Consider the following 111726-nt stretch of genomic DNA (forward strand, 5'->3'; position numbering starts at 1 on the left):
GGCCAGCGTCTCCTCGACCGGCGTGTTCGGGTCGTCCCGGTGCGCGTAGTAAAGGTCGATGTGGTCGACGCCCAGGCGTTCGAGAGACGCGTCGGCCGCGGAGCGGATCGTCTCGGCGGTGAGGTTCTTCAGGCCGGGGGCCATGCCGACCTTGGTGGCGATCACGATGTCGTCGCGGCGGCCACGGCGGGCGAGCCAGCGCCCGATGATGCGCTCGGACTCGGTGCCCGCATAGAGGTCGGCGGTGTCGATGAAGTCGCCGCCCGCCCGCGTGTAGGCGTCCAGGACCGCGAACGAGGCCTCCTCGTCGGCCGTCCAGCCGAAGACGTTGCCGCCGAGGCAGAGAGGGAAGACGTCCAGTTGCGTGTCAGCGATCCTCGTCATGGGACGACGATAGCCCTCACCAGGGTGTTCGCCCTCACCGCCTCCCCGGTGGCTCAGGTGTTGAAGTACTTCGCCTCCGGGTGGTGGATGACGATCGCGTCGGTGGACTGCTCGGGGACGAGCTGGAACTCCTCCGACAGGCTCACGCCGATCCGCCCCGGCCGCAGCAGCTCGACGATCTTGGCGCGGTCCTCCAGGTCGGGGCAGGCGCCGTAGCCCAGGGAGAACCGCGCGCCGCGGTAGCCGAGCTTGAAGAACTCCTCGACGTCGCCCGGGTCCTCGCCGCCGAAGCCCAGCTCGGCGCGCATGCGCGTGTGCCAGAACTCGGCCAGCGCCTCGGCGAGCTGCACCGACAGGCCGTGGAGTTCGAGGTAGTCGCGGTAGGCGTTCTTCTCGAACAGCTCCTGCGTGCGGTGGCCGACCCTGCCGCCGACCGTGACGAGCTGGAAGCCGACCACGTCGACGTCGCCGGACTCGCGGGAACGGAAGAAGTCGGACAGGCACAGGTGCCGGTCGCGCCGCTGGCGGGGAAAGGCGAAGCGGGTGCGCTCGGACCCGTCGTCGTGCAGGACGACCAGGTCGTCGCCCTCGCTGACGCACGGGAAGTAGCCGTAGACGACGCCGGCCTCGACCAGGCCCTCGGCCCGGATCCGGTCGAGCCACATCCGCAGCCGCGGGCGTCCCTCGCTCTCGACCAGCTCCTCGTACGTCGGGCCCTCGCCGCCGCGCGCGGCCCTGAGGCCCCACTGGCCCATGAAGGTCGCGCGTTCGTCCAGGTAGGCGGTGTAGTCGGCCATCGGGATGCCCTTGACCACGCGGTCGCCCCAGAACGGCGGGTTCGGCAGCTTGTTGTCGGCCGCCACGTCGGAGCGGGCCGGCATGGCGCCGGGCTCGGTGACCTCCAGCCGGGCGCCCGTCCGGACGCGGCGCTCGCGCAGCGGCGGGAGCGTGGCGCCGGACTCGCCGCGCTTGACGGCCATCAGGGCGTCCATGAGCCGCAGGCCCTCGAAGGCGTCCCGCGCGTAGCGGACCTCGCCGGGGAACAGTCCTGCGAGGTCCTGCTCGACGTAGGCCCGGGTGAGCGCCGCGCCGCCGAGGAGCACCGGCCAGCGCTCGGCCATTCCGCGGGAGCTGAGCTCCTCGAGGTTCTCCTTCATGATCACCGTGGACTTGACCAGCAGGCCGGACATGCCGATGACGTCGGCCCGGTGCTCCCTGGCGGCCTCGAGGATGGAGGACATCGGCTGCTTGATACCGAGGTTGAAGACCTCGTAGCCGTTGTTGGACAGGATGATGTCGACGAGGTTCTTGCCGATGTCGTGCACGTCGCCCTTGACCGTGGCGAGCACGATGCGGCCCTTGCCCTCCTCGTCGGCCTTGTCCATGTGCGGCTCGAGGTAGGCCACCGCGGTCTTCATCACCTCGGCGGACTGCAGGACGAACGGAAGCTGCATCTGGCCGGAGCCGAACAGCTCGCCGACGGTCTTCATGCCCTCCAGCAGCACCTCGTTGACGATCTCCAGGGCCGGCCGCTGCGCCAGCGCCTCGTCCAGGTCGGCGTGCAGGCCGTCGAGCTCGCCGTCGACGATGCGGCGCTTCAGCCGCTCCCACAGGGGCAGGCCGGCGAGCTCCTCGGCGCGCGCCGCGCGTACGGACGCCGCGTCCACGCCCTCGAACAGGTCCAGGAACCTCTGCAGCGGGTCATAGCCGTCGCGGCGCCGGTCGTACACGAGGTCGAGCGCGACCTGACGCTGCTCGTCCGGGATCCGCGCCATCGGCAGGATCTTGGAGGCGTGCACGATGGCGGAGTCGAGGCCCGCGTTGACGCACTCGTTGAGGAAGACCGAGTTGAGGACGATCCGCGCGGCCGGGTTGAGCCCGAAGGAGACGTTGGACAGGCCCAGCGTCGTCTGGACGTCCGGGTAGCGGCGCTTCAGCCCGCGGATCGCCTCGATCGTCTCGACGGCGTCGCGCCGTGACTCCTCCTGGCCGGTGCCGATCGTGAAGGTGAGACAGTCGACGATGATGTCCTCGACGCGCATGCCCCAGCCGCCGGTGAGGTCCTCGATGAGCCGGGTCGCGACGCGTATCTTCCAGTCCGCCGTACGGGCCTGGCCCTGCTCGTCGATGGTGAGGGCGATCACGGCGGCGCCGTGCTCCTTGACCACCGGCATGAGCCGGGCGGTACGCGACTCGGGGCCGTCGCCGTCCTCGTAGTTGACGGAGTTGATCACGGCTCGGCCGCCGAGCATCTCCAGGCCCGCCCGGATCACCGGCGGCTCGGTGGAGTCGAGCACGACCGGCAGCGTGGCGGCGGTGGCGAAGCGGAAGGCCAGCTCCTTCATGTCGGCGGCGCCGTCGCGGCCGACGTAGTCGACGCACAGGTCGAGCATGTGGGCGCCGTCGCGCGCCTGGTCGCGGGCGATCTTGACGCAGTCGTCCCAGCGCTCCTCGATCATCGCCTCGCGGAACGCCTTGGAGCCGTTGGCGTTGGTGCGCTCGCCGATCGCCAGGTAAGAGGTGTCCTGGCGGAACGGCACGTGCTGGTAGAGCGAGGCGGCGCCGGCCTCACGCCGTGCCCTGCGGCGGGCGACCGAACGGCCGGGGCGCGTGCCGAGCCGCTCGACCAGGGCGCGGATGTGCTCGGGCGTCGTGCCGCAGCAGCCGCCGACCAGCGACAGGCCGAACTCGGCGGTGAAGGTGTCGTGGGCGTCGGCGAGCTGCCCCGGGGTCAGCGGGTAGTACGCGCCGTCGGCGGTCAGCTCGGGCAGCCCGGCGTTGGGCATGCAGGACAGCATCATGGTCGCGTGCCGGGCGAGGTAGCGCAGGTGCTCGCTCATCTCGGCCGGGCCGGTGGCGCAGTTGAGCCCGATGACGTCGAGCCCGAGCGGCTCCAGCGCGGTCAGCGCGGCGCCGATCTCCGAGCCGAGCAGCATCGCGCCGTTCTGCTCGATGGTGACCTGGCCGATGAGGACGGTCTCGGTGCCCGCGGCGGCGATCGCGCGCTTGGCGCCGATGATGGCGGCCTTGGCCTGGAGCAGGTCCTGGCAGGTCTCGACGATCAGGCCGTTCGCGCCACCCGCGATCAGGCCGGCGGCGTTGCGCTCGTACGCGTCGCGCAGGTCGGCGAAGGGCACGTGGCCCAGGGTCGGCAGTTTGGTGCCCGGCCCCATCGACCCCAGGACCCAGCGCGGGCGCTCGGGGGTGGAGAGTCCGGCCGCGACTTCGGCGGCGATCCGCGCGCCGGCCTCGGAGAGTTCCGTAATGCGGTCGGTTATCCCATATTCGCCGAGATTGGCGAGGTTTGCCCCAAAAGTATTTGTTTCGACGCAATCCGCGCCGGCCGCGAAGTATTCCTCGTGCACACCCCGGACGATGTCGGGTCTGGTGGCGTTGAGGACCTCGTTGCAACCCTCGTGACCTTCGAAGTCGTCCAAGGTGGGAGCGGCCGCCTGGAGCATCGTCCCCATGCCCCCATCGGCCACGACGACGCGGTCACGGAGGGCCTGGCGCAGTGTCTGTGGAGTCGCGCTCATGTCAGGACAGTTTATCGGCGGGCCCTTCAGCGCCGGTTGTGCGTACGTGCGGTCAGGCCCGGTTCGGCGCGGTGACCGACATCACGGCCTGCGCGCGGCGCGTAACCATTAGCGTCCTATTGCGTTGTCGTCTAACAAGCACTCTGCGCCCCCAGGGAGACCCCGTGGCTTCGTACCGCAAGATTCTTGTCGGCACCGATGGTTCCGACTCCTCGTTCCGCGCCGTGGAGGCGGCCGGCCGGGTCGCGGCCGACTCCGGGGCCACCCTGCTCCTGGTCTGCGCGTACCAGCAGATGCCCGACCGCGAACGCGCCCGCGCGAGCGACCAGCTCGGCGACCTGGCCTACAAGGTCGAGGGCTCCACTCCCGCCGACGACGCCCTGCGCGCCGCGCGTGAGCGGGCCATCGCCTCCGGCGCCGGGGAGGTGGAGGAGATCGCGGTGGCCGGCGACGCGGTCGACACCCTGCTGCGGCTGGCCGGTGACCAGGAGGTCGACCTGGTCGTGGTCGGCAACCGGGGCCTCAACAGCCTCGCGGGGCGCCTTCTCGGCTCTGTTCCCGCCAACCTCTCCCATCGCGCGCATTGCGACGTCCTCATCGTCCACACGACGGACGGCAAGTAGTCTCCTCCATCGTCGGCTGATCGCGGGTGGGCACCGAGCGGCTTACAGGACATAGGCTTGAGATGTCGTGTAAAGGACGCACCGATGGGGAGGCAGCGCGTGGTCGAGCTCGACGATGTGCCCGAGCTCGTCGAGCCGGTGGTGATCGCCGCCTTCGAGGGGTGGAACGACGCCGGTGAAGCGGCGAGCGGCGTGATCCAGCATCTGGAGGAGAGCTGGGGTGCCACCCCGCTGGCCGCACTCGATCCCGACGACTACTACGACTTTCAGGTCACGCGTCCCACGGTCGAGATGGTCGACGGGGAGACCCGGCGCATCAGCTGGCCCACGACGCGGCTCTCGCTGGCCAAACTGCCCGACTCCGACCGCGACGTCGTCCTCGTCCACGGCATCGAGCCGAACATGCGCTGGCGCTCGTTCTGCCAGGACCTCGTGGGCATCATGCTGGAGCTGGGCGTCGAGACGGCCGTGCTGCTCGGCGCCCTGCTCGCGGACGCGCCGCACACCCGGCCGGTGCCGGTGACCGCGGCCTCCTCCGACACCGGGCTGACCACCCGGCTCCAGCTCGAGCCCGCGCGCTACGAGGGACCGACCGGCGTGCTCGGCGTGCTGCAGGACGCGTTCGGCACCGCCGGGCTGGAGACGGTGTCACTGTGGGCGGCGGTGCCGCACTACGTCGCCCAGCCGCCCTCCCCCAAGGCGACCCTGGCGCTGCTGCGCTGGGTGGAGGACCTGCTGGACGTCTCGGTGCCGATGGGCGACCTGCCCGAGCAGGCCCGCGCCTGGGAGCGCGGCGTCAACGAGCTCGCCGAGCAGGACACCGAGGTCGCCGAGTACGTACGGGCGCTGGAGGAGCAGAAGGACGCCACCGAGCTTCCCGAGGCGAGCGGCGACGCCATCGCGCGGGAGTTCGAGCGCTATCTGCGCCGCCGCGGCGGCGACCCCGACTGACGCACGGCCAGTTCCGGGGGCACGCCCTCGGCCGTGACGCCGCCGTCCCCGTCGAGCTCGAACGCCAGGGTCGCCGCGCCGATCCGGACGCCCTCGACCCTCGCGGCGACGCCACGGAGAGGCGCGAGCCCGAGACGCCCGGCGGGCACGTCCGGGTCCAGGCCCAGCAGGACCGTCACCAGCGCCGGTGAGACGGCGGCGCTCCACGCCTGCGGCCGGCACGCGGCCGGGTAAGGGCGGGGCGTGCCGGTGCGCTCGCCGGAGAACAGCTCGGGCAGCCGGTGGCCGAACGCCGGTGCCGCCCCGACCAGCCCACGCGCCAGACGCGCGGCGAGCCCGTGGTGGCCCGAACGGCTCAGGCCGAGCATCGCGATGGCCGTGTCGTGCGGCCAGACCGAGCCCAGGTGGTACGACACCGGGTCGTAGCCGGCCGCGCGGTCGGTCAGGGTGCGCAGGCCCCAGCCGGAGTGCAGCTCCATCAGCCGCTCCGCGACGCGCGTCTCCTCCTCCGGGGTGAGCAGGCCGGTGCCGGGCAGGTGGCCGATGTTGGAGGCCAGGCCGTCGACCGGCCGGCCCTCGCCGTCCAGGGCGATCGCCGGGTACCCCTCCTCCAGCCAGAACCGGTCGCGGAAGCGTACGGCCAGCGCCTCGGCCCAGCTCCGGTCGGCGGCGCCGCCGAACGCCTCCAGCAGGTCCGCGCCGAGCGTCGCCGCCTGGTAGGCGTACGCCTGCACCTCCGCGAGCGCGATCGGCGGCGCCGCCCGTGTACCGTCCTCGTGCTGCACGCCGTCGGAGGAGTCCTTCCAGCCCTGGTTGGGCAGCCGCTCGGCCGACCCGCGGTAGGACACGAACTCCTCGAACGAGCCGAGCCAGGCCAGCGCGGCCCGTACGGCGGGCAGGAGTTCCTCCACCTCGGCCGCGGGCATCCCCCACCGCCACGCCTCGGCCAGCGTGACCACGAACAGGGCCGTGGCGTCGACCGACCCGTAGTAGACCGGCGGCAGCCGCCCGGGGGCGTACGCGGGCCGCAGCTCGTGCGGGATCTTGCCGGGCTCCTCCTCGGTGACCGGGTCGTGGCCGGTGCCCTGGTGCCGGGCCAGCGCCCGCAGTGTGCCGGCGGCCAGTTCGTGGCCGAGTGGGAGGGCGAGCCGGGCGGACCACAGGGCGTCCCGGCCGAACAGCGTGAGGTACCACGGGCTGCCGGCCGCGCAGTAGAGGTCGCCCTCGTCGGCGAGCAGCAGGACGCCGAGGTCGGCGACGCCCTGGGCGACGAGCGCGCCGAACCGGCCGTCGGCCGCCTCCACCTTCAGCGGTCCCCACGGCGGCGGGCCGGCCGGCGGTGCGGGGTGGAAGCCCGGCGCCCTCGGCGGCGTCGCCCGTACGCCGAGCGTGGTGGTGTGGTGCTCGCCGGGGGCCAGGGTCAGGGTCGCGCGCGTGCTCCCGGTCAGGGCGATCCGGTAGCCGCCGATCTCCACGGTGCCCTCGTGCAGCGGGGTCTCCGGCGGGGGCGGGTCGCCGGCCTTCACGGCGCTGATCTCGGCGAGGTCGGCCGCGACCGTCACCGCGAACTCCGTGGTGACCGGCCGGTCGCCCGTGTTGCGCACGGTGATCCGCTCGGTGCCGCCGTCGCAGGCGACCTCGCGGACCCGTTCGACGGCGAGGGGTCCGGCGGCCGCGGTGAAACGGGCGCCGCCCGCGCCCGTCCGTGTCGCCGCGACCGGCCGGGGCTCGGCGCCGCCGACGGTCACGCGCAGACGGGAGAGCACCCGGCGGTCGGAGACGTACAGGCCGTCGACGCCGCCGGTGAGCTGCCCGCTCGGCGGGGACAGCCAGGTCGCGGGGGCGGCGAGGCAGGTGAGGTGCTCGTCGAGCGCCGGCCGGCGGAGTGCGTGCGGGGGCATCTCCCCATTGTGGTGCGGTCCCGGTTCGTGGTGCGGTCTCGGTTGACGTTCGGTCGCGGGCTGCGCTTAGCTGCGGGAGACGGGCGGGGGCGATTTTGCGCAGGGTGGTCATCACTGGGGGCGCCGGTTTCGTCGGTTCACATCTGTGCCGCCGTTTTCTGCGCGACGGCGACGAGGTCGTCTGCGTCGACAACCTCCTCACCGGCGATCTCTCCAACGTCGACGAACTGCTCGCGAACGAGCGTTTCCTGCTCATCCGCACGGACGTCGCCGAGCACCTGGACGTCCCCGGGATCGTCGACGCCGTCCTGCACTTCGCCTCCCCGGCCTCGCCCGCCGACTATCTCCGGCTGCCGCTGGAGACGCTCAGCGTGGGTTCGTCCGGCACACGGAACGCGCTCGAACTGGCCCTCCGGAAAGACGCCCGGTTCGTGCTCGCGTCGACGTCGGAGGCGTACGGCGATCCCGAGGAACATCCGCAGCCGGAGACCTATTGGGGCAATGTCAACCCGGTCGGCCCGCGCAGCGTGTACGACGAGGCGAAACGCTTCTCCGAAACGCTCACGACGGCGTACCGGCGCTACAAGAAGGTCGACACGGGGATCGCGCGGATCTTCAACACGTTCGGGGAGTACATGCGCCCCGACGACGGGCGCGCCATTCCGGCGTTCATCGGCCAGGCGCTGCGAGGCGAGCCCATGACCGTGTCCGGCGACGGCTCCCAAACCCGCTCGGTCTGTTACGTGGACGACCTGGTGGAGGGCGTCGTACGGCTGCTCGACTCCGGCGAGCCGGGCCCGATCAACCTGGGCAACACGGACGAGATGCCGATCCTGGCGCTGGCCGAGCTGATCCGCGAACTGGCCGGGTCGGACTCGGAGATCCTCTTCGTCGACCGGCCGGTCGACGACCCGGCGGTCCGCCGGCCGGACATCACACTGGCCCGCACCCTGCTGGACTGGGAGCCGCGAACACCGGTCCGCACGGGCCTGGAGCGCACGATCCGCTGGTTCGCCGGGCAGCTCGTCGAGACGTCCCCGGCGCGGCCGTGGGCCGGTCCCAGCCGGGTCGGAGGAACAGGCCCAGGCGGCCGCTGACGCCGCGGATCTCGGTGATCTCCCCGCCGAGGATCGTCAGGCCCGGTGATCGCTTTCCGTCACTGCGACCTCGACACAGTCGCCTTCCTGCGCGCCGCTGTAGGTGCTCTTACGAGATGCGCGAGTTGCTTTCGCATCACCGCCGCACCGCCCATCGGCCAGTCGAGGACACTCTCGGTCAGCAACACCCGCAGGATGGGCGACGGATCCCTGGTAAGGACCTCCTGGCGCGCCATACGCCGCTCCAACACGCCATCGGCGTCCGAAACCCCGCTCGCCTCTATCAGCGCGTGAGCGTATTCGGGCAACTGAAGCAGCCCCGGAACGACTATCGACTCAAAGAGCTCGATGACCGACGCCTGGGCCTCGATGTCCTCATGCTGCTTGATCCAGTTGGGGTCATGGCCGAGGCGGGCGTACCAGAGCATCGTCCCGAAATGGCCGCCGGTCTGCCAGCGCTCGTCAAGGACGGCGGCCTGGTGTTCGTCTAGTTTCGCCTCATTGTTCTCCAGGCGGGAGAGACTGGAGCGCGCGCAATTGATCAGCCTGGCGACCGCGTCGCCGGACAGACCACGCTGGGCGCGGAAGAAACGCAGGTCATGGGCGAGCCACGCCCACATCGAGGACCGTGGATCCGGTGATGGCTTGGGGAGCACGGCGACAGATTAGCGCGCGACATTTATTCCCGCTCCCCTTTTCCAGGCTCTTATAAATGCAGCAAACGAATTATCCCCAAATAACAGACAGAAAGCCGGACGCCCGCAGGGGCGCCCGGCTCTCCGTGCGACGAAATCAGCGCAGCGTCACGGCGAGTACCGACCGGCCGCCCCGTTTACCTGCCTCCGTCACGACCTCGCTCCCCCGCGCCGTCCGCCGTATCTGGTACGCGACGCTTCTCCCGTTCAGCGTCACCGACCTCACCGACGCGCCCGCCGGCAGCACCTGACCGATCAGCAGGGTCGCGCCCGGCACCCGGGCCGTCACCTCCGTGCGCAAGGACCGTGGCGACGCCCACGCCGCCACGTCCACCGAACCCCGGCCCAGCCGCACGTTGCGGCCCGCCACCCGAGGCTGGCCCGGCGGCACCTGCGGCACGACCTCCACGCGGCCCCGGCCCAGGTCCGGCGAGACCCCGAGCTGCTGGCTCACCACCGGCCACAGGTTCCCGTACGCTCCCCACGCCTGCAGGACCATCGAGCGTTCGGTCAGTTTGCGGTCGATGTTCGGCGGGTCGAAGTCCGGGCTCGGCGCGATCTCCGGCATCGCCCCCGGCATCTCGTAAACCGCCGGGTCGAGCTGCTGGCGCGCGTTGTCGTCGGTGTAGACGCGCTGCTGCGCCAGCCGCCCGTAGTTCCCCTCGGCGACCGCCATGATCCCGGTGTTGATCGTGAACGCCTCGCGGTCGCTCTGCACGCTCGACACCGCCGTGTCACACGCGGGCCCCTTGTCGCCGCCCTCCGCCGACGTCGGACCGGTTCCCGTGTGGAACAGACCGTTCGCTCCCGTGTAACAGGGCTTCTCCCGCTGGTCCAGGACCTCACGGGCGTGCTCGTCGGAAGCGAGCGGGTGCGGGACCCGCCCGGCCCGTACGAGTTCGGCGTCAAGCGGCGTCAAGCCGATCCAGTGCCGCTGGAAGATCTTCGTGTTGTCATTGGCGGGGTCATCGGGGTCATCCAGCGAGTCGGCGAACTGGTGCGTGTCCCCGCCGTTCCACCACGCCCGGTCGAAGCGCGCGGTCAGGCCGTCGGCGTGCGTCGTGGCCCACGAGACGGTGGCCGTGTCGCCCTCGGCCCGCGCCAGGTCCGCCAGGTCGTACAGGCCGCGCACCGTGTAGACCGTGTTGTCGAGCTTCTCCACGCCCATGCCGGCGCGCTCGACGTTGCCGAGCCCCTCCGGCCAGCCGTCGCCGTCGGCGTCCAGTCCCACCACGTAGTGCATGTTCCGCTTCGCGAAGCCGTACACCTCGTCGAGGAAGGACCGGTCGCCGGTCCAGCGCCAGACGAGCGCCGCCGCGCTGGGGTACTTGGCGGTCTCATCCGTGTTGCCCTTGTCGTCGTTGGCGCCGAAGTACACCGAGCCGTCCGAGACGACCTCGTGCACGACCTTCCCGCTGCGGTCGTTGACCACGTCGCTGACGTCCCGGAGCGTACGCAGATGGTCCTCGATCGCGTCGAACCGTCCCGCGGCGACGGTCGCGAACGCGGTGAACTCCCCGTCCGTGCCGAAGATCCACGGATAGTCCGGCCAGCCCGCGCCGATCCACCGGGCACGCTGCAGCGTGCCCGCGGCCGGCGGGTACCGCTTGCCCTCCGACGTCACCCGCAGGCGCAGGTCGTCGGCCTGCTGTACGGAGTCGGCGAGGTTCTGCTTGCTCCACTCGACGCTCCGCTGGAGCAGGCGGTCGCCGGGCAGGTCGACCACCGTGTTCGCGGCGGCGGACCGGCGGGCGGCGATCTTGCGGGCGAGCAGGCCGGCCGGGTCGCGCAGGGCGGCGCCGAGCGCGGCGCGGGCCTCGGCGGTGCCGTGGTCGGAGCCGGCGACGGCCAGCCAGACCGTGGTGCCGTGCCCGGCGGGCAGCCGCACGTCATAGGAGAGCCGCCCGCCCGTGCCCTTGCCGAACGACGAGTCGTCGCAGCGCTGGGGCGTGGTGCCGGTGGCGGGGCAGATCACCGGCGGGTCCTGCGGCCCCCGGTGACCCGCGCCCAGCTCGTGGGCGACCGGCGTACGGTCCGCGGCGACCATGGCCGCGAAGTCGTGCGCCGGGGCGTTCGGCACGTCCGGGGTGCCCCGCTCGCGGAAGACGAGTGATCCGCCGTCGTACGCGCCGGTGTCGGGCAGGTTGCCCGCCTGCTGGTCCGGCGTGGTCGACCCCCAGGGATAGGCGGTCATCAGCTCCGAGTGCGCGTCCACGTCCAGGCGTACGGTCCGCGCCCTGGGCGAGGTGAGCGTGAGGCCGATGAGCCCGGCGCGTACGCCGTCGGGGGCGACGTCCGTACGGTCCACGCGCACGCCGCCGGTGTCGTACCGGATCCGCGTGTAGCCCTGCCCGGCGGTGAAGCTCTCGGCCTTGACCTGCCCGCCGAGCCAGGCGCCGCCGAGGCCGAACCACACGCCGTCGAGCAGTTTCAGCGGGGGTGTCCAGAGGCCCCCCATCTCCCCCGCCGTGTGCCAGCCGGCCGCCGGATAGAGACCGTCCTCGGTGGAGACGGAGTAGAACCGGTCGCCGATGACGACCGACCGCCGGTCGGGCAGCCGGGTCTTCTCGGTCAGCTCACCCGGTCTCGGCGGGGCCGCCGCGCGGCCCGGCACGGCGTGCACCGTGCCGGAACCGGCGATGAGGACGAACGCGACCGCGAACGCCGTGAAACGTCTTCGCATGGGGTACCTCCTCGATGTCCCCCGAGTTCGGACGGATCAGACGGCCAGCCACACCGCCGTGTCGCCGGGGAGCGCGCCGCCCTCGACCGGGCCGCTGGCGAGGAGCACTCCGGTGTGGGCCGGCAACGTGTACGGGGCGCCGGAGAGGTTGACCGCGCAGACGAAACCGGGCGTACGGGAGAAGAGCAGCACGCCCTCCGGGGTCTCCTCCCAGTGAAGATCGCCCTCGCCGAGCGCCGGGTGCTCGCGGCGCAGGCGCAGCGCCGCGCGGTACAGCTCCAGCATCGAGGCGGGGTCGCCGGACTCGGCCTCGACGGTGAGGTCCTTCCAGATCTCCGGCTGCGGCAGCCAGGTCGCCGCGCCGTCCGGGCCGAAGCCGAACGGTGGCGCGTCGCCGGACCACGGGATCGGCACGCGGCAGCCGTCGCGGCCACGGGAGGTGTGCCCGGAGCGCTCCCAGACCGGGTCCTGGAGCTGGTCCTCGGGAATGTCCTCCACCTCGGCCAGCCCGAGCTCCTCGCCCTGGTAGACGTACGCGCCGCCGGGCAGCGCGAGCATGAGGAGCGCGGCCGCGCGGGCCCGCCGCCGGCCCATGTCGAGGTCGAGCGGCGCGGTCTCGTCGGCGCGGGGCCCGCGGCCCTCGGTGTGCGCGCGGCCGTACCTCGTGACGTGCCGTACGACGTCGTGGTTGGACAGCACCCAGGTCGCGGGCGCGCCCACCTCACCCAGCGCCTCCAGGCTCGAGTCGATGACCTCCCGCAGCTTCGCGGCCTCCCACGGGGCGCGCAGGTAGTCGAAGTTGAACGCGGTCTGCAGCTCGTCGGGGCGTACGTAGCGGGCGAGCCGCTTGGGGCCGCTCACCCACGCCTCGGCGGTGAAGATCCGCTCGCCGTCGTAGCGGTCGGCGACCTTGCGCCACTCGCGGAAGATCTCGTGGACGCCGTCGCGGTCCCAGTGCGGGTGGTCCTCGCGCTTGGTCGGCTCCAGCACGTCGCCGGACTCGCCCACGTCGGGCAGGCCCTCCTGCTTGATCAGCCCGTGCGCGACGTCGATGCGGAACCCGTCGACGCCCCGGTCGAACCAGAAGGCCAGGACCTTCTCGAAGTCGCGGCGGACCTCGGTGTTCTCCCAGTTGAGGTCCGGCTGGGCCTCGGCGAACAGGTGGAGGTACCACTCGCCGTCGGGCACCCGGGTCCAGGCGCTGCCGCCGAACATGCCCTGCCAGTCGTTCGGCGGCAGCTCGCCCGACGCGCCCTTGCCCGTACGGAAGACGTAACGTCCGCGCTCGGGACTGCCGGGCCCGCCCGCGAGCGCCGCCTCGAACCAGGCGTGCTTGTCCGAGGTGTGGTTGGGCACGATGTCCAGGATCACGCGCAGGCCGTGGTCGTGCGCCTCGCCGATGAACTCCTCGGCGCCGGCCACCGTGCCGAACACCGGGTCGATGCCGGTGTAGTCGGCGACGTCGTAGCCGGCGTCCACCATCGGCGAGGGGTACCACGGGGTGATCCACACGGCGTCGACGCCGAGGTCGCGCAGGTACGGCAGCCGGGACCGGATGCCCGCGATGTCGCCCACGCCGTCGCCGTCGCCGTCGGCGAAGCTCCGGATGTAGATCTGGTAGATGACCGCGCTGCGCCACCAGGGCGCGGAGTCCTTCGCGTGCACGTCGTCCTTTCGATGCCGGGGGGCCGGCGGTCGGGGCAGGGCTACTTCACGCCGCCGGCGGTCAGGCCCGCGATGATGCGGCGCTGGAAGATCAGTACGACGATGACGAGCGGGACCGTGACGATCACGCCGGCCGCCATCTGCGTACCGAAGGGCTGGTCGAAACCGTACGCGCCGGTGAACTTGGAAATCGATACCGTGGCGGTCTGCATCTCCTTCTTGTTCACCATGCTGAGCGCGATGATGAACTCATTCCACGCGGCGATGAACGTGATGATCGCCGTGGTGAAGACGCCCGGCGCCGACAGCGGGATGATGATCTTGCGGAACGCCTCGCCGCGCGTGCAGCCGTCGACCATCGCGGCCTGTTCCAGCTCGAACGGCATCTGGCGGAAGAACGCGGTGAGGTTCCAGACCGCCAGGGGCAGCGCGAACGACAGCGTCGGCAGGATCATCGCCTGGTAGGTGTTGATCCAGCCGATGTCGCTGAACAGCTTCAGCAGCGGGATGATCAGCGAGATGCCGGGGAACATCGAGGTGGCGATGACGACGCCCAGGACGGCGTTCTTGAACCGGAAGTGCAGGCGCGCCAGCGCGTACGCGGTGAGCGTGCCGACCACCAGCGTGATCACCGTGGTCAGCCCGGCGACGACGAGACTGTTCAGCAGGTTGCGCCCGAAGCCGACGCCCGGCTTGAAGACGGCCGAGAAGTTCTTCACCGACCAGGGCGCGGGCAGCGCGGTGTTCTCGAACTGGTCCTCCGGGCGCCGGAACGCCGAGACGACCATCCAGTAGAACGGCACCAGGCAGTAGATCACCACGACCGCCATGCCGGCGTACGGGAGGAACCTGCGCGGGGCGGACCCGCGGCGTGCCCGCGGGGCGGGAGCGACGGCGGTGGTCATGTCGTCACCTCCCGGGGGACGGTCAGCGGCTTGCGCTTCGGCTTCGCGGGCTTGGCCGGGCGCGCCTGCCGCATGTCGCCGATGATGTCGGCGCCGAGCAGCTTGACGAACGCGTAGGCGACGACCGCGACGTAGACGAACAGGATCGTGGCGTACGCGGCGGCGGGGCCGTACCTGAGGTTGGTCGCCTCGTCGTAGGCGATCATCGTCAGCGTCTCGACCGAGTCCTTGTGCAGGCCGATCAGCACCACGGGCAGGTCGAACATCCGCAGCACGTCGAGGAGACGGAACAGCACGGCGACGAGCAGCACGGGCTTGACCATCGGCAGGGTGATCCGCCAGAACGTCTGCCAGGCCCCCGCGCCGTCGACGCGGGCCGCCTCGTACACCTCGCGCGGGATCACCTGGAGCCCGGCGAGCACGAGCAGGCCGACGAACGGGGCGGTCTTCCACGTGTCGGCGATGAGGACGGCGAGCTTGGCGTGGAAGCCCTCGGTGGTCCACAGCACCTGCTTGCCGATGACGGCGTTGGCGACGCCGTCGGCCTGGAAGACCCAGCGCCAGAGCAGGCCGGAGACCACGGTCGGGATGGCCCACGGGACGAGGATGCTGGCCCGTACGAAGCCGCGGCCGCGGAAGGCCCGGTGCATGACGAGGGCCATCAGGACGCCGAGGACGGTCTCGACCAAGACGCCCACGACGGTGAAGAACGTGGTGTTGCCGAAGGCGTTCCAGAACGCGTGGGAGCTCGGGCCGGTGAAGATGTCGCGGTAGTTCTTCAGGCCGACGAACTTGTCGCCCTGCACGACGAAGCCGTTCGCGTCCAGCCCCTGGCCGCGCTGGAACAGCGACTGGTACAGCGCCGCGATGACGGGATAGCCGACGACCAGCGCTAGGACGATGAAGGTCGGCGACAGCAGCGTGGCGGCCAGGCGGCCCGAGCCCTGGACGTCGCGGCGCCGCCGCCTGCGGGCGGTGACCGGCCCGGCGGTGGTAATGGTCATGACTCCTCCTTGGAGCCCGTGGCGGGACGCCGGGGGCGTCCCGCCACGGTTCAGCCGCTACTGCTGGGTCAGCGGCCCGAGCTTGGTCTGCAGGTCGGCGAGCGCCTGGTCGGTGCTCGTCTTCCCGGTGAGCGCCCCGTAGACCGCCTCCTGGATGGCGGTGGTCACGTCGTTGTAGCGCACGGCCTGCGGCCGGGCCTTGGCGTTGAGGAGGGAGGCCTTGAGCGTCGGCAGGTACGGGAACTTCTGCTGCAGCGCGGGCTCGTCGTACAGCGAGGCGAGGGTCGGCGCCTCGGAGCTGGCGATCAGGTTGAGCCGCTCGGTGTTCTCGCTGGTGAGGTACTTGATGAAGTCCAGCGCGGTGGCCTTGTTCTTGGCGAAGGAGGAGATCGCCAGGTCGTGGCCGCCGAGGGTCGGGGCGCCGGGGCCGTTCAGGCCCGGCAGCGGCGCGACGTCGAACTTACCCTTGACCTTGGGCGCCTTGCTCGACAGCGCCCACTGGTACGGCCACTGGCGCAGGAAGACGAGGTCGCCCTTCTCGAAGGCACGCCGGGCGTCCTCCTCCTCGTACGTGATGGCCTCCTTGGGGATCATCCCGCTCTTGAAGCCCTGCACGAGGAAGTTCAGGCCCGCCTTGGCCTGCGGGGTGTTGACGTTCGGCTTGCCCTGGGCGTCCACGACCGTGCCGCCGGCACTGTCGACGGCCTCGGAGAAGTTACAGGTCAGCCCCTCGTACTTGTCGAACTGCCCGCCGTAGCAGCCGACGCCCTTGATCTTGGAGCAGTCGGTCTGCAGCTCGGCCCAGGTCTTGGGCGGCGTGGTGATCCCCGCCTTCTGCAGCAGGTCCTTGCGGTAGTAGAGCAGGCCGGCGTCGGTCTTCCACGGCGCGGCGTACATGTTGCCGCGGTACTCACCGGTCTGCACCGCCGAGGGGAGGAACTTCGAGAGCGTGAACTGGTCCTTCGGCAGCGCGGTGACCCACCGGTTGGCCGCGAACTCCGCCGTCCACACCACGTCGAGGTTGAGGACCGTGTACGCGTCGGACTTGGTCTGGGCGTTCTGCACCATCTGCTGGCGCTGCTGGTCGGCGCTCTCCGGCAGCTCGATGAGACGCACCGTCTCCTGCGGGTGCGCCTTGTTCCAGGTGTTGATCTGGTTCTGGACGTTGCCCGAGGTGTCCTTGCCCTGGGCCAGCGTGATCGGACCGCGTCCGGTCAGCTCGCCCGTCGCGGCGCCGGACTTCTTGTCATCCGACGAGCCGCCGCAGGCGGCCGCGAGGGTCACCGTCGCCACGACGGCCACCACCCCACGGGTGATTCGCGCTATCGATGCCACTTCCACTCCCCTTCCTAGGGTTCTTTCGCACTTCAGTTCACGGGCTCGGGCCCCCGCCACTCCCGTAGGACCAGTTCCGGTCTCAGCAGCACTCCTTCCGGAGGGCCGCCCGCGCCACGCAGTTCGCCGATGAGCAGCGCGACGACGCGCCGCGCCACCTCGGCGAGCGGCTGGCGCACGCTCGACATCGGCGGCGACATCAGGGTCGCCGCGAACGAGTCGTCGAAGCCGACGACCTCGACGTTCGGCCGCCCGCCGGGGCCGTTCCCGCCCGCGAGCCGCGCGCCGACCGCGAAGGTGTCACTGCCGCAGGCGAAGGCGGTCGGCGGGTCGGGGCGGCTCAGCAGCCAGGCGGCGGCCGAGGCCGCCGCGTCGACGGTCTCGGCGCTCGTTCCGTCGAGGTCACCGACCTCCAGCCCGTGACGCCGTGCCGCCGCGGCCCAGCCGGCGCGCCTCTCGTCTCCGAACCCGGTCCCCTCCGGCCAGCCCAGGTAGGCGACACGGCGGTGACCGCGCGCGGCCAGGTGGTCCACGACCCGCGCGACGCCGTACGCGCCGTCGACGTCCACCCAGCGGAACTCGTCCTGCCGGTGACCGCGCGGGCGGCCGAAGCACACGAAGGGGATGCCCCGCCCGGCGAACCAGGGCAGGCGCGGGTCCTCGACCTCGACGTCGAACAGGACGAAGCCGTCGACCGTGCCCGTACGGATCAGGTCCTCGTACGTGGCGAGCTCGTCGTCGACGGTGGCGAAGACCAGCACGTGGTAGCCGGCACGCCCGGCGGCCTCGGTGAGCGCGTGCAGGAACCGGTCGAGCAGGTTGCTGACCCCGGCGGGGGGCACCATCTTGAGCCCGATGCAGCGGCTCGCCCGCTCGCGGAGGTTCTGCGCCGCGCGGTTCGGGCGGTAGCCGAGCTCGTCGATCGCCCGCCGCACCCGCGCCGCCGTCTCGGCCGCGACCCGCTCGGGCGCCTTCAGGACGTTGGACACGGTCTGGCGCGAGACGCCGGCGGCAGCGGCGACCTGAGAGATCGTCACGCCCGTCGCGTCTCGGCCGCTCATGGGCACACTCCTCGGCGCAGGTGCCCGGAGATCACCGGTTTTGATCGTTCAAATTTTCATCGCCGCGCCGGGCGTGTCAAGAACGGATCACCATTTGTTTCACATATGTTGCGCAGGTCCGTGGCCTGGGGCGGGCCCGGCCTGCCGTTGTGACACTCCCCCAGGCGCTGCGCCTAGAGGGCGATGCCGAGCAGGGCGTCGACCGTGAGCCGGAACAGGTCCGGGGCGGCGCCCTCGTCCTCGCGGTCCTCGGCGGTGATGCTCAGGGCGTGATCCACCCAGCGGTCGGCCGCGGCCAGTGCCGACGGGGCGTCGAGGTCGTCGGCGAGGTGCCGGCGGACGTCGGCGACGAGGTCGCGCGCCGCCGGGCCACCGGCCAGCCGGGCCGCCTCGCGCCAGCGGGCCAGGCGGGCCTGGGCGCGGGTCAGGTCGTCGGCGGTCCACTCCCAGTCCGAGCGGTAGTGGTGGGCCAGCAGGGCCAGGCGGATCGCCATCGGGTCGGCGCCGTCGCCGCGCAGGCCCGACACGAACACGAGGTTGCCGCGCGACTTGGACATCTTCTCGCCGTCCAGGGCCACCATGCCCGCGTGGACGTACGTACGCGCGTGCGGGTGCTCGCCGGTCGCGACCTCGGCGTGGGAGGCGCCCATCTCGTGGTGCGGGAAGACCAGGTCCGAGCCGCCGCCCTCGACGTCGAAGGACATGCCCAGGTTGTGCACCGAGATCGCGGCGCACTCGACGTGCCAGCCCGGCCGGCCGCGGCCGAACGGGGAGTCCCAGGACGGCTCCCCCGGGCGTTCGGCCTGCCAGAGCAGCGCGTCCAGCGGGTCCTTCTTGCCCTTGCGGCCGGGGTCTCCCCCGCGCTCGGCGAACAGCGGCAGCATGCCCGCCGGGGTCAGGCCGCTGACCGAGCCGAACCTCTGGTCGGCCGAGATCGGGAAGTACAGGTCGCCGTCGAGGTCGTACACGGCGCCGCGCGAGCGCAGCAGCTCGATGAACTCGATGATGAGCGGGATCGACTCGACCGCGCCGGCGTACTCGCGCGGCGGCAGGACGCGCAGCGCGGTCATGTCCTCGCGGTACAGCTCGATCTCCCGCGCGGCCAGGGCCCGCCAGTCCTCGCCGATGTCCCTGGCACGCTCCAGGAGCGGGTCGTCGACGTCGGTGGTGTTCTGCACGTAATCCACCTCGTGCCCCGCGTCGCGCCACACCCGGTTGACCAGGTCGAAGGCGAGATAGGTCGCGGCGTGACCGAGATGGGTCGCGTCGTAGGGCGTGATGCCGCAGACGTACATCCTCGCGACCGGGCCCGGAGTGACCGGGCGCAGGGCTCCCGCGGACGAGTCGTGCAGTCTGAGCGGAGGTTCCGCGGGCGGCAGGCCGTGTTCGGCCAGGCCGGGGACCTTGGGGGCGGGCCACGATCGCATACCACGCAGCCTATCCACGCCGCAGGAGCGTTACGGACGCGGCTCCCGCGCCGGGTGCCGAGATCATCGTCACCTCTGTGAACGGTAAAGACTTGTCATTCCCGCGCGAGGCCGCGCGCCGGCCCCCGGCGGGTGTGCGAATGTGGTGCCGCTCGCCCCCCGTCCCCTTGATCGCCGGGATTCCGCCTGCATCGTGCCGAAACATCGCAAGGCCTGCCACCGAGGCCCGCGCTCCGCGGGTCTTCTTCTGTGGGCGGGATCACTGGCCTTCGCGCTCGGCACGGCGTACGTCTCGGTCAACCTCGGCGTGCACCACGGCTCCGCCGAGACCCGGGCGGACGGCGAGACGCCCGGCCCGGCGCGGCCCGGACTCGCCCGGATCCAGGTCACCGACCCGGCCGACCACAAGGCCCACGGCGTCTACGTCTGGCGGCCCGACGTCCCTGAGACGCGCGCGCTGCCGGTGCTCTACTTCCTGCACGGCGTGCCGAGCGACCCCGAGAGCGTCGTGAACTACGAGGGGCTCGCCAAGCGGGTCGCGGCCTACGTCGCCCACGGCGGCACCCCGTTCGTGCTCGCCGTGCCGGACGGGAACGGCAGCCACCACGACGACACCGAGTGGGCGAACGCCGCCGACGGCTCGGACCGGATCGAGGACCGGCTGCTCGATGAGGTCATCCCGGCGGTCGAGGGCACGCACCGGCGGGACGCGGCGCACCGGGCGATCGGCGGGTTCTCCATGGGCGGGTACGGCTCGATGAACCTCGCGCTGCGGCACCCGGCCGTCTTCGGCACGGTCGTGTCCATCTCCGGGTACTTCGACGTCGACGACCCGTCCCGCATGTTCGGCGGCGACGCGAGCGTGATCGCGGCGAACCGGCCGGACCGGAACCTCGCCGCCGCCCGTCACCTGAAGATCTTCCTGGCCGCCGCCGCGAGCGAGACCAACCCGGTGGTGCGGGGTGAGCCGCAGCGCTTCAAGGGGCTGCTGGACGCCGAGGGCGTGCCGGCGGTCCTCGACGTACGGCCGGGCGGCCACGACTGGGACTACGTGCGCAGCGTGCTGCCGGACGCCTTCGCCTTCCTCTCCCGCGCGTGGGCGGCCGGGACCTGACTCAGGTGAGGGGGACGGTGCGCCAGGACGCGGGGTCGCCGGGTGCGGCGGAGAAGTCGTAGCGGACTCCATCCGGGCCGAACGTCACCAGCGAGACCGAGGTGGTTCCCCAGATCCGGCCCTCGCCCAGGTCACGGCGGACGATCAGCGCCCGGTCGTCGGAGACGTCCAGGCCGTCGCCGTCCAGGAGGTGGAGCCACGCCGGCCGGTCGCGTGCGGCGGACTCGAACAGCGGGCGGAAGTGCGCGACGCGGGCGGACATGAAGTCGTCGCCGCCCTCCGTGCCCGCCTCGGCCAAGCCGCTGTTGACCACGAAGTGCAGGCCGGGCTCCAGCTTGTGCACGACGAGCCGCTCGCCGTCCCAGCTCCGTACGCTCACGCCCGACGGGTCCGCGCCGATGAGGTGGAACGGGTCGAAACCCTCCAGGTCGCCGTCGAGCGCGCCGGTCGCGGCGAGCGTGAGCGGCAGCGAGCCGCGGGACCGGCGGAGGGACGCGGGCGCCTCGCGGCCCCGGCCGTTGAGGACGCAGGCCACGCGCGGCGCGGCCGGGTCGAGCGCCAGCCAGGTGCCGCCGGCCAGCTCGTCGATGCCGCCGATCAGGCCGGGGTGGTCCGGCCAGTGACGGGCGGGAGGACGCCAGGCGCGCGCGGTCATCTCGTCACGTACGCCGGCCAGGACCAGCGGCACCCGCGCTCCCGGGTCGTACCCGACGATCGCCGTGCACACGGCTACACCGGCGGCCAGGGAATGGCGGGCCAGTCCTCTGGGGGGTAGGGGTGGATGCGGTGCTTGAGCATGAGCTCGACGCGGCCGAGGGTGGCCTCGACCTCCTCCTCGCTCAGCAGGCTCTTCAGCCGTGAGACCAGGCCGTCGCGGCCGAAGGCGCGCCGGAGCTTCTGCAGGGCCTCGACCGCCTCTCCGGTGAGGTCCTTGCCGCGCCACTGCCACAGGACGGTGCGCAGTTTGTACTCGTCGGAGAAGCAGACGCCGTGGTCGCATCCGTACACGTGTCCGCTTGTGGTCGGCAGCAGGTGCCCGATCTTGCGGTCGGCGTTGTTCACGACGGCGTCGAAGACGGCCATGCGGCGTACGGCGGGGTCCTCGCCGCGGGAGAGCGTCAGCAGGTCGACCTCGGCGTCGTGGTCGATCCACAGCTGCACCATGCCGGGCCCGAACGGGCCGTCGCGGTGGACGGTCGGCGGCACGACCTGCCAGCCCATGTGCTCGGAGATGACGTACGCGGCGACCTCACGGCCGGCGAGGGTGCCGTCGGGGAAGTCCCACAGCGGGCGCTCTCCGGAGATGGGCTTGTAGACGCAGTTGGCCCGCAGATCGTCGAACTCGATGGCGCAGTACAGCGTCGCGTTGGTCGCCGCGACCAGCCGTCCCTCGACGGTGATCTCGCCATGCTGGAGCAGGCGGATGGCGGCTTCGGTGTCGGCCGGGCCGACCGATCCGTCGCCGCCCACGCCGTACCGGGAGGGCTGACTCATGGCTCTAGTGTCCGTGCGATCGACATTTCAGCCAAGATGGCCATTCTGACGGGGGCAGACATGGCCCTGGGAGTCGAGGGGCAGCCCGCACAGCGGGCAGGGCGGCCGGCCCGCGGCGACGATCTTGAGGGCTCGCTGGGCGAAGGCGCGTGCCTGGCCCGCGGTGATGCGGACGCGCAGGACGACGACGGCGGGGTCCTCGCTGCCGATCTCGGCCTCGTCGTCCTCACCCTCCGTCACCTCCTGGGCCTCGATCACGACGCGCTCGTCGTCGGGGTCCCAGGCGAGCGCCATCGTGCCGACCCGGAACTCCTCCTCGATCGGCTGCTCGAGCGGCTCGTCGTCCTGGAGCTCGACCGGCGCGACCGCGGGTACGGCGGCGGCGCCGCCCTGGCGCAACACCTCATCGAGCAGCTCTTCGAGGCGCTCTGCCAGCAGCGTGACCTGGAACTTCTCCAGGCCCACGCTCGTGACGCGGCGGCCCGCCCGAGCCTGCAGGAAAAAGGTGCGGTCGCCAGGCTGGCCAACGGTGCCCGCCACAAACCTTTCGGGCATGTCGTATGCGATGACCGGCATGAGGACGACCCTACGCTCCGCCACCGACCGGCGCGTCACTGTCCTGGCCGGACTTCGCAAGAAGATCGTCGACTTTCCCGCCGTTGTCGTTCAGGCGGACGACGAAGGGCCGCGTCTCCGTGTAACGGATCACGGTCAGCGAGGCCGGATCGGCCTGGATGCGCTGGAACTGGTCCAGGTGGAGGCCGAGCGCGTCCGCGATGATCGCCTTGATGATGTCGCCGTGGCTGCACACGAGGAACGTCGCGTCCGGCTTGAGGCCGTCGTTCCACTCCCGTACGGCGGTCACGGCGCGGTGCTGGGCGTCGGCCATGGCCTCACCGCCCGGGAAGCGCACCGCGCTCGGGTGGGCCTGGACGACCTTCCAGAGCTCTTCTTTGGCCAGCTCCTCGAGGGGACGGCCGGTCCACTCGCCGTACCGGACCTCGCCGAACCGGTCGTCGGTGCGCAGCTGGAGACCGTCGCGGCCGGCCACGACCGCCTGGGCGGTCTCCTGGCAGCGGTCCAGCGGGCTCGCCACGATCAGGTCGAGGGGTATGGGCGCGAGTCGCGCCGCGAGCTCGGCGGCCTGCGCCCGGCCGCGCTCGTTGAGGTGCACGCCGGGCGTCCAGCCGGCGAGCACCGGTCCGGTCATCTCGGTCAGCCCGTGACGCACCAAGAGGAGAGTTGCCACGTCGTGAACTGTAGCCGCACAAGGGACGGCGATTGACCCCGAAGGTCACGGGTAGGTCATGGGTCGCCCTCATCAGCGCCTCACCCGGGATAATGCCGTCATGATCATGGATTGCGCCATCTATCGGAAGGGTGTTCGCGACGATGTCCAGGGCGACCTCAGCGACGCCCTCGACGCCGCCCGCGAAGTCGGCGACAGCTTCATGTGGATCGGCCTGCACGAGCCGACCACCGATGAGTTCGACCAGGTCGCCGGAGAGCTGAAGCTGCACCCCCTTGCGATCGAGGACGCCGTCCACGCGCACCAGCGCCCGAAGCTCGAACGCTACGGCGACATGCTGTTCGTGGTCATCAAGACGCTGCGCTACATCGACGCGACATCCGACATCGAGGTCGGCGAGATCATGCTGTTCCTCGGCAGGGACTTCGTCATCACCGTCCGGCACGGCGAGGGACTGCCGCTCAAGGCCGTACGCCAGCGGCTGGAGGCCGACGGCGAGCTGCTCCGCCACGGGCCGAGCGCGGTGCTCTACACGGTGCTGGACGAGATCGTGGACCGGTACGGCGCGATCGCGCACGAGGTCGAGACCGACATCATCGACCTGGAGCGCCGGGTGTTCGCCCCGCAGCGGACCACGGTCACCGAGGACATCTACGAGCTCAAGCGCGAGGTGCTGGAGTTCCGCGGCGCAGAGGACCCGCTCATCCCGGTGCTGCAGGACATCGTGAAGGGCCGCGTGACGGTCGCGCAGGGCACGCTGGAGTACTTCCGCGACGTCCTGGACCACCTCCTGCGCGTCGACGAGCAGGTCGACTCGCACAACGAGCTCCTGACGAACGTCCTGAACGCGCACCTCGCCCAGGTCGGCATGCAGCAGAACGAGGACATGCGCAAGATCTCGGCCTGGGCCGCGATCCTGGCGGTGCCGACCATGGTCACCGGCGTGTACGGCATGAACTTCGAGCACATGCCCGAGCTGCACCAGTGGTGGGGCTACCCGGCGGTGATGATGATCATCGTGGGCGGCTGCGTCGGGCTGTACCGCTGGTTCCGCAAGAGCGGCTGGCTGTAGCCGGCGGCGGGCGGCACGGAAGCCGGCTACGCCGCCCGGCCGTCGGCCGGGCGGCGCCCCTCAGTCATTCATCGCATGACGGCGATCACCGCTTGAGGTAGAGAGCGAGGTAGCCGTTGTAGTCGAGGCAGGCGATGTAATAGCCCAAGTACGCGTAGTCGGCCGACAGGGATTCGGCGGTGAGCTTGCAGGTCTCGAGGTAGAGGAAGTTGCCCACGGCCCAGGTGACGGTCCCCCACCGTATCCAGCCGGCCGGAGCGTTCGCGGCGGGAGAGGCCGCTCGATCGACGGCATGACCGCCGGCGTCCGACGCGGGGATGTACGGGGAGACGTTCCGGACAACAGCCGGACCGTGGGCGACCGGAGCGACGGCGGTATGCGACGCCGGATTCGCGGCGAAGGCCGCCTGCCCCCCTCCGACCAACAGGCCGACGGCCAGAACGAGAGGGGTGATGAAACGATTCAGTCTCACGATTTCTCCAAACTTCTCGACGATTTCCGGCCGTTCACGAGCCGGTCGGGCCGGGTCCGCGGAATTTGCGACCAGCGCCGAATTGGCAGGTGTCGATGACGGTAGTTCGGTGACCTGTGCGCCGGAAGATCTGGTTTCCTTTTCTGCGCTATTCGGATTCAAGGCGGCGGATATCGGCCACCGGCGTTGTCTCCGGCCGTGATGAGCGATGCTCCAACGGTTTGGGCGCCGGACCCTTTGACGGCGATGAGGTCGGGTGCGGCTTGTTCGGTGAGCCGCTGGAGATGCCCGTCCAGAGCCTTGATCTCGTGGTCGAGTTGCTGGTAGCGGTGGGCGATTGATTTCATCGCGAGCCTGGTGACCGCGGACGAGGTGTCCGGCTCGGCTCCTGGGCGCCATCGGGTGGCGGTGTGGATCAGCTCTGTCCGGTGCAGAACGCGGATTCGCTCGCGAAGTGTGTCCGGGGCGGTGACGATCAAGGGCGCACCCTCGCCGGCGGCTGGGCACTCGGGCGCTTCCACACCTCCGAACAAACCCGCCGCAAAGCCCTGGCTCCATCACTACGACCACCACCGGCCCCACCCCGCCACCGGCGGCAAACCACCCATCACCAGGTCGACCAGCGTCCCTGGGCAATACGGCTACTGCGAGCGGCGCAGAGTTTCAGACGGAAGTGTCCCGTACAGCGAGCGGTACTCCGCCGCGAGCCGTCCGAGGTGCGTGAAGCCCCATTTGTTCGCCAATGACGCGACGGTGACCGTGCTGGGGTCAGATGTTCGCAGGTCGGCGTGGACCTTGCCGAGTCGCACGCGGCGCGCGTACGCCATGGGTGACATCCCCATATGACGTTTGAAGGCATTGTGCAGGGTGCGCGCGCTGACCCGGCAATGCAGCGCGATCTGCGAAACGGTCACAGGCGTGTCGGCGTGTTCCTCGATGAAGTCGACGGCGGCCCGCACGGTGGCCGAGTTGGGTACGGAGACCGCCCGCTCGAGTTCCCGGGTGTACCGATGGCGGCTCGCCAGCAGGAGGCCACGTGCCAGGCTGTCGGCGAAGGGAGCCGCGACGAGCGGATTTTTGAGCAGCGCGGACGCTTGGCCGATGTTGGCGGCGAGACTCATCCAGCTGGCCGCGGGCTCGACGTCGATCGGCAGAGCCGGCGCGAACACGATCGGCCGGCCGGCGGGAGCGCCGGTCATCCCCCTGAGCGCGGCATCGACGACTTCGCTGTCGAGCCGCATCGTCAGAATTCGGGTGCCGCCGGGCCAGCGCCTGACGGCGCTGGGATCACCAGGTCCGAAGATCGCGGCGTTGGCCTTGTCCGCGGTGTTCTCGACGTCGCGGTGCTTGTAGGCGATCACCCCGTTCAGGGGGATACTGATCCGAAATTTCGGGACGACCTCCACGAAGTCGAGTTGGGCATCCTCCCCGTACAAGATCTCCCCGAGCTCGGCCGGGCCGCTGCTGTACAGGCGAAGGCGATATCGGAATGATCTCTCCCGATTTCCGAGCAGCGTGACACTCCTGAAGATCACTTTCCCCTTCCAGAACCGAAGATAATCCTCCACTGAATCGGTCCTGTACTCCGCGATCGTTCCAGGCGCCGCGATGCTCGCGATGCCGTCCATCGATTGCGCTTCGGCCGCGTCAGTGGTCATGTTCGCCCCCCGGGGGAGATGCCGTACGCGCCTCCGGGTCATGACCGAGCGGCGCGCGGGGAGCGTAGGCAGAATCGGCTTCCGGAAAGCTGACGATTCACTGACGCGCGGACGGATCGGGTACGGCAAGGCCTTTCAGCCGGTCGCGCACCTGCGCGGCCTCCGGGTGGTCGATCTCCTCGAAGATGCCGAGCGCGTCGCGCCACGCCCGCGCGGCCCGGCCGTCATGGCGGGCCGGACGGTGGGTGTCGCCGACGTGCACCAGAGTGTCGGCCTCCAGATAGCGGTCGCGGATCGCGCGGTACAGCCGCAACGCGTGCTCGTAGCACTCGAGCGCCCGGTCGTGTTCGTGCAGGTGGTGATGGGCGTAGCCGAGGCTGTCCCACGCGGCGGCCTCGCCGTTGCGATCGCCGATCTCCCGCTGGATCGAAAGTGCCCGGCCGCACTCCTCCAGGGCCTCTTCGTACCTGCCCATCAGGATGTACGTCCACCCCACCTCGTTGGCGACATTCGCCTCGCCGTTGCGCCGGCCGATCGTGCGGTAGAGGGCGTTCGCGTCGGCGTAGTGGGCGAGCGCCTCCTCGTACCGTCCACGCCGGTTGGCCAGGTAGGCGGAATGGCGATGGACTCTGCTCTGGCCGGTGCGGTCGCCGATCTCGGCGAACAGTTCGAGGGCGCGCGCGAGATGGGCGTCGGCCTCGTCCCACCGCTCGAAGCGACCGCTGACGAGGCCGAGTGCCTTGTGCCCATGGGCCTGACCCGGGATGTCGCCCAGGCGGTGGGCCGCCTCCAGCGCCGTCGTCTGCGCACCGAGCTGTTCCTGCCAGCGGCCGATGTGGTCCAGATACAGGTCCAGGGTCGCGGCCAGCCGCCAGCTGTGCTCACCGCTGCCGTGCCGCGCGTCCTCCTCGATCGCGGCGAGCAGGACCGAACGGTTGACCTCCAGCCAGTCGGCCGCGTCGGCCTGGTCCGCGAGACGCGGGACGGTCACACCGGGCAGGTGGGGCCGCAGCGAGATGCGTTCCCTACCGGGCGCGAGGGCGCTGTCGGCCGCGTGCGCGCTGTGCAGGTAATGGTCGAGCACGCGGCGCCGGGCCAGGTCCAGGTCCGGTGCGCTGTCCTGCGCACGGCCCAGTTCGGAGGCATAGGCGCGCAGCAGTTCATGGCAGCCGTAGCGGCCCGGCACGGGCTCGGTCAGCAGATGGGCGCGGACCAGCTCCGCGAGCAACGGACGGACCTGGCCGGCCCGCTGCCCGGTCAGGCTCGCCGCGGCGGCGAGCGAACAGTCGGGCCCCGGGTGCAGGGCGAGCAGGCGGAAGACCCGGGCGGCCGCGGGGGTGAGGAGTCGGTACGACCAGGAGAAGGCACTGCGCGCGTCCGCGGCGGGTACTTCGCCGGAGAACGCGTCGAGACCGTCCTCGCTCTCGCGTAATTCGGCGGCGACGGACGCGAGTGGGAAGCCCGGGTTCACGACCGCGCGGGCACAGACGATGGCGAGCGCCAGGGGAAGGCGTCCGCACAGGGTGATGATCTCCGCGACGGCGTCGGGTTCTCGTGCGACGCGTTCGGTTCCGAGCCGGCGGGACAGGAGCTCGCGGGCGTCCGCGTGGCTGAGCACGTCCAGCGTCAGGTAATGCGCGCCCTGGCCGGCCACCAGGCCGTAAAGCTGGTTGCGGCTGGTGACGACGACCAAGCAACCGGGCGTGCCGGGCAGCAGGGGGCGAATGTGCTCGGTGTCCCGCGCGTTGTCGAGAACGATGAGGACGCGCCGGTCGGCGAGGAGGCTGCGGTACAGCGCGGCCTGCGCGTCCAGGCCTGCGGGTATGCCCTGTGCGGGGACGCCGAGCGCTTCGAGGAACGATCGGAACACCTCGGCCGCGCTCATGATCGAACCGGTGGGATGGAAGCCGCGCAGGTCGGCGAAGAGCTGCCCGTCGGGGAAACGGCCGGCGACGCTGTGTGCCCAGTGCACCGCCAGGGTCGTCTTACCGACCCCGGCCATGCCGCCGATCGCGCTGATCACCACCGCCGACAAGGCTTCACTGGATACGGGTAACAGGTCCTGGACGCGGGCGAGTTCATCGCGACGGCCGCTGAAGGCGGCGATGTCCGCGGGGAGTTGCGCCGGACGCACCGTACGGACCGTGCCCGCCTGTACCTCCGCGGCATCCTCCCCCGCCCTTCCCGGGCTTTCGCCGGGTTCGGCCGGCTCGCCGCCCGCGGACGACGTCGGGGCACGGAAGCGGAGGACACGTCGCTGAGCGGCCTGTAGTTCGGGGCCCGGCCGTACGCCCAGTTCGTCGGCGAGGCGGGTGCGGACGATCCGATGGACGTCCAGGGCCTCGGCATGGTGCCCGGTGGCCGCGAGCACCAGGATCAGTTCGGCCTGCAGTCCTTCGTCCAACGGATGCTGTGCGGCGGCCTGCCGGAGCGTCACCAGCACCCGTGCGCCCAGCCCCCCTCCGGACTCCAGTGCCAGTTCGGCCGCCTCCTTGACGGCGGCCAGATGCTCGTTGTCGAGGGCGGTGAAGGCCTGGTGGGATCTCACCTCGGCCGCGATCCCGGAGGCCACGGGCCCCCGCCACAGCGCCAGCGCCTCGACCAGCGATTCGGTCGCGGCGGCCGGTCTCCCGTCCCGGACGGCCCGATCCGCCTGCCGCCGCAGGGCCCGGAAGCGGAGCAGGTCGAGGGAGTCAGGGTCCACGTCGAGGCGGTAGCCGCCCGAGTCACGTACCAGCCACCGTGACTCGCCCCCGGTCTGGAGTTCGGGTTCGAGCAGCCGGCGCAACGCTCCGATGTGGCGCTGGACGACGTTGACGGCGGTGTCCGGTGGGTCCTGCCCCCAAAGGACGTCCACGATCTCGTGGACGGCGACCGGATGCCCGGCTTCGGTCAGCAGCAACGCGAGCAGAGCGCGCTGCTTGGGCGGACCCAGCACCAGTTCCGTCTCGCCGCGCCAGGCTCTGACGGGTCCGAGTACGGCGAATCGTGTCCGTACCGAGTCCTCTGTGCCGGCGGTGAGGGAGCATTCGACCGCAGCCCCAGGCGTCCTGGTACGGGACGCGCCTGGTCGCTCGAGGATGGGGCCCGCTTCGTGGGCCGCGAGCGCGGCCGGAGATCCGGAGAGTCCTGTGTCGATGGCGCACCACCTCGCTCGGCCCAGAGGAGACGTTTCCCCTGACGTCCAGCATTATCCGGTCGCGAAGCCCGGCAACCCGACAGATTCTTCGACGAACTTCCGGCGCAGGACACTAGGCGGACAGACGCCTGCGAACGCGCTCCCTGATCTCCCTGTGCAGGTCGTCGGCGGCGGCCTCCAGGCGCGGGAGGAGCTCGGGTTCGCGGGTCAGGGCGCGGAAGGTGAGGGCGACGGTCACGTCGTGGGCCGGCCGGCGCACGATCTCCACCGTGTCGCCGGCGCGGACGTCGCCGGGTTCGATCACCCGGAGGTACGCGCCCGGCACGGCCGCCTCCGTGAAGCGGGTCATCCAGCCCTCGATGCCCAGCCGGCCCTCGAAGGTCACGCAGGGGATGCGCGGGGACGTCACCTCCAGGATGACGTCCGGGCCGATCCGCCAGCGCTCGCCGATCAGGGCGCCGTTGACGTCCAGGCCCTGGGTCGTGAGGTTCTCCCCGAAGTCGCCGTTCGACAGGGGCCGGTCCAGCTCGGCCGCCCACGCGTCGAGGTCCTCGCGTGCGTAGGCGTACACCGCCTGGTCCGTGCCGCCGTGGTTCTTGACGTCGTGCGCCCGGTCGCCGGCGAGCCCGACCTCACCCGTGCCCTTGGGGCCCGGGGCCGTGACGGCGACCGGGCCCTCCACCGGCCGCTTGTCGATGCCCGTCGACGGAAGGCGCTTCCACGGGTTGGGCCGGGGCCGGCCGACGTTGACCGAGAGCAGCCTCATACCTGTGACCGTACGTTCGGCCCGGCACGAAGGCCACCCGGTGAAGGACGCTACGTCGCGGCGACCGCGCCCGCCGCGAGGAGGCCGAACAGGATGCCGCCGAGCGCCACCCGGTAGTAGACGAACACCATGGTCGAGTGGCGGACGAGGAACTTCAGCAGCCATGCGATCGAGGCGTAGCCGACGACGAACGACACCAGGGTGGCCACCGCGGTGCCGGCCACCGGCAGCGAGCCGTCGCCGACCTTGCGCAGCTCGAACAGGCCCGACAGCACGACCGCCGGGATGGACAGCAGGAAGGAGTAGCGCGCGGCCGCCTCACGCGTGTAGCCGAGGAACAGGCCGCCGGTGATGGTCGAGCCGGACCGCGACGAGCCGGGGATCAGGGCCAGGCACTGGAACCCGCCGATGATCAGACCGTCGCGCAGGTTGAGGTCGCCGATCTCGCGCTTCTGCCGGGCCGCCCACTCGGCGATCAGCAGCACGAGTCCCATGACGATCAGCGTGCCCGCGTTGATCCACAGGTTGCGGGCCGGGCCCTCGATGGCGTGGCTGAACACCAGGCCGACCGCCGATACCGGGATCGTGCCCAGGCCGACGTACCAGCCCATCCGGGCGTCGAGGTGGTGCCGGAGCTCCTTGTCGAACAGGCTGCGGAACCACGTCGTGACGATGCGGATGATGTCTCGCCAGAAATAGATGAGCACCGCGAGCATCGTGCCCAGCTGGATGACCGCCGTGAAAGCCGCTCCCGGATCCTTCCAATCGAGCAACCGGGGCACGATAAGAAGGTGAGCGGAGCTGGAGATCGGCAGGAACTCGGTGAGCCCCTGGACGACTCCGAGCACGGTCGCTTGCACGAAATTCACGGGTGCGGGATCTCCTTCGACCGCCCGTGACCGGGCGATGTCTCACTCAGCGGGTAACGCGGAAAGCCTAGCGACCAGGACGGGTGCGTGCGGACGAACCCCGCCGCGCCCGATACGCTCCGCAGGCATGGAACAGCGTCACCTCGGCCGAAGCGGACTGGCCGTTTCCCGCCTCGGCCTGGGCACGATGACGTGGGGCGGCGATACCAATCCGGATGACGCCGCCGACCAGCTCACGACGTTCGTCTCGGCGGGCGGCAGCCTCATCGACACCGCCGACGTCTACTGCGGGGGCGACAGCGAGCGGGTGATCGGGGACCTGATCCGCGACCTCGTGGACCGCGACGACCTGGTCATCGCCACCAAGGCCGTGCTGACCGCCGAGGGCGCGCGCGACGCCTCCCGCCGCCACCTCCTCCGCGCGCTGGACGCCTCGCTGGACCGGCTCGGCGTCGACAACGTGGACCTGTGGCAGTTGCACGCCTACGACCCCCGCACGCCGCTGGAGGAGACGCTGTCCGCGCTGGACGAGGCCGTCTCCTCGGGCCGGGCGCGCTACGCCGGGGTGTCGAACTACGGCGCGTGGCAGCTCGCGACCGCCGCGACGTGGCAGCGCGCCTGGCCGGGCCGTACGCCGGTCATCTCCACGCAGGTGGAGTACTCCCTGCTGCGGCGCGACGTGGAGGACGACGTCGTGCCGGCGTCGCTCGAACTCGGGGTGGGCCTGCTCCCGTCCTCTCCCCTGGGCCGGGGCGTGCTGACCGGGAAGTACCGCACGGGCATCCCGGCCGACTCCCGCGCGGCGGCCCCGCACTACGCCGACTTCGTCCAGCCCTACCTCAACGAGCGGGCCGCCCGGATCGTGGAGTCGGTGTCGACGGCCGCGGAGGGCCTCGGCGTGTCGCCGCTGGCCGTGGCGCTGTGCTGGGTACGCGACCAGCCGGGCGTCGTGGCGCCGATCGTGGGGGCCCGTACGGCGGGCCAGCTCGCCGTCATCCTGGAGACCGAGCAGATCACGCTCCCGGGCGAGATCCGCGACGCCCTCGACGACATCTCCTCCGACGACGACTGAACGACCGACCGCCGGCCGCCGTGGATCGCGCGCGCCGGGTGCGCCCGGCGTCATAGGGTGACCGTCGATGACCGACACATTTTTCGGCCCGCCCGCCGCGCTGACCGAGCTGTTCGCCTCCGCGGAGGTTCCGTCCCGGCTCGCGTACGCCGCCTTCGTGCGCCTCGGGCCGGGCGCCGCCGACGCGCTGCGTGACAACCCCTGGCGGCTGCTCCGCGTCCCGGGCATACGGCCTGAGCAGGCCGACTTCTTCGCCAAACGGCTCCTCGGCGACGAGGCCGGCCCACGCGACCCGCGCCGCGTCGTCGAGCTCGCCGCGCACCTGCTGCTGCGCGCGGCCGGCGACGGGCACACCGTGACGCCCGTCACGACGCTGCTGTCCGCGCTGGAGGCCTACGACCCGGGCGACGCCGTGGAGGCGCTGCGCGCCGCGATCGGCGCGGGAGAGATCACGCTCGCGGGCGAGGGGACCGAGACCGAGCTGCTCGGCCTGGCCGAGTTCGCCACCGCCGAGGAGACGGTCGCCGAGGGGCTGGCCCGGCTCACCGCGATGGCCGACCCGCTGCCGCCCGTCGACGGCGCACCCGAGGCGATCTTCGAACACGGCGTCACCGTCCTCACCGGCACGCCGGCGGCGATCGAGCGGACCGTACGCGCGCTGGCGGACGCGCCGAACGTCATCGTCCTCGCCGCCACCGACCGTGCCGCCAAGGACGCCGGCGGCGAGCGGTCGGCCCACCTCACGCTGGGCCCCGGCCCGGACGGCTACTCCAGAGGCGTCGACAGCCCCCTCGAGGCCGACCTCGTCATCGTCACCGAGGCCAGCACCCTCGACGTCGTACACGCGGCGGCGCTGGTCGAGGCGTGCATGGACGGCACCCACCTCGTCCTCGCCGCCGACCCGGCTGCGCCGTCACCCCCGGCCGCCGGGCGGGTGCTCGGCGACGTCATCGCCTCCGGGGTGATCCCGGTCACCGCGCTGCCGGCCGAGGACGGCGATGCGATCGACCGCGTGGCCGCCGCGGCCCGCGAGGGCGGCCTGGTGCCGGTGGACCCCGCCGACCGTACGGTCGTCATCGTGCCGGCCGGCGAGGCGCGCGAGGCGGCTCACCGGGCGGTGCAGCTCGTCACCGACTCGATCCCCCGCGCCCTCGGCATCCCGGCCGGGGACGTCCTGGTCGTCACGCCCGCCCAGCGCGGTGAGGCCGGTGCGAACGCGCTCAACCAGGCGCTCAAGGAGCGGCTCAACCCCGGCCCCGGCCCGTACGACCCGGGCGACCGGGTGGTGGCGGCGACGGACCTGCCGACGGCCGCCGCCGGTGAATTCGGCGACGTGGTGGCCGCCAAGCCGGACGAGGACCGGGTCGACGTCGCGTTCGACGCCGGCACCGTCACGGTGCCCGGCGCCGCGCTGCGGCACGGCTGGGCGGTGACCGTGCAGCGCGCGCAGGGCACGCGCTGGCCGGCCGTCGTCGCCGTCATGAGCGGTGAGGCCGCGGGAGTGCTGACGCGCCCGCTGGTCGTCGGGGCCTTCACCCGGGCGCGGCGGCACCTGTCCGTGGTGCACGCCGCCGGGCCCGAGCTCGCCCTCGCCGTGCGCGAACGCCAGGAGCCGGCGCGCCGGACCCGCCTCGCCGAGCTGCTCCGTGAGAACCTCGCCGACCTGTGACCATGCGTGCACATCATGGTGACACTTTGTGATCATACGAGCGTGTTGACTCGTCCGTAAGTAAGTGGTCACTGGCATCCTCTTTGGACGTGATGTTCAATAGAACTCACCGAGGGGAGCGATATGGCGATGAGACGAGACCGGTGGCGCGTCGGCGCGACATCGGCGACGTTGTCGGCCGGCGCACTCGTGTTCTTCGTCGCGGCGGCGGGCCCGGCGTCGGCGGAGACGCGGTCGGCGGCGACCGGCCTGGACGAATGCAAGCTCGGCAAGCTGCTGTGCGGCCTGCTCGGCGCCGGCACGGGCACTCCGGCGGCGCCGCCCAGTGCCACCGCCAAGCCGAGCAGTGCTCCGAAACCCAAGCCCAAACCCGCCGCCAAGCCCGCGCCCGCGCACCACGGCTCGTCCGGCGGGGGTTCGGCCGGCGCGCCGCTTCCGGGGGGCGACGTCCCCGACATCGCGGTGCCGGACTCGACCGTGACGCCCGCGCTGCCCGGCGCCGCGGACCAGGACCCGCTCGTGCTGCCCGAGGCGGCGCCTCAGGGGCAGGCGCCCGCGGCGCGCCTGGTCGCGGAGACGGCCCCCGCCGGCGACACGGTGCCGCCGATGCTCGTGGCGACCGCGTCCGGACTCATCGGCGCGCTCGCGGCCCTCAACCTGAGCGTGCTGCGGCGCCGCCGGAACGACTGAGACCGTACGGCGGTCACCGCCGTACGGTCCTCACGTCGGTTGATCAGCCGACGGCGTGGACTCCGCCGTCGACGTGCACGATCTCGCCGGTCGTCGCCGGGAACCAGTCCGACAGCAGCGCCACGCAGGCCTTCGCGGTCGGCTCGGGGTCGCCGACGTCCCAGCCGAGCGGCGCCCGCTCCGGCCAGACGTCGGTGAACTGGTCGAAGCCCGGGATGCTCTTGGCCGCCATCGTCTTGAGCGGGCCGGCCGCCACGAGGTTGACGCGGACGTTCTCCGGGCCGAGGTACTTGGCGAGGTAGCGCGCGGTCGACTCCAGACCGGCCTTCGCGACGCCCATCCAGTCATAGACCGGCCAGGCCTGGCTGGCGTCGAAGTCGAGCCCGACGACCGAGCCGCCGGCCTTCATCAGCGGCAGGCAGGCGGCGGTGAGCGACTTCAGGGAGTAGGCCGAGATCTGCACGGCGGTCGCGACGTCACCCCACGGCGTGCTCATGAAGTTGCCGCCCATGGCGGTCTGCGGCGCGAACCCGATCGAGTGCACCACGCCGTCGAGGCCGTCGGTGTGCGCGCGCACCTGGTCGGCCAGGCCATCGAGCTGCTCCTCACTGGTGACGTCGAGCTCGATCACCGGCGCGGGCTCCGGGAGCCGCTTGGCGATGCGCTCCACCAGCGACATGCGCCCGAAGCCGGTGAGCACGACCGTCGCGCCCTCCTGCTGCGCGAGCCGCGCGATGTGAAAGCCGATCGAGGCGTCGGTGAGGACGCCCGTCACGAGGATGCGTTTGCCGTCGAGAATGCCCATTCAGTGCCCCATTCCAAGGCCGCCGTCGACCGGGATGACCGCGCCGGTGATGTAGGCGGCGTCGTCGCCGGCCAGGAACCGTACCGTCTTGGCGATCTCCGTGGGCTCGGCGATGCGGCCCAGCGGGATCTGCTTCCTGATCTCGGCCTGCCGGTCCTCGCCCAGTGCCGCCGTCATGTCCGTGTTGACGAAACCCGGAGCGACGACGTTGACGGTGATGCCGCGCGAGCCGAGCTCGCGGGCGAGGGACCTGGCGAAGCCGACCAACCCGGCCTTGGACGCGGCGTAGTTGGTCTGCCCGCCCGAACCGAGCAGCCCGACCACGGACGAGACCAGGATGATGCGGCCCCTGCGCTTGCGCATCATCTGCCGTACCGCGCGCTTGGAGACGCGGTAGGCGCCGGTCAGGTTGGTGTCGAGAACCGAGGAGAACTCCTCCTCGCTCATGAGCGCGAGCAGGTTGTCCTTGGTGATGCCGGCGTTGGCCACCAGCACCTCGACGGGACCCTGCTCCGCCTCGACCTTGCCGAAGGCGGCGTCGACGTCCTCGACGCTGGTGATGTCACAGCGGACGCCGAACAGGTCTTCGGGCGGCTCGCCGGAACGGTAGGTCACGGCGACGGCGTCTCCCGAGCTCTTGAGCTCGCGGGCGATGGCCAGCCCGATTCCCCGGTTGCCACCGGTGACGAGGACTGAGCGAGTCATTCGGAAACCTCTCCTTAGCGGTTCTGGCGAGCCTATTGGGCTACCTGTCGGTAGCACGAGCGCGGTAGCGCCAAGGGTGACCTGCCCGTCTTTGTAGGACGCGATAGGTTGCAGCAGTGCGAGAGATCGATCCCGAATTCACCGCCCTGCCGTTGCGCGCGCTCGCCGACGCCGCGCTGTCACGGGCCTGCGACCTCGGCGCCGAGCACGTCGACTTCCGTCTCGAACGGATCCGGCGGCAGACGCTGCGGCTGTCCGACGGCCAGCTCGAGACCGCGGCCGACACCGATGATCTGGGCTTCGCCGTACGCGTCGTCAAGGACGGCACGTGGGGCTTCGCCGCGGGCATCGACCTGACGCCGGACGCCGCGAAACGCGTCGCCGAGGAGGCGGTCGAGGTCTCGAAGGTGGCCGCCGCGATCAACCGCGAGCGCATCGAGCTGGCCCCCGAGCCGGCCTACGGCGAGCGCCTCTGGATCTCCTCCTACGAGGTCGACCCGTTCACCGTGCCGATCGGTGACAAGGTGGCGCTGCTGTCGGACTGGAGCCGGCGGCTGCTGGCCGACGACCGGGTCGCGCACTCCGACGCCTCGCTGCTGCAGGTCAAGGAGAACAAGTTCTACGCCGACGCGGCGGGCACCGTCACCACCCAGCAGCGCGTGCGCGTAGCGCCGGTCGTGACCGCGGTCGGCCTGCACGAGGGCGGCTTCGACACGATGCGCAGCCTCGCGCCGCCGGCCGGGCGCGGCTACGAATACCTCACCGGCCCGACCTGGGACTGGGACGCCGAGCTGGCCCGCATCCCCGACCATCTCGCCGAGAAGCTCGCCGCGCCGTCCGTCGACGCGGGCGTGTACGACCTGGTCGTCGACCCGTCCAACCTGTGGCTGACCATCCACGAGTCGATCGGGCACGCCACCGAGCTGGACCGGGCGCTGGGCTACGAGGCGGCCTACGCCGGCACCTCGTTCGCCACGCCCGACAAGCTGAACAACCTGCAGTACGGCTCCAAGGTGATGAACATCGTCGGCGACCGTACGGCCGAGCACGGCCTGTCGACGATCGGCTACGACGACGAGGGCGTCGAGACGCAGAGCTGGGACATCGTCCGCGACGGGCGGTTCGTCGGCTACCAGACCGACCGGCACATCGCGCACCTGACCGGGCGCGAGCGCTCGAACGGCTGCGCGTTCGCCGACTCGCCCTCCAGCATGCCGCTGCAGCGCATGGCCAACGTCTCGCTCCAGCCCGCGCCGGACGGCCCCTCGACCGAGGAGCTGATCTCCGGCGTCGACCGCGGCATCTACATCGTCGGCGACAAGAGCTGGTCGATCGACATGCAGCGCTACAACTTCCAGTTCACCGGGCAGCGCTTCTACAAGATCGAGAACGGCCGGCTTGCCGGGCAGCTCCGCGACGCCGCCTACCAGGCGGTGACCACCGACTTCTGGAACTCCATGGAGGCCGTGGGCGGCCCGGAGACCTACGTCCTCGGCGGCGCTTTCAACTGCGGAAAGGGCCAGCCCGGCCAGGTCGCGCCGGTGAGCCACGGCGCGCCGTCCGCCCTCTTCCGCGGCGTCAACATCCTCAACGCGGTCAAGGAGGCCGGTCAGTGACCACACCGCAGGAGACGGTCGAGCGGGCGCTGTCGCTGTCGCGCACCGACGGATGCGTCGTGATCGCGGACGAGTCCACCGGCGCGAACCTCCGCTGGGCGGGCAACACGCTGACCACCAACGGCGTCACCCGGTCGCGCCGCCTGACGGTCATCGCCGTCGCGGGTGAGTCGACCGGCATGGTGTCGCGCGCCGGCGTCACCCCGGACCAGATCGAGGATCTCGTACGCGCGGCCGAGCGCGCCGCGCAGGAGAGCGGCCCGGCCGACGACGCCGCGCCGCTCGTCGATGCCGCGCAGGCGGGCTCCGGCGGCGCGTGGGACGACCCGGCCGCCGAGACGTCGGTGGGGGTCTTCGAGGGCTTCGCGCCCGCGCTCGGTGAGGCGTTCGCCGCGGCCCAGGACGCGTCGCGCCGCCTCTACGGCTTCGCCGTGCACGAGATGAACTCCTCCTTCGTGGGCACGTCGGCGGGGCTGCGGCTACGCTTCGACGAGCCGACGGGCAAGTTCGAGCTGAACGCCAAGACCGAGGACATGTCGCGGTCCGCTTGGGCCGGCACGGGCACGCCGGACTTCCGCGACGTCGACGTGGCGGGCATGGCCGCGAGCCTGACCCGCCGCCTCGACTGGGGCGAGCGCCGGGTCGAGCTGCCCGCGGGCCGCTACGAGACCCTGCTGCCGCCCGGAGCGGTCTCGGACCTGATGACCTACATGTACTGGTCCTCGGGCGCACGCGACGCCCACGAGGGCCGTACGGTCTTCAGCAAGCCGGGCGGGGGCACGCGCGTCGGCGAGACGCTCTCCAACCTCCCGCTGCGGCTCTACAGTGACCCGGCCGCCGAGGGCCTGGAGTGCACGCCGTTCGTGGTCGCCCACGCGTCCAGCCGCGAGTCGTCGGTCTTCGAGAACGGCCTCGCGCTGAACAGCGTCGACTGGATCTCCGAGGGAAGGCTGTCCGCGCTGATCCAGACCCGCCAGTCCGCCGCGCTCACCGGCCTGCCCGTCACCCCGGGCGTGGACAACCTCCTCATGGAGGTCCCCGGCGCGACGGCGACGCTGGAGGAGATGGTCGCGAGCACGCGGCGCGGGCTGCTGCTGACCTGCCTGTGGTACATCCGCGAGGTCGACCCGCAGTCGCTGCTGCTCACCGGCCTGACCCGCGACGGCGTCTACCTGGTGGAGGACGGCGAGGTGGTCGGCGAGGTGAACAACTTCCGGTTCAACGAGAGCCCGGTGGGCCTGCTGTCGCGGCTGTCGGAGGCCGGCGCCACCCGGCGCGGGCTGAGCCGCGAGTGGTCGGACTACTTCACCCGCACCGCGATGCCGCCGCTGCGCGTGGCCGACTTCAACATGTCGACGGTGAGCAAGGCGAACTGACCCTTGCTCGGCATCGGCACGATCGTGATCGGCGCGGCGGACGTACGGCGCGCGGCGGGCTTCTGGACGCGCGCGCTCGGCTACGTCCCGCGCGACGGCGAGGTCGAAGGCGACTGGACCGTGCTGGTGCCGCCCGGCGGCACCGGCCCGGGTCTGGCGATCGGGCTGAGCACGACGCCCGTACAGCGGCACCCGCGGGTCCACCTCGACCTGTACGCGGGCGACGCGGCGGACCAGGCGGCCGAGGTCGAGCGTCTGGTCTCCCTCGGAGCGGAGCGGGTCGACTGGGACCTCTATCCGGACGACCCTGACTTCGTCGTGCTCGCCGACACCGAGGGCAACCGCTTCTGCGTGATCGACACCGGCCGCTGACCGTTCCTCAGTCCAGCTCCCTGACCAGCCCGGCCAGGTCGGGCACCACGAGGTCCGGGCGCGGGCCGACCGGGAGCGGGGCCGCGCCGCCGCGCCGGACCAGGGCCGCGCGGGCGCCGGCGGACCGGGCTCCTGCGCAGTCCCAGCCGTGCGCCGCCACCAGCATCAGCTCGCCGATCCCGACGCCCAGGCGCTCCGCCGCGTGCCGGTACGGCTCCGGCGCGGGCTTCAGCCGCCGTACCTCCTCGGCGGACAGGACCTCGTCCACCAGCGGCGTCAGCCCGGCATTGCGGAACTGGGCGCGTACGAGGTCCAGCGGGTTGTTGCTGAGAGCGGCGAGGCGGAGGCCCCGCTCGCGCAGCGCGGTGAGGGCCCCCGCCACGTCCGGGTGGGGCGGGAGCTCCGCCATGGCCCGTACGAGGCGCTCCCGCTCGGCCGGGGAGACCGGGCGGCCCGCGAGGGGTTCCAGGCAGGCGCCCGCGATGACGGCGAAGCTCTCGTAGCGGCGGGTGGCGGTGGTCACCAGCGCCGTGTGCACCGCGAGGGCGAACCACTCGCGCCGGGCCACGGCGGCGCCGAAGAGCTCCTCGAACAGCCCGTCCAGCGCGCCGAGGTCGAGCAGCGTCTCGTTGACGTCGAACACGAGCGCGCGGGGCGTCCGGCGCCCGCCGTGGCCGGCCTCGATCAGGAGTCCTCGAGCCGGAAGCCGACCTTCAGGCCCACCTGGTAGTGCGCGACCTCGCCGTCGACGATCTGGCCGCGTACCTCGGTGACCTCGAACCAGTCGAGATGGCGCAGCGTCTCGCTCGCCCGCCTGATGGCGTTGCGGATGGCCGCGTCGACGGTCTCGGGTGAGGTCCCGACGATCTCCGTCACCCGGTAGGTGCGCTCCGACATGGTGCCTCCTGTGCCGTGATAATGATCAGGTGATCATCGTCCTTCCCGCGGGCCCTCGTCGCCATGCGGCATCGTGCGCTCCTCCGGGCTGACGGCCGCTGTCCGCCTCTGACGACGAATACGGCACGCTCGAAGAGCGCGCGCGGCGCGTCCTGGGTACGGCGGCTTCCACGCCGGAGGTTCCGGGGACGAGACCACCCTCGTCGCCAACACCCGCGCGTGCTGCGCGACGTCGGCGAGGTGGTGGGGTCGGCACGCGCGTGAGGGTCGGCACGCGCGTGAGCGCGCTCGGCCGGGTGCCGCCGGCCCCGGCGGGCGTGGCGCCGGCCGGCTACCAGACCCTCGCCCACCCGGACGGCGAGGTCGCCACGGCCCGCGGCGGACCCGCGCGCCGCTGAGGGCCCGCGCGGCGCGCGGCGGATCATGGACGTGGCGGTGTCGGCGGGACCGTGGTGGTTCCAGGCGTACGTCCCGCGCGACCGCACCCGCACCCGCGAGCCCGTACGGCGCGCGGCCGGCGCCGGCGCGGCGGTGATCGTGCTCACCGGGGGCACTCCTCCCCCCGGGAGGCGGCCGCGCGGCCGCGACCCGGGACTGGCCCCGGACGAGAGTCTTCCGGGCGAACCTCGGCGACGGCGTCGAGCGGGCCGCCGACGTCACCTACGACGACATCGCGTGGCTGCGGGAGATCTCCGGGCCGCCCGGCGTCGTGAAGGGACCGTCCTGCGCGACGAGGACGCCCGCGCCTGCGCCGCCGCAAGGGCCTCCCGGCTGTGGGTGTCCGACCACGGGTGTGCGGCGGCTTGACGGCGCCGTGACGACCGCGCGAGCGCCGCCCGAGGCCTCGGGCGACGCGACGAGGCCGCCGAGGTCTACGCCGACGACGGCGTCCGTACGGGAGACGTGCTGGGCACGCCGGCCGCCGACGGCGGGCGATACCGCCGCAGGGGAAGCCCTCGGCGCGCAGGCCCGTGGGCGGCTGGCGGCTGGCGGCTGGCGGAGGCGTTTCCGGCGGAGGCGAGTTGCAGTGGCGTACGACGCCGGTCGACCTGCTCAGGCACGAGGGCGATCGCTACCTGGTGGCCCCGCGCGGCCACACGCGGTGGGTGCGGAACATGCGCGTTCGCCGCGTTGTCCTCAGCCGACGGCCGAACCAGGCCGCCTCCTCCTCCGCCTCGCTCGCTGCGTACGGAGGCCCCGAGACGGGCCCGGGGCCTGGCCGCGCTCGCCGGGATCGGCCGGGGGCTGTGTGCTCTTCCGGCCCCGGGACATAACGTGGAGGGGTGAACATCTTCCGGCGGCGCCGCCAAGAGGCCGTCTACACGGTCACAGACGCGCGGCGGCCGATGTCGGAGGACATCGGCTACCGCGAGCGCCGCTACCTCATCACGATGGGCGTCCGCGCCCTGTGCTTCCTGCTGAGCATCCTGTTCGCGGTCACGCTGCACGGCGCGGGGCGATGGCTCGCGCTGGCGGCGCTCGCCGGCGCGGTCGTGCTGCCGTACGTCGCGGTGGTCTTCGCCAACGGAGGCCGCGAGCCGGATAGCTCTGCCCGTTTTGCCCCGTATGAGGGCGAATCGCAGGCCCAAAAGCCGATTTCTGGACCTCGGGATCAAATCGGCTCGTGACAATGTCTTGACTAACTCAGGGGGGGTTCGGTGTACGATTTGTACCGGCGCTCTGGTCCCCCGTCGGGGCGCCCGTGCCGGTGTTCCGGGCCCCCGTCGGAACACCGATGAATGCGACGCCGGGAGGATTGCCCCCGTATCCTCCCGGCGTCGCCATTTCTGAAAACTTTCCCTCAACAGGGCTTTGACCTGCACGAACGCAAAGGGCCCGGTCAGTTGACCGGGCCCTTCACTCTTGCGTTCGCGGATCAGGCGCGCGGGTCAGGCGTCGCGGGTCCTGAGCTGTACGCCCGCTATGACCAGCAGGAGCACGGTCCAGATGGCGAAGACCCCGAAGCCCTGCCAGGGCGTCAGAAGGTCGTGCGGCGCCTGGTGCGCCTGGCCGATGAGATGGCCCGCCTCGGACGGGAGGTAGGCGTGGACGTGCTTACCGATGCTTCCGGGCAGCAGCGAGGCCAGCGGCGCGAGCACGAGGACGAACCCGATGACGCCGGTGATGCCGGCCGCGGTGTGCCGGATGATGGCGCCGATCGCGAGCGCGAACAGCCCGAGCATGGCCAGGTAGAGCCCGCCGCCGACGACGGCCCGCAGCACGCCCGGGTCGCCCAGCGCGACCGGGGCCTTGCTGTGCAGGATCGGCGCGCCGATGAAGAACGAGGCGAACGAGACCGCCGTGCCGATCACGAAGATGAGCAGCCCGAAGACCACGGACTTCGCCGCGAGCATCGGCAGCCGGCGCGGCACGGCCAGCAGGCTGGCCCGGATCATCCCGGTGGAGTACTCGGAGGCGACCACCATGACGCCGAGGACGCAGACGGTCAGCTGGCCGAGGAAGAAGCCGCCGCCGAGAATCGTGCTCGTCGGGTCGGCCGTGACGGTGGCGCGCCCCGCCGCGTCGGTGTTGTTCCACTGCCCGACCGTCAGGCCACAGAAGAGCGCGGTGAAGCCGAGATCGAGGATCACGAGCAGCAGCAGGGACCAGACGGTCGACCGCACCGAACGAATCTTCGTCCATTCGGCGAGCATCAGCCGACCGAAACCGGCCTTTCGGATCTCCGGGACGGTGCCCGTGGCTTCGGTCGTGGTCGTCATCGGGCTTCTCCCTGCGGCTCCGGTACGGCTGCCTGCGGCTGCGGGGCCGGCGCCGGCAGTTCGGGCGCGGGGGCGACTCCGCCACCGCCGTACTCCACGCTCTCGCGCGTCAGCTCCATGAACGCCTCTTCCAGCGAACCGCGCTTGGGCGTGAGCTCGTGCAGGACGAACCCTCCGGCCGCGGCCAGCTCTCCGACGCGCGGAGCCTCCATGTTCGTCACGGTCAGCACGCCGTCCTCGCCCACGGCGGCCTTGCCGCCCTCGGCGTCCACGGCCGCGGCGATCCCCGCGGCGTCCGGGCTGCGGACGACGACGACCTCCTCGGTGCTGCGCTCGATGAACTCCTCGGTGGAGCAGGCGGCGATGAGCTTGCCCCGGCCGACGACGATGAGGTGGTCGGCGGTCACGGCCATCTCGTTCATGAGGTGGCTGGACACGAAGATGGTCCGGCCCTCGGAGGCCAGGTGCTTCATCAGCGTGCGGATCCAGACGATGCCCTCGGGGTCGAGCCCGTTGACCGGCTCGTCCAGGATCAGCACGGACGGGTCGGCGAGGAGCGCCGCCGCGATGCCGAGCCGCTGGCCCATGCCGAGCGAGAACCCGCCCGCGCGCTTCTTGGCCACCTCGGTCAGCCCGACCAGCTCGATGACCTCGTCGATCCGCTTCTTGCCGACGCCCTGCGTCTGCGCGAGGCAGAGCAGGTGGTTGTACGCGCTGCGGCCCGTGTGGATGGCGCGGGCCTCCAGGAGCGCGCCGACCGTCTGCAGCGGACGGGGCAGGTCGCGGTAGTGCTTGCCGTCGATCGTCGCGTCGCCGCGCTGGGGGCGGTCGAGACCGAGGATCAGACGCATGGTGGTCGACTTCCCGGCGCCGTTCGGGCCCAGGAAGCCGGTGACCCGGCCGGGTTCGACCGTGAAGGACAGATCGTCGACGGCGATCTTGTCGCCGTAACGCTTGGTGAGGTTCTTTGCCTCGATCATTCCCTGATCCTGAGTCGGTTGATTGCGGTGAGTGAGGTGGATCACGGTAGTCGCCCCAGGTACGCCTGTGGATCCATCCTTAGGTTGATAAAGGCCGCCACCCGGCTATGTTTCGGACTCCACCCGTCGTCTTAGGTCGCGTCGGATGGTGGGCGGAGTGACCGGTTTTAGGGTTTTTTCGTGCTCGACGTCGGACCTGATGCCGGCTTGTCAAGGCTGTCAAGTCCGCCGGATCGTTTCGTGCGGGCCCCGTACGTCCGTTTTGGAGACGGCCACATCCGGACACGAGACGAACGCGCCGGCGCCGAATCCCGGGATCCGGTCCCGCTTCACCGGCCCGGTTCCCGTACGGCCCAATCGATCGGCCAGACTGGGGCCCGTGACCACCGACGAGCCGCGTCAGTGCTCGGCCAAGGGCTGCCGTGCCGAGGCCCGCTGGGCGCTGCGCTGGAACAACCCGAAGATCCACACGCCGGACCGGCGAAAGATCTGGCTGGCGTGCGACGAGCACCGCGACCACCTGACCGACTTCCTGTCCCGCCGCGGTTTCCTCCGCGACACGGTGCCGGTGGAGCAGGTCGAGTAGCCTTCCGCGCCGGCCGGCCCGGTGTCGTGCGCCGGTGGACCGGGGATAACGGGCGCGAGTAGTAGCCGGGGTGTCGGGGGGGCGCCGCCATGGCCGTGCGGCGCGTACCGGGAAGACTCATGCAGGCGGTGATCCTGCTGGCGGCCGGCTCGGGAGCGGTGGACGCGTTCAGCTTCGCGGGCCTGGGCGCGGTCTTCGCGAGCGTGATGACCGGGAATCTGGTGCTGCTCGGCGTCGCCGCCGTCCACGCCAGCCTCGACCCGGCCCTGTCGGCGACGGCCTCGATCGCGGCGTACGTCCTGGGCGTCTTCACCACCGCCGGCCGGCTCCGCCGGGAGACGCCGGGCGGATGGTCCTTCCCGGGCGACGCGGTCAGGCTCCGCCGCGCCCGGCCCGCGATCCTCGAACCGGACGACGGGAACCGGGCCGCGGAAGGCGAGCGAGCCCCGGACACGTCGGACGCCGCCTCCCGGCCTCGCCCCGCACGCCGGAGTCCGCGGCGAGTGGTCGCCCGGCTCCGCCGGGTGCGACGGGCGCCTCAGCTCCGGCTCGGCCGGCCCGCCGGCTCCGGACCGGACGACGGGAAGCGGCGACCCGCCGAACCCGCACGGGGCCCGGACACCTCCGGCGCCGCGTCCCCGGCCCGCAACACGCGACGAGGCCGCCCGCCTTCGCGGGCCGCCGGATGGCTCCGCCGCGCGTATCGGAGCGGCCGGCGTTCGCGAGTGGTCGGCCGGTTTCGCGGTGGCGTGCGGCCCCGGCATACGGACGCGGGACGGGCCTCCGGCGCGTTCGGTGCGGCTTCTCGTGCTCGCTCAGCGCGCGGGTTCCTCAAGAAGGCGGGCGGTGGGCGGCCGGTGCGGCATGAGCCGGGCGCCGGCGTACGAGGGCGTCCCCGGCGGTTCGCGGCCGGCGAGGCGTCTTCTCCGCACGCTCGCTCGCTGCCCGCGTACGCACGCCGGCCTCGGCGACTCGTCTGTGGGCGTGCCCGGGCGCCGGGTGGGGAGGCCGGGCGGCTGTGGCGGGCGCTCACGGTGGTGCCGGTCGCGCAGGTGGCGGTGCTCTCCGTCTGGCTCGCCACCGGCGGGCATCCCGCCGCGGCGGCGCGGATCGTCTTGCTGGCGCTGTCCGCGTTCGCGATGGGGGTGCAGAGTGCCGGGGTCAACACGCTCCCGCTGACCGGTGTCGCCACCGCCTACCTCACCGGCACGCTCACGACCCTCACCACCGAGCTCGCCACCACCGGCGTGCCGGCCGCCATGCGGCGGCGTTTCGCCGTCCTCGCCGCCGCTCTCGCCGGCGCCGGGCTGAACGCCGCCCTCTTCACCTGGCTCCGCCCCGCCGCCCCGGCGCTGCCGCTCGCCGCCACGCTCACGGTCCTCGTGCTGCTCGCCCGTGCCCGCTGACGAGAAACGGGCCGCCGCCCCCGTGAAAGGGGACGACGGCCCGCTCGTACCGTCCAGGGCAGGTCTCGAGGTCCCGCTGCCGGCGAACGGGGACCTCCTCGAGACAGACCCTAGGAGCCGGAACGCTGAAGGTCCTTCGGCAGACGCTCGAGCAGCGAGTGCAGGTCGTCCGCGTGGTCCTCCTCGTCCGCCAGGAGCTCTTCGAAGAGACGGCGCGTCGTGGGGTCGCCGTCGCCGATCCACTGGGCGATCTCCATGTACGAGGCGATCGCGATGCGCTCGGCGACCAGGTCCTCCTCGATCATGGAGACCAGGTCGCTGCTCGCGTCGTACTCGGTGTGCGACCGGGTCGACAGCCGGGCCGGGTCGAAGTCCGGCGCGCCGCCGAGCTGGACGATGCGGTTGGCCAGCTTGTCCGCGTGCTGCTGCTCGTCGGCGGCGTGCTCGAGGAACTCGGCCGCCACCGGCTCGGAGTAGATGCCGGTCGCCGTGTAGTAGTGCCGCTTGTACCGCAGCACGCACACGATCTCGGTGGCCAGGGCCTCGTTGCACACCTGGATCACCCGCTCCAGATCGGCCCCGTACGCCGACGTGACCGGACCCTTGTCCATCTCCGCCCGCGCACGCTCCCGCAGCGTATTGATATCGGTCAGAAAGTCGGCCATGCCCGCCTCCGCGATCTTTGATGTCGTGTCACGCCTAAGTACCACGCCGTCACAGGACTACACCTGTTCGACACTAGTCCGGCGTGGATTCGGACCCGGAACCGGGCACCCATCCCTCGGCCATCTCGGTGATCCGGGCCGCCGCGTCGCGTACGGGCGTGCCGCTGCCGACCGCGAGGCCCATGATGTAGGCCGTCAGCGGGGCCGCCGGCCGCGCCACCCCGTGCGCGACGTCGCGCGCCACGTCGAGGATCAGATCGCGGTGCACCTCGGCGGGGTCGATGCCGAGCTCCGCGCAGGTCGCCTGGACCCAGTCGTCAAGCACTGTTCTCCCTGATCATCCGGGACGCCGCCGCGACGTCCGACGGTGTGTCGCAGTCATACCAGGCGGGCCACTCCCCCGCCGCGCGTACGCGGGCCGGGTCGAGCGGGTCCATCAGGCCCCGGAGCGACGAGCCTCCGTACGAGGCGAGGGCCGCGCGCAGGTCCGCCGTACGCCAGACTCCGGCGAGCCACTGCGGCCGCCCGTCCGCGTCGACGAGGACCGCACCGGACCTCCCGTACGCGCTCCGCCGCAGCGCCTCCACGTGGGGCGGCCGCAGGAACGGCAGGTCGGCGGCGAGCACCGCGACCTGCGGAGCGCGTACGCCCGGGAGCCCGGCCCGCAGCGCGGGCACCGGGCCGCCGCCGGGCGGATCCTCGCGTACGACGGTCGCGTGCGGGAGTTCGGGGCGGGGCGGGCCGACGAGCGTCAGGCGTTCCGCGCCGGCCACCGCCGCGGCGACCCACTCCACGAGCGCCCGCCCGCCGACCAGGAGGCCCGGCTTGTCGGCGCCGTCCAGCCGCCGCGCTCCCCCGCCGGCGAGCACCACGGCCTCGTACGCGGCCTCACTGCTCGTCATGGGTGCTCTTGGCGTTCTCTCGCTCGTACGCGCTGAGGTTCTGCTCGAGGGACTTCATCAGCTCCCACACCTGGCCGGGCGGGATGCGGACACGAGCCACCACGCGGGCCGGCACGTGGAGGTAGCGGGCGCCGCTGTCCGGGTCCTCGGCCGGCTCGGCGGGGCGTACCTCGGTGGAGAAGTCGATCACGAAGGAGTCCTGGGTCCGCCACACGGAGGCGAAGCTTGCGTGCGATCCGACCTCGTGGTCCGGCGGGACCGTGATCTCGACCCGGTGTTCCTGTGGCTGCTCGGTCACGCCGTCCTTTCTACCCGCCAATGGCGGACATCGGACGTATCGGCTGCAGGAAACTCGGATCATCGATTCCGTGGCCAGGACGTTTGGCGGCCACGGCGGCCACCCAGCGCTCGACGATCTCGTCGTCGGAGGCTCCCGAGCGCATCGCGCCGCGCAGGTCGGACTCCTCGCGGGCGAACAGGCAGTTGCGGATCTGGCCGTCGGCGGTGAGCCGTACGCGATCGCAGGCGCCACAGAACGGCCTGGTCACCGAGGCGATGACGCCGACCGTCGCCGGGCCGCCGTCCACGAGGAACCGCTCGGCGGGCGCGCTGCCGCGGTCGTGCCGGTCGTCGGGGGTCAGCGTGAACGTCTCCGACAGCCGCTCGAAGATCTCGTCGGCGGTGATCATGCCCTCGCGCCGCCAGCCGTGCTGGGCGTCGAGCGGCATCTGCTCGATGAAGCGCAGCTCGTACCCCTTGTCCAGGCAGAAGCGCAGGAGGGGCACGGCCTCGTGGTCGTTCACGTCGCGCATGAGGACGGTGTTGACCTTGACCGGGCGCAGGCCCGCGCTCTCGGCGGCGGCCAGCCCCTCGACGACGTCCGTGAGCCGGTCGCGGTGGGCGAGCCGTTTGAAGGTCGCGCGGTCGAGAGTGTCGAAGGAGACGTTGACGCGGTGGAGACCGGCCTCGGCGAGCGGGGCGGCGAGGCGGGTCAGCCCGATGCCGTTGGTGGTCAGCGAAACCTCGGCGCCCAGCGCGGCCGTCCGCGTGACGATGCCGACGAGGTTGCGGCGCAGGAGCGGCTCCCCGCCGGTGTAGCGGACCTCGGTGACCCCGAGCCGCTCGACCGCGATGCCGACGAGGCGCACCACTTCGTCGTCGGTGAGGAGCTCGGGCTTGGGCAGCCAGTCCAGGCCTTCGGGCGGCATGCAGTAGGTGCAGCGAAGATTGCAGCGGTCGGTGAGGGAGACCCGAAGGTCGGTCGCCACCCTGCCGAAACCGTCCGTCAGCAACGAAACTGCCCCCTCTGGTAGCGACCGGTTCATTCAGCCTATGCCGTACCACCAACCGGGCACGGCGACCTGGTGTTCCCGGGCGGGTGCGGCGATCATGTGGTCATGGAATGGGAGTTCACCGGCGAACGCGAACGCATCACCGCCCGCGAGTGGCCCGCCGAGGCGCCCCGCTGGGTCGCCCTGCTGGCCCACGGCTACGGGGAGCACATCGGGCGCTATGAGTACGTCGCGGACACGCTGCTGCGGAACGGCGCCGTCGTGTACGGACCGGACCACATCGGGCACGGGAAATCGGCGGGCGAGCGGGTCCTCGTCCCCGACTTCGAGGAGATCGTCACCGACCTGCGCACCGTCGAGGACCAGGCCCGTACGCGCCATCCCGGCCTGCCGGTCGTCCTGATCGGCCACTCGATGGGCGGGATGATCGCGGCCCGCTACGCGCAGCGGTACGGCGACGGCCTCGCCGCGCTCGTGCTGTCCGGCCCGGTGCTCGGGCGGTGGGCCCCGATCGAGGCGCTGCGGGGTGTGTCGTCGATTCCGGACGCGCCCATCGACCCTGCGACGCTGTCCCGCGACCTGGCCGTCGGCGCGGCGTACGAGGCCGACCCGCTGGTCTGGCACGGCCCGTTCAAGCCCGCGACGGTCGCGGCCTTCGACCGCTGCCTGTCGGCGATCTCCGCCGGCGGGCGGCTGGCCCCGCCGACGCTGTGGGTCCACGGCGACGCGGACGAACTCGTACCGCTGCCGGCGACGCGCGCGGGCATCGAGGAGATCCGCGGCGAGGACCTCACCGAGATCATCTATCCGGGCGCGCGGCACGAGGTGTTCAACGAGACGAACAAGGACGAGGTCCTGTCCGCGGTGACCGGCTTCGCCGCCCGCCACACCTGAGTCATAGCCTGGGCGGCATGTCACTGCTCGACCTGAACCCGGACCAACTGCTCTCCACGACCCGCGCCGTACGCAAGCGGCTGGATCTCACCCGCCCGGTACCGACGGAACTGATCCGCGAATGCGTCGCGATGGCGTTGCAGGCGCCGTCCGGATCGACCATCGTGACCATGCGGTTCGTCGTCGTCCGGGACGAGGCGAAACGGCGCGCGATCGGCGAGGTGTACCGCGAGGTCTACGCGAAGTACAAGGCCTCCCCGGGCTATCCGGGCAACCCGGCCGGCGACCCGGAACGCGACCGGATCCAGGCCCGCGTGGCGGCCTCGGCCGACCACCTGGGCGAGCACATGGGCGACGCGCCGGTGCTGGTGCTGGGCTGCAACGAGGGCCGCGACCGCGCCTCGGCCACCGCGGGCCTGGGCAACGTCCTGCCGGCGGTCTGGAACTTCATGCTGGCCGCCCGCGCCCGTGGCCTGGGCACCGCCTGGACGTCGATGCACCGCTCCCGCGAACAGGACGTCGCCGACATCATGGGCATCCCGTACGACACGGTGGCGCAGGCGGTCCTGACGCCGCTGGCCTACACGAAGGGTACGGACTTCAAGCCCGCCACCCGGCCGGACCCGGAGTCGGTGATCCACTGGGACACCTGGTGACCCCGCCGGCCCGGCGTACCGGGCCGGCAGGGCCTCCTAGCTAGCCCTTGACGCAGATCAGCTGGCGCAGGTGGGCGACGACCTCGACGAGGTCGGTCTGCGCCTCGATCACGGACTCGATGTCCTTGTACGCGCCCGGGATCTCGTCGATCACGCCCGGGTCCTTGCGGCACTCGACTCCCCTGGTCTGTTCGATCAGGTCGTCGACCGTGAAGGACTTCTTGGCCTTCGAACGGCTCATGCGGCGGCCCGCGCCGTGTGAGGCCGAGTTGAAGGCGGTCTCGTTGCCCAGGCCCCGGACGATGTACGTGCCGGTGGCCATCGAGCCCGGGATGATGCCGAGGTCGCCGTCGCCCGCGCGGATCGCGCCCTTGCGGGTCACGAGCAGCTCCACGCCGTCGTAGGTCTCCTCCGCCACGTAGTTGTGGTGGCAGGAGATCACGTCGTCCCAGCGGACCCGCTTGCCGGCGAAGAACCGGGAGACGACGTTCTGCGTCAGGGCCATCATCACCGCGCGGTTGCGCCGTGCGTAGTCCTGCGCCCAGAACAGGTCCCGGCGGTACTCCTCCATCTTCGGCGTCCCGTTGACGAACACGGCCAGGTCGCGGTCCGGCAGGTCCTGGTTGTGCGGCAGGCGCATCGCGGCCTCGATGTGGTGCTCGGCCAGCTCCTTGCCGATGTTGCGCGAACCCGAGTGCAGCACGAGCCAGACCGCGCCGTCGGCGTCCGCGCACACCTCCAGGAAGTGGTTGCCCGAGCCCAGCGTGCCCAGCTGCGACGTCGCACGGCCCCGGCGGGACCGGGCGACCGGCGCGAGCTCGTCGTAGGCCTTCCAGAACTCGTACCAGCCGCGTTCCTTCAGCCCCGGGACGGCCGACGGGTCGACCGCGGTCTTGTGCGCGCCCCGTCCGACCGGCACCGCCTTCTCGATCTTGGCCCGCAGGCGGCTCAGGTCGTCCGGCAGGTCATCGACGGTGAGGCTGGACTTGACCGCGGTCATGCCGCAGCCGATGTCCACGCCGACCGCGGCCGGGGCCACGGCGTCCCGCATCGCGATGACCGAGCCGACCGTCGCGCCCTTGCCGTAGTGCACGTCCGGCATGACCGCGACGCCGTGCACCCACGGCAGGTTCGAGACGTTGCGGAGCTGGTCGAGCGCGCCCGACTCGACGTCGGCGGGATCGGCCCACATCCGGATCGGGACGTGACCGCCTCGCAAGGTGTACGGCATCACCATCTCCTCTCCGAACGTCCGGTGTGCCGGGTCTATGACGCCAGAGAACGATCACCGGTTTCAACCGGTTTTAGTGCTCGGACCGGTGCCGGGGCCGGGGCCGCAGGCGTACGCCGGGAAGTTCGGGCGCGGGTACGCGCTCCGGGCCGTGGCCGGTGACGTGGCCGAAGCGGTCGCCGGTCTCCCACGCCGCCCGCGCGGCCTCGATGTCCTCGTGGCTGCGGCCCACGAAGTTCCACCACATCACGAGCTCGTGGGGGAACGGCTCGCCGCCCAGCAGCATCGCCCGCGCCCCGTCCCCGGCGGAGATCGTGAGCGTGTCGCGGCCGGTGCCGAGGTACAGCAGCGGCCCGGCGGCGGCCGGCGTGCCGTCGACCTCGATCTCGCCCGTGAGCACCAGCAGCGCGTGCTCGAAGTCCGGGCGCAGCGGGACGCTCGCCGCCGCGCCGGGCGCCAGTTCGAGGTCGGCGCCGACCAGCGGCGTGTGCACGGTCGCGGGCGAGACCGCGTCGCCGAGAGCTCCGACGAGGACCGTGGCCCGCAGCCCGCCCCGCGCGTACGAGGGCAGCTCGACGTGCTGTTCGAAGCCGGGCGCGATACCGGTCACCGGCAGCGCCAGCCACAGTTGCAGCGCGTCCAGGAGGGGCGCGTCGCCGACCGAGAACTCCGAGTGCGCGATGCCGTGCCCGGCGGTCATGAGGTTGAGCTGGCCGGGGCGGACGAGCACGTCGCTGCCCAGGCTGTCGCGGTGGCGGATCTCGCCGGACAGCGGCCAGGTCACGGTCTGCAGGCCGCAGTGCGGATGCGGCAGCACGCGCATGTCGACACGTTGCGGCCCGAACCGGTCGAGGAAGCACCAGGCGCCGACGGTCGGCAGGGAGCGGTGCGGCAGTACGCGGTCGACGTGCATCCCGCGGATGCCGCCCAGCGGAACGCTCCGCGACTCGAACCACTCGACGGTGGGGCGCTTGGCCGGCGCGTCGAGATCACTCACCCCGTCGCCTCCGGCCAGCGGACGTGATCCTCGTACTCGGTGTGCTTGCGCAGGTAGTCGGCGATGAAGGGGCACAGCGGCACGATCACCCGGCCGCGCCCGACCGCGTCCTCGAGCGCCACGGCGGCCAGCGCCTTGGCGACACCCTTGCCCTCGAACGCCGACTCCACCTCGGTGTGGGTGAAGATCGTACGGTCGCCGCGCTCACGGTAGACGGCGACGCCGGCGAGGGTGTCCCCCGACCAGGCCTCGTACCGGTTCTGCTCGTCGTTGCGCACGACCTTCGGTGATTCGGTCATTCCCGTCCTTCCAGACGCTGTTCTGTGAGCGTACGTCGGGCGTCGTCCACGCGGCGGGTGAGCCCCCGGCGGTCGAGGTGCTCGAGCAGCGGAATGGCGACCCGGCGGCTGGTGTCGAGGGCACGCCTGGCCTCGCTGACCGTGAACGGCTGGGGCAGCGCGCCGAGGACCCGCGCCGCCTCGGCGTCCGCGCCGGGCAGCAGCACGACGCCCTCGGCGATCTTGAGCAGTACGCCCGCGCGTACCGCCGCGCCGAGGGCGCGCCCGGTCAGGCCCAGCTCGGCGAGCCGGTCGGCCTCCGGCGCGCGGAACGGGCGTTCGCCCAGGTCCGTACGCAGGCGGCGGACGGCGTCGGCGACCGGGCCCGGCAGCCCGGCGGCGGCCGGGCCGTGCACGCGGCCGGCCTCCAGGCGCAGCGGCGGCCGGGCGAGCGCGTCGACCAGGCGGCGGTCGGGCAGCTCCAGCAGGGACCGGGCGGCCTCGACCGGCAGGCCGGGGTCGAGCGGGTCCGCCGACGCGTGCCGCTCGACCTCCTCGGCGAGCCGCCGCCCCAGCGACTCCCAGTGCGCGGGGTCGGCGAGCCACTCGCCGGCGACCGGCGCGGCGCCGGTCCGCAGCCCCATCGCGACGAGGTCGGAGCCGCGGACCAGGCCGTGCCGCCGGATCACCTCGGCGGCGGACGGTACGCCGGCGGCGAGCTCACGGGCGCGGGCGGCGGCCGCGCCACGCCGCCGCAGGGCGGGCGGGCGCAGGTCGAGGACGTCCGCGCCCGTGACGCGGCGCGCGCCGGGGTCGCGCAGCAGGAGCCGGTCGCCGACGTGCAGTGGCAGCGGGCGGGCGAGCGTGAGGCGCGCCGCGTCGTCGCCGAGCGGGCGCAGCCGTACGGGGACGGCGGCGGAGCCGATGTGCAGGACGGGTTCGCGCGGCAGCCGGGTCGCCTCGCGTACGCGCACGTCGACCAGCGAGGTGACGGTCCAGTCGGTTCCGGTCAGGGCCATGCCGCGGGAGACGTCGTCGCGCTCGACGCCGCGCAGGTTGATCGCGACCCGGGCGACGCCGGAGACCGTCTCGGCCTCCTCCTTCAGCGTCTGCAGCCCCCGTACGCGGACCGGACGGCCGTCGAGGAGGAGCTCGCCGCCGGAGCGTACGGTGCCGGCGGGCAGCGTGCCGGTGACGACCGTGCCGCTGCCCTTGATCGTGAACGCGCGGTCGACCCAGATCCGTACGGGCGCGTCCGCGTCGGGGGCGGGCAGGCTCGCGGCGAGCCGTCCGAGGGCGGCCCGCAGGTCCGGCAGGCCCTGCCCGGTCGCGCCGCTGACCGCGACCGCCGGCACGTCGCCGAGCGTGGTGCGGGCGATCTCGGCCCGCGCCTGCACGAGGGCGGCGTCCGGCTCGGCCCGGTCGGCGCGGGTGACGACGAGCAGCCCGTGGCGTACGCCGAGCGCGTCGATGGCGGCCAGGTGCTCGGCGGACTGCGGCATCCAGCCCTCGTCGGCCGCCACGACGATCATCACGGCGGGCACCGGGCCGACGCCGGCCAGCATGTTGGTGACGAACCGCTCGTGCCCTGGCACGTCCACGAACGCGAGCCGCTCGCCCGTCTCCAGCGTCATCCAGGCGAACCCGAGGTCGATGGTCATGCCGCGGCGGCGTTCCTCGGCCCAGCGGTCGGGCTCCATCCCGGTGAGCGCGCGGACGAGCGTCGACTTGCCGTGGTCGACGTGGCCGGCGGTCGCGACTACCCGCACCGGTGCTCCGCCAGCGCGTGACGTACGAGCGCGGCGAGGTCGAGGTCCTCGGGTACGCCGCGCAGGTCGAGCAGCAGGCGGCCGCCCTCGACCCGGCCGACGATCCCGGCCCGGCGCAGCGGTACGGCGTGGCCCTCGGGCAGGCCGACCGCCGCGCTGGCCAGTTCGACGCCGGGCGCTCCCCCGCCGCCGACCCGTGCCACCGAGTCGACCGCGACCGCGCCGTGGTCGGCCAGCTCCTTGGCGAGGAGCGCGGCGCGCTCGCGCAGGCCGGTGACGTCGGCGTGCAGGGCAAGCGCGGTGGGCGTCGCGGGGCCGCGCAGGGACGCCTCCAGCGCGGCGAGCGTCAGCTTGTCGACCCGCAGCGCGCGGGCGAGGGGGTGGCGGCGCAGCCGTTCGACGAGGTCGGCGCGGCCGAGGAGCAGGCCGGCCTGGGGACCGCCGAGCAGCTTGTCGCCGCTGGCGGTGACCAGGTCGGCGCCCTCGGCCAGGACCGTGGCCGCGTCGGGTTCCTCGGGCAGCACGGGCTCGGGCGCGAGCAGGCCGGAGCCGATGTCGACGACGACCGGCACGCCGAGGCCGGTCAGGTCGCGTACGTCGGCCTGCGCGGTGAACCCCTCGATGCGGAAGTTGGAGGGGTGCACCTTGAGCACGAAACCGGTCTCCGCTCCGACCGCCTCGGCGTAGTCGGCCGCGGTCGTACGGTTGGTGGTGCCGACCTCGCGCAGGCGCGCCCCGGTCGAGGCGAGCAGCGCGGGCAGCCGGAACCCGTCCCCGATCTCCACCATCTCGCCCCGGCTGATCACGATCTCCCGGCCCTGGGCCAGGACGGTGGCGGCGAGGACGAGCGCCGCGGCATTGTTGTTGATCACGTGCACCGCCTCCGCCGCCGGGCACGCCGCGGCGAGGGCGGCCAGCGTGCCGCGCCCGCGCCGGTCCCGCCGCCCGGTGCGAAGGTCGAACTCCACGTCCGTGCACCCGGCGGCCTGCTCCACGGCGGCGAGCGCGGCGGCCGACAGCGGAGCCCGGCCGAGGTTGGTGTGCAGCAGCACGCCGGTCGCGTTGACCACCGGGCGCAGGCTCGCGGCGGTCGCGGGCAGAGCGGCGACGGCGGCGTCGGGCACGTCCTCGGCGGCGATCTCCCCGGTACGCGCGCGTTCCTGCGCCCCGGCGACGGCCGCCTTGACGATGCCGCGCCCGAGCCGCCCGGCCGCCGCGACGAGCCGCGAATCCGCGAGCACGACGTCGGTACGCGGCACACGCCGTCGTGAGTCCATGCCAGAAACCTACGACCGCCACCCCGCCCGACGCACGCACGCCCACCGTTTCGCCCGCGAAGCTCCTCGGACGTCCGGGGAGCGAAGAGGCCCGGACGTCCGTCCGCCGGTGAGCGCCCTGCCGCCGGGCGCCTCAGCGACCGGGGCACGCCCGGTGCGGGGGTGCGGCACGCGGAGCCGGCCGGAGGAAGCGCCCGCTGCGGGTCTGTCCGCCGGAGGCGTCGCTCCGGCCGTGTGCGGGTGATGAGGGCGGAGGCCCCACCGTTCGCCGGTCGGCCATCGGTCTGCCGGCGACGTTGTGCGAGCGTCCGTCCGACGGCGACGGAACGCTCATCCGGCGAACCGCCGGGCAGGCCGGAAAGCCACCCGCGATCCCCGCCGCCGGCCAGACGCCGGCGCGGGCATTGCTCGTCGGGGTGGTCCTCGACGGCGGGTGAACCCTCCCCGGGGCCGGGCGGGGCTCGGAGGCTGCGCTGCGAGGATCGGTGGGTGACGATCCTTCTCAACGGCACCGACGTGCGGCGGCTGCTGGATCTCGATCGGTGTCTGGCGGCGCTGCGGGACGGATTTCTCGCGCCTGCGAGCGGCGTCTCACCTCTGCGGATGCGGACCGACCTGCCCGGGCCCGGTACCGCGACCGCGCTGCTGCCCGGGCTGGTCGACGGCGTGCCCGCGTACACGGTCAAGGTCAACGCCAAGTTCCCCGGTGCGAGCCCGGCCCTGCGCGGGGTCGTCTGCCTGCACGACCTGGCCACCGGCGAGCTTCTCGCGCTGCTGGACTCCGCCACCGTGACCGCCTACCGGACGGGCCTCGCGGCGGCGCTCGGCACCCACGCGCTCGCCCGGCCCGGCGCGAGCACGGTCGCGGTCATCGGCGCGGGCGCGCAGAGCGAACTCGTCCTCCACGGACTGCGCCGCCTGCGGCCCGTGACCGAGCTGCTCGTCGCCGACCTCGACCGAGAGCGCGCGGAGGCGTTCGCGCGGCGGCACGGCGGAAGCGCCGTCACGGAGATCGGCGCCGCGGACATCGTCGTGGTCGCCACCTGGGCTTGGGAGCCGGTCCTGCACGAGGTCGCGCCCGGCACGCACGTGACCTCACTCGGCGCCGACGAGCCCGGCAAGGCCGAGCTGGCGCCCGCCCTGCTCGGCCGCGCCCGTACCTTCGTCGACGACCTGGACCTCGCGGTGGAGATGGGCGCGCTCGGCAACGCCGGGCTGACCCGCGAGCACGCCGCCGGGACGATCGGCGCGGTGCTGGCAGGCTCGGCGGGCCGCCGCGACGGCTCGGAGGTGACCGTGTACGCCCCGGTCGGCCTGCCCTGGCAGGACCTCGCGCTGAGCTGGGCCGCGTACGAAACCGCACACCAGGCCACCGACCGGCAGCCGCCAACAGGCCTACGGTTCGACTTCCTGGGCTGAGCGCGGCGTCAGTGGCCGAACATGCCGTTCTCCTCCGCGTGCCGCAGGAAGTCATCGACCATGCGGTGGCAGAGCACGGCCAGCCGGTGGCGGTCCTCGTCCGACCACTCGGCCAGGGCCTCGGCCATGCCGCGGCGGGCGACCGCTCGTACGCACTCCACCGCGTCGGCGCCCTCGGCGGTGATCCGTACGCGCTGGGCGCGCCCGTCGTCCGGGTCGGGCACGCGTGCGACGAGGCCGGCGCGTTCGAGCCGCTGGACCTGCCGGGTCACGTGCGGCGCCTCGACCGCGAGACGGTCGGCCAGCGTGCCCAGGCGTACGGGCTCCGGTGAGTCGGCCAGCAGCCGCAGGATCGGCGCGCCCGCGCGGTCGAGGGCGACCCCGGCCTCGCCCACGGTCCGCTCGTGCTGCTTGGCGCGCGTCAGGAGGTGGGAGATGCGCGTCAAGGCCCGCTCAAGCTCGATCATGTCTTCTGGAGCGGTCATGTCCGCAATCCTAGTTAATACTTACTTAACTTAAGTAAGTAGGATCTTAGGGACTTCACCCTCCAAGGAGATCCTCGATGGTCGACATCGCCACCGCACCGCACACAGGGCGCGTGCGGACCCACACCGGGCTGACGCTGCTCGCCCTGTCCGTGTCCGGCATGGTGGTGTCCGTGCAGCAGACACTCGTGCTGCCGCTGCTCCCCCAGCTGATGCGTCACTTCAACACGTCGGTGGCCTCGGTCACCTGGGTCTTCACCGCCTCGCTGCTCGCCGGCGCGGTCGCCACCCCCCTGCTGTCACGGCTCGGGGACATGTACGGCAAGAAAAATCTCATCCTCGTCACGATGGGGCTGCTGCTGGCCGGCTCGGTCGTCTGCGCCCTGTCCGGCAGCCTCGCCGTGCTGATCGCGGGCCGCGCCCTGCAGGGCACCTCGACCGCGCTGATCCCGCTCGCCATCGGCATGATCCGCGACAGCTTCCCGCGTGAGAAGGTCACCTCGGGCATCGGGATCGTCAGCGCCACGATGGGCGTCGGCGGCAGCATGGGCATGATCGTGACCGGCCTGATCGCCGACCACACCGACAGCTACCGGCCGGAGTTCTGGATCGCCGCGGTGCTCGCCGCCGCCGGGATGGTGCTGGTCACGGTGAGCGCCCGCGACACCGGCGCGCGGGCGGGCGGCCGTCCCGACTACCTCGGCGCGACGATCCTGGCCGGCCTGCTCATCTGCCTCCTGCTCGCGATCAGCGAGGGCAACGGCTGGGGCTGGGCCTCGGGCGGCGTGCTGGCGCTGTTCGCCGCCGCGGCGGTACTGACCGTCGTGTGGGTGCTGGTCGAGATGCGCGTCGCCCAGCCGCTCGTACGCCTCGGCCTGCTTGTCGGGCGCAAGTCGCTGTCGGCCAACGTCGCCTCGCTGCTGCTGGGCTTCTCGATGTACGCGGCGTTCACGCTGATCGCCACGTTCGTGCAGACGCCGAAGTCGGTCGGGTACGGCCTCGGCGGGAACGTCCTGGACGTCGGCCTCTACATGCTGCCCAGCACGTTCACGATGCTGATCTGCTCCGCCCTCGCCGGCCGGATCGCCACGCGGATCGGCGCGGCCAACTCCCTGGCCATCGGCTCGGTGTTCGCCGGGCTGAGCTACCTGTGGCTCGCGCTGTCGCACTCCCACCCGTACGACATGCTGGGCTTCAGCGCGGTGCAGGGAATCGGCTTCGGCGTCGCGTACGCCGCGCTCGGCACGCTGGCCGTGCAGCACGTGCCGATGGACCAGAGCGGCATCGCGAGCGGCGTCAACTCCCTCGTGCGCACCGCGGGCGGCAGCGTCTCCGGCGCGGTCACCGCCGCGATCCTCACCGGAGAGACCATCCCCGGCATGCCCGGCGTACCCGCTCTGCACGCGTACGTGCTGAGCTTCGTGATCGTGGCGGTCGGCGCGTGGCTCGCCGCGGGTGTCGCGGTCGTGCACGGGGTACGGCACCCGGCGCGACTCGATCACGTCGAAGCTCTCGAGACGACTTGACGTAGGGGCGCACGAGATCGCCATAGTGGGAGTCTCCATCTGGCGGAGGTGCACGCATGGGCCCCTACGCGGCCGCGTACGAACGCAGTCTCGGCGATCCCGCACGGTTCTGGGCGGAGGCCGCCCGCGACATCCGCTGGCGTACACCTCCGGAGAGGGTCCTCGACGACGGCGCCGCGCCGTTCTACCGGTGGTTCACCGGGGGCGAGCTCAACACCTGTGAGAACGCCCTCGACCGGCACGTCGAGCAGGGCCGCGGCGACCAGCTCGCGCTGATCTACGACAGCCCGGTCACCGGCACCCAGCGCGGGTTCACCTACCGGGAGCTGCGCGACGAGACGGCGCGCTTCGCGGGGGTGCTGCGCGGGCTCGGCGTCGAGCGCGGTGACCGTGTGGTGCTCTACCTGCCGATGATCCCGCAGGCGGTCGTGGCGATGCTCGCGTGCGCGCGGATCGGCGCGGTGCACTCGGTGGTGTTCGGCGGGTTCGCGCCGCGCGAGCTGGCCGTCCGCATCAACGACGCGCGGCCCAAGGTCGTGGTCTCGGCCTCGTGCGGTATCGAGGGCAGCCGGGTCATCGAGTACAAACCGCTGCTCGACGAGGCGCTCGAACTCGCCACCCACAAGGTCGGCGCCTGCGTGATCGCCCAGCGCCCGGAGGCGCTCGCCACGCTCGTGAGCGGTCGCGACGTCGACTGGGACCAGGCGATGGCGGAGGCGCGGCCGGCCGACTGCGTCCCGGTGGCCGCGACCGACCCGCTCTACATCCTCTACACCTCCGGCACGACCGGGCGGCCCAAGGGCGTCGTCCGCGACAACGGCGGGCACGCGGTCGCGCTGCGCTGGTCGATGCCGAACGTCTACGGCGTCTCGGCGGGCGAGGTGTTCTGGGCTGCCTCGGACGTCGGGTGGGTGGTCGGCCACTCCTACGCGGTGTACGCGCCGCTGCTGGCCGGCTGCACGACGGTCCTGTACGAGGGCAAGCCGGTCGGCACGCCGGACGCCGGGGCGTTCTGGCGCGTCGCCGCCGAGCACCGGGTGAACGTCATGTTCACCGCGCCGACCGCGATCCGGGCGGTCAAGAAGGAGGACCCCGACGGCCTCCTGATCAAATCGCACGACCTGTCCGCGCTGCGCACGCTCTTCCTCGCGGGCGAGCGCCTGGACCCCGGCACGTACGACTGGGCGGCGAACGTCCTCGACCGGCCGGTGATCGACCACTGGTGGCAGACCGAGACCGGCTGGCCGATCGCGGCGAACCTGCGCGGGCTGGAGCCGATGGCCGTCAAGGCGGGCTCGCCGAGCGTGGCCGTGCCCGGCTACGACGTACGCGTGCTGCTGCCGGACGGCTCGGTGGCCCCGCCGGGCGCCGAGGGCGACATCGCGATCCGGCTCCCGCTGCCGCCGGGCACGCTGCTCACGCTGTGGAACGACGACGAGCGGTACGTCGAGTCCTACCTCTCGCGGTACCCCGGGCACTATCTGACCGGCGACGGCGGCTCCATCGACGAGGACGGCTACATCTGGGTGATGGGCCGCACCGACGACGTCATCAACGTCGCCGGGCACCGGCTGTCGACCGGGTCGATGGAGGAGGTCCTCTGCGCCCACCCGTCGGTGGCCGAGGCCGCCGTGGTGGGGGTGCGCGACGAGCTGAAGGGCCAGGTGCCGCGCGGCTTCGTGGTGCTGAAGAGCGGTACGGACGACGTGGACGAGCCCCGGCTGCGCGGCGAGCTCGTCCGCGCGGTCCGCGAGCAGATCGGCCCGGTCGCGGCGTTCAAGGAGGTGGCCGTGGTGCCGGCCCTGCCGAAGACGCGGTCGGGCAAGATCCTGCGGGGGACGATGCGCGGCATCGCGGACGGCGACGACGTCGCGGTGCCCTCGACGATCGAGGACGCCACCGTGCTGGACCGCCTGCGCCCGATCCTGCGGCGCGACCTTCGCTGAGGCGGGGCGCCGCGTCAGGGACGCGGCGGCCGTCAGCGGTTCGCGTGTTTGGGCCAGAGTGCCGTGACGATCAGGACGCCGATGATGGCGACGACGATCTGGAAGATCGTTTCCCAGAAGTTGAAGCCGTGGGTCTTGAGATTGAGCAGGTGCGCGATCCACGTACCGATGAAGGCCGCCACGATACCGACGAGGATCGTCAGCCAGATCGGCATGTGCTGCTTACCGGGCACCAGCAGCCTCGCGAGTGCTCCGATGATGGCGCCGAAAATGATCGCGGTGATGACACCACCGATTGACATGGCGACTCCCCCGAGTTCGCTGCGATGTGCACGTCCGGAAGACACACCGTTACCGAACGTATACCCGCTGGAACGAGAGCCGACACCCGGGCGGGATATCGATCCCGGCCGCCAATGCCGCCTCATAAGGTCTGCACCGACCTCGACGCAGAGCGCCCGCCATCTGGGAGAACAGCCCGGAAATCATATAGGTCCACCTCCTCCGCCCTTTATTGGAACGGAGGAAGTGGACCTGGAACGTGGACGGTTTTACGCTTTTACGCGTGCCGACCTCGTCTCAATATCTTTCAACCGGACAAAGCTGCCGGAATTACATTCACAGATCCTACATGCGCCGGAGATACTGGAGCCACTTCGACGCAGTTCCCGTTCGCCATGCTACGGGAGCTCTTCTTCCAGTCGATCGCGAGGCGCTCAATTTTCTGCTCCACTTCTTTTCACCTCCTTTCGTCATTTGTCTATCCACTTTTCCCGGGCGGTCCTGGATATCTGCTCCAAGGACTCCGCAGGCCCGAGCGCCTCTGCCCTGAGTCGTTCGAAACTGAGCCTATGCCGGTAGGTTTCGGTCTCTTCTTCCAAATATGAGCACCCGTTGAGATGCTCTATATATACGACATCATGAAATTTCATCCCGCCCACCAGCGGGAACTGCAGAAGCGTGAAGGACCCCGTCGCGATCGGATGAGGTCCTTCAAGTGGAAGAACTTGAAGGGTGACGTTGGGAAGCTCCGCGAGCTTCTGGAGATGGCGCAGCTGCCCGGCCATCACGGCCGCGTCACCGAAACGCCTCAGCAGCAGGGCCTCGTCCAGCACGGCCGACAGCCGGAGAGGGTGCTCGCGGGTGAGCACGGACTGGCGTTCCAGGCGCGCCTCGACCCGGGCGTCCACCCGGCTGGGCGGAATGACCTCGGTGGAGTGCGAGCCCTGCTCGACGGCCTGGGCGTACGCCTCGGTCTGCAACAGCCCGGGAATGACCTGCGTCTCCCACTGCCAGAGCTCCTCGGCCTCGATCTCCAGGCCGATATAGGAGGCGTACGGCTCGGGAAGGGCGTCGGAGAACGCCTCCCACCAGCCGCGGCGAACGGCGTCGCGCGCCAGCTGGAGCAGCTGCTCCCGGTAACCTCCCTCGACCCCGTACAGGTCGAGAAGGCGGCGGACGTCCGCGAAACGGGGGGCCTGCCTGGCGTTCTCCAGCCGGCTGACCTTGGAGGCGGACCAGCCCAATCGCTCCGCGACGTCGTCACCGGTGAAGTCGCCGGATTCCCGCAGGCGTCTCAGCTCAGCGGCGAGACGGCGATTGCGGACCGTGGCACTTCCGGGCCGGGGCACCCTGATCCTCTCCCACCCGGGCCGATGGCGTGTTCCCGTCAGCCGAAATCTACAAATCTGGCGCAACTGTTATAGAGGTAGGAAGTAACGGAGTCAAGAAACCACCGCTACACCTTTTAGTGAAACTTGCGAACGAGATAGACCTTAGCGGACAACCGAACTAAGAGCCAGCGCTGAATCCACTATCGGACATCATGCGAAGATTGTGGAACGGCACGCGTGTCCGCCACTGTGATTCCTGTGTCTTTCCTTCCCTCTGGTCGGTCTTGTGACACCTGAGGCGCGTGGGACCGATGCGCTCTCAACGCCGGACTCAGAGTGAGTTCGGCTCGTCCGCAAGGTACGGAGGTGCAGGATCGTACTGGATGTTCCGCCGCACGGCGCGCGAATGGTCCCGTCCGTGCAATCGGCCCACGAGCCACAGCGCCATATCGATCCCGGCCGAAACCCCCTGGCTGGTCACGATGTCGCCGTCGACGACGTAGCGGGCGTCCCTTACGACGGTGACGTCCCCGCGCGCCTCCAGCTCGTCCTCGAACGAGTGGTGCGTCGCCACCCGTTTCCCGCGGGCGCGACCCGCCTCATGCAGCAGGAGGGCGCCCGTGCACACGCTGGTGACCCACGTGGCGTCGACATCGCGGATCCAGCCGGTCAGCGCCGCGTTGGACACCTCGCGCCGTGTCCCGAGGCCGCCGGGCACGAGCAGGACGTCCAGCGCGGGATGGTCGGTGAACGTGCAGTCCGAAAGCACCCGCATGCCCTTGGAGCACCGGACCGGGCCAGTGCTCTCGGTGATGAGCACGGCGGCGTCGGCGTCGTCGCGCAGGAGTGAGGAGACGGTGAAGACCTCCCACGGGCCGACGAAGTCGAGCTCCTCCACGCCGTCGAAGAGCAGCAAACCGTAGGTCGTCACGGGACCACTCTCTCACCCACAAGATCAACCGGTCTGGCGGATGGGCGAACCGCGACGCACCGGCGGGCGTCCATCCCATCGTCGGTTCGATCGGGAGGATCCGGATGGTGTCGCGAAGGACGTTCGTGTTCGGCGGAGCGGGGCTGGGCGCGGTGGCGCTGGCGGCAGGGGCGGGCGGCGTCCTGGTCGAGGAGGACGTGCTGCCGGGCAAGGTGCGCTTCGACCGGGCCATCGGCCGGTGCCGCGGCCTGCCGCCCGCGCCCGCCACACCGGGCGTGGTCCGCACGCAGACGTTCCGGTCGCGCCGCAGGGACACCGACGTGGCCGCGGCGGTCGTCCTGCCCGCCGGGGTCACCTCGCCGCGCGGCCTTCCCGTCGTCGTCGCGCTGCACGGCAACGGCGGCAGCGGTCCCGCCGCCGCCCGCGACCTGAGGCTCGACCGCTATCTCACCGAGGCCGTACGGGGACGGGCGCCGTTCGCGATCGTCGCCGTCGACGGCGGGCCGAACTCCTACTGGCACCGGCGGGCGAGCGGCGAGGACCCGCTCGGCATGATCACCGACGAGCTGCTGCCGCTGCTCGGCCGCCAGGGCGCGCACACCGACCGCTTCGGGGTCATCGGCTGGTCCATGGGCGGCTACGGCGCGCTCCTGCTGGCCGAGACGGCCGGCGCGCCGCGTGTGGCCGCCGTTGTGGCGGCCTCCCCCGCGGTCTTCGGCTCGTACGCGGACGCCCGGCGCACGAACCGCCTGGCCTTCGACGGGCCGGAGGACTTCGCGCGCAACGACGTGATGGCGGGCCTGGGCCGCCTCGGCGGAGTGCCGGCATGGGTCGACTGCGGGACGAGCGACCCGTTCGCCCCGATGGCGCGGCGGCTGCGCGCCCGGCTCCACCCCGCCGGGCGGATGGGGCGCGGCTGTCACGACGGCGCCTTCTGGCTGCGCCGGCTGCCGGCCGAACTCGCCTTCCTCGGCGCTCACCTTACCGGCCGGTGACCTGCGACGACTTCCCAGCGTGACGGGCGTGACGGTAGAATCCGTGAGTGACACGCGACGCGGTCCTCCGGTGCGGAGACCCGGGCCGCCCGTGGTCGACACCGTCGCCGAAGAGGGGGACTGACAGGCCATCCGCTCGTGACACCAGAAACGGGGGTCGACCATGAGTCATCAGGGCGCCATCGGTCCGCACAAGGTGGTGCTGGGCACTTACAGCACCCATGAAGCGGCCCAGCACTCGGTGGACATTCTCGCCGAGCACAAGTTCCCGGTGGAACACGTCACGATCGTGGGCACCGGGCTGAAGCTCGAAGAACGCATCCTCGGCCGCTGGACTCTGGGTCGCGCGCTGCTGACCGGTGCGGGCACGGGCGCGTGGATCGGCCTGCTGATCGGCATCATCTTCTGGATCGTCACGCCGTGGGTGCTCGGCGCGGTGATCACCGCGATCATCCTCGGCGCCGTGTTCGGCGCGGTCTTCTCGGCCGTGGCCTACTTCCTGCAGAAGCGGGCGTACACCTCGGCGCCCTCGGTCGTGGCCGACCGCTACGACATCCTGGTCGACGCGGAGTTCGCCGAGGAGGCCCGCCGGCTGCTCGCCGCCGTCCTGTCGACCATCGACCACTCCCGCTGACCGGCTACGGCAGGCTCTGTACGGCCAGGCCGAGGGTTCGCCATTTCACGGCGGCCTCCGCGCTGGTGACGATCGGCCAGCCGCGGTCGGCGGCGGCGCGTGCGATGTGGGCGTCGACGACGTCGCGGATGCCGGCCTGCCGGGCGGCGTCGCCGATGATGAAGGCGTTGCGCTCGTCGAGGGCCAGGACCACCACGGAGGCGCTCTCCACGGCCCAGGCCAGCTCCTGCAGGCCGCGCTCGTCGGCGACCACCGCGGCCTTGGCCAGCGCGGTCGCGGGCGCGACCAGGCTGTAGCCCCGTGCCGCCACGAAGCCGACGAGGGCGCGCATGTGCTGGCTACGGCCGGTGGCGAGGTCTACGAGTGCGGGGACGTCCAGGACGCGGCCGGAGAGGTTCACGAATTCCGCCGTGCATCCCCGTCGCCGTTCTCGAAGATCCTCCGGGCCCAGTCGGTCGCGTCGTCGTCGAACGGACCCCAGCGGTGCTCCACCGCCGCGACGAGTCTCTCGCGTTCGGCCCGGTCCCGTACGGCCTCGGAGACGTAGGCCGAGACGCTCGGCGCGGCCCCCGAGGCGACGGCGGCTCGCGCACTCTCCAGCACCTCCGCGGGCACCGTCACCGTGATCTTCTCCGTCGCCATGGGGCCCATGGTATGGCCTGAGCCGCAAAAAAGTATGGCTTCGCTGGTGAATCGGTGTCGGACATCACTCCGGCTCTCCGATCAGGCCGAGCTCGGGCTGCCGTACCGCCCTCCCTTCGCGGCGCCACAGCAGGCGTACGCGCTCGCGCAGCTCCGGGTCCCGGCGGACGCGGGCGACGAAGTCGCCGGGGCCGGTCGCGCCGGTGAGGCGGCCGAGCTCGGGCAGGTCGGCGAGCAGCGCGCCGAGGAGATCGGCCTGCGCGGTCAGGGCGAACGGCTCGCCCCGGCGGTCGACGAGACAGCCGTGCCGGCCCGCGTACAGTTCCGGCCGGCGGCCATCGCCGGCGACCGCGACCGCGTCCGGCACCGGAAGCCTGCGGTAGTTCGGCTCGGTCGCGTCGAGGACGGACAGCTGGGTCTCGTCCAGCCAGACCACCGGCAGGCGCGCGACGGCGCCCGGGGCGAGCACGGGGGCTGCGGGGACGTAGCCGGGGCGGCTGACGTGCGCCGACACGCCGGGCAGGAGGCCGCGGACCGTGGCGTGGATGAGCGGGACACGAAGGTCGGCGCGGCCGGCGAACTTACGGTGGAGCTGGGCGGGCGAGCCGTTGGAGCCGACCGCGACGACCGGGTGCCGGTCCGCGAGCGCGGGGCGCGCCGCCGTACGCAGCGCGCCGTCGAGCGTCGTCGCGCCGTCCAGCCGCCACTCGCCGGGCGGCGTCTCGTCGCCGGGCGGCGCGATCAGCGGGCGGAAGCGGTCGCCGTCGAGCAGGCCGGAACCCTCCGGCAGCGCCCCGGGATAGGTCAGCGGATGGCCGATCGGATCCCGGCCGAGGCCGTCGCCCGCCTCAGCCATGGGCGACGACCAGCGCGGTGGCGTCGTCGTGCGGCTTGCCGTGCGCGGCCGGCGCGGCGCGCTCGGCGTCCCGTACCGCCCCGATCACGTGCTCGGGGCCGTGGGTCCGCAGGTCTTCGAGGAGGTCCCGCCACGTGTGGCCGTACCGCTCGACCAGCCGGGTGACGCCGTCGGTCAGCAGCGCCACCGTGTCGACCTCCTCCTCGGAGAACGTCGCGGTGACCGCCTCGTACGCGGCGGCCCGGCTGGTGCTCGCCACCCAGAAGCCGCCTGGCCGGTTGCGATGGGACCGCACGAGCTCGCAGGTGTACGGCGGGCCGCCGGGCAGGTGCAGGAGCCGGTCGTCCTCGACGAGGTCGACGGACCCGTCGGTGCGGCGGACGAGGACCGGAGAGTCGGCCAGGACGAGGCACTCCAGCCGTCCCTCGCCCCAGCGGGCCATCGCCACGGTCGAGGAGGGGCTGTCCGGGTTGGCGAGGTCGCAGGTGCCGGCGTGCGCCGTACGCACGGTCTCGATCGCGGCGGCGAGGACGTCCTGGAGCGATCCGGCCGCGCCCGTGGCGAGCGGGCCGGCCAGCGCTCCGGCGAGCCGGTGGACCAGCCAGGGGACGTCGTGCACGCAGCCGCTGTCGACACCTGCGGGCGCGGTCGCGCCGTCGAGCACGACCGCCCAGTCGGGTCCGGCGAGGACGTAGTCCTCGTTGACGAGGCCGGGAGCGGCCTGGGTCGCGTAGGTGAGCCGCGACGGCCGTACGGCCGTCTGGACAGAAGTCGCCATATCGCCGCGATCGTAGCCCGCTCAGCTCCAGGTCATGTCGATCTGGTGCTCGTACGCGACGTAGCCCGCCCGCGCGAACGCACGGGCCATCGGCACGTTGCCGAGGTCGGTGGAGGCGTGGATCAGCGGCGCGTCCTGCGCGGCGAGGACGCGGGTGCCCTCGGCGAGGAGGTCGTCCACGTAGCCGTTCCCCCGGTGCCCGGGCCGTACGCCGATGTAGGCGATGATCGGGTTGTACGCGTTGCGCGCCGGGATGACGAACCCCACCGGCTCGCCGTCCGGCAGGGTCGCGATCCGCCACCACGAGCGCGGGCTCGCGTAGCCGGCCAGTTCGTCCTCGTACTTGGCCACGGCGGCCTCCCACGGGGACGTACGGGTCAGGTCGGCGCGGCTGTGGGCGTCGAGCGTGCCGTCGAGGACGTCGGCCATGAGGGTGATGAGCTCCACCGGCGAGCCGGGCGGGCGGAAGCTCAGCCGCCCGCGCGGTTCGGGCACGGGCGTGCCGTAGCGCCACTCCAGCCGCAGCCGCTCGACGAACAGGTGCGCGCCGGTGCGTTCGAGCGCGGACATGCGCTCTCCCACCGGCCCTCGCACGGCCGGGTCATCGCGCCAGCCGGGCGGGACGAAGCGGCAGTACTGCGGCGTCACCGGCACCTCGGCCATCGCCGTCTCCAGCAGACGCACACCGACGTCGACGCGGTCGTGGGTCGCGTCGTCCAGGTCGAAGACGTCGAGGACGTACGGCTCGTCGTGTCCGGGCCGGGCCCACCACGCGGCCCTGGCCACCAGCCGGTCGCCGCGCAGGGCGACCCACATCCACTCGGGACGCCGCAGGCCGCCGGCGAGGTCGCCGGCCAGCTCGTCGTCCAGCGAGCTCGGGAGCCGGGTGAACAGGTCGAGTTCGTCGTGCCCGGTGATCGGGCGCAGGGTCAGGTCGTACGGGTCTTCCATCACGGCGTTCCCCGATGAGAAGCGCGCCCGTTCACTCCGGGAGCCGGAAGGGCGCGGTGGGATCGGCGGTCATCGCCCCTCCTTTCGCGTCGCGGGTCAGGTGAGGTCAGTCCTATCTTCGGCCCCGTTTTGGCCGCAACAGGTTTTCCGCACGGTGGTGCACGGGGGACACCGCCGTCACCTTCGCGGTGACGGCGGGTGCTCTTTCGGCCGGGCGGCACCACACCGGCCGAGACGATCGCCAAGGCCGACGTGTCGTGCTGGTCGGGTCCGGCCACCGCGGCCACCGGTATCGGCGTGTTCACGCCTGGGCGGCCGACCGCCATCCTGTCCCGGTCCCTGAGCGTGCCACGTACCGGCGTCGGCAACGGCTCGACGTGCCCGTACCCGCATCGTCGACCACCTGGCGGCGGGTACGACGATCCGTCGTCGCATCGAGGTGACCAGTGCCGTCCCGTGGGCCTCGCCGAGAGGGCAGCCGCCGCGTCACGTCGTCCCGGTCGGCCATTGGGTCGGCCCGCCTTATGCCGAGACGGCGATGGCGATCTTTCCGCGCGCCTTTCCGGCGTCGAGGTGGCGCATGGCCTCCGGGACCTGGTCCAGCGGGTAGGTCCGGTCGACGCTGGGCGTCACCGCGCCCGACTCGATGAGGCCGGTGAGTCGTTCGAGGTCGCCGGAGCGCTCCCTGGTGACGAAACCGGTCAGCCGCCGGCCCGTGAACGGCGCCAGTACTCTGGCCCGCAGCTGACGGTCCATGCTCATCGCCCAGTTGTCACCGCCGACGATGACGGCCGTCCCTCCGTGCGTGAGCGCGCGGCGCAGCCGGGAGACCGCGGAGTTCCCCGCGATGTCGATGATCAGGTCGTATCTCCGCTCACCGGCGAAGTCGCCCTGGGCGTAGTCGATGACCTCGTCGGCGCCGAGGGACCGTACGAGATCGAGCTTCGCGGCGCTGCAGACGCCGGTGACATGTGCCCCGGAGGACTTGGCCAGTTGGACGGCGTAGCTGCCCACGCCGCCGGACGCGCCGATCACGAGCACCTCCTTGCCGTGACTCACCCGGCCGATGTCGCTCAGGGCCTGCAGGGCGGTCATCCCGGACACCGGGACCACCGCGGCCTGCTCCGGGGTGAGGTTCGCCGGCCTGCGGGCGATCCTGCTCTCCTTGGCCGCGGCGTACTCGGCGAAGGAGCCCGGTCCGATGCCGTACACCTCATCGCCCTCGGCGAACCTCGTGACCGCCGGTCCGGCCGCGACGACGGTGCCGGCGACGTCCCGCCCGGGCACGGCCTTCCTCGGCGTACGGAGGCCGAAGGCGAGGCGCACGATCCGCGGGCGGCCCGTCACCTGGTGCCACACACCGCGGTCGAGCCCGGCCGCGCGTACCCGGATGAGCACCTCGTCGCCGGCGATCGGAGGCCGGTCGACCCGCTCCAGGCGCAGGACGTCGGCGGAGCCGTACGTGTCATAGGTGACGGCTCGCATCGTCCTCGGCGTTAAGCCGCTCGGGGCGTCGTGTGCGGGGAGGCGCTCTTTCATGGCCTGTTCCTTTCGTGGATGCGCTCTCGTACTTAGTACGGCACGCTACAGTACTAAGTACGAAACGGCCACGGGTCCGGAGGCGGGGATGCAGGGCAGGACCACTGCTGAGGAACGCACCCCGCTCAGTCGGGAGCGGGTGCTACGCGGCGCCGTCGCGGTCGCCGACGCGGGAGGCATCGCGTCGCTGACGATCCGCTCGCTCGCCCAGGAGCTGGGCGTGAAGCCGATGTCGGTCTACTACCACGTCGCCGGCAAGGAGGAGATCCTCGACGGCATCGTCGACATCGTCTTCGGCGAGATCGAGCTCCCGTCGACGGACGGCGAGTGGCGCGCGGAGATGCACCGGCAGGCGGTCTCGGCCCGCGACGTACTCAGACGCCACCCGTGGGCGATCGCCCTCATGGAGTCGCGCAGGACCCCGGGACCGGCGACGTTGCGCCACCACGACGCGATCATCGGCACGTTGCGGGGGGCGGGCTTCTCGGTGGCGGCGACGGCTCTCGCGTACACCCTGCTCGACAGCTACATCTACGGCTTCGCGCTGCAGGAGTCGTCGCTCCCCTTCGGCCCGGACACCGTCGCGGACGTGACCGAGCCGATCATGCAGGCGTTCGCCCCCGATGAGTACCCCCACCTGGTCGAGATGGCCACCGAGCACATCCTCCGCCCCGGCTACAGCTTCGGCGACCAGTTCGAGACCGGGCTCACCACGATCCTCGACGCCCTCGCCCGCCCGGCGGGAGGCGACTGACTCCGTGTTCGCGCGAGCTGTGACCGGTGGCCGGCTCCCGGCCTACGTGGCCGGGGCGGCGAAGATCGGGGTTTGCCACGATGACCTGGGGCCGGGTCTCGGCGATGCTGGCGGTATGGCAACGATCAGGAAGCTCACAGTCGCGTTAGTGATCAGTGCCGCCGCGGTGGCGCTCGGGCCGTCGGCGACCGCCGCCACGGCCTCCCCGGGCCAGTGGATGCCGAACCACGTCTCGGCGTCGCCCGACCAGTGGATGCCGAACCACGCCCCGGTCTGACATGCCGCGCATCCTCCGCGCGTGACCAGGACAGCGCCCGACCGCTCGTACGGTCCGGGCGCTGCTCGCCGCGCCCGCTGCGATCATTCGTCGCGCGCTGTCGCCGAAGATGAACGACGCCGCGATCCGGACGCTCGGGCTGACGGCCGGGCCGCCCTCGCTCGCGCCCCCGGGTGGCCTGGCACCAGGTCTCGCTTCCACCGGATCCGCGCCGGCGAACAGTGACACCACCCCGACCTCGACCGCTACCGCCACGAAAAGGTGGTCGCCATCGACATCGAGCCCCCAGGCGGCTGAAGACGGTCGGCGCGTGGCGTCGGCCGTCAGTGCACCTGGCGGACAGGTGAAGTGGCGGAGGCGTACGGGAATCGAACCCGCCGTCGGCGCTGGGCGTCGACCAGTGGTTTTGAAGACCAAGAGGGCCACCAGGCACCCTCACGCCTCCGCCGAGGACTCTACTCAGGCTCTCGCCTCCGGGCGCCAAAGGGTGGCGCGTTCCGCCGCGCTCCAGGCCGTCGTCGTCAGCAGGTACACCGCGGCGGCCAGCGGCACGTACGCCGCGAACAGTACCGTCCCGAACGGGAGTACCCGCATGACCTTCGACATGGCTCCCGGTGGAGGCGGCTGGTGCCGGTACATGCGGATCGACGTCCACGCGGCGACACCGGCCAGCAGCAGGAACACGACCAGGAAGACCAGTGCGTGCGGGCCGAACGGGGCCGCGGCGAACAGCCAGCGTTCGCCCAGCGGTGTGCCCAGCAGTGTGTGGGTCAGCAGCAGGTTCGCGTGGCCGCCGATCGCCGGGGACAGGAACAGCCGGTAGACGACGGAGAAGATCGGGAGTTGGAGCAGCGACGGCCCGATCCCGGCCCACATCGAGGTGCCCTCCGCGCGGTACAGGGCAGTGATCTCCTGATGGGCGCGTACGGGATCGGCGCGGTGGCGGTCGCGGAGCTTCGTCACCTGCGGCTCCAGCCTCTGTTTGGCCCGGCCGGCCCGCGCCTGGCGGCGGCTCAGTGGCAGCATGGCCAGGCGGACGCACACGGTGAAGACGACGATCGCGGCGGCGGCGCTCAGGCCGCCGGTCAGCGGGGTAAGGACGGACGTCAGCCCGGTGACCAGGTGGTACGCGCCGCCCACGGCGGCGCTGAACGGATTGAACACGGCGAAAACCCTTCGGCTGCGAAGAAAAGGACGCAAGAAGGGCCGCGGGCGAACGGAATCTACTCGGCGGCCCTCAAAAGGGCCGACGGGGCTCTGGGACGTGGCCGCCCGGCGGCGCCGGGGTCGCAGAGGCGGATGACGACCGCGCGGGACGCGTCCACGACCGCGGAGCGCGCGGACGTCAGGGAGATCACGTCCGGGCGGCGTGCCGCCAGGACGACCAGCGCGGCGACCGCGAGGGCCGCCGCGGCGAGCAGGAAGGCCGACGGTGTCAGCGCGTCGGCGGCGGTCCAGCCCGCGATCAGTGCCGTCACCGCGACGGCCAGGATCCGGGTCATGCCTCTGAGACGACCGCGACTCCCTCGTGGTTCCCTCAGTCGTATAGTGCGTCGATCGCCAGGGCGTACTTGGCGTGGATGACGCGCCGCTTGAGCTTGAGCGTCGGCGTCAGCTCCTCGCTCTCAGCCGTCCACTCGTCCGGCAGCAGCGCCCACTTCTTGACCTGCTGCACCCGGGCCAGCCGCGCGTTGGCCGTCTCCACGGCCGCGCCGACCTCCTCCAGCACCGCCGGAGATGAGGCCAGTTCCCGAAGGTCGCCGGAGAGACCGCGCGCCGCCGCCCACACCGGTGCCACCTCGCCGTCCAGCGTGAGGACCGCGACGACGTAGCGCCGCCCGTCGCCGTACGCCAGGGCCTGGCCGATCAGCGGGTGTTCCTTGAGGACGTTCTCGATCAGCGACGGGGCGATGTTCTCGCCGCCGGCCGTGATCATGATCTCCTTCTTGCGGTCCACGACGCTGAGGAAGCCGTCGGCGTCGAGTTCGCCCAGGTCGCCGGTGTGCACCCAGCCGTCGGGGTCGAGCAGGGCGGCCGTCTCCGACGGCAGGTGGAGGTACCCCGGCGTGCAGATCGTGCCGCGCAGCAGGATTTCGCCGTCCTCGGCGAGGCGGAGTTCGATGCCCGGCATGGCCCGGCCGACGGTGCCGAGCTTGAAGGCGTCCGGCAGGTTCGCGGTGGCGGCGCCGGTCGTCTCGGTCATCCCGTACACGTCCAGGATGCGCAGGCCGAGGCCGGCGAAGAAGCGCGCCACCTCCAGCGGCAGCGGCGCGGCGGCGCTCAGCGTCTGCCGTACCCGGTCCAGGCCGATGAGCGCCCGCATCGGCGCGAGCACCGCGGCGTCCGCGCGCGTGAACGCCTCCAGCACCTCCGGCGTCGTCGTCGCGCCGTACGAGCACGACTCGACGTACGCGCACCCGGCCTCCATCGCCGACGCGACCGCGGCGCGGCGTGCGGAGTCCTGCTCGGCGCCGAGGACGGCCTGGATGGCGGCCATCATCTTCTCCCACACGCGCGGCACGCCGAAGAAGCCGTGCGGCCGCGCCACCGCGAGCACCGCCGGGAGCCGGGCCGGGTCCGGGCAGAAGTGAACGTGCGAGCCCCGTACGACCGGCAGGTAGATGCTCAGCACCCGGTCGGCGATGTGCGCGAACGGCAGGTACGAGACGCCGACGCTCTGCGGCGGCAGGTCCGAGGTCGCCTCCGACACCCGGCACTCGTACAGCGCCATGCGGTGGGTGATGACGACGCCCTTGGGACGGCCGGTCGTGCCCGAGGTGTAGAGCACGGTGAGCGTGGAGGAGGGCGTCAGGTCCTCCCAGCGCGAGCCGGATGAGGAGCCGAGCTCCAGGAACGACTCCCACGAGAGGTACGGCGAACCGGGCGGGCAGTCGTTCAGCACGATGACCGCCCGCAGCAGCGGCAGCTCCGACAGCACCGGCTGCCAGCGGGCGAGCTGGTCCGGTCCGTCGAGCACGGCGTAGCGCGCGGAGCAGTCGGCGGCGACGTACGCGACCTGCTCCGGCGCGAGCGTGGCGTAGAAGGTCGTCGGGACGCCGCCGGCGTGCACGACGCCGAGGTCGGCGAGGACGTGCTCGGTACGGTTGGGCATCATCAGCGCGACGGTCTCGCCGGGCTCCAGGCCGAGTTCGGCGAATGCGGCGGCGATCCGCAGCACGCGCGAACGGGTCTCGCCCCAGGTCAGGGTCTCCTCGCCCAGGGTGAAGGCGGGGGCGTCCGGATATCGGGACGCCGTCTCGAGCAGCACGGCGGGAATCGTCTCGCCCTCGATCTGCTTCTCGACCTCGGCCCGCTCGTCCAGCACGCTCATGCCACGCCTCCGTCAGTGTTCGCTTACTACGGCAGCATCGCACCATGTAGAACGTGATTCGGACAAGGGGAACGCGCGATAAGTTCGCTCCGGGAACAACGACGCGGAAGGGCCGCAATGAAGTATCGCCTCACGCAGTACGCCCACGGCGGCGGCTGTGCCTGCAAGATCCCCCCGGGTGAGCTCGAGGCGGTCGTCGCCGGCCTCATCGACACCTCACGCCCGGACGATCTGATCATCGGCCTCGACGACGGCGACGACGCCGCGGTCGTCCGCGTCGAGGGCGGGCAGGCGGTGGTGGCGACGGCCGACTTCTTCACCCCGGTGGTGGACGACCCGTACGACTGGGGCCGGATCGCCGCGACGAACGCTTTGTCGGACGTGTACGCGGTCGGCGGGCGTCCCCTGGTCGCGGTCAACCTCCTCGGCTGGCCGCGCGACACCCTGCCGATGGAGCTCCTGCGCGAGGTCCTGCGCGGCGGGCTCGACGTCGCCCGCCAGGCGCGCTGCCACGTCGCGGGCGGGCACAGCGTGGACGACCCCGAGCCCAAGTACGGCATGGCGGTGACCGGGCTCGCCGATCCGGACCGGCTGCTGCGGCTGGACGCCGGTCGCCCCGGCATGCCCCTGTCGCTGACCAAGCCGCTCGGCGTCGGCGTGCTGAACACCCGTCACAAGGCGACCGGCGAGGTCTTCGGGCAGGCCGTCGAGACCATGACGACGCTCAACGAGACCGCCTCGCGCGCGGCGCTGGAGCGCGGCCACGGCTGCGCCACCGACGTCACCGGCTTCGGGCTGCTCGGCCACCTGTACAAGATGGCCCGCGCGAGCGGGGTCACCGCGGTGGTGGACGCCGCCGCCGTCGACTACCTGGAGGGTGCCCGCGAGGCCGTACGGGACGGCTTCGTCTCCGGCGGCACCCAGCGCAACCTCGCGTGGGTGACGCCGCACGCGGACTTCGGCAGCGTGAGCGAGGACGACCGCCTGCTGCTGGCCGACGCCCAGACCTCCGGCGGCCTCCTCGTCGCCGGGGAGATCCCCGGCGCGCCGATCGTCGGCGAGCTCGTCGGACGGGAAACCCACACGCTGATCGTTCGCCGGTAGATCACCGAGGGTACGGAACCAGTCACACTTGCATGGCCGCTGCGGAGATTCGGGGGAGACCGCATGGCCACATCGGCGACGGAGACGCGCAGTGAGCGGCGTTTCCTCGGTCATCCGCGCGGGCTGGCGACGCTGTTCATGACCGAGATGTGGGAGCGCTTCAGCTTCTACGGCATGCGCAGCATCCTCGTGCTGTTCCTGGCCGCGTCCGCGGCCGAGGGCGGGCTCGGCCTGAAGGAGGGCACGGCCAAGGCCCTGGTCGGGGTCTACTCGGCCATGGTCTACCTGGTCACGCTGCCCGGCGGCTGGGTCAGCGACCGCGTGCTGGGGCCGCGCCGGGCCGTTCTGTGCGGCGGCGCCGTCATCATGCTGGGCCACGTCGCGCTGGCGGTCCCCGGCGGCGCCGGATTCGTCTACCTCGGGCTGACCCTGATCATCGCCGGCACCGGCCTGCTCAAGCCGAACATCGCGACCCTCGTCGGGCACCTGTACCGGCTCGACGAGGACGCGCGGCGCGACGCCGGGTTCTCCATCTTCTACATGGGCATCAACCTCGGCGCGTTCCTCGCGCCGCTCGTCGTCGGCACGCTCGGGCAGAGGGTCTCCTGGCACCTCGGATTCGGCACGGCCGCGGCCGGCATGGCGCTCGGCCTCCTGCAGTACGTCCTCGGCGGCCGGCACCTGAACGACGGCCCGCCGCCCCGCGCGCTCAGCGAGCGGGAGCGGCGGCACCTGCGCGAGGCCGTGCTCGCGGGCTGCGCGGCGGTCGCCGGTGTGGTCCTGCTCGGCGTGGCCACCGGCACGCTCACCCTGGACAACGTGACCTGGGCGCTCGCCGTCATCCCGCTGGTGGTGGCGGTGGCCTACTTCGGGTTCATGTTCTTCGGCAGCCGCGAGATCACCCCGGACGAGCGCGCGCGGCTGCGGGCGTACGTGTGGCTGTTCGTCGCCGCGTCGGTGTTCTGGATGGTCTACGACCAGGCCGCGACCGAGCTGTCGACGTTCGCCCGGCACCGGACCGACCTGTCGGTCGGCGGCTGGGAGATGCCGTCGAGCTGGCTGCAGGCGATCAACCCGATCATGGTGATCGTGCTGGCCCCGCTGTTCGCGGGCCTGTGGGTCCGCACGGGCCCGCGGCTCAGCACGCCGCTGAAGTTCTCCGTCGCGATGGCGCTGTGCGGGCTGTCCTTCGTGATCATGGCGCTCGCGGCGGCCGAGGCGAGCCACGGCGCGAAGGTCTCGGTGCTGTGGCTCGTGGTCACGTACCTCATCCAGACCGCCGGCGAGCTGTGCCTGAGCCCGGTCGGGCTGTCGGTGACGACCAAGCTGGCGCCGAAGGCGTTCGCCAGCCAGATGATCGGCGTGTGGTACCTCGCCGTGGCGGTGGGCGACGCCATCGGCGGCCAGCTCACCCGCCTGGCCGGGACCGCGCTGTCCGAACCCGCCTACTTCCTCATGCTGGGGGTCGTCGCGCTGGCCACGGGCGCCGCGCTGGCGGCGGGCGTCCGGCCGCTGCGCGCGATGATGGACGAGCACCGGGCCGTCTGAACGCTCCGTCCATCTGCCTCCTTCCCGAAAGCCCTGACCGAACTCGGACATTTCGCAAGCGGTGGGATCCAAACGGCGAAACCTACCGTCATAGGCAAAGAACAATTTGCGCAGCAGGGCGAGTCCTAGTTGGGTATCCACGACACGTTTTGCGGGGAAATGAAGGGGCGGCCGTTTCGTGCACGAGCATCCGGAGGCCTACGGCCAGCAGCCCTATCCGAATCAGCCGCAGGGACAGGGTTCCGGCGGCCATCCCCCTCAGCAACCGCCGTATCCGGGCCAGCAGCCGCCCTCGTATCCGAACCAGCAGCAGCCGCCGTACCCCGGCCAGCAGCAACAACAGCCGCCGTACGGGCAGCAGCCCGCCTACGGCCCTCCGCCGCAGCCCGGAGGCGGCACGCCCTGGGGCCAGCCGCCCGCGGGCGGGTTCGGGCCGCAGGACCCGATGGGTCCCGGCGGCTGGGGACCACCCCCCGGCCCGCCCGGCAAGAACAACTCCGGCCCGGTCGTCGCGGTCGCGGCGGTGGCCGCCCTCGTGCTGCTCGGCGGCGGTGGCGCGATCATCTGGGCGTTGAGCGGCGACGACGGCAAGAAGCCGACCACCCCGATCGCGGTGAGCACGCCGCCGACGTCGGTGCCGACCTTCTCCCCGCCGACCTCGTTCCCGAGCGCGTTCCCGACGCCGACCTTCCCGAGCTTCCCCACGCCGTCGTCGTCCTCGACCTCGGATGAGTCGATGTTCGTCCAGGCCGGCGACTGCGTGCGGATCACCGGCAAGTCGCCGCACCTGGAGATGCACAAGGCGACCTGCGGCTCGGCGCCGTACAAGGTGCTCAAGCGTTACTCCGGCACGGCGGACAAGACCAGGTGCCGGGGCGTCTCGGGCTACACGACGGCGTTCTGGGCCACGAACAAGAAGTACAGCTTCCTCAGCTACGTGCTCTGCCTCAAGCGCCAGTAGCGGCACGCTGGGGCACGACGGTGTACTTGGGGTCCTCGGCCGAGGCCAGCCCCGCATAGAAGACCCCGAAGCGCGTGCAGACGGCTCCGCCGGTGAGCGCGAGCCCGGACACGATGGCGGCCGTACGGCTACGGCCGGCGACGACGGTGCCGGCCGCCCCGGCCGCGGTGAGGCCGCGCCCGCAGCGCAGCAGGAGGCCCGCGCGGCCGGTGCGGTACGGCTCGGACACGAGTTCGCGGTGCTCGCCGCGCATCCCCCGGCCCTTCTCCAGCGTTCCGGCGGCGGCCAGCTCCAGCCCCGCGCCGAGCAGTGCCATCCGCCGGGCCGGGGCGCCCTCAGCGCCGGGCACGGCCGCCATGCCGACGGCACCGGCGCTCGCGAGCGCGCTCCCCGCGAACAGCAGCGGCAGGTGACGGTAGCCCTCGTGCCAGGCCGGCACCGCGGTGTCGGCGATCAGCACGCCCGTGTAGGTGGCGAGCATCGGGCCGGTCACGGCGGCCCCTGCCCCCGCTACCCGGCCGAGCCACGGCGCGATCCCGGTGACCGACGAGGCGGCCGAAGCACCGGTCAGCCCTCCGTGTACGGCCATCGCCCAGGAGCCGACGCTCATCGGCGAGGTCGGCTTGAAGACGCGCAGCATGTGGAGGAAGCGCTCGGGCCGCCCGAGCTCGGTGATGAGCAGCACGGACCCCGCGGCGGCGGCCGTCGCGGCGGTGATCCGGCCGGTGGTCTCGAGCCGCCCGCGCCCGGTCGCGCCGGCGAGGGCCGCCATCGTGGCCGACGCGCCGGACAGCCCGCCGAAGTAGAGGTAACCGGGCAGGTGCGGGGCCTTCCAGCGCGGGCGCTTCAGCACCGGCCGCCCGTAGTAGGACTGGAACTCGGCGCGCGGGACCATCCGCTCCTCGCCGCCGCGGCGGGGCATCAGCGCCGTCCCAGGAACGACACGGCGACACATCCCGCGAGAGCGGCCGCCGCTCCCCCGGCCCACTTCCACATCGCGGGCAGGTCGCGGGTGGTGACGACGGGGTCCGGCGGCAGGCCGTACACCTCCGGCTCGTCCAGCAGCAGGAAGAACGCGCCGTCTCCGCCGACGCCGTCGTTCTCGTCCTCGCCGTACAGGCGTGCCTCGGCCACGCCCTGGTCGTGCAGGTCGTCGAGGCGGGCCTTGGCGCGTTCGCGCAGCTCGTCGAGCGGGCCGTACTGGATCGAGTCGGTCGGGCAGGCCTTGGCGCAGGCGGGCTCCATGCCGTCGCCGATGCGGTCGTAGCACATCGTGCACTTCCAGGCCCGGCCGTCGCCCTCGCGCCGGTCGATCACGCCGTACGGGCAGGCCGAGACGCAGTAGGCGCAGCCGTTGCAGACGTCCTGCTGCACGACGACGGTGGCGAACTCGGTGCGGAACAGCGCGCCGGTCGGGCACACGTCGAGGCAGGCGGCGTGCGTGCAGTGCTTGCACACGTCGGAGGCCATCAGCCAGCGGCTGCTCCCGGCGCCGTCGTCGACCTCGTGCGCTTTGGTCTGCTCGACGAACGCCACGTGCCGCCACGTGCTCGCGCCGAGCGACCCGGTGTTGTCGTAGGACATCCCGGTGAGCGCGAAGCCGTCGTCAGGGACGTCGTTCCACTCCTTGCAGGCGACCTCGCACGCCTTGCAGCCGATGCAGACCGAGGTGTCGGTGAAGAACCCCGCCCGCTCCGGCGGGTCGGCGTACCCGGCCTCCTCGGCGACGTCGTGCAACGGCCCGTGCAGGCGGTTCTCCATCAATCCTCCGGGATCCCGGCGAGGCGGCGGTAGCGGCGTACGAGGGCCCGCAGCGCGGCGCCCTGCGGGCGGCGGCCGGGCCGGATGTCGCAGGTCGCGGCCTTGCTCTCCTGGATGTGGGTGTTCGCGTCGAGCACGATGGGCAGCAGGTCGTTGGCCGAGTCGCCGGTGACGACGCCGGAGCTGCCCCAGTGGTAGGGCAGCCCGACCTGGTGGACGGTGCGGCCCTGGATCCGCAGCGGCCGGAGCCGGTCGGTGACCAGGACGCGCGCCTCGATCGCGGTGCGCGCGGTGATGATGGTGGCCCAGCCGCCGTTGACCAGCCCGCGCTCGGCGGCCAGGGCGGGCGAGACCTCGCAGAACATCTCCGGCTGGAGCTCGGACAGGTAGGGCAGGAACCGGCTCATGCCGCCCGCCGTGTGGTGCTCGGTCAGCCGGTACGTCGTGAAGGCGTACGGGTAGGTCGTGCCGCCCGGGGGGTGGTAGCGGTTGTCCCGGCGCGGGTAGAGCTGGCGGGCCGGGTTGCTCTGCTGGGCGTAGATCGGGTTGCGGACCGGCGACTCCTGCGGCTCGTAGTGCGTCGGCAGCGGCCCGTCGACCAGGCCCTTGGGCGCGAACAGCCACGCCTTCCCGTCGGTCTGCATGATGAACGGGTCGGCGCCGCCGATGGCGGCCTGCGCCTTGGCGCCCGGGGGCGGGACGTACGAGGGCGGCTTGCCCTTCTCGAAGTCGGGGACGTCGTGGCCGGTCCACTGCTCGCCGTCCCACCAGACGTAGGCCTTGCGCTCGCTCCACGGGCGGCCCTCCGGGTCGGCGGAGGCGCGGTTGTAGAGGATGCGGCGGTTGGCCGGCCACGCCCAGCCCCACTCGGGCGCGACCCAGGACTGGTCCTGGCCCGGCCTGCGGCGCGCGGTCTGGTTGACCTCGTCGGCGTAGCTGCCGGAGTAGATCCAGCAGCCGCAGGAGGTCGAGCCGTCGTCCTTGAGACCGGCGAAACCTCCGAGGGCCTTGCCGTCGGCGTCGTAGCCGTTGATCTCGCGCAGCACGGCGTCCGCCGACGGTTCGTCGTGCGGCCCCTCGACCGGGTAGTCCCAGGTCAGGTCGAGGACCGGCCGGTCGTTGGGGTCGGTGGAGGAGGCCAGCCGCTCGCGTACGCGCCGGCCGAGGTGGTACATGAACCACAGGTCGCTGCGCGCGTCGCCGGGCGGGTCCAGCGCCTTGTGGTGCCACTGCAGCAGCCGCTGGGTGTTGGTGAAGGTGCCGTCCTTCTCCACGTGCGCGGCGGCGGGCAGGAAGAAGACCTCGGTGGCGATGTCCTCGGGGCGCGTCTCGCCGGAGGCGACCTCCGGGGAGCTCTTCCAGAACTCCGCGCTCTCGATGAGGTTGAGGTCGCGGACCACGAGCCACTCGCTCGCGGCGAGGCCCTGGCGCTGCAGCCGCCCGCCCGCCGAGCCGACGGCGGGGTTCTCCCCCATGAGGAAGTAGCCCAGGACCTTGCCGGCGATCTGGTCCATGACCGTGTGGTAGGTGCCGTGGTCGCCGGTCAGCCGCGGCAGGTAGTCGAAGCAGAAGTCGTTGTCCCCGGTCGCCGCGTCGCCCCACCAGGCCTTGAGCAGGCTCACCATGTAGGCGCGCTTGTTGCCCCAGAAGCCGGTGTCGCCGGCGGCGCGTTCGAGGTAGGTGTCGAGGTCCTCGTGCTCGTGGGCGTACGGCATCGGCAGGTAGCCCGGCAGCAGGTTGAACAGCGTCGGGATGTCGGTGGAGCCCTGGATGCTCGCGTGCCCGCGCAGCGCGAGGATGCCGCCGCCCGGACGGCCGATGTTGCCCAGCAGGAGCTGCAGGATCGCGGCGGTGCGGATGTACTGGGCGCCGACCGTGTGCTGGGTCCAGCCCACGCTGTAGACGAACGCGGTCGTACGGTCCCGGCCGGAGTTGGCGACGATCGCGCCGGCGATCGCGGCGAACGCCTCGGGGCCGATGCCGCACATCTCCTCGACCAGCTCCGGGGTGTAGCGCGCGAAGTGGCGTTTCAGCACCTGGTAGACGCAGCGCGGGTGCTGGAGCGTCTCGTCGCGCTCCGGCGCGTGCCCGGTCTCGGACGGGGTCGCCTCGAACGTCGCACCCGGACCGTGCTCGTGGGAACGGTCGTCCGGCGCCGCCTCGTCGCGTTCGCCGGCCGCCGCCCGCGGGTCCGCGTCGGCGTACGCCCAGGTGGTCGGGTCGTACTCCCGCTTGTCGGCGTCGTAGCCGGAGAAGATCCCGTCGAGGTCCTCGGTGTCGCGGAAGTCCTCGCCCAGGATCGCCGCGGCGTTGGTGTAGTTGAGGACGTACTCCCGGAAGTCGTGGCCGCCGCTCAGCACGTGGTTGACGAGCGCGCCGAGCAGCACGATGTCACTGCCGGCCCGGATGGGAACATGCTCGTGCGCCACCGCGCTGGTGCGGGTGAACCTCGGGTCGATGTGGAAGATCCTGGCGCCGCGCGCCTTGGCCTCCATCACCCACTGGAACCCGACCGGATGGCACTCGGCCATGTTGGAGCCCTGGATGACGACGCAGTCGGCGTTCGCCAGGTCCTGCTGGAACGTCGTGGCGCCGCCGCGCCCGAAACTGGTCCCCAGACCGGGGACGGTGGCGGAGTGTCAAATACGGGCCTGGTTCTCGATCTGGATCGCGCCGAGCGCGCTCCAGAGCTTCTTGATGAGGTAGTTCTCCTCGTTGTCGAGCGTGGCCCCGCCGAGGCTCGCGATGCCCATCGTGCGGCGGACCGGCTTGCCCTCGAAGGTGTCCTGCCAGCCGCGCCGCCGCGCGTCGAGGACCCGGTCGGCGATCATGTCCATCGCCTCGTCCAGGTCCAGCGGCTCCCACTCGGTGCCGTGCGGGCGGCGGTAGAGGACCTTGGTCTGGCGACCGGGCGAGGTGACGAGCTGCTTGCTGGCCGAGCCCTTGGGGCAGAGGCGGCCGCGCGAGATGGGCGAGGCCGGGTCGCCCTCGATCTGGATGACCTTCTCGTCCTTGACGTAGACCTTCTGCCCGCAGCCGACCGCGCAGTAGGGGCAGACGGAGTCCACGACCCGGTCGGCGTCCCCGGTGCGGGCGCGCAGAGCGTCGGTGCGCTTCGAGCGTGCGGCCTCGCCCCGGCCCAGCCGGTCGTTCCCGGCGAGCTGGCGGAGAACCGGCCACGACTCGATGCCCACGTCCCCATTCAACATCCTTCTACGGCGGTCTTTCCACCGCACCTGGTCAGGGTCCGGTCCTGTCTCGTAACGGGCCGGGCGCGGTAGCGTCGGGCCATGGGCCGAGTGACGGTACGACGGCGGGTCGCGCACATCGACGAACGGGGTGTCCGCGGGCGCCCCGACACGCTCGTGGTGGAGGAACCGCTGGAGATCCGGCTGGCCGGAACGCCGCTGTCGGTCACCATGCGGACCCCCGGCGACGACTTCGACCTGGTCGCCGGTTTCCTGCACGGCGAGGGCGTCGTACGGGCCGCCGACGACATCCGGGCGATGCGCTACTGCGCCGACACCGACACGATGAACGTCATCGACGTGACGCTCGCCGACGGCGTGGAGCCGCCGGAGGTCTCACTCGACCGCTCCTTCCTCATGACCAGCGCGTGCGGCGTCTGCGGCAAGACGAGCATCGACGCCATCCGGCAGCGGAGCCGGTACGACGTCCGCGCCGACCCCGCGCGCTTCGACGTCGAGCTGCTGGCCCGGCTCCCGGAGACGCTCCGCAAGGCCCAGCGCGTCTTCGACCGGACGGGCGGGCTGCACGCCGCCGGGCTGTTCGACGCGGAGGGCACGCTGCTGACGATGCGCGAGGACGTCGGGCGGCACAACGCGGTCGACAAGGTCGTCGGCTGGGCGCTGAAGGACAAGCGCGTGCCGCTGACCGGGCACGTGCTGCTCGTGAGCGGGCGCGCGTCGTTCGAGCTCACCCAGAAGGCGCTGCTGGCCGGCGTCCCGGCGCTCGCCGCCGTCTCGGCGCCCTCCTCGCTCGCGGTCGACCTGGCCGAGGAGGGCGGGATGACGCTCGTCGGTTTCCTGCGCGGTCCGTCGATGAACGTCTACTCCGGCGCCGAACGACTGCCCGGCTGCGCTTGACCGGATGGGGCGAGATCGGCATATATTGCACGCCGTGTCCAATATCACCGAGGAGACCGTGACCGAGCGGCGCGTCCAGGGCGACGGCGTCGAGCTGGCCGTCTTCGAACGCGGCCAGGGGCCCACCGTCCTGCTCGTGCACGGGTTCCCCGACACGCACGCCGTCTGGGACGCCGTGGCCGGGCGGCTCGCCGCGCGGTTCCACGTCGTCGCGTACGACGTGCGCGGCGCGGGCGGCTCCTCCCGGCCACGGGCGCGCGAGGCGTACCGGTTCGAGCATCTCGTGGCCGACATGCGGGCGGTGCTGGACGCCGTCAGCCCCGGCGCCCCGGTGCATCTGGCCGGGCACGACTGGGGCGCGATCCAGTCGTGGGAGGCGGTCTGCGCGATGCCCGAGCGGTTCACCACCTACACCTCGATCTCCGGGCCGTGCCTCGACCACGCCGCGCACTGGACCCGTACGGGACTGCGCGAGCGGTCCGGGGTGCGCAAGGTGCTACGGCAGCTCGCCCACTCCTGGTACATCGCCGCGTTCCACACGCCCGTGCTGCCCGAGCTGGTCTGGCGGCACGTGCTCGCCCGCCGCTGGGGCGCGCTCCTCGAACGCACCGAGGGCGTGCCGGCCGGCGACGGCCATCCGGCGCCGACGCTCGCCGAGGACGCCGCAGCGGGCGTGAACCTCTACCGCGCGAACATGCTCGGCGCGCGCCGTACGCCGGGCGAGCGCCGTACGACCGTGCCCACGCAGGTCGTGGTGCCCACCGGGGACGCGTTCGTGACGCCGGGGCTGGCCGCCGAGGCGGCCCGGCCGTTCGCCGAGCGGCTGCAGGTACGGCCGGTCCGCGCACCGCACTGGGTGCCGCTCACCCAGCCCGGGGAGATCGCCCGCCTGATCTCCGAGCACATCGCCCAGGCCGGTTAGCCCGCCTTCATCCGGAGCGTCTCGGTGGCGCTGCGGCGGACCAGCTCCTCGTCCACCGCGTGGCCCAGGCCAGGCCCGGCGGGCACCGGGACGCGGCCCCGGGTGGCGCGGATCGGCGGGTCCACCACGTCGTGCGCGTAGTACTTGTCCGAGCCGGAGACGTCGCTGGGCAGCGTGAAACCGGGCAGCGCGGCGATCGCGACGTTGGCGGCGCGGCCCACCCCGAACTCATGCATCCCGCCGCACCAGACCCGCCAGCCGCCCTCGACCGCCCGGTCGTGCGCGGCGCTCGCCGGGGTCAGCCCGCCCATGCGGGAGACCTTGATGTTGAGGATCCGTCCCGCGCCGAGCTCCATCGCGGTGTCGAGCTGGTCGAGGTCGTCCACGGACTCGTCCAGGCAGACGTCGGTCCCCAGCCGCGACTGCAGCCGGGCGTGCGCGGCCAGCGCGCCCGGAGCGTACGGCTGCTCGATCATCGTCAGGTCGAACCGGTCGAGCGTGGCGAACACCTCGTACTGGTCCTCGGTGTAGGCGCCGTTGGCGTCGACGTGCAGGTCCAGGCCCGGATGCGCGTCGCGCACGGCGCGTACGGGCTCGACGTCCCAGCCGGGGGCGATCTTCAGCTTGATCCGCGGGTACCCCTCCTCGGCGTAGCGGCCGGCCTGGGCGAGGAGGTCGTCGACGGTCGGCTCGATGCCCAGGCTCACCCCCGCCGCGATGTCCGGGCGGTCGCCGCCGAGGGCGCGCGCCAGCGGCATGCCCGCCGCGCGCGACCACAGGTCCCAGCAGGCGATGTCCAGGCCGGCCTTGGCGAAGTGGTGGCCGCGGATCCGCGCCCAGCGGGCGCCGACCTCGACGGGGTGGTCCCAGGAGGCGCCGAGCAGGGCGGGCGCGAGGTAGCGCTCGAGTGTCAGCCGGCAGATGTCGACGGTCTCCGGGCAGTAGTACGGGTCGCTCGGCGAGGCGATCTCGCCCCAGCCGGCCCCGCCGTCCTCGTCCTCGACCCGCACGAGGATGTGCTCGAGGTGGGACTTGCGGTGCGAGCTGGTCTGGAAGGCGTGCACGAGCGGCAGGCTCACGCGGAACGCCTCCACGATGGTCACGCGGGGCACCGGTCGCCTCCCTTCCGCAGGCGGTAGACGGCCGTGTGACCGTCGCAGGTCTGGCAGGAGATCGCCTCGAACCCCTCCCCGGTCAGCCCGGTCAGCGCGGCGGCCAGGTCGTCGCGCAGGTGGGAGGCCGCGCCGCGGTCGCGGGCCACGAGGGCGTCCCAGTCGCGCGGCATCCCGACCAGCGCGTCGCCGTCGTCCTCGCGCCGCACCTCGCCCCAGCCGGTGTACGGCGGGCGCGGGAGGTTCCGTGCCGGATGCCCGACCAGGTCCCACTCGACGATCAGCCGGTCGGTGCGCATGCCCGGGTCGCGGCCGGAGTCCTCGACGCCGTACAGGTCGCGGGTGAACCAGCGGCCGGTCGCGCCCAGCACGTCGAAGTTGAAGTGCGCGTTGTGAGTGCGCACGGGGTCGAAGGCCCAGCGCATGACGGTCACGCCGGTGGAGATCACGTAGTCGCGCTGGCTCAGCTTGAGCGTGCGGCCCACCCCCTTGCCCTGCCAGCCGGGCAGCACCGCCGCCACCTGTGAGTAGTGGTAAACGGTCGAGGAGTCCGATCCGAGGAAGCCGTACGTGAAGCCGATCAGCTCCTCCCCCGCGAAGGCGCCGATCACCGAACCGGCGTTGCGCGAGAGCGCGGCGAGCAGCCGCGGGCTGACGGCCGGATCGGTCGGCGCGAGCGCGAACGCGGTGCGGTAGACCTCCACTCCGGCGCGCATCTCGGCCGCCGTGATGAGAGGTCGTACGGTGATGGACGGAGAGAGCGACAAATTCCTCTCTTTTCAGGTTTTTACACGAAAAAAGCGTCGGTCCCACGTCGAGTTTAGTATCAGTGGCATGGAACCCGATGTGGCCGCCTCCCTGGTGCGCACCACCGCTGACCTGCTGTCCTTCGGCCGCGAGCGGCTGCGGGAGTACGCCCTCGCCGAGTCGCCGTCCGGAGACGCGCCCGCGCTCGACCGCTGCGCCGAGCTGATCGCGGCGGGCCAGCGGGAGGCCGGCGGCCGCGTCTCCCGGACCGACGGGCATCTCGTCACGGCCTTCGGGCCGGAGGAGGGCCCGCACCTGCTGCTCGTCGGCCACTACGACACGGTCTGGCCGGTGGGCCGGCTGGCGACCATGCCGTACACCGACGACGGCACGACGATCGCCGGGCCGGGCACGCTCGACATGAAGAGCGGGCTGGTCGCCGTGGAGATGGCCCTGCGCGCGCTGGCCGCCGCAGGCGCGGCCCCCGTACGGCAGGTGCGCCTGGTGACGGTCCGCGACGAGGAGGTGGGCAGCCCGAGCGGCCGTACGGTGATCGAGGAGCACCTGGACGGGGCGGTCGCGGTGCTCGGCCTGGAGTCGCCGCACCCGGACGGCGCGCTGAAGACCGCGCGCCGGGGCAGCACCCGGATCCTGCTGACCGTCCAGGGCCGCGAGGCCCATGCCGCGCTGGACCCGGACAGGGGGATCTCCGCCATCGACGAGCTGTTGGACCAGGTCGCGGCGGTACGCGTGATCGTCCCGGACGACGGCGAGACGCTGTTCAACGTCGGCCGGATCGAGGGCGGCAGCCGGGCCAACGTGATCGCCGGCTCGGCGTCGGCCGAGATCGGCCTGCGCTTCACCTCGGCCGCGGCCGAGCACCGCGTGCTCGACGCGCTCACCGGCGCGACGCCTTTCCGCGCAGGCGCGGTCGTGGCGGCGAAGGTGCTGTCCTCACGCCCCACCTGGCCCGAACGCGCGGACGACCCGCTGCTGGCGACGGTCGCGCGCATCGGCGCGGACCTCGGCCAGCAGATCACGGGCCGCCCGGCAGCGGGAGCGGGCGACACGAACCTTCCGGGCTCACGCGGCCTGCCGACGCTGGACGGCTTCGGCCCACGAGGCCGCGGCGCCCACGCGGCGGAGGAGTCCTTCCACCTGGCCGCCCTGCCGGCACGCGCCGCCCTGCTCGCGGCCATCATGGTCGACGACCTGTCGGCTCACACGTAGGCGGGGCGGGACAGGCCCGCGGTGTCGGCGTCGCGCTGGGCCAGGGCCAGGCGGGCCGTGGCCTCGCGCAGGCGGTCCGGTGGCAGGACGTACGGCACGCGCAGGTGGTCGTCCAGGACGCCGTCGACGCCGAAGGCGGTGCCCGGGACCAGGTGCACTCCGTGGCGGGCGCCCGCCGCCGCCAGGGCCGTGCTCGACACGCCCGGCAGGCGGGCCCACAGTGACAGGCCGCCCGGGGGGATCTCGAACTCCCAGCCCGGGCAGTCCTCGCGCAGCGCCTCGACCAGGGCGGTGCGCCGTTCGCGGAGCATCGACCGGCGCTCGGCGGTGATCTCCTCCATCCGTCCCAGCAGCTCGGTGACGATCAGCTGTTCGAGGACCGGGCTGGCCAGGTCGACGGTCTCCCTCTCCTCGGCCAGCCGCCGTACGAGGGCCTGGCCCGCGCGGATCCAGCCGATGCGCAGGCCGCCCCACAGCACCTTGGCCGCCGACCCGATGCTGATGACGCGACCGTCGGTGTCGTGGGCGGCCAGCGGGCGCGGGCGGGTGACGTCGTCCACCGCGAGTTCGGTGAAGGTCTCGTCGGTGACCATGTACGCGCCCGTGTCGCGCGCCGTGGCGACCAGGGCGGCGCGCGTGGTGTCGTCCATCAGCCGGCCGGTGGGGTTCTGGAACTCCGGGATCACGTACGCGAGGCGCGCCGCGGACTGCCGCAGGCCGCCGGTGAGGAGCTCGGGGTCCCAGCCCGCGTTGACGCCGGCGGGCACGAGGCGGGCGCCCGCGCGGCGCAGGCCGTCCAGGGCGTGGGGATAGGTCGGCGACTCGACCAGCACCGCGTCTCCCGGCCGCGTGAACGCCTGCAGCACCAGGCACAGGGCGTTCTGCGCGCCGGTCGTCACCAGCACCTGCTCGGGCACGGTGGGCGCGCCGCGCGCCGTGTAGCGGGCCGCGACCGCCGCGCGCAGCCCCGCCAGGCCCAGCGGCTCGTAGCCCGGGCCGCTCGTATGGCGCGGCAGCTCGGCGACGGCCGCCGCGACGCACTCCTCGAACACCGACGGCACGGCCGGTGACACGCAGGCGAGGTCGATGAGCGTGCGGTCCTCGGCGAGGCCGTGGCGGGCCGCGGACGGCGCGCCGGACGGCAGCGCCGTCCAGCTTCCCGCCCCCTGGCGGCTCTCCACGTAGCCCTCCTCGCGGAGGGCGTCGTAGGCCGAGGTGACCGTCGTACGGCTCACGCCGAGGATCACGGCGAGGTCGCGCTCGGCGGGCAGCCGTGTGCGCAGCGGCAGGCGGCCGTCGAGCACGAGGCCGCGCACGCCGGCGGCGATCGCCGCGTAGTAGGGCCGGCTCCGGGGCGGGCCGCCCAGGAGCCGCGCGAGCGTCGTGGCGTTGATCGACCGAGGCGACATAAGGCCACTTTTCATCATTGGCTCTTATATTTCAAGCCACTGGTCTGGCTCAATGATCACTCAGCCAGAAGAAAGGCAGACGAACCGTGTACCTCCGTCGATTGGCCCAGCTGTACGCCGGATTGGCCCTGTACGGCCTCGGCGCCGCCCTGCAGGTCGCCTCGCGGCTCGGCAACGACCCGTGGGACGTGCTCCACCAGGGGCTCGCCCGTCAGACCGGCCTGTCGATCGGCACGTGGGCCATCATCGCGGGCGCCCTGGTGCTGATGCTGTGGATCCCGCTCCGGCAGCGGCCCGGCCTCGGCACGATCAGCAACGTCGTCCTCATCGGCCTGTTCATCGACCTGTTCCTGTGGCTGCTCCCCCACCCCGGCGGGCCGGCGCTCCGCTGGGCGTACCTCGTGGCGGGAATCCTCGTCGGCGGCTTCGCGACGGGCTGCTACATCGGCGCGGGCTTCGGCCCGGGCCCGCGCGACGGCCTGATGACCGGCCTGGCCGCCCGCGGCCACTCGATGCGGGTCGTCCGGACCACGATCGAGGTGAGCGTGCTGGCGCTCGGCTGGCTGCTCGGCGGGACGGTGGGGATCGGCACCCTCATGTACGCGCTGGCGATCGGCCCGCTCAGCCACCTCTTCCTGCCCCTGCTGCGGATCGGGCCCGGCCCGGCTACCCGGTCCGAGGCACCGCCGACAGCGGTGGCGCCACGTCCTCCAGTGCCGTCCGCTCGGCTTTGACGCCCCAGAAGGCGGCGACCACTCCGGCGGCCATCATCACGCCGGCGGCGATCAGGTACGCGACGAAGAGCCGGGAACGGTCCGGGTGGGCCTGGTCGCCGATCAGCGACCCGAAGATCGTGGGACCGAGGGAGCCGAAGACCTGGGCGATGGCGAAGAACAGCGCGATCGCCTGCGCGCGCAGCTCCATCGGGAAGATCTCACTCACGGTGAGGTAGCCCGAGCTGGCCGCGGCCGAGGCGATGAAGAAGATGACCGACCACAGCATCGTCTGGGTGACCGCGGTCAGCACGCCGATCGAGAACAGGTAGCCGCTGAAGGCCAGGAGCGCGCCGGACAGCAGGTACGTGCTCGAGATCATCCGCCGGCGGCCGATCGTGTCGAACAGCCGCCCGATGAGCAGCGGCCCGAGCAGGTTGCCGGCGGCGAAGGCGAAGAAGTACTTGGCCACGTCGTGGTCGGAGACGCCGTAGAAGTGCTTGAGGACGAGGCCGTACGTGAAGAAGATCGCGTTGTACAGGAACGACTGGCTGATCATCAGGGTCGCGCCGAGGACCGAGCGCTTCGGGTAGTCGCGGAACAGCGTCCGGGCGACCTGCGCGAACGACACCGGCTCGTACGCCCGCACCTCGATGTAACGGTTCCGATCGACCTCGGGCAGCCGGGCGCCGGACGCGGCGACCTCGCGCTCGATCCGCGCCACCGTGCGCTCCGCCTCCCCGGCCTGCCCGTGCATGAGCTGCCAGCGCGGGCTCTCGGGGAGCGTGCGGCGCAGGCCCCAGATCCCCAGGCCGATCAGCGGGCCGATGAAGAAGCCGAGGCGCCAGCCGAGGTTCGCGGGCAGCAGCCGCGGGTTGAGCAGGACGTACTCCCCGAGCGAGCCGAGGATCGCGCCGAACCAGTACGTGCCGCTGACGGCCAGGTCGACGCGGCCCCGGTAGCGCGCGGGGATGAGTTCGTCGATGGCCGAGTGGATCGCGGCGTACTCCCCGCCGATGCCCATCCCGGCGGCGAACCGGAAGACCAGGAAGATCGGGTAGTTGAACGACAGCGCGGTGAGCCCGTTGGCGACCAGGTAGAGCCCGAGCGTGACGATGAACAGCCTGCGCCGGCCCAGCCGGTCCGACAGGCGCCCGAAGAGCAGCGCGCCGGCCACCTCGCCGAGCAGGTACACCGTCGCGGAGAAGCCGACCTCGCCGGAGGTGAGGTGCAGCGTGTCCGCGCGCTGCAGGGTCGGCCCGACGATGCTCGCGATCTGGATCTCCAGCCCGTCCAGGACCCAGGCCACGCCGAGCGCGGCGATCATCCGGCTGTGGAAACCCGACCAGGGCAGGCGGTCGATCCGGGCCGGAACCAGGCTGCGCACGGTCTCCGCCGCTTCCGACATGTGCCGTCCTTCCCGAACCGGCCGACCGAAATGGCGACCGGATGATTACTTACCGTGATCGCCTTTGGTAAACAGCACGTCAGGTCGGATCATTCACCTCGTACGAGCCGCAGTGCCGCGTTACCGTACGCACTGGGTCGGAATCCGGCATGGCAAGGGGGAACACGTTGTCTGCGCCTATTGAGGACTATGCGCTCATCGGGGATCTGTTCAGCTGCGCGCTGGTCGGACTCGACGGTTCGATCGACTGGCTCTGTCTGCCCCGGCTGGACTCCCCCGCGTGTTTCTCGGGCCTGCTCGGCGGCCCCGACAACGGGCGCTGGCAGATCGCGCCGGTCTCGGGCGGGAAGGCGACGCGCCGCCGGTACCGCGGCGACACGCTCATCCTGGAGACCGAGTGGGAGACGCCGCAGGGCACGGTCCGCGTCGTCGACTTCATGCCCGAGCGCGGCGACGCCGCGGACGTCGTCCGCATCATCGAGGGCGTCTCAGGCCGCGTGCCGATGCGCATGGACCTGCGGATCCGCTTCGACTACGGCCAGGCCATGCCGTGGATGCGGCGCATCGGCGACCACCTGACCGGCATCGCCGGCCCCGACTCGGTGTGGCTGCGCAGCCCGATAGAGCTGGAGGGCCGCGACTTCGCCCACGGGGCCACGTTCGTCGTCTGCGAAGGGGACTCGCTGCCGTTCGTCTTCACCTGGCACCCCTCCCACCTCCCGGCGCCGCGCGACGTCGACCCGTACGACGCTCTCGCGGGCACCGAGCAGTACTGGACCGACTGGGCCCGGCAGTGCACCTACGACGGCCGGTACCGCGACGCCGTCGTACGCTCGCTCGCCACCCTCAAGGCGCTGACCTACGAGCCGACCGGCGGCATCGTCGCCGCGGCCACGACCTCGCTGCCCGAGGCGATCGGCGGAGTGCGCAACTGGGACTACCGCTTCTGCTGGCTGCGCGACGCCACGATGACGCTGGAGGCGCTGCTGCGCAGCGGCTACCGCGACGAGGCCAAGGCCTGGCGGTCGTGGCTGATGCGCGCGGTGGCCGGCAGCCCCGAGGACCTGCAGATCATGTACGGCGTGGCGGGCGAGCGGCGGCTGGAGGAGTACGAGCTGGAGTGGCTGCCGGGCTATGAGGGCTCCCGCCCGGTGCGCGTCGGCAACTCCGCGGCCAAGCAGCTCCAGCTCGACGTGTACGGCGAGGTCGCCGACTCGCTGTTCCTGGCCGTCAACAGCGGGATCCAGCCGGAGCGGCACGCCTGGTCGCTGCAGGCCTCGATGATGGGCTTCGTCGAGCAGCACTGGAGCGACCCGGACGAGGGCCTGTGGGAGGTCCGCGGCCCCCGCCGGCACTTCGTGCACTCCAAGGTCATGACGTGGGTCGCGGTCGACCGCGCTGTCCGCATGGTGGAGAGCTTCGACCGGCGGGGCCCGCTGGAGCAGTGGCGGGCGCTGCGCGACGAGATCCACCGCGAGGTGTGCGCGAAGGGCTTCGACGCCGAACGCGGGACGTTCACCCAGTCCTACGGCTCGCGCGAGCTGGACGCGGCGCTGCTGCTGATCCCCCGCGTCGGTTTCCTGCCCCCCGACGACCCCCGCGTGGTCGGCACGATCGAGGCGGTCCAGCGCGAGCTCACCACCGACGGGTTCGTCGAGCGGTACGCCACCGGCGACGACGACCACACGGTCGACGGGCTGCCCGGGCGGGAGGGCGCCTTCCTGGCCTGCAGCTTCTGGCTGGCCGGCGCGCTGCAGCAGATCGGCCGTACGAACGAGGCGCGGGACCTGTTCGAGCGACTGCTGGACCTGCGCAACGACGTCGGCCTGCTCGCCGAGGAGTACGACCCCCGGCTGAAGCGGCAGGTCGGCAACTTCCCGCAGGCGTTCAGCCACGTGCCGCTCGTGCTCACGGCCTACGACCTCGAAGGCCACGACGGCCTGCGCGGCGGCGCCCGGCCCGCCTAGCGACCGTCTACCGGCGCGACCGCACGAGGGCGGATCCTCTGTTCCCCTCGGCGACCAGCTCGTCGCCGAGGAACGGGGGCGCCGGATCCTCCGGCGCGTCGGCCGTCCGTGCGTTCTCGCCCGATGCGTCAGCGGGGAACCCGCCGCGGTCGCGTACCTGCTCTTCCTGCGGTCGAAGACCCCTGACCCGGGGGCTCACTCCGGGTGGTGCGCCTCGACAAGGGCGAGCACGTCGTCCGAGAAGCGGCGCGTGAGGCGGGCGAACGTCACGCGGTCGTGCTCGGTCCAGCCGGCGAACGCCTCGTCCAGCAGGCTCCGCCGGCCCTGGTTGATCGCCTCGACCACGCGGTGGCCCTCGGCGGTCACCGTCGCGGTCTTGATCCGCCGGTCGTGGGGCGCCGTGCCGCGCTCGACCAGGCCCAGCCACTCCAGCCGGGCGAGCGAGCGGCTGACCTTCGGATGGTTACGGTCGACCAGCTCGGCGAGTTCGAGGACGCCCATCGGGCCGCGCAGGTCGAGGTGCACGACGTACTGACACAGGTCGAGCCCGAGGGTGACGCCGGCGCGGTCGAGGACCAGCGCGAGGAACCTCGGGCGTGAACCGCGCCCGAGCATGTCGAGCCATACGTCGTAGTAGTCGTCGTCCGCCATTCCGTTCATTATGCACCGGCCTCTGTTACCGTATCCGTTCAAAGTGAACGGATTATTCGAGGGGAGACCGTCATGAGCGCACCGCAGATCAACGCCGCCGTGCTGGACGGGATCGGCCGTACGCCGCGCTACGGGACGTTCCCGGCGCCGGTGGCCGGCGCCGGCGAGGCGGTCGTGACGGTCGGCGCCGCGGCATTGAAGCCGTCCGACCGCCTCATGGCCGACGGCGTCCACTACGCGCCGACCGCGTTCCCGCAGGTCGCCGGCCTGGACGGCGTCGGGAGGCTGGCGGACGGCTCGCGTGTGGCGTTCTTCGCGCCGCAGCGGCCGTACGGCGGGATGGCCGAACAGGCGCTGGTGCGCGACGGCCTGTGGTTCCCGGTGCCCGACGGCGTCGACGACGTGACCGCTGCGGCGCTCCTCAACCCGGGCGGCGCAGCGTGGAAGACGGTCATCTGGGAGGGCCAGCTGACCGCCGGGCAGACGGTCCTCGTGCTCGGCGCGACCGGCACGTCCGGCCGGATCGCGACGCAGCTGGCCGGCCGGCACGGCGCGCGCGTCGTGGCGGCCGGGCGCGACCAGCGGGTCCTCGACGCGCTGGCGGCGCGGGGCGCCGGCGCCGTGATCCGGGTGGACCGGCCGCGCGACGAGCTGGCCGCGGCCATCGCCGCCGAGGGGCCGTACGACCTGATCGTCGACTACCTGTGGGGCCCGCCGGCCGAGGCGGTCTTCGCCGCGCTGATGCACGCCGGCGGCCGCGGCCCGCGCCGGACGCGCTACATCCTGGTCGGCATGGCCGCCGGCGAGGCGGCGTCCCTGCCCGCGATGACGCTGCGCAAGGCCCCGGTGGAGCTGATCGGCAGCGGGAACGGCCGCCCGGTGCCGGTCGCGGACGCCGCCGCGGCCTACGCCGACCTGCTCCGCCGGGCCGCCGCGGACGAGATCGCCCTGGACGTGGAGGCCGTGCCCCTCGCCCAGGTCGAACGCACCTGGACGCGGGCCACCGCCGACCGCCGTGTCGTGTTCGTTCCCTAGGGAAGAGACTCCACGAAGCGGAGGAAGTCGGCGGGCAGGGCGGCGCGGCCGGCGCCGGTGCGTTCGAGCAGGGTCAGCGAGCCGCCGCGCCACCAGAACAGGTCCGGCGTCAGCGAGCCGGGGCCGTCCTCATGGGCGTCGTCGGCGAAGAGGCGCAGCCGCTCGGCGGTGACCAGCGCGGTGTCCTTGCGGATCGAGCAGGCGGCGATCGTACTGCGGGTCGGGGCGACCGCGAGCGCGCCGTAGGGGCCCGGGTCGAGGTAGGACTCCAGCCACACGAGATGGGTGGCGGCGTAGAACGTCGAGCCCTCCAGCACGCGGATGCCGGTGTCGTCGATGACGTCGCACTCCAGCGGGCCGTCGGCGCGCACGCCGTCGCGGCCGACCGCGAACAGCTCGTCGGTGGTCACCGGCCAGCCCACCACGTCGTCGGTGACGACGGTGCGCACGGTCGTGGGCGTGTCGGCGACGATCGCCTCGATCAGGCCGGGGGCGAACGGCCGGGAGATGAGGCGGCCGGTGCGCGCCTCGACCGGGTAGACCCGGGAGCGCAGCAGGCCGCGTACGAGCTCGAAGTCGCTCAGGTCCAGCGGCTCCTCGATGGCGGTGATGATCGTGCCGACGTGGTCGGCGACCAGTGCGGGCCAGTCGTCGCGCGGCACCTGCCGGGCGAGCTGGCGGAGGTTGCGCATGCCGATGTGCAGGCGCTGCGGGCCGTCGAGAAGCATCACGTCGCCCGGCACGGAACGGCAGCCGTACCCGTGGCTCTCGGCGACCAGCACCACGAGCGAGTCCAGCGCGGGATCGGAGCCGTCGGCCGTGGCCGGTCTGCGGTCGCGCCTCTCGAAGGTCGTCACAGCGTCTCCTCGCTCCCAGGCCCGGACGGCGGCGTGCGCCGTTCCGGACCACCCCCCGTGCTCGGGCTGAGCACCAGTGCGTCCGCGTCGAGCACCGCGCCGGCGCCGAGCCGGAGCGTGAGCTGACGCGGACCGTGTCCGACCGGGACGCCCGCGAGGATCGGCGCACCGATCGGCGTGAGGCGGTCGGCGAAGACCGCGTCGAGGTCGCCGCAGCCGATCCAGGTGCCGAGGACGATCCCGGCGACGCCGTCGAACCAGCCCGACTGCAGCAACTGGGTGAGCATGCGGTCGACGCGGTACGGCGCCTCGTCGACGTCTTCGAGGAAGGCGATGCGGCCCGCGGCCGGCTCCGGGGCGTACGGGGTGCCGATCAGCGACGTGAGCAGCGCGAGGTTTCCGCCGGTCAGCACGCCGCTCACGCGACCGCCGCGCAGCGCGTGCGTGCCCCGGACCGCCGCGCCCGCGCCGAGGACGCCCTCGCGGAGGTGGGCGACCGCCTCGGGGTCGGCGTCGGCGATGAGCGAGGCGACCATCGGCCCGAACGAGGTCGGCACGGACAGCCGCCGGCCGAACGCGGTGTGCAGGGCGGTGATGTCGCTGGACCCGTGGAGCAGCTTGGGCGCCGCGCCGGCCATCGCGTCCCAGTCGAGGTGGTCGAGGACGCGCGTGGCGCCGTAGCCGCCGCGCGCGCAGAACACCGCCGCGATCCGCGGGTCGCACCAGGCGGCCTGCAGGTCGGCCGCGCGGTCGGCGTCGGATCCGGCGAGGTAGGTGAGCCCGGAGGGGTTGTGGTCGAGCGCGTGCTTGCCGACGACGACGTCGAGACCGAGGCCGCGCAGCACGGCACAGCCGCGCTCGAGCAGCGCCGGATCCGCCGGGCCGCTCGGGGCGACGACGGCGATCCTGTCCCCGGCGTGGAGGGAGGGTGGTCCGCCGTCCCCAGGGTCGCCCATCCAACTCTCCTTGTTATGCGGTCGGTCAGAGCATGACACCTAGAGACCCCGAAGCGGAAGAGGTCATAAACCACACGCTTGGAATTCGCCGTCAACAGGCCTCTGACACGAGTGTCGGAAGCACCGTGCCGATCGGCTCGCGGACGATGGCGTCGGCGAGCCGATCGTAGGGCGTCTCCTGCGCGTTGACGATGACGAGGCGCGCGCCGCGCTCGACCGCCTCCAGGCAGAGCCCGGCGACGGGTTGCACGCCGAGCGAGGACCCGACGGCGAGGAACAGCTCGCACTCGCGCGCAGCGCGCTCGGCCGCCGCGAACACCTCCGGCCGCAGCGCCTGCCCGAACGAGATCGTCGCGGACTTCTGGATACCGCCGCAGGTCAGGCACTCCGGGTCCTCCTCGCCGAGGTCGAGCCGGGCCAGGACCTCGGGCATGGGCGTACGCAGGCCGCAGACGAGGCACTCGGCGTCGAGCATCGTGCCGTGCACCTCGATGATCCGGTCCGGCTCCGAACCGGCCTTCTGGTGGAGCCCGTCGATGTTCTGGGTGATGATCGCGCGCAGCCGCCCGGACTTCTCCAGGTCTACCAGCGCCCGGTGGCCGGCGTTCGGCTCGGCGCCCCACGCCGGGTGGTCGCGCCGGGAGCGCCAGGTGCGGCGGCGCGCCTCGGGGTCGGAGAGGTACACGTCGATGGTGGCCATCGCCTCCGCCTTGGGGTCCTTGGTCCAGACGCCCTGCGGTCCGCGGAAGTCGGGAATGCCGCTCTCGGTGCTGATGCCCGCCCCGGTGAGCACGGTGACCGCGCTCGCGTCCCGGAGCCATTCGCCGATCATGCCCGCAGCCTAATCCGGCGGCCACGGCCGCACACCTGGATAACCGGCCTAATGATCATGTATGGACGGAGGATTCGCACCGGCCCGGCGGTTCCGCCACGATGCGGCCCAACTCCGGCTCAGAACCAGGTGTGGACGAGGTCGACCACGGTGTCGTCCTCCACGACCGGGAGCAGCCGCCATTTGTCGAACACCGTGCACGGGTGGGACAGGCCGGAGTCCACCCAGTCCCCCACCTCGGCCTCGGTGCCCGGGCCGAGCCGGAGGAACGCGTGCTGGTCGTTCAGCTCGCTCACCCGTGCGCCGGCCAGCGGTGACCGCGTGCCGTCGGCGTGGCGTACGGTGTGCGGCTCGGGCAGGCCCTGGTCGAAGGACACGTCGCGGCGGCCCAGGGTGAGCAGCGCCAGGCCGGGCTCGGGCCGGGAGGTCACCTGTGCCCAGGCGTGCAGGGCCGGGGCGAACGGCGTGCCGCCGGCCCGGCGGAGCGGTGAGATGCCACGGTAGAAGCCGTCGTCGTGGGTGACGTACGCGCCGCTGCGCAGCACCGTGCGTGTGCCGGCGAGCACGTCCGCCACCTGGTCGAAGTAGGCGCTGCCGCCGGCGCTGAGCACCGCGTCGTCGGGCAGGTCGAGGCGTTCGGCGAGGGCGCGCAGGTCACGGAGGTACCGCTCGACCGCGGCCAGGCTCTCGGGCTTCGCGTCGTGCCCGACGGCCCCCTCGTACCCCGCGACGCCGGCGAGCCGCAGGCCGGGTGCCGCCTCGACCGCCGCGGCCACCGCCTCGGCCGTGGCGACGTCGCGTACGCCGGCCCGGCCGCCTTCGGCGCCGAGCTCGACCAGGATGTCGACGGGCCGTGCGGCCCCGCTCAGCGCGGCGGCCATGATCTCGACGCCGCGTACGGAGTCGGCGAAGCACAGCAGGTGGAACTCGGGGTCACGGGCGAGCTCGGCGGCGACCCAGCGCAGCCCCGCCGGGTCGAGAAGCTCGTTGGCCACCATCACCCGGCGGACGCCGAAGGCGCGGGCGACGCGGAGCTGGGCGAAGGTGGCCACGGTGATGCCCCAGGCGCCGTGGTCCAGCTGCCGGGCGTAGAGCTGGGGGGCCATCGTGGTCTTCCCGTGCGGGGCGAGCAGCACGCCGCGGCGCTCGCACCAGTCGCGCATGGTCGCCAGGTTGTGATCGAGGGCGGAGGCGTCGATGACGACGAGCGGCGGGTGGAACCCTCCGCCGAACAGATCCCGCCGTTCGGCGGCCAGCTCCGCGACGGTCATCCCGTCGGCGTCGGCCGGCATGCCCTTGAACCGCCAGTCGATCCGCTCGTCGCCCAGCCGACGCAACGCATCGCCATCCACCACGACCACCGCCCCTCGAAACGACGCTCACTGACCGGCCACGGTACGCCCTGGGGCGGTGGAACCGGGCGTCTCGTCCCGGCCGGCGGCACGGACCGCGGCCGGCGCCGGCCGCGGTCCGTGGTCTGTTCAGCCCTCGAGGAAGATGAGGTCCTCGGGCGGGTGGGTGAGCCGCAGCTTCTGGCCGGCGACGGCGGTGATGGTGTCCAGGCCCGTCGCGTGGGCCTCGGAGATGACGAACAGCCGGTCGTTACGGGTCGCGAGGAAGGCCGTGAAGCGGTCGAGCGAGACGTCGCCCGCGCCGAGGGCCAGGTAGTCGGCCAGGCGGCGGAACAGCTTCGGCAGGATGACCACGTGGTCGTTCAGGTCGGCCACGCTCGTGACGGTGGCGCCGCTGGTGGTGGCGTCGCTGGTCCACACGCCGTTGCCGGCCCGGCGGGCCGACTGGGCGGCGGCGGTCAGCTCGGCGCGCAGGTCCGGATAGAGCTTGCTGTAGAAGGTCGGGTAGACGAGGCCCTCGCCGAGGAGCCGGTGGTTCACGCTCTGGCGCAGCATCGCCGCGCTGACGTGGACCTGGCCGAGGTCGCTCTGGTCGGCCTCGCCCGCGTACGCGAAGGCCACCGGTCGGCCGTACTTGTCGGCGAACCGGGTCAGGATGTAGCCGGGCGTCTGGTCGGGTGTTGCGCTGGTGACCGTCTCCTGGTCGCGCTTGACGTCGCTGAACCCGAGCAGCGCCAGCAGCCGGTCGGCGGGCGCGTGCGCCAGCGCCAGCGGCTGGTGCTGGCGGAATCCCCCGCGCGGTGTGTAGTGCGTCTCCAGCGCGTCGATGGCGTCGAGGCGCAGCTGCACGCTGCCGGCCGGGCTGAGGTGGGCGCGCATGCGCAGCTTCGCGAACGCCTCGGTGTCGTCGGGATAGAAGTGGATCGAGTCTCCGTCGGGCTGACTGTGTTGGATCCGGTACCGGCCCTTGATCAGACGTAGCATGATCGCCCCCTCGCGCGGCGTCGGATACCGCCGCGAACGTGCCCCCGCGCCGGCGGCGGCCCGCCGGCGCCTGCGATCGGCCGAGTCAAGCAGCGAACGCCGGCGCAGGCCCGTACCCGCGCCGGTCCGCGCAGGTCAGAGACTGGCAAAGGTCTGTACGGGTACAGTCGGCGCGATGATCTACGGGGGCGGCGCGCCGGTCGGGGGGCGAAAAGGACGACTTGTTTGTTCTCTCAGGTCGGTCCTTTCTCGATCGCCCCGAGGTGACCATGCAAGAGCCGAAGTCAGTACCATCCCTCTATCAGTGTCAACGGTGCCGTGGCGATGTGGCCGTACGGACACCCGGAGATGAGAAGCCCGCATGAATGACAAGATCGCGTTCAGCACGGCCAAGGCGCCCCGACCGGCCGCGGCCTATAGTCAGGGCGTCCGCAAGGGCGGCATCCTCCAGGTCGCCGGCCAGGTCCCGGTGGACCCCGAGACCGGTCTGGTCATCGGCGAGACCGTGGGCGAGCAGACCCGGCAGGCGATGGAGAATGTCCAGGCCGTGCTGGCCGAGGCCGGGTCCGGCTTCGACGACGTCATCATGGTGCGGGTCCACCTCACACGCCGTGAGGACTTCGCAGAGATGAATGCGGTCTATGAGAAATATGTCCGCGAACCCTTCCCGGCGCGTACGACGGTGTTCGTCGGGTTGGCCGAAGGCCTGCTCGTCGAGATCGACGCACTCGCGGTCGTCGGCTGACGACCGCCCCGCGAAACCGTCCACCGAGGTGACACGCTGGTGACACCCACACGCCCCTCGTCCCCCCACATCCTGGTGGTCAACGGCACCAAGGTCCGGCGTCCGATCTTCGTGCTCGGCGCGCCCCACTCGGGCATGGACCTCGTGGCACGTGCCATCAGGCAGTCGACCGCGTTCCACGTGACGATGGGACGCCCCAATGTGGTGCGCACCGTCTACGCCTTCGCCCGGCGCCCGTCGATCGCCACCGAGCGCGGGGCCGGCGCCGCGCGCGTGATGCGCGACGCGTACGCCCAGAGCTGGCAGGTCACCCCCGACGGCTGCGGCGAGTGTCCCGGGCAGTGCCGCGAGCTGGGCCGGATGGGGCCCGAGGGCACCTGCGCCGACCCGCGCGGCATCCAGCGGTTCGCCGACGCCACGCCCGACCTGATCTACAGCACCGACGTCATCCTGGACGCCTTCCCGGACGCGCAGTTCATCCAGGTGATCCGCGACGGCCGGGACGCCGTCGCGGGGATGCTCACCGACGAACGCTGCCTCGCCTGGTTCCGGCCCGGTTTCGCCAACCTGGACGAGGTGTTCCCCAACCCCTTCTTCGGCGTCGAGGACGAGACCGAACGCCTGCGCTGGCCGCGGGCGGGCGTCGCGGTCAAGTGCGCGCTGCGCTGGCGCGGCTCGATCCGGCTGAGCGCGCGGCTGCGCGCGCAGACGCCGGAGGAGCAGCTGCTCACCATCCGCTACGAGGATCTGGTCACTCGTACGCGCGAAATTTTGGGCGACATTTCAGATTATGTGGGGCAGCGGATCGCTAAGAGCTCTCTCCATGGCATGAGCGACGACGACATCGGCATGTGGCAGGAGCACCTCACGCCCAAGCAGGTCACCCAGGTCGAGAAGATCGCCGGCGCCGAGCTGCGCCGGCTCGGCTACCGGCCGAGCGGGCGCGAGTAGCCGGAGACCGGTCGCTCGGCGTAGTTCCAGCCGATGACCAGCCCGGCCGCGCCACACCCCACGAGGAGAGCGGCGAACCGCCGCCCTCCACGCCATGTCCTGTTCATCACGTGCTCCGCTGTTGAGAGATCGCTGTCGCCCCCAGAGTCGGCCGGGAGTACGACATCGACGTGGATTCGAGGATGCGTCCGCGTAAAGTCCGCCGGGCGGACGCACATCACCCGGCGCGGCCTACTTCGCCCGCCAGCGCGGCCGGCTGTCACCGGCCTTCTTGGTGCAGGTCAGCTTCGCTCCCGTCGGCGACTTGGCGGTCGACCCGGCCGGCGAACAGTATTGCCCGGCGCGCGCGCCGCCGCGTGACGGCGCCTGGGAGTACCACCGGGCCCGCTTGTCCCCGGGCCGTTTGAGACAGCGCGCCCAGGCTCCGCCGGTCGTCTTGCCGACCGTGCCGGTGAGCTTGCAGAAGCCTCCGACCTTCACGTTACCCGCGACGGTCGCGGTGGCGGACGGCGCAGGGGCCGCAGCGGGGCTGCGGTGCCGGGCCTTGGCCGAGGCGCTCTCCGCCACGGTCGCGGCCTTCTTGGTCCCCCCGCAGCCGGTGAGCGCAACGGCGACGCCCAGGGCGACACCCGTCAGGACGAGCGGACGGTTCATATGCTCCCCCGATCGATCTGGCTCCCGCTCCACGCCCCCGGTCAGGGGATGAAGTAGTGCTGCATGCGGACGATCCGGCCCTGACCGTCGAACCACAGCTCGAACATGTGCGAGCGGTCCAGCACCGGACGGCTCCGCTGGTGCAGCTTCAGCAGGTCGTCGTTGAGCTGCTGCGAGGTCAGCGTGGTCCCGCGTACGTCGTCGGTGACGCCGTTCTGGACGATCGGCGCCGACGCGCGGATCACCGCGCCCGGCGCGAGCGTCATTGGCGCGTAGCGCCCGACGGCGGCGGCGTGCACGGTCTCCGGGCCGGCGGGCTGGACCTTACGGGCCGGCGCGAACAGCACGCGCCCCGGGCTCGTCCCCGCCTCGACCAGGCCGAAGACCCGCGACCGGCCCGCGTAGGCCGAACCCGGGTCCGGGTCGGCGCCGGCCCGTACCTCCGTGCCGGCCAGACCGCCCGCGAGGGCGAGTGACACGGCGGCCATCACCCAATGAGTACGGGCGATATACGCACTGCTCACAAGCTGGGTCTACCCGTGCCCCCTCGGCCTCACTCCTCCCGCGTCCCTCACGCCTGAGGGACCGGCTCGGCCTGGCGCGCCTGACCCGCGAACTGGGTCCGGTACAGCTCGGCGTACAGCCCGCCGCCGTCGAGGAGTTCCTCGTGCCGCCCGCGCTCGACCACGCGCCCGCCGTCGATCACCAGGATCTGGTCGGCCTCGCGGATCGTGGACAGCCGGTGCGCGATGACGATCGAGGTACGGCCCGCGAGCGCGGTCTTCAGCGCCCGCTGCACCGCCGCCTCCGACTCTGAGTCCAGGTGCGCGGTCGCCTCGTCGAGGACGACTACCGAGGGGGCCTTCAGCAGCAGCCGGGCGAGCGCCAGGCGCTGCTTCTCCCCGCCGGACAGCCGGTAGCCGCGGTCGCCGACGACGGTGTCGAGCCCGTCGGGCATGTCGTCGACCAGCTCCCAGATCTGGGCGGCCCGCAGGGCGTCGGCGAGCTCCTCGTCGGTGGCGTCCGGGCGGGCGTAGACGAGGTTCGCGCGGATAGTGTCGTGGAACAGGTGCGCGTCCTGGGTCACCACGCCGACGGCCCCGCGCAGCGACTCCAGCGTGGCGTCGCGTACGTCCTGCCCGGCGACGCGCACCGCGCCGTCGGACACGTCGTAGAGGCGGGACACGAGCTGGGTGATGGTCGTCTTCCCGGCGCCGGAGGGCCCGACCAGCGCGGTCAGGCCGCCGGGTTCGGCCCGGAAGTCGACCCCGTGCAGCACTTCGCGGCTCGGCGCCGTGTCGGTGCGCGCGATCGACTCCAGCGAGGCCAGGGAGACCTCGGAGGCGGCCGGGTAGCTGAAGGTCACGTTGTCGAACTCGACCGCGGGCGCGTCGGCCACGGCGGGCAGCGGCGTGGCGTCGGGCTTCTCGGCGACCATGGGCGGCAGGTCGAGCACCTCGAAGACGCGGTCGAAGCTGACCAGCGCGGTCATCACGTCGACGTGGACGTTCGACAGCGCGGTGAGCGGCCCGTACATGCGGGTGAGCAGGGTGGCCAGCGCCACGAGCGTGCCGAGCTGGAAGCTGCCGTCCACCACGAGCGAGCCGCCGACGCCGTAGACCATCGCGGTGGCGAGCGCGGCGACGAGTGTCAGGGAGGTGAAGAACACCCGGCCGTACATGCCGGAGATGACGCCGATGTCGCGGACCCGGGCGGCCCGGGCGGAGAACATCGCCGACTCGTCGGCGGGGCGGCCGTACAGCTTGGCGAGCATCGCGCCGGCGACGTTGAAGCGCTCGGTCATCAGCGAGCCCATCTCCGCGTCCAGCACCATCTGCTCGCGGCTGATCTTCTGCAGCCTCTTCCCGACCCACTTGGCCGGGAAGATGAAGATCGGCAGCAGGACCAGCGCGATGAGCGTGACCTGCCAGGAGAGCACGAACATCGTGATCAGGACGAGGATCAGGCTGATCACGTTCGACACGACCGAGGACAGGGTCGTGGTGATCGCGCGCTGCGCGCCGATGACGTCGCTGTTGAGGCGGCTGACCAGCGACCCGGTCTGGGCGCGCATGAAGAACGCGACGGGCATGCGCTGGACGTGGTCGAACACCTGGGTGCGCAGGTCATAGATCAGCCCCTCGCCGATGCGCGCGGAGTACCAGCGCTGGGCCAGGCCGAGCACCGCCTCGAAGAGCGCCAGCACGCCGACGGTGATGGCGAGCGCCATCACGACGCCGGTGCGATGCGCGACGATGCCGCGGTCGATGATCGCCTTGAGCAGCAGTGGGTTGGCCACGACGATGACCGCGCCGATCGCGTTCAGCACGAGGAACAGGACGAGCTCGCGGACGTACGGCGTCGCGTAACCGGCGATGCGGCGTACGGTTCCGGCCTTCAGGCGCTCTCTGACCACCGAGTTGTCGCGGCGGAACGACATCATCACCATCCAGCCGTTATCCGGCATTCCCACGGTGATTCCTCCCGGAGGTTAAGACGTAATCATGTAAGCATGATTCTTAACGTAGTGCGCAGGCGGCTGATTCCCGCCCACGGCACCAGCCTGCGCCACGTTAGCGGGCGCCGCATCGGCTGCCGTACCGAGAAAAAGTCGGACCTATGACCTAGGGCGGAAGGGGGTGAGGGAACGCCGCCCTGAGGCCCGCGCTGGCACCCCGGGGCGGTGCGACCGGCCGGATCAGCGCTTCTTCTTGCGGAGCGCGTCGGGCTTGTGCACGGCCGTACGGCCGGACTTGTCGCTGCGGACCTCGTACTGCGGGTCGTCCGGCGAGGCGTTCACCGTACGGCCGGCGGCCTCGGTGTGGTCGGTGATCTCTCGCTCGACCTCGCCGTGGGTCTCGTTTCCGTGACTGCTCCAGGAGACCTCGTCTCCCTTGCGGAGCTTCTTCTTCGCCATGTCCCCCCCTTTGGTCGGGCCTCTCCCCGCCCCTACCCAGGCGGTGGCCCGGCGCACCCGCCCTAGGAGGGCTCGGAGAGCTCCCTGAGCAGGACCACCTGCTCGCGGCGTTCGGCGGCGGCCTGTTGCTCCAGGGTGTTGCCGGGGGCCTCCCGCAGCAGGCGTTTCACGGCCACCGCCGTCGACGGGCGTACGGCCAGGATCGCCGCCACGAGATCGTCGACCGCCTTGCCGAGTTCGGCGGCGGGCACCACGAGCTCGGCCAGGCCAAGGCGGGCGGCCTCCTCGGCATGGACCGTACGGGCGGTCAGGCACAGCTCCAGCGCGCGGGGCACGCCGACGATGTCGACGAGCGGCTTGGTGCCGCTGAGGTCCGGCACGATGCCGAGCGCCGGCTCCTTCATCGCGAACTTCACGTCGTCGGCGGCGACGCGCAGGTCACAGGCGAGGGCGAGCTGGAAACCGCCGCCGATGGCGTGACCCTGCACGGCGGCGATCGAGACGATCTCGGGGCGGCGCAGCCAGAGGTAGCCGGCCTGCAGGCCGTGGATGAAATCCTCGTCGCGCGGGCCGAGGGCGTCCTCCCCAGGGACGCCCTCCGCGGTGAACAGCCGCAGGTCGATGCCTGCCGAGAACGCCGGGCCCTCGCCCCGGACGACGACCACCCTGACGTCGCCGGGAAGCGTGTCTCCGATCCGGGCCAGTGTGCGCCACGTGCTGAACGTCAGCGCGTTGCGCCGCTCCGGGCGGGCCAGCGTGATCGTGGCCACGGGCCCGTCCACGGCGAGGCGCAGGCCTGCCTGCTCGAATTCGGCATCGGTGATAGAGCCGTCCGCCATGACCGTCCTCCCAAGACCGCGTCGGCGGCATGGTTCCCGCCGCCGTGCCCGACCTTACCGGGTCGGGCACGACGAGCGTCAGACGGTACGGCGCACGGAGCAGAGGGGAGCAGGCGTCAGAGGCAGCTGTGAAGCCACAAGGGCCACACGACGGCTTCTCAGGACTTCTTTCCGCGAGTCGCTCCGCCTCGTCCGCGCAGGTTCACGCCGGACTCGGTGAGGATGCGGTGGATGAAGCCGTACGACCGACCGGTGGCGGCAGCCAGGGCGCGGATGCTCTCACCGGAGTCGTAGCGTTTCTTCAACTGCTCCGCCAACTTGTCTCGCTCGGCACCGGTCACGCGGGTGCCCTTCTTTAGGGTCTCGGCCACGAGTACCTCCCGTAGTGATGTGGTGACCGCTGCGTTATCCCCCGCCATGATCAGACATTCGAGCGCGATCGGCTACCCACTACGCCAGAAAAGATCTGCTTCCTTGCCCAGAGCTTGCGTCGCAGGTCAGGCAAGTGCCACGAGATCGGAAAATTCGTCACTCCAAATGTCTTCCACACCATCGGGAAGCAAGATCACTCTTTCCGGTTGAAGCGCCTCGACCGCACCTTCATCGTGCGTCACAAGAACGATCGCTCCGGCATAGGTTCGGAGGGCCGCCAGGATCTCGTCGCGGCTCGCCGGATCGAGGTTGTTGGTGGGCTCGTCGAGCAACAGGACGTTGGCGCTGGAGACCACCAGCGTCGCGAGCGCGAGCCGGGTCTTCTCCCCGCCGGAGAGCACGCCTGCGGGCTTTTCGACGTCGTCGCCGGAGAACAGGAACGACCCGAGGATCTTGCGCACCTCGACCTCGGGCAGGTCCGGGGCGGCCGACCGCATGTTCTCCAGGACCGAGCGTCCGACGTCGAGCGTCTCGTGCTCCTGGGCGTAGTAACCGAGGCGCAGACCGTGCCCGTCGACGCGCTCGCCGGTGTCGGCCTTCTCGACGCCCGCGAGCAGGCGCAGAAGCGTCGTTTTGCCCGCGCCGTTCAGGCCAAGGATGACCACGCGGCTGCCCCGGTCGACCGCCAGATCGACATCCGTGAAGACTTCCAACGAACCGTACGATTTCGACAAAGCTCGCGCCATGAGCGGCGTTTTGCCACAGGGAGCTGGTGCGGGAAAGCGAATCCTGGCGACTTTGTCGGCCTGCCGCTCGTCTTCCACGCCCGAGAGCAGACGCTGCGCCCGGCGCTCCATCTGCTGGGCGGCCTTGGCCTTGGTGGCCTTGGCGCGCATCTTGTCGGCCTGGGTCTGCAGGGTGCTCGCCTGGCGCTCGGCGTTGGCCCGCTCGCGCTTGCGGCGGCGCTCGTCGGTCTCGCGCTGGCCGAGGTACTTCTTCCAGCCCACGTTGTACAGGTCGATCACACAACGGTTGGCGTCGAGGTGGAAGACCTTGTTCACCACGACCTCGAGCAGGCCCACGTCGTGGCTGATCACGATCAGGCCGCCCTGGTGGGTCTTCAGGAAGTCGCGCAGCCAGGTGATCGAGTCGGCGTCCAGGTGGTTGGTGGGCTCGTCGAGCAGCAGCGTGTCGGCGCCGGAGAACAGGATGCGGGCGAGCTCGACGCGGCGGCGCTGGCCGCCGGACAGCGTGCGCAGCGGCTGCCCGAGCACGCGGTCGGGCAGGTTGAGGCTGGAGGCGATCGAGGCGGCCTCGGCGTCTGCCGCGTAGCCGCCGAGGACGTGCAGGCGGTCCTCCAGGCGGCCGTAGCGGCGTACGGCCTTGTCGCGCTCGGCGCCCTTCTTGGTCGCCATGGCCTCCTCGGCCTCACGCATCCCGCTCATCACCTCGTCGAGGCCGCGCGCGGACAGGATGCGGTCGCGGGCGAGGATCTCCGGGTCGCCCGTACGCGGGTCCTGCGGCAGGTAGCCGACCGTGCCGGACCGGGTGACCTCACCGGCCGCGGGCATGCCCTCGCCCGCGAGGACGCGGGTGAGAGTGGTCTTGCCGGCGCCGTTGCGGCCGACGAGGCCGACCCGGTCACCGGGGTTGACGCGGAAGGACGCACCGTCGAGGAGCAGGCGGGAGCCGGCTCGGAGTTCGATGCCTCTGGCAGTGATCACGTGAGAACGCTCCTGGGGGGCGGGCTGGGCGACTGCGGACGTCGAAAAGGGCGCCGCCCTGGCCCTGTCGACGATTTCGTGGCCCTGGGCGCGCCCTCGGAGCGCCTGATCAGCTCGCAAGCATGCGACCAGTCTACGGGAAGCCCGTCCGTGATCACGACCGATGCCCGGGGCCCGCCCTGAGGCGGGCCGGGGTGACCGACAGTGGACAGCCGTCTCCTGGTCCGCGGTCCCGGGGCTTGCGTCGGCGGCTCTTGCGGGGGAATGCTCCGGTGGTGATCCGGGAGCACGTCCTGGCGGGATACGTCGACGACGCCGGCGGCCGTGAGGCGCTGGCGCTCGCGCGGACGATCGCGGAGGTGACCGGGGCGCGGCTGACCGTGGCCGCGGTCCACTCACCGGAGCGCGCCGCGTCGGTGGTCGAGGCGCAGGCCGCCCTCGACCACGCGGCCGACCTGCTCGCGGGGTTCCCGGCCGACCTCGTCGCCCACGAGAGCCGCAGCGCCAGCCGCGGCCTGTCGGTCCTGGCGAGCCGCTCCGGCGCCGACCTGATCGTGATCGGCTCGCCGGCCGGCGGCGCGCACGGCCGCGTCAACCTCGGCGGCACCGCGGACCACCTCCTGCACGCCGCGACACAGGCGGTGCTGCTGACGCCCGCCGGCTTCACCCCGTCCGGCGGCCCCCGGCGGTTCACCGTGGCCTACGTACGCCGTCCGCAGTGCGACGAGGCGGTGGTCTCCGCGGCCGGCACCGCGGCGCGCCTGGGCGTACCGCTCCGGCTGGCCACCCTGGCGGTCGACGGCGCGGACCCGGACCCGCTGCGCGACGACCTGGCCCTGGCGCTGCGGCTGGCCGGAGAGTCCACCGGCCTGGCCGCCGGCGAGGTCGAGGCCGCCATCGGCGAGGGCGATGACGTGGCCGCCGCCGTCGAGGACCTCGACTGGGTGGAGGGCGACCTGCTGATCTGCGCGAGCAGTGAGGACGCGCCGGTCCACCGGGTGTTCCTCGGCGAGACGGCGTTCAAGGTGGTGCGCGCGGCGCCCTGCCCGGTCTCGGTCCTCCCCCGAGGGCGTACCTGACGTGTAGGGGCGCGCATCCGGGGAACGCGGGTAGGAGGGGGATCGTATGGAAGGCGACCGGAATCGTACGGCTCTGCGCCAGGAGCTCGAACGGGTGGAGTCCGACACCGAGGAGATGCGGGCGACCGCCCGGCAGCTCCGCCTGCAGGTGGGCGAACGCTGGATCGAGCCGACCGACGCGGCCGAGCTGATCACCGCGGCCGAGGAGCAGGAGGCGTTCGCCGAGGCGATGGAGGCCCGCGGCGAGGAGCTGAGGAAGGCGCTCGGCGAACCGGACTGACCCGTTTCCGTCGGACCCGCGTGGTAGGACGAGACATGACCAAGCTGACGACCAACCATCCGAGCGGCAGCCCCTGCTGGGTCGACATCGGCGTCCCGGACCTGCGCCAGGCGATCGACTTCTACACGGCGCTGTTCGGCTGGGAGATCAACGAAGGGCCGGCCGAGACCGGCGGCTACTCCATGTGCCTCGTCGACGGCTCCCCGGTCGCGGCCCTGTCCCCCAACCGGGACCCCGACATCGCGACCTACTGGTGGAACGTCTACTTCGCCACCGACGACCCGGACGCCACGGTCAAGTTGATCGGCGACAACGGCGGCACCGTCGTCATGCCGCCGATGGACATCATGGGGCAGGGCCGGATGGCGCTGGCCAAGGACCCGTCCGGCGCGCAGTTCGGGCTCTGGCAGGGGCAGGCGCACACCGGCGCGCACATCGTCGGCGAGCCCGACTCCCTGTGCTGGACGGAGCTGACCACGCCCGACAGCGCCGCCTCGCGCGCCTTCTACGCGACGGTCCTCGAACGCCCGGTGGAGGACATGGGCGTCCCCGGCTTCGACTACGCGACGATCAAGGTCGGCGAGGACGGCGCCGCCGGGATCTGGGGCGTGCCGGGCGAGGCCGCGCGCTGGACGGTCTACTTCGCGGTGGACGACGCCGACGGGGCGGTGGCGCGTGCGACCGCGGCGGGCGGCAGCGTCGTACGCGAGGCACAGGACTCCCCGTACGGCCGGTTCGCTATCGTCGCCGACCCCTTCGGCGCCGCGCTCGCCGTGATGCGGCTGCCCGAGGCGCCCTGAGCCGAGTCCCAACCGTGATCCGCGTCCCGCAACCACCGGGGCGCGGTCTCGCGTCTGACCGGGCATGCGTGACAGACATCTGGCCCGGCTCGTCGTCGTGGCGGCGATGACGCCGGCCTCGCTCACCCTCGTGAGTCCCTCGTGGGCCTGCGCCTGCGGCGCCCTGATCACCAGGACCGACTCCGGCGTCAACGTGGCCGAGGAGACCTCGATCGTCCGCTACGACGGCCGCCAGGAGGAGATCGTCATGCGGCTGTCGGTGCGCTCGCAGGCGCGGGACGCCGCGTGGCTGATGCCGACGCCCGCCCGCGCCCAGGTCACGCTCGGGGAGCGCACGTGGTTCGACCAGCTCGACCGCCTCACCGAGCCCACCGTCGTACGGCACCGGCACTGGCTGCCGCGCCTGGACGGGCGTTCCTCCTCCGGCGCGACGGCGGCGCCCCCTGGGGGCGGGGTCGGCGTGCTGGCCCGGCAGCGGCTCGGCCCGTTCGAGGTGACCACCCTGTCCGCCGGCGACTCACGCGCGCTGGCCACGTGGCTGAGCGCACACGGCTACCGCATGCCCGGCCGGCTGGCGGAGGCGCTGAAGCCGTACGTCGCGCAGCGGTGGACCTACACCGCGATCAAGCTCGCCCCCTCGCAGGGGCGGCTCACCGGTCAGCTCGACCCCCTGCGCATCGCGTTCCCGTCACGCGCGGCGATCTATCCGATCCGGCTGTCCCGGCTGGCCAAGACGCCGCAGTCGGTGCATCTGTACGTGCTCGCGCCGCATCGGGTGCAGGTGTCCGGGCTGTCCGGGTACGGGATGGCGACGACGTTCGCCGGCCGCGTGGCACCGTCGAACGTCGCCTCACCCACGCTGCGCACGATGCTCGGCGGAGGGGCGTTCTTGACCGAGCTGGTGCGCCAGGGCATCCCGCCGTCGGCGTTCACCGGCGACCTGCGGCTCGACTCGACCGCCGACACCCCGTACCGGGAGGTGGAGACGGTGGACGACGGTCTCGTACGGTTCCTGGGCGTACCGGCGTTCCTGTGGTTCACCGCGCTCGGCGTCGTCGTGCTGGCCCTGCTCGTGCTC

At 72.0% G+C, this 111726-nt stretch carries 112 protein-coding genes, 1 tRNA gene and 2 pseudogenes (2 of these 115 running past the window's edge); 41 read left to right on the top strand and 74 right to left on the bottom strand.

All coding sequences use genetic code 11. The annotated features are described in order from the left end of the window. Both QWU11_RS21865 and metH read right to left on the bottom strand, forming a co-directional pair. Positions 1 to 384: the beginning of an aldo/keto reductase gene (locus tag QWU11_RS21865; protein WP_290116024.1), read on the bottom strand. The gene continues 531 nt to the left of window position 1, outside the view; the window shows 384 of its 915 coding nt (coding positions 1-384); the start codon lies at positions 382 to 384; its stop codon lies off the left edge, out of view. A 53-nt stretch (positions 385 to 437) separates the two neighbouring features. Next, positions 438 to 3920, bottom strand: a complete 3483-nt coding sequence (gene metH, locus QWU11_RS21870; protein WP_290116025.1) for a methionine synthase — start codon at positions 3918 to 3920, stop codon at positions 438 to 440. Between the two features lie 164 nt (positions 3921 to 4084). On the opposite strand from metH, the gene QWU11_RS21875 reads away from it, so the two are divergent. Both QWU11_RS21875 and QWU11_RS21880 read left to right on the top strand, forming a co-directional pair. Continuing rightward, on the top strand, positions 4085 to 4543 hold the full coding sequence (locus QWU11_RS21875) for a universal stress protein (RefSeq protein WP_290116026.1): 459 nt from the start codon (positions 4085 to 4087) through the stop codon (positions 4541 to 4543). Between the two features lie 99 nt (positions 4544 to 4642). Continuing rightward, positions 4643 to 5494 (top strand): PAC2 family protein, encoded by an 852-nt coding sequence (locus QWU11_RS21880; RefSeq protein WP_290116354.1) that lies wholly within the window; start codon positions 4643 to 4645, stop codon positions 5492 to 5494. On the opposite strand, the gene QWU11_RS21885 is transcribed toward QWU11_RS21880, so the two are convergent. Continuing rightward, positions 5461 to 7395 (bottom strand): glycogen debranching N-terminal domain-containing protein, encoded by a 1935-nt coding sequence (locus QWU11_RS21885; protein WP_290116027.1) that lies wholly within the window; start codon positions 7393 to 7395, stop codon positions 5461 to 5463. The two genes, QWU11_RS21880 and QWU11_RS21885, sit on opposite strands and share 34 nt — an antisense overlap. A gap of 95 nt (positions 7396 to 7490) precedes the next feature. Here QWU11_RS21885 and QWU11_RS21890 point away from each other — a divergent pair, with 95 nt between their 5' ends. Further along, a complete protein-coding gene (locus QWU11_RS21890) occupies positions 7491 to 8492 on the top strand; it encodes a UDP-glucuronic acid decarboxylase family protein (RefSeq protein WP_290116028.1) in 1002 nt (333 codons plus the stop codon). Positions 8493 to 8528: 36 nt separating this feature from the next. Here the strand turns inward: QWU11_RS21890 and QWU11_RS47375 are convergent, their stop codons facing one another. The 9 genes and pseudogenes from QWU11_RS47375 to mshC form a co-directional block, all read right to left on the bottom strand. After that, a complete protein-coding gene (locus QWU11_RS47375) occupies positions 8529 to 8654 on the bottom strand; it encodes a DUF397 domain-containing protein (RefSeq protein ID WP_354670882.1) in 126 nt (41 codons plus the stop codon). Beyond that, positions 8600 to 9112: pseudogene (locus QWU11_RS21895) on the bottom strand (helix-turn-helix transcriptional regulator); the annotation flags it as partial. The pseudogene QWU11_RS21895 and the gene QWU11_RS47375, both read right to left, overlap by 55 nt. Positions 9113 to 9284: 172 nt before the next feature. After that, on the bottom strand, positions 9285 to 11870 hold the full coding sequence (locus QWU11_RS21900) for a hypothetical protein (RefSeq protein ID WP_290116030.1): 2586 nt from the start codon (positions 11868 to 11870) through the stop codon (positions 9285 to 9287). A gap of 36 nt (positions 11871 to 11906) precedes the next feature. Then, positions 11907 to 13535 (bottom strand): glycoside hydrolase family 13 protein, encoded by a 1629-nt coding sequence (locus QWU11_RS21905; protein WP_290116031.1) that lies wholly within the window; start codon positions 13533 to 13535, stop codon positions 11907 to 11909. 41 nt (positions 13536 to 13576) lie between these two features. Continuing rightward, positions 13577 to 14440 (bottom strand): carbohydrate ABC transporter permease, encoded by an 864-nt coding sequence (locus tag QWU11_RS21910; protein ID WP_290116032.1) that lies wholly within the window; start codon positions 14438 to 14440, stop codon positions 13577 to 13579. Beyond that, positions 14437 to 15444: a sugar ABC transporter permease gene (locus QWU11_RS21915; protein ID WP_290116033.1), complete on the bottom strand. Its 1008-nt coding sequence runs from the start codon at positions 15442 to 15444 to the stop codon at positions 14437 to 14439. The genes QWU11_RS21910 and QWU11_RS21915 overlap by 4 nt, the downstream gene beginning before the upstream one ends. Before the next feature lie 57 nt (positions 15445 to 15501). Further along, complete coding sequence (locus QWU11_RS21920; protein ID WP_290116034.1) at positions 15502 to 16737, bottom strand: ABC transporter substrate-binding protein; 1236 nt, start codon at positions 16735 to 16737, stop codon at positions 15502 to 15504. Between the two features lie 74 nt (positions 16738 to 16811). Then, positions 16812 to 17840: a LacI family DNA-binding transcriptional regulator gene (locus tag QWU11_RS21925; RefSeq protein ID WP_290116035.1), complete on the bottom strand. Its 1029-nt coding sequence runs from the start codon at positions 17838 to 17840 to the stop codon at positions 16812 to 16814. A gap of 173 nt (positions 17841 to 18013) precedes the next feature. Continuing rightward, the gene (gene mshC, locus QWU11_RS21930) at positions 18014 to 19267 is read right to left on the bottom strand and encodes a cysteine--1-D-myo-inosityl 2-amino-2-deoxy-alpha-D-glucopyranoside ligase (RefSeq protein ID WP_290116036.1); all 1254 of its coding nucleotides are present in this window, start codon (positions 19265 to 19267) and stop codon (positions 18014 to 18016) included. Between the two features lie 193 nt (positions 19268 to 19460). Between mshC and QWU11_RS21935 the strand changes: the two genes are divergently transcribed. Beyond that, positions 19461 to 20381 carry an alpha/beta hydrolase-fold protein gene (locus tag QWU11_RS21935; RefSeq protein ID WP_290116037.1) on the top strand — a complete coding sequence of 307 codons (921 nt, stop codon included), beginning with the start codon at positions 19461 to 19463 and terminating at the stop codon, positions 20379 to 20381. Position 20382: 1 nt separating this feature from the next. Here QWU11_RS21935 and QWU11_RS21940 read toward each other — a convergent pair whose 3' ends face one another. From QWU11_RS21940 to QWU11_RS21955, 4 genes are read right to left on the bottom strand one after another with little or no spacing between them, the layout of a single operon-like run. Further along, the gene (locus QWU11_RS21940; protein ID WP_290116038.1) at positions 20383 to 21108 is read right to left on the bottom strand and encodes an NRDE family protein; all 726 of its coding nucleotides are present in this window, start codon (positions 21106 to 21108) and stop codon (positions 20383 to 20385) included. A gap of 2 nt (positions 21109 to 21110) precedes the next feature. Beyond that, positions 21111 to 21875 (bottom strand): SCO1664 family protein, encoded by a 765-nt coding sequence (locus tag QWU11_RS21945; protein WP_290116039.1) that lies wholly within the window; start codon positions 21873 to 21875, stop codon positions 21111 to 21113. 27 nt (positions 21876 to 21902) lie between these two features. Then, entirely contained in the window at positions 21903 to 22451 is a 549-nt protein-coding gene (locus QWU11_RS21950) for a DUF3090 domain-containing protein (protein WP_290116040.1), read from the bottom strand. A gap of 10 nt (positions 22452 to 22461) precedes the next feature. Then, a complete protein-coding gene (locus QWU11_RS21955) occupies positions 22462 to 23124 on the bottom strand; it encodes a histidine phosphatase family protein (protein ID WP_290116041.1) in 663 nt (220 codons plus the stop codon). Positions 23125 to 23224: 100 nt separating this feature from the next. On the opposite strand from QWU11_RS21955, the gene corA reads away from it, so the two are divergent. Beyond that, positions 23225 to 24196, top strand: coding sequence for a magnesium/cobalt transporter CorA (gene corA, locus QWU11_RS21960; protein WP_290116042.1), 972 nt, complete (start codon positions 23225 to 23227; stop codon positions 24194 to 24196). 85 nt (positions 24197 to 24281) lie between these two features. Here corA and QWU11_RS21965 read toward each other — a convergent pair whose 3' ends face one another. Together QWU11_RS21965 and QWU11_RS21970 are read right to left on the bottom strand one after the other, a co-directional pair. After that, entirely contained in the window at positions 24282 to 24830 is a 549-nt protein-coding gene (locus tag QWU11_RS21965) for a hypothetical protein (RefSeq protein ID WP_290116043.1), read from the bottom strand. Then, entirely contained in the window at positions 24827 to 25147 is a 321-nt protein-coding gene (locus QWU11_RS21970) for a hypothetical protein (RefSeq protein ID WP_290116365.1), read from the bottom strand. Before QWU11_RS21970 ends, QWU11_RS21965 begins: the two co-directional genes overlap by 4 nt. Positions 25148 to 25150: 3 nt before the next feature. Between QWU11_RS21970 and QWU11_RS21975 the strand changes: the two are divergent. Next, a pseudogene (locus QWU11_RS21975) lies at positions 25151 to 25307 on the top strand (IS481 family transposase); the annotation flags it as partial. Positions 25308 to 25309: 2 nt separating this feature from the next. Here QWU11_RS21975 and QWU11_RS21980 read toward each other — a convergent pair. From QWU11_RS21980 to QWU11_RS21995, 4 genes are all read right to left on the bottom strand, one after another. Next, positions 25310 to 26326, bottom strand: a complete 1017-nt coding sequence (locus tag QWU11_RS21980; RefSeq protein ID WP_290116044.1) for an AraC family transcriptional regulator — start codon at positions 26324 to 26326, stop codon at positions 25310 to 25312. Positions 26327 to 26423: 97 nt separating this feature from the next. Then, entirely contained in the window at positions 26424 to 29264 is a 2841-nt protein-coding gene (locus QWU11_RS21985; protein WP_290116045.1) for a BTAD domain-containing putative transcriptional regulator, read from the bottom strand. Between the two features lie 313 nt (positions 29265 to 29577). Then, positions 29578 to 30231, bottom strand: coding sequence for an MOSC domain-containing protein (locus tag QWU11_RS21990; protein WP_290116046.1), 654 nt, complete (start codon positions 30229 to 30231; stop codon positions 29578 to 29580). 50 nt (positions 30232 to 30281) lie between these two features. Beyond that, positions 30282 to 31100, bottom strand: a complete 819-nt coding sequence (locus tag QWU11_RS21995; protein WP_290116047.1) for an undecaprenyl-diphosphate phosphatase — start codon at positions 31098 to 31100, stop codon at positions 30282 to 30284. Between the two features lie 127 nt (positions 31101 to 31227). On the opposite strand from QWU11_RS21995, the gene QWU11_RS22000 reads away from it, so the two are divergent. The 3 genes from QWU11_RS22000 to QWU11_RS22010 all read left to right on the top strand — a co-directional run bounded on the left by QWU11_RS22000 (position 31228) and on the right by QWU11_RS22010 (position 34531). After that, the gene (locus QWU11_RS22000; protein ID WP_290116048.1) at positions 31228 to 32172 is read left to right on the top strand and encodes an aldo/keto reductase; all 945 of its coding nucleotides are present in this window, start codon (positions 31228 to 31230) and stop codon (positions 32170 to 32172) included. Positions 32173 to 32239: 67 nt separating this feature from the next. Further along, positions 32240 to 33841, top strand: a complete 1602-nt coding sequence (locus tag QWU11_RS22005; protein WP_290116049.1) for a helix-hairpin-helix domain-containing protein — start codon at positions 32240 to 32242, stop codon at positions 33839 to 33841. Positions 33842 to 33964: 123 nt separating this feature from the next. Further along, a complete protein-coding gene (locus QWU11_RS22010; protein WP_290116050.1) occupies positions 33965 to 34531 on the top strand; it encodes a hypothetical protein in 567 nt (188 codons plus the stop codon). A 43-nt stretch (positions 34532 to 34574) separates the two neighbouring features. Here QWU11_RS22010 and fabI read toward each other — a convergent pair whose 3' ends face one another. Beyond that, complete coding sequence (gene fabI / locus QWU11_RS22015) at positions 34575 to 35336, bottom strand: enoyl-ACP reductase FabI (RefSeq protein ID WP_290116051.1); 762 nt, start codon at positions 35334 to 35336, stop codon at positions 34575 to 34577. Continuing rightward, a complete protein-coding gene (locus QWU11_RS22020; protein ID WP_290116052.1) occupies positions 35337 to 36041 on the bottom strand; it encodes a beta-ketoacyl-ACP reductase in 705 nt (234 codons plus the stop codon). Positions 36042 to 36157: 116 nt separating this feature from the next. Here QWU11_RS22020 and QWU11_RS22025 point away from each other — a divergent pair, with 116 nt between their 5' ends. From QWU11_RS22025 to QWU11_RS22035, 3 genes are read left to right on the top strand one after another with little or no spacing between them, the layout of a single operon-like run. Further along, positions 36158 to 37657, top strand: coding sequence for a TldD/PmbA family protein (locus QWU11_RS22025; RefSeq protein ID WP_290116053.1), 1500 nt, complete (start codon positions 36158 to 36160; stop codon positions 37655 to 37657). Continuing rightward, positions 37654 to 39033, top strand: coding sequence for a metallopeptidase TldD-related protein (locus QWU11_RS22030; protein ID WP_290116054.1), 1380 nt, complete (start codon positions 37654 to 37656; stop codon positions 39031 to 39033). The genes QWU11_RS22025 and QWU11_RS22030 overlap by 4 nt, the downstream gene beginning before the upstream one ends. 3 nt (positions 39034 to 39036) lie before the next feature. Then, positions 39037 to 39405: a VOC family protein gene (locus QWU11_RS22035; protein ID WP_290116055.1), complete on the top strand. Its 369-nt coding sequence runs from the start codon at positions 39037 to 39039 to the stop codon at positions 39403 to 39405. A 7-nt stretch (positions 39406 to 39412) separates the two neighbouring features. Here the strand turns inward: QWU11_RS22035 and QWU11_RS22040 are convergent, their stop codons facing one another. Together QWU11_RS22040 and QWU11_RS22045 are read right to left on the bottom strand one after the other, a co-directional pair. Beyond that, positions 39413 to 40048 carry a haloacid dehalogenase type II gene (locus tag QWU11_RS22040; protein ID WP_290116056.1) on the bottom strand — a complete coding sequence of 212 codons (636 nt, stop codon included), beginning with the start codon at positions 40046 to 40048 and terminating at the stop codon, positions 39413 to 39415. A gap of 41 nt (positions 40049 to 40089) precedes the next feature. Then, positions 40090 to 40302 (bottom strand): dodecin, encoded by a 213-nt coding sequence (locus tag QWU11_RS22045; RefSeq protein ID WP_290116057.1) that lies wholly within the window; start codon positions 40300 to 40302, stop codon positions 40090 to 40092. Positions 40303 to 40562: 260 nt separating this feature from the next. Here QWU11_RS22045 and QWU11_RS22050 point away from each other — a divergent pair, with 260 nt between their 5' ends. The 3 genes from QWU11_RS22050 (at position 40563) to QWU11_RS22055 (ending at position 41930) form a co-directional block, all read left to right on the top strand. Continuing rightward, the gene (locus tag QWU11_RS22050) at positions 40563 to 40700 is read left to right on the top strand and encodes an alpha-hydroxy-acid oxidizing protein (RefSeq protein WP_290116058.1); all 138 of its coding nucleotides are present in this window, start codon (positions 40563 to 40565) and stop codon (positions 40698 to 40700) included. 25 nt (positions 40701 to 40725) lie between these two features. Beyond that, on the top strand, positions 40726 to 41109 hold the full coding sequence (locus QWU11_RS47380) for an alpha-hydroxy-acid oxidizing protein (RefSeq protein ID WP_354670878.1): 384 nt from the start codon (positions 40726 to 40728) through the stop codon (positions 41107 to 41109). A 476-nt stretch (positions 41110 to 41585) separates the two neighbouring features. After that, positions 41586 to 41930 carry a DUF3099 domain-containing protein gene (locus tag QWU11_RS22055; protein ID WP_290116059.1) on the top strand — a complete coding sequence of 115 codons (345 nt, stop codon included), beginning with the start codon at positions 41586 to 41588 and terminating at the stop codon, positions 41928 to 41930. Between the two features lie 261 nt (positions 41931 to 42191). On the opposite strand, the gene QWU11_RS22060 is transcribed toward QWU11_RS22055, so the two are convergent. Next, complete coding sequence (locus QWU11_RS22060; RefSeq protein ID WP_290116060.1) at positions 42192 to 43022, bottom strand: ABC transporter permease; 831 nt, start codon at positions 43020 to 43022, stop codon at positions 42192 to 42194. Next, entirely contained in the window at positions 43019 to 44002 is a 984-nt protein-coding gene (locus QWU11_RS22065; protein ID WP_290116061.1) for an ATP-binding cassette domain-containing protein, read from the bottom strand. The genes QWU11_RS22060 and QWU11_RS22065 overlap by 4 nt, the downstream gene beginning before the upstream one ends. 379 nt (positions 44003 to 44381) lie before the next feature. Here QWU11_RS22065 and QWU11_RS22070 point away from each other — a divergent pair, with 379 nt between their 5' ends. Both QWU11_RS22070 and QWU11_RS22075 read left to right on the top strand, forming a co-directional pair. Continuing rightward, a complete protein-coding gene (locus QWU11_RS22070) occupies positions 44382 to 44588 on the top strand; it encodes a hypothetical protein (protein WP_290116062.1) in 207 nt (68 codons plus the stop codon). 119 nt (positions 44589 to 44707) lie between these two features. Further along, complete coding sequence (locus QWU11_RS22075) at positions 44708 to 45994, top strand: YoaK family protein (RefSeq protein WP_290116063.1); 1287 nt, start codon at positions 44708 to 44710, stop codon at positions 45992 to 45994. Positions 45995 to 46104: 110 nt separating this feature from the next. Here QWU11_RS22075 and QWU11_RS22080 read toward each other — a convergent pair whose 3' ends face one another. The 5 genes from QWU11_RS22080 to moaA form a co-directional block, all read right to left on the bottom strand. Then, positions 46105 to 46659, bottom strand: a complete 555-nt coding sequence (locus tag QWU11_RS22080) for a ferritin-like domain-containing protein (RefSeq protein ID WP_290116064.1) — start codon at positions 46657 to 46659, stop codon at positions 46105 to 46107. Positions 46660 to 46732: 73 nt separating this feature from the next. Beyond that, entirely contained in the window at positions 46733 to 46984 is a 252-nt protein-coding gene (locus QWU11_RS22085; RefSeq protein WP_290116065.1) for a DUF6457 domain-containing protein, read from the bottom strand. Further along, a complete protein-coding gene (locus QWU11_RS22090) occupies positions 46977 to 47561 on the bottom strand; it encodes a molybdenum cofactor guanylyltransferase (RefSeq protein ID WP_290116066.1) in 585 nt (194 codons plus the stop codon). The genes QWU11_RS22085 and QWU11_RS22090 overlap by 8 nt, the downstream gene beginning before the upstream one ends. Further along, positions 47548 to 47859: a DUF3467 domain-containing protein gene (locus tag QWU11_RS22095; RefSeq protein ID WP_290116067.1), complete on the bottom strand. Its 312-nt coding sequence runs from the start codon at positions 47857 to 47859 to the stop codon at positions 47548 to 47550. The genes QWU11_RS22090 and QWU11_RS22095 overlap by 14 nt, the downstream gene beginning before the upstream one ends. Before the next feature lie 10 nt (positions 47860 to 47869). Next, the gene (gene moaA / locus QWU11_RS22100; RefSeq protein WP_290116068.1) at positions 47870 to 48853 is read right to left on the bottom strand and encodes a GTP 3',8-cyclase MoaA; all 984 of its coding nucleotides are present in this window, start codon (positions 48851 to 48853) and stop codon (positions 47870 to 47872) included. 105 nt (positions 48854 to 48958) lie between these two features. Between moaA and QWU11_RS22105 the strand changes: the two genes are divergently transcribed. Both QWU11_RS22105 and QWU11_RS22110 read left to right on the top strand, forming a co-directional pair. Beyond that, positions 48959 to 49747 carry an alpha/beta hydrolase gene (locus QWU11_RS22105; RefSeq protein WP_290116069.1) on the top strand — a complete coding sequence of 263 codons (789 nt, stop codon included), beginning with the start codon at positions 48959 to 48961 and terminating at the stop codon, positions 49745 to 49747. Between the two features lie 17 nt (positions 49748 to 49764). After that, positions 49765 to 50403 (top strand): nitroreductase family protein, encoded by a 639-nt coding sequence (locus QWU11_RS22110; RefSeq protein ID WP_290116071.1) that lies wholly within the window; start codon positions 49765 to 49767, stop codon positions 50401 to 50403. A 40-nt stretch (positions 50404 to 50443) separates the two neighbouring features. On the opposite strand, the gene QWU11_RS22115 is transcribed toward QWU11_RS22110, so the two are convergent. From QWU11_RS22115 to selA, 5 genes are all read right to left on the bottom strand, one after another. Next, positions 50444 to 51634, bottom strand: a complete 1191-nt coding sequence (locus QWU11_RS22115; protein WP_290116072.1) for an RtcB family protein — start codon at positions 51632 to 51634, stop codon at positions 50444 to 50446. A gap of 73 nt (positions 51635 to 51707) precedes the next feature. Beyond that, positions 51708 to 52631 carry a pirin family protein gene (locus QWU11_RS22120; RefSeq protein WP_290116075.1) on the bottom strand — a complete coding sequence of 308 codons (924 nt, stop codon included), beginning with the start codon at positions 52629 to 52631 and terminating at the stop codon, positions 51708 to 51710. Next, on the bottom strand, positions 52628 to 52930 hold the full coding sequence (locus tag QWU11_RS22125; protein WP_290116081.1) for a GNAT family N-acetyltransferase: 303 nt from the start codon (positions 52928 to 52930) through the stop codon (positions 52628 to 52630). The genes QWU11_RS22120 and QWU11_RS22125 overlap by 4 nt, the downstream gene beginning before the upstream one ends. Beyond that, entirely contained in the window at positions 52927 to 54678 is a 1752-nt protein-coding gene (selB, locus tag QWU11_RS22130) for a selenocysteine-specific translation elongation factor (protein ID WP_290116083.1), read from the bottom strand. The genes QWU11_RS22125 and selB overlap by 4 nt, the downstream gene beginning before the upstream one ends. Further along, positions 54669 to 55955 (bottom strand): L-seryl-tRNA(Sec) selenium transferase, encoded by a 1287-nt coding sequence (gene selA, locus QWU11_RS22135; RefSeq protein ID WP_290116085.1) that lies wholly within the window; start codon positions 55953 to 55955, stop codon positions 54669 to 54671. Before selA ends, selB begins: the two co-directional genes overlap by 10 nt. Before the next feature lie 489 nt (positions 55956 to 56444). On the opposite strand from selA, the gene QWU11_RS22140 reads away from it, so the two are divergent. Beyond that, a complete protein-coding gene (locus tag QWU11_RS22140; protein ID WP_290116091.1) occupies positions 56445 to 57374 on the top strand; it encodes an ornithine cyclodeaminase family protein in 930 nt (309 codons plus the stop codon). A gap of 8 nt (positions 57375 to 57382) precedes the next feature. Here QWU11_RS22140 and QWU11_RS22145 read toward each other — a convergent pair whose 3' ends face one another. Next, complete coding sequence (locus QWU11_RS22145; RefSeq protein WP_290116092.1) at positions 57383 to 57859, bottom strand: MarR family transcriptional regulator; 477 nt, start codon at positions 57857 to 57859, stop codon at positions 57383 to 57385. Between the two features lie 77 nt (positions 57860 to 57936). Between QWU11_RS22145 and QWU11_RS22150 the strand changes: the two genes are divergently transcribed. Both QWU11_RS22150 and QWU11_RS22155 read left to right on the top strand, forming a co-directional pair. After that, the gene (locus QWU11_RS22150; protein WP_290116095.1) at positions 57937 to 59385 is read left to right on the top strand and encodes an MFS transporter; all 1449 of its coding nucleotides are present in this window, start codon (positions 57937 to 57939) and stop codon (positions 59383 to 59385) included. A gap of 56 nt (positions 59386 to 59441) precedes the next feature. Further along, on the top strand, positions 59442 to 61331 hold the full coding sequence (locus tag QWU11_RS22155; protein ID WP_290116097.1) for a propionyl-CoA synthetase: 1890 nt from the start codon (positions 59442 to 59444) through the stop codon (positions 61329 to 61331). A gap of 32 nt (positions 61332 to 61363) precedes the next feature. Here the strand turns inward: QWU11_RS22155 and QWU11_RS22160 are convergent, their stop codons facing one another. The 4 genes from QWU11_RS22160 to QWU11_RS22170 all read right to left on the bottom strand — a co-directional run bounded on the left by QWU11_RS22160 (position 61364) and on the right by QWU11_RS22170 (position 63875). Then, positions 61364 to 61633: a GlsB/YeaQ/YmgE family stress response membrane protein gene (locus QWU11_RS22160; protein WP_290116355.1), complete on the bottom strand. Its 270-nt coding sequence runs from the start codon at positions 61631 to 61633 to the stop codon at positions 61364 to 61366. A 287-nt stretch (positions 61634 to 61920) separates the two neighbouring features. Beyond that, positions 61921 to 62064: a DUF397 domain-containing protein gene (locus tag QWU11_RS47385; RefSeq protein ID WP_354670879.1), complete on the bottom strand. Its 144-nt coding sequence runs from the start codon at positions 62062 to 62064 to the stop codon at positions 61921 to 61923. Between the two features lie 19 nt (positions 62065 to 62083). Then, entirely contained in the window at positions 62084 to 62962 is an 879-nt protein-coding gene (locus QWU11_RS22165) for a helix-turn-helix transcriptional regulator (protein WP_290116100.1), read from the bottom strand. A gap of 313 nt (positions 62963 to 63275) precedes the next feature. Next, positions 63276 to 63875 carry a DJ-1/PfpI family protein gene (locus QWU11_RS22170; RefSeq protein WP_290116102.1) on the bottom strand — a complete coding sequence of 200 codons (600 nt, stop codon included), beginning with the start codon at positions 63873 to 63875 and terminating at the stop codon, positions 63276 to 63278. A gap of 104 nt (positions 63876 to 63979) precedes the next feature. Between QWU11_RS22170 and QWU11_RS22175 the strand changes: the two genes are divergently transcribed. Both QWU11_RS22175 and QWU11_RS22180 read left to right on the top strand, forming a co-directional pair. Continuing rightward, positions 63980 to 64870 carry an alpha/beta hydrolase-fold protein gene (locus QWU11_RS22175; RefSeq protein ID WP_290116104.1) on the top strand — a complete coding sequence of 297 codons (891 nt, stop codon included), beginning with the start codon at positions 63980 to 63982 and terminating at the stop codon, positions 64868 to 64870. Between the two features lie 163 nt (positions 64871 to 65033). Next, positions 65034 to 65504: a general stress protein gene (locus tag QWU11_RS22180; RefSeq protein ID WP_290116107.1), complete on the top strand. Its 471-nt coding sequence runs from the start codon at positions 65034 to 65036 to the stop codon at positions 65502 to 65504. A 4-nt stretch (positions 65505 to 65508) separates the two neighbouring features. Here the strand turns inward: QWU11_RS22180 and QWU11_RS22185 are convergent, their stop codons facing one another. The 6 genes from QWU11_RS22185 to QWU11_RS22210 form a co-directional block, all read right to left on the bottom strand. Beyond that, positions 65509 to 65904, bottom strand: coding sequence for a hypothetical protein (locus QWU11_RS22185; RefSeq protein ID WP_290116111.1), 396 nt, complete (start codon positions 65902 to 65904; stop codon positions 65509 to 65511). Then, complete coding sequence (locus tag QWU11_RS22190; RefSeq protein ID WP_290116112.1) at positions 65901 to 66146, bottom strand: hypothetical protein; 246 nt, start codon at positions 66144 to 66146, stop codon at positions 65901 to 65903. The genes QWU11_RS22185 and QWU11_RS22190 overlap by 4 nt, the downstream gene beginning before the upstream one ends. Positions 66147 to 66210: 64 nt before the next feature. Further along, positions 66211 to 67002, bottom strand: coding sequence for a hypothetical protein (locus QWU11_RS22195; RefSeq protein ID WP_290116114.1), 792 nt, complete (start codon positions 67000 to 67002; stop codon positions 66211 to 66213). Further along, on the bottom strand, positions 66995 to 67780 hold the full coding sequence (locus tag QWU11_RS22200) for a protein phosphatase 2C domain-containing protein (protein WP_290116117.1): 786 nt from the start codon (positions 67778 to 67780) through the stop codon (positions 66995 to 66997). Before QWU11_RS22200 ends, QWU11_RS22195 begins: the two co-directional genes overlap by 8 nt. A gap of 21 nt (positions 67781 to 67801) precedes the next feature. After that, the gene (locus tag QWU11_RS22205) at positions 67802 to 68731 is read right to left on the bottom strand and encodes a GNAT family N-acetyltransferase (RefSeq protein WP_290116121.1); all 930 of its coding nucleotides are present in this window, start codon (positions 68729 to 68731) and stop codon (positions 67802 to 67804) included. Positions 68732 to 69253: 522 nt separating this feature from the next. After that, on the bottom strand, positions 69254 to 70216 hold the full coding sequence (locus tag QWU11_RS22210) for an NAD(P)-dependent alcohol dehydrogenase (RefSeq protein WP_290116122.1): 963 nt from the start codon (positions 70214 to 70216) through the stop codon (positions 69254 to 69256). A gap of 142 nt (positions 70217 to 70358) precedes the next feature. Between QWU11_RS22210 and QWU11_RS22215 the strand changes: the two genes are divergently transcribed. Both QWU11_RS22215 and QWU11_RS22220 read left to right on the top strand, forming a co-directional pair. Beyond that, positions 70359 to 71024: a TetR/AcrR family transcriptional regulator C-terminal domain-containing protein gene (locus QWU11_RS22215; protein WP_290116124.1), complete on the top strand. Its 666-nt coding sequence runs from the start codon at positions 70359 to 70361 to the stop codon at positions 71022 to 71024. Positions 71025 to 71139: 115 nt separating this feature from the next. Next, a complete protein-coding gene (locus tag QWU11_RS22220; protein WP_290116125.1) occupies positions 71140 to 71301 on the top strand; it encodes a hypothetical protein in 162 nt (53 codons plus the stop codon). A gap of 349 nt (positions 71302 to 71650) precedes the next feature. On the opposite strand, the gene QWU11_RS22225 is transcribed toward QWU11_RS22220, so the two are convergent. The 4 genes from QWU11_RS22225 to QWU11_RS22240 form a co-directional block, all read right to left on the bottom strand. After that, positions 71651 to 71746: transfer RNA gene (locus QWU11_RS22225), tRNA-Sec, on the bottom strand. A gap of 14 nt (positions 71747 to 71760) precedes the next feature. Continuing rightward, on the bottom strand, positions 71761 to 72465 hold the full coding sequence (gene yidC, locus QWU11_RS22230; RefSeq protein ID WP_290116126.1) for a membrane protein insertase YidC: 705 nt from the start codon (positions 72463 to 72465) through the stop codon (positions 71761 to 71763). Between the two features lie 59 nt (positions 72466 to 72524). Then, on the bottom strand, positions 72525 to 72803 hold the full coding sequence (locus QWU11_RS22235) for a DUF6412 domain-containing protein (protein ID WP_290116127.1): 279 nt from the start codon (positions 72801 to 72803) through the stop codon (positions 72525 to 72527). Positions 72804 to 72838: 35 nt separating this feature from the next. Beyond that, complete coding sequence (locus QWU11_RS22240) at positions 72839 to 74632, bottom strand: AMP-dependent synthetase/ligase (RefSeq protein WP_290116128.1); 1794 nt, start codon at positions 74630 to 74632, stop codon at positions 72839 to 72841. Positions 74633 to 74749: 117 nt separating this feature from the next. On the opposite strand from QWU11_RS22240, the gene selD reads away from it, so the two are divergent. The 3 genes from selD (at position 74750) to QWU11_RS22255 (ending at position 78245) form a co-directional block, all read left to right on the top strand. Then, entirely contained in the window at positions 74750 to 75736 is a 987-nt protein-coding gene (gene selD, locus QWU11_RS22245) for a selenide, water dikinase SelD (protein ID WP_290116129.1), read from the top strand. A gap of 63 nt (positions 75737 to 75799) precedes the next feature. Further along, a complete protein-coding gene (locus QWU11_RS22250; protein ID WP_290116130.1) occupies positions 75800 to 77284 on the top strand; it encodes a peptide MFS transporter in 1485 nt (494 codons plus the stop codon). A 178-nt stretch (positions 77285 to 77462) separates the two neighbouring features. After that, positions 77463 to 78245 carry a hypothetical protein gene (locus QWU11_RS22255; RefSeq protein ID WP_290116131.1) on the top strand — a complete coding sequence of 261 codons (783 nt, stop codon included), beginning with the start codon at positions 77463 to 77465 and terminating at the stop codon, positions 78243 to 78245. On the opposite strand, the gene nrfD is transcribed toward QWU11_RS22255, so the two are convergent. The 3 genes from nrfD to fdh are packed head-to-tail and all read right to left on the bottom strand — an operon-like array spanning position 78232 to position 83215. Then, positions 78232 to 79167, bottom strand: coding sequence for an NrfD/PsrC family molybdoenzyme membrane anchor subunit (gene nrfD / locus QWU11_RS22260; protein ID WP_290116133.1), 936 nt, complete (start codon positions 79165 to 79167; stop codon positions 78232 to 78234). The two genes, QWU11_RS22255 and nrfD, sit on opposite strands and share 14 nt — an antisense overlap. Next, positions 79167 to 80006: a 4Fe-4S dicluster domain-containing protein gene (locus QWU11_RS22265; RefSeq protein WP_290116135.1), complete on the bottom strand. Its 840-nt coding sequence runs from the start codon at positions 80004 to 80006 to the stop codon at positions 79167 to 79169. Before QWU11_RS22265 ends, nrfD begins: the two co-directional genes overlap by 1 nt. Next, on the bottom strand, positions 80006 to 83215 hold the full coding sequence (fdh, locus tag QWU11_RS22270; protein WP_290116141.1) for a formate dehydrogenase: 3210 nt from the start codon (positions 83213 to 83215) through the stop codon (positions 80006 to 80008). The genes QWU11_RS22265 and fdh overlap by 1 nt, the downstream gene beginning before the upstream one ends. 81 nt (positions 83216 to 83296) lie before the next feature. Between fdh and fdhD the strand changes: the two genes are divergently transcribed. Both fdhD and QWU11_RS22280 read left to right on the top strand, forming a co-directional pair. Next, positions 83297 to 84112, top strand: coding sequence for a formate dehydrogenase accessory sulfurtransferase FdhD (fdhD, locus tag QWU11_RS22275; RefSeq protein ID WP_290116142.1), 816 nt, complete (start codon positions 83297 to 83299; stop codon positions 84110 to 84112). A gap of 34 nt (positions 84113 to 84146) precedes the next feature. Beyond that, positions 84147 to 85034, top strand: a complete 888-nt coding sequence (locus QWU11_RS22280; RefSeq protein ID WP_290116144.1) for an alpha/beta fold hydrolase — start codon at positions 84147 to 84149, stop codon at positions 85032 to 85034. On the opposite strand, the gene menC is transcribed toward QWU11_RS22280, so the two are convergent. Both menC and QWU11_RS22290 read right to left on the bottom strand, forming a co-directional pair. Continuing rightward, complete coding sequence (gene menC / locus QWU11_RS22285; protein WP_290116146.1) at positions 85031 to 86146, bottom strand: o-succinylbenzoate synthase; 1116 nt, start codon at positions 86144 to 86146, stop codon at positions 85031 to 85033. The two genes, QWU11_RS22280 and menC, sit on opposite strands and share 4 nt — an antisense overlap. Further along, entirely contained in the window at positions 86134 to 86913 is a 780-nt protein-coding gene (locus QWU11_RS22290; RefSeq protein ID WP_290116148.1) for a hypothetical protein, read from the bottom strand. The genes menC and QWU11_RS22290 overlap by 13 nt, the downstream gene beginning before the upstream one ends. 67 nt (positions 86914 to 86980) lie before the next feature. Between QWU11_RS22290 and QWU11_RS22295 the strand changes: the two genes are divergently transcribed. After that, positions 86981 to 88123, top strand: a complete 1143-nt coding sequence (locus QWU11_RS22295) for a M20/M25/M40 family metallo-hydrolase (protein ID WP_290116150.1) — start codon at positions 86981 to 86983, stop codon at positions 88121 to 88123. Here the strand turns inward: QWU11_RS22295 and QWU11_RS22300 are convergent. After that, complete coding sequence (locus tag QWU11_RS22300; RefSeq protein ID WP_290116152.1) at positions 88114 to 89532, bottom strand: PLP-dependent aminotransferase family protein; 1419 nt, start codon at positions 89530 to 89532, stop codon at positions 88114 to 88116. The genes QWU11_RS22295 and QWU11_RS22300 overlap by 10 nt on opposite strands. Positions 89533 to 89618: 86 nt before the next feature. On the opposite strand from QWU11_RS22300, the gene QWU11_RS22305 reads away from it, so the two are divergent. Beyond that, positions 89619 to 90266, top strand: a complete 648-nt coding sequence (locus QWU11_RS22305; protein WP_290116153.1) for a hypothetical protein — start codon at positions 89619 to 89621, stop codon at positions 90264 to 90266. Here QWU11_RS22305 and QWU11_RS22310 read toward each other — a convergent pair. After that, positions 90199 to 91653 (bottom strand): MFS transporter, encoded by a 1455-nt coding sequence (locus QWU11_RS22310; protein WP_290116154.1) that lies wholly within the window; start codon positions 91651 to 91653, stop codon positions 90199 to 90201. The genes QWU11_RS22305 and QWU11_RS22310 overlap by 68 nt on opposite strands. 149 nt (positions 91654 to 91802) lie before the next feature. Here QWU11_RS22310 and QWU11_RS22315 point away from each other — a divergent pair, with 149 nt between their 5' ends. Beyond that, positions 91803 to 93620, top strand: a complete 1818-nt coding sequence (locus tag QWU11_RS22315) for a glycoside hydrolase family 15 protein (RefSeq protein ID WP_290116158.1) — start codon at positions 91803 to 91805, stop codon at positions 93618 to 93620. A gap of 195 nt (positions 93621 to 93815) precedes the next feature. On the opposite strand, the gene QWU11_RS22320 is transcribed toward QWU11_RS22315, so the two are convergent. Continuing rightward, positions 93816 to 94271 (bottom strand): MarR family transcriptional regulator, encoded by a 456-nt coding sequence (locus QWU11_RS22320; RefSeq protein WP_290116159.1) that lies wholly within the window; start codon positions 94269 to 94271, stop codon positions 93816 to 93818. Between the two features lie 72 nt (positions 94272 to 94343). Between QWU11_RS22320 and QWU11_RS22325 the strand changes: the two genes are divergently transcribed. Beyond that, complete coding sequence (locus QWU11_RS22325; protein WP_290116160.1) at positions 94344 to 95306, top strand: zinc-binding alcohol dehydrogenase family protein; 963 nt, start codon at positions 94344 to 94346, stop codon at positions 95304 to 95306. Here QWU11_RS22325 and QWU11_RS22330 read toward each other — a convergent pair. From QWU11_RS22330 to QWU11_RS22350, 5 genes are all read right to left on the bottom strand, one after another. Beyond that, on the bottom strand, positions 95303 to 96163 hold the full coding sequence (locus QWU11_RS22330) for a hypothetical protein (RefSeq protein ID WP_290116161.1): 861 nt from the start codon (positions 96161 to 96163) through the stop codon (positions 95303 to 95305). The genes QWU11_RS22325 and QWU11_RS22330 overlap by 4 nt on opposite strands. Next, the gene (locus QWU11_RS22335; protein WP_290116162.1) at positions 96160 to 97119 is read right to left on the bottom strand and encodes an LD-carboxypeptidase; all 960 of its coding nucleotides are present in this window, start codon (positions 97117 to 97119) and stop codon (positions 96160 to 96162) included. Before QWU11_RS22335 ends, QWU11_RS22330 begins: the two co-directional genes overlap by 4 nt. 91 nt (positions 97120 to 97210) lie before the next feature. Further along, the gene (locus QWU11_RS22340; protein WP_290116165.1) at positions 97211 to 97951 is read right to left on the bottom strand and encodes a Sir2 family NAD-dependent protein deacetylase; all 741 of its coding nucleotides are present in this window, start codon (positions 97949 to 97951) and stop codon (positions 97211 to 97213) included. A 119-nt stretch (positions 97952 to 98070) separates the two neighbouring features. Next, positions 98071 to 99306, bottom strand: a complete 1236-nt coding sequence (locus QWU11_RS22345; protein WP_354670880.1) for an amino acid deaminase — start codon at positions 99304 to 99306, stop codon at positions 98071 to 98073. Positions 99307 to 99432: 126 nt separating this feature from the next. Further along, positions 99433 to 100287 (bottom strand): hypothetical protein, encoded by an 855-nt coding sequence (locus QWU11_RS22350; protein ID WP_290116166.1) that lies wholly within the window; start codon positions 100285 to 100287, stop codon positions 99433 to 99435. A gap of 361 nt (positions 100288 to 100648) precedes the next feature. On the opposite strand from QWU11_RS22350, the gene QWU11_RS22355 reads away from it, so the two are divergent. Continuing rightward, complete coding sequence (locus tag QWU11_RS22355; protein ID WP_290116169.1) at positions 100649 to 101032, top strand: Rid family detoxifying hydrolase; 384 nt, start codon at positions 100649 to 100651, stop codon at positions 101030 to 101032. A 39-nt stretch (positions 101033 to 101071) separates the two neighbouring features. Further along, entirely contained in the window at positions 101072 to 101983 is a 912-nt protein-coding gene (locus QWU11_RS22360) for a sulfotransferase (protein WP_290116170.1), read from the top strand. Here QWU11_RS22360 and QWU11_RS22365 read toward each other — a convergent pair. The 8 genes from QWU11_RS22365 to QWU11_RS22400 all read right to left on the bottom strand — a co-directional run bounded on the left by QWU11_RS22365 (position 101959) and on the right by QWU11_RS22400 (position 108489). Beyond that, positions 101959 to 102090, bottom strand: coding sequence for a hypothetical protein (locus tag QWU11_RS22365; protein ID WP_290116172.1), 132 nt, complete (start codon positions 102088 to 102090; stop codon positions 101959 to 101961). The two genes, QWU11_RS22360 and QWU11_RS22365, sit on opposite strands and share 25 nt — an antisense overlap. Before the next feature lie 124 nt (positions 102091 to 102214). Next, on the bottom strand, positions 102215 to 102637 hold the full coding sequence (locus QWU11_RS22370; protein ID WP_290116173.1) for a hypothetical protein: 423 nt from the start codon (positions 102635 to 102637) through the stop codon (positions 102215 to 102217). Between the two features lie 41 nt (positions 102638 to 102678). After that, complete coding sequence (locus QWU11_RS22375; RefSeq protein WP_290116174.1) at positions 102679 to 103161, bottom strand: hypothetical protein; 483 nt, start codon at positions 103159 to 103161, stop codon at positions 102679 to 102681. A gap of 47 nt (positions 103162 to 103208) precedes the next feature. Continuing rightward, entirely contained in the window at positions 103209 to 105104 is a 1896-nt protein-coding gene (locus QWU11_RS22380) for an ABC transporter ATP-binding protein (RefSeq protein WP_290116357.1), read from the bottom strand. Between the two features lie 231 nt (positions 105105 to 105335). Further along, positions 105336 to 105554: a DUF2945 domain-containing protein gene (locus QWU11_RS22385; RefSeq protein WP_290116176.1), complete on the bottom strand. Its 219-nt coding sequence runs from the start codon at positions 105552 to 105554 to the stop codon at positions 105336 to 105338. Between the two features lie 62 nt (positions 105555 to 105616). Beyond that, positions 105617 to 106393 (bottom strand): enoyl-CoA hydratase/isomerase family protein, encoded by a 777-nt coding sequence (locus QWU11_RS22390; RefSeq protein ID WP_290116177.1) that lies wholly within the window; start codon positions 106391 to 106393, stop codon positions 105617 to 105619. Positions 106394 to 106551: 158 nt separating this feature from the next. Next, positions 106552 to 106764 carry a helix-turn-helix domain-containing protein gene (locus QWU11_RS22395; RefSeq protein WP_141961196.1) on the bottom strand — a complete coding sequence of 71 codons (213 nt, stop codon included), beginning with the start codon at positions 106762 to 106764 and terminating at the stop codon, positions 106552 to 106554. Positions 106765 to 106890: 126 nt separating this feature from the next. Continuing rightward, positions 106891 to 108489: an ABC-F family ATP-binding cassette domain-containing protein gene (locus QWU11_RS22400; RefSeq protein WP_290116178.1), complete on the bottom strand. Its 1599-nt coding sequence runs from the start codon at positions 108487 to 108489 to the stop codon at positions 106891 to 106893. Between the two features lie 275 nt (positions 108490 to 108764). On the opposite strand from QWU11_RS22400, the gene QWU11_RS22405 reads away from it, so the two are divergent. The 4 genes from QWU11_RS22405 to QWU11_RS22420 form a co-directional block, all read left to right on the top strand. Next, on the top strand, positions 108765 to 109568 hold the full coding sequence (locus tag QWU11_RS22405) for a universal stress protein (protein ID WP_290116179.1): 804 nt from the start codon (positions 108765 to 108767) through the stop codon (positions 109566 to 109568). 46 nt (positions 109569 to 109614) lie between these two features. Beyond that, the gene (locus QWU11_RS22410) at positions 109615 to 109848 is read left to right on the top strand and encodes a hypothetical protein (RefSeq protein ID WP_290116180.1); all 234 of its coding nucleotides are present in this window, start codon (positions 109615 to 109617) and stop codon (positions 109846 to 109848) included. A gap of 35 nt (positions 109849 to 109883) precedes the next feature. Further along, positions 109884 to 110648: a VOC family protein gene (locus QWU11_RS22415; protein WP_290116181.1), complete on the top strand. Its 765-nt coding sequence runs from the start codon at positions 109884 to 109886 to the stop codon at positions 110646 to 110648. A gap of 64 nt (positions 110649 to 110712) precedes the next feature. Then, positions 110713 to 111726, top strand: the 5' portion of a protein-coding gene (locus tag QWU11_RS22420) for a DUF2330 domain-containing protein (RefSeq protein ID WP_290116183.1). Its footprint extends 57 nt past the window's final position; the window shows 1014 of its 1071 coding nt (coding positions 1-1014); the start codon lies at positions 110713 to 110715; the stop codon falls past the right edge of the window.

It is taken from the genome of Actinomadura sp. DC4 (assembly GCF_030406325.1).
Taxonomy (GTDB): domain Bacteria; phylum Actinomycetota; class Actinomycetes; order Streptosporangiales; family Streptosporangiaceae; genus Actinoallomurus.

Coding starts and splice junctions, on each gene's coding strand:
- QWU11_RS22060 (WP_290116060.1), bottom strand. CDS start 43,022: ATGACGACCACGACCGAAGCCACGGGCACCGTCCCGGAGATCCGAAAG.
- QWU11_RS22000 (WP_290116048.1), top strand. CDS start 31,228: ATGGAACAGCGTCACCTCGGCCGAAGCGGACTGGCCGTTTCCCGCCTC.
- fabI (WP_290116051.1), bottom strand. CDS start 35,336: ATGGGCATTCTCGACGGCAAACGCATCCTCGTGACGGGCGTCCTCACC.
- QWU11_RS22075 (WP_290116063.1), top strand. CDS start 44,708: ATGCAGGCGGTGATCCTGCTGGCGGCCGGCTCGGGAGCGGTGGACGCG.
- QWU11_RS21950 (WP_290116040.1), bottom strand. CDS start 22,451: ATGCCGGTCATCGCATACGACATGCCCGAAAGGTTTGTGGCGGGCACC.
- QWU11_RS22355 (WP_290116169.1), top strand. CDS start 100,649: ATGAATGACAAGATCGCGTTCAGCACGGCCAAGGCGCCCCGACCGGCC.
- QWU11_RS22310 (WP_290116154.1), bottom strand. CDS start 91,653: ATGTCGGAAGCGGCGGAGACCGTGCGCAGCCTGGTTCCGGCCCGGATC.
- QWU11_RS21925 (WP_290116035.1), bottom strand. CDS start 17,840: ATGAGCGGCCGAGACGCGACGGGCGTGACGATCTCTCAGGTCGCCGCT.
- QWU11_RS21910 (WP_290116032.1), bottom strand. CDS start 14,440: ATGACCACCGCCGTCGCTCCCGCCCCGCGGGCACGCCGCGGGTCCGCC.
- QWU11_RS22180 (WP_290116107.1), top strand. CDS start 65,034: ATGAGTCATCAGGGCGCCATCGGTCCGCACAAGGTGGTGCTGGGCACT.
- metH (WP_290116025.1), bottom strand. CDS start 3,920: ATGAGCGCGACTCCACAGACACTGCGCCAGGCCCTCCGTGACCGCGTC.
- QWU11_RS22300 (WP_290116152.1), bottom strand. CDS start 89,532: ATGTCGCCTCGGTCGATCAACGCCACGACGCTCGCGCGGCTCCTGGGC.
- QWU11_RS22210 (WP_290116122.1), bottom strand. CDS start 70,216: ATGCGAGCCGTCACCTATGACACGTACGGCTCCGCCGACGTCCTGCGC.
- QWU11_RS22325 (WP_290116160.1), top strand. CDS start 94,344: ATGAGCGCACCGCAGATCAACGCCGCCGTGCTGGACGGGATCGGCCGT.
- QWU11_RS22315 (WP_290116158.1), top strand. CDS start 91,803: ATGGCAAGGGGGAACACGTTGTCTGCGCCTATTGAGGACTATGCGCTC.
- QWU11_RS22335 (WP_290116162.1), bottom strand. CDS start 97,119: ATGGGCGACCCTGGGGACGGCGGACCACCCTCCCTCCACGCCGGGGAC.
- QWU11_RS22390 (WP_290116177.1), bottom strand. CDS start 106,393: ATGGCGGACGGCTCTATCACCGATGCCGAATTCGAGCAGGCAGGCCTG.
- QWU11_RS22065 (WP_290116061.1), bottom strand. CDS start 44,002: ATGATCGAGGCAAAGAACCTCACCAAGCGTTACGGCGACAAGATCGCC.
- QWU11_RS22205 (WP_290116121.1), bottom strand. CDS start 68,731: ATGGAAGACCCGTACGACCTGACCCTGCGCCCGATCACCGGGCACGAC.
- QWU11_RS22415 (WP_290116181.1), top strand. CDS start 109,884: ATGACCAAGCTGACGACCAACCATCCGAGCGGCAGCCCCTGCTGGGTC.
- QWU11_RS22265 (WP_290116135.1), bottom strand. CDS start 80,006: ATGGAGAACCGCCTGCACGGGCCGTTGCACGACGTCGCCGAGGAGGCC.
- QWU11_RS22125 (WP_290116081.1), bottom strand. CDS start 52,930: ATGACCGAATCACCGAAGGTCGTGCGCAACGACGAGCAGAACCGGTAC.
- QWU11_RS22155 (WP_290116097.1), top strand. CDS start 59,442: ATGGGCCCCTACGCGGCCGCGTACGAACGCAGTCTCGGCGATCCCGCA.
- QWU11_RS22380 (WP_290116357.1), bottom strand. CDS start 105,104: ATGCCGGATAACGGCTGGATGGTGATGATGTCGTTCCGCCGCGACAAC.
- QWU11_RS22110 (WP_290116071.1), top strand. CDS start 49,765: ATGTCACTGCTCGACCTGAACCCGGACCAACTGCTCTCCACGACCCGC.
- QWU11_RS22350 (WP_290116166.1), bottom strand. CDS start 100,287: ATGCTACGTCTGATCAAGGGCCGGTACCGGATCCAACACAGTCAGCCC.
- QWU11_RS22220 (WP_290116125.1), top strand. CDS start 71,140: ATGGCAACGATCAGGAAGCTCACAGTCGCGTTAGTGATCAGTGCCGCC.
- QWU11_RS22010 (WP_290116050.1), top strand. CDS start 33,965: ATGGCGATGAGACGAGACCGGTGGCGCGTCGGCGCGACATCGGCGACG.
- QWU11_RS22090 (WP_290116066.1), bottom strand. CDS start 47,561: ATGACGAGCAGTGAGGCCGCGTACGAGGCCGTGGTGCTCGCCGGCGGG.
- QWU11_RS22385 (WP_290116176.1), bottom strand. CDS start 105,554: ATGGCGAAGAAGAAGCTCCGCAAGGGAGACGAGGTCTCCTGGAGCAGT.
- QWU11_RS21900 (WP_290116030.1), bottom strand. CDS start 11,870: ATGCGAAGACGTTTCACGGCGTTCGCGGTCGCGTTCGTCCTCATCGCC.
- QWU11_RS21980 (WP_290116044.1), bottom strand. CDS start 26,326: ATGACCACTGACGCGGCCGAAGCGCAATCGATGGACGGCATCGCGAGC.
- QWU11_RS21945 (WP_290116039.1), bottom strand. CDS start 21,875: ATGAGTCAGCCCTCCCGGTACGGCGTGGGCGGCGACGGATCGGTCGGC.
- QWU11_RS22045 (WP_290116057.1), bottom strand. CDS start 40,302: ATGTCGGAGCGCACCTACCGGGTGACGGAGATCGTCGGGACCTCACCC.
- QWU11_RS22160 (WP_290116355.1), bottom strand. CDS start 61,633: ATGTCAATCGGTGGTGTCATCACCGCGATCATTTTCGGCGCCATCATC.
- QWU11_RS22340 (WP_290116165.1), bottom strand. CDS start 97,951: ATGATCGGCGAATGGCTCCGGGACGCGAGCGCGGTCACCGTGCTCACC.
- QWU11_RS22235 (WP_290116127.1), bottom strand. CDS start 72,803: ATGACCCGGATCCTGGCCGTCGCGGTGACGGCACTGATCGCGGGCTGG.
- QWU11_RS47380 (WP_354670878.1), top strand. CDS start 40,726: ATGGACGTGGCGGTGTCGGCGGGACCGTGGTGGTTCCAGGCGTACGTC.
- QWU11_RS22250 (WP_290116130.1), top strand. CDS start 75,800: ATGGCCACATCGGCGACGGAGACGCGCAGTGAGCGGCGTTTCCTCGGT.
- QWU11_RS22215 (WP_290116124.1), top strand. CDS start 70,359: ATGCAGGGCAGGACCACTGCTGAGGAACGCACCCCGCTCAGTCGGGAG.
- mshC (WP_290116036.1), bottom strand. CDS start 19,267: ATGCGATCGTGGCCCGCCCCCAAGGTCCCCGGCCTGGCCGAACACGGC.
- fdhD (WP_290116142.1), top strand. CDS start 83,297: ATGGGCCGAGTGACGGTACGACGGCGGGTCGCGCACATCGACGAACGG.
- QWU11_RS22150 (WP_290116095.1), top strand. CDS start 57,937: ATGGTCGACATCGCCACCGCACCGCACACAGGGCGCGTGCGGACCCAC.
- QWU11_RS22105 (WP_290116069.1), top strand. CDS start 48,959: ATGGAATGGGAGTTCACCGGCGAACGCGAACGCATCACCGCCCGCGAG.
- QWU11_RS21885 (WP_290116027.1), bottom strand. CDS start 7,395: ATGCCCCCGCACGCACTCCGCCGGCCGGCGCTCGACGAGCACCTCACC.
- QWU11_RS22080 (WP_290116064.1), bottom strand. CDS start 46,659: ATGGCCGACTTTCTGACCGATATCAATACGCTGCGGGAGCGTGCGCGG.
- QWU11_RS22370 (WP_290116173.1), bottom strand. CDS start 102,637: ATGAACCGTCCGCTCGTCCTGACGGGTGTCGCCCTGGGCGTCGCCGTT.
- QWU11_RS21915 (WP_290116033.1), bottom strand. CDS start 15,444: ATGACCATTACCACCGCCGGGCCGGTCACCGCCCGCAGGCGGCGGCGC.
- QWU11_RS22240 (WP_290116128.1), bottom strand. CDS start 74,632: ATGAGCGTGCTGGACGAGCGGGCCGAGGTCGAGAAGCAGATCGAGGGC.
- QWU11_RS22365 (WP_290116172.1), bottom strand. CDS start 102,090: ATGAACAGGACATGGCGTGGAGGGCGGCGGTTCGCCGCTCTCCTCGTG.
- QWU11_RS22145 (WP_290116092.1), bottom strand. CDS start 57,859: ATGACCGCTCCAGAAGACATGATCGAGCTTGAGCGGGCCTTGACGCGC.
- QWU11_RS22200 (WP_290116117.1), bottom strand. CDS start 67,780: ATGGCGACTTCTGTCCAGACGGCCGTACGGCCGTCGCGGCTCACCTAC.
- QWU11_RS22020 (WP_290116052.1), bottom strand. CDS start 36,041: ATGACTCGCTCAGTCCTCGTCACCGGTGGCAACCGGGGAATCGGGCTG.
- selD (WP_290116129.1), top strand. CDS start 74,750: ATGAAGTATCGCCTCACGCAGTACGCCCACGGCGGCGGCTGTGCCTGC.
- QWU11_RS22190 (WP_290116112.1), bottom strand. CDS start 66,146: ATGGCGACGGAGAAGATCACGGTGACGGTGCCCGCGGAGGTGCTGGAG.
- QWU11_RS22175 (WP_290116104.1), top strand. CDS start 63,980: ATGGTGTCGCGAAGGACGTTCGTGTTCGGCGGAGCGGGGCTGGGCGCG.
- QWU11_RS22115 (WP_290116072.1), bottom strand. CDS start 51,634: ATGCCGTACACCTTGCGAGGCGGTCACGTCCCGATCCGGATGTGGGCC.
- nrfD (WP_290116133.1), bottom strand. CDS start 79,167: ATGCCCCGCCGCGGCGGCGAGGAGCGGATGGTCCCGCGCGCCGAGTTC.
- QWU11_RS22410 (WP_290116180.1), top strand. CDS start 109,615: ATGGAAGGCGACCGGAATCGTACGGCTCTGCGCCAGGAGCTCGAACGG.
- QWU11_RS22005 (WP_290116049.1), top strand. CDS start 32,240: ATGACCGACACATTTTTCGGCCCGCCCGCCGCGCTGACCGAGCTGTTC.
- selA (WP_290116085.1), bottom strand. CDS start 55,955: ATGGACTCACGACGGCGTGTGCCGCGTACCGACGTCGTGCTCGCGGAT.
- corA (WP_290116042.1), top strand. CDS start 23,225: ATGATCATGGATTGCGCCATCTATCGGAAGGGTGTTCGCGACGATGTC.
- QWU11_RS22295 (WP_290116150.1), top strand. CDS start 86,981: ATGGAACCCGATGTGGCCGCCTCCCTGGTGCGCACCACCGCTGACCTG.
- QWU11_RS22320 (WP_290116159.1), bottom strand. CDS start 94,271: ATGGCGGACGACGACTACTACGACGTATGGCTCGACATGCTCGGGCGC.
- QWU11_RS22195 (WP_290116114.1), bottom strand. CDS start 67,002: ATGGCTGAGGCGGGCGACGGCCTCGGCCGGGATCCGATCGGCCATCCG.
- QWU11_RS21990 (WP_290116046.1), bottom strand. CDS start 30,231: ATGAGGCTGCTCTCGGTCAACGTCGGCCGGCCCCGGCCCAACCCGTGG.